Annotated in this window: 110 protein-coding genes and 1 tRNA gene (1 of these 111 cut by a window edge); 65 read left to right on the top strand and 46 right to left on the bottom strand. The window is 72.1% G+C overall.

Annotated elements, in window-relative coordinates; translation table 11 throughout:
* Positions 1 to 2: 2 nt before the first annotated feature.
* The 16 genes from CFI00_RS14255 to CFI00_RS14180 all read right to left on the bottom strand — a co-directional run bounded on the left by CFI00_RS14255 (position 3) and on the right by CFI00_RS14180 (position 15,909).
* A complete protein-coding gene (locus CFI00_RS14255; protein WP_207081780.1) occupies positions 3 to 2,441 on the bottom strand; it encodes a SpoIIE family protein phosphatase in 2,439 nt (812 codons plus the stop codon).
* A gap of 91 nt (positions 2,442 to 2,532) precedes the next feature.
* Positions 2,533 to 3,123, bottom strand: coding sequence for an isopentenyl-diphosphate Delta-isomerase (gene idi, locus CFI00_RS14250; RefSeq protein ID WP_207081779.1), 591 nt, complete (start codon positions 3,121 to 3,123; stop codon positions 2,533 to 2,535).
* Positions 3,120 to 4,157 (bottom strand): NAD(P)/FAD-dependent oxidoreductase, encoded by a 1,038-nt coding sequence (locus CFI00_RS14245; RefSeq protein WP_207081778.1) that lies wholly within the window; start codon positions 4,155 to 4,157, stop codon positions 3,120 to 3,122. Before CFI00_RS14245 ends, idi begins: the two co-directional genes overlap by 4 nt.
* On the bottom strand, positions 4,150 to 4,692 hold the full coding sequence (locus CFI00_RS14240) for an isoprenylcysteine carboxyl methyltransferase family protein (protein WP_242532402.1): 543 nt from the start codon (positions 4,690 to 4,692) through the stop codon (positions 4,150 to 4,152). Before CFI00_RS14240 ends, CFI00_RS14245 begins: the two co-directional genes overlap by 8 nt.
* Entirely contained in the window at positions 4,689 to 5,747 is a 1,059-nt protein-coding gene (locus CFI00_RS14235) for a 3-oxoacyl-[acyl-carrier-protein] synthase III C-terminal domain-containing protein (RefSeq protein WP_207081777.1), read from the bottom strand. The genes CFI00_RS14240 and CFI00_RS14235 overlap by 4 nt, the downstream gene beginning before the upstream one ends.
* Before the next feature lie 5 nt (positions 5,748 to 5,752).
* Positions 5,753 to 6,958 (bottom strand): geranylgeranyl reductase family protein, encoded by a 1,206-nt coding sequence (locus tag CFI00_RS14230; protein ID WP_207081776.1) that lies wholly within the window; start codon positions 6,956 to 6,958, stop codon positions 5,753 to 5,755.
* Positions 6,955 to 7,779 (bottom strand): UbiA family prenyltransferase, encoded by an 825-nt coding sequence (locus tag CFI00_RS14225; protein ID WP_207081775.1) that lies wholly within the window; start codon positions 7,777 to 7,779, stop codon positions 6,955 to 6,957. Before CFI00_RS14225 ends, CFI00_RS14230 begins: the two co-directional genes overlap by 4 nt.
* Positions 7,776 to 8,618, bottom strand: coding sequence for a phosphatase PAP2 family protein (locus CFI00_RS14220; protein WP_207081774.1), 843 nt, complete (start codon positions 8,616 to 8,618; stop codon positions 7,776 to 7,778). Before CFI00_RS14220 ends, CFI00_RS14225 begins: the two co-directional genes overlap by 4 nt.
* Positions 8,615 to 9,115, bottom strand: a complete 501-nt coding sequence (locus tag CFI00_RS14215; protein WP_207081773.1) for a hypothetical protein — start codon at positions 9,113 to 9,115, stop codon at positions 8,615 to 8,617. The genes CFI00_RS14220 and CFI00_RS14215 overlap by 4 nt, the downstream gene beginning before the upstream one ends.
* Positions 9,115 to 10,284: a glycosyltransferase gene (locus CFI00_RS14210; protein ID WP_207081772.1), complete on the bottom strand. Its 1,170-nt coding sequence runs from the start codon at positions 10,282 to 10,284 to the stop codon at positions 9,115 to 9,117. The genes CFI00_RS14215 and CFI00_RS14210 overlap by 1 nt, the downstream gene beginning before the upstream one ends.
* Positions 10,281 to 11,678: a cytochrome P450 gene (locus CFI00_RS14205; RefSeq protein ID WP_207081771.1), complete on the bottom strand. Its 1,398-nt coding sequence runs from the start codon at positions 11,676 to 11,678 to the stop codon at positions 10,281 to 10,283. Before CFI00_RS14205 ends, CFI00_RS14210 begins: the two co-directional genes overlap by 4 nt.
* Positions 11,675 to 12,013, bottom strand: a complete 339-nt coding sequence (locus tag CFI00_RS14200; RefSeq protein WP_207081770.1) for a lycopene cyclase domain-containing protein — start codon at positions 12,011 to 12,013, stop codon at positions 11,675 to 11,677. Before CFI00_RS14200 ends, CFI00_RS14205 begins: the two co-directional genes overlap by 4 nt.
* Positions 12,010 to 12,354, bottom strand: coding sequence for a lycopene cyclase domain-containing protein (locus tag CFI00_RS14195; protein ID WP_207081769.1), 345 nt, complete (start codon positions 12,352 to 12,354; stop codon positions 12,010 to 12,012). The genes CFI00_RS14200 and CFI00_RS14195 overlap by 4 nt, the downstream gene beginning before the upstream one ends.
* Entirely contained in the window at positions 12,351 to 13,982 is a 1,632-nt protein-coding gene (gene crtI / locus CFI00_RS14190; protein WP_207081768.1) for a phytoene desaturase family protein, read from the bottom strand. Before crtI ends, CFI00_RS14195 begins: the two co-directional genes overlap by 4 nt.
* 2 nt (positions 13,983 to 13,984) lie before the next feature.
* The gene (locus CFI00_RS14185) at positions 13,985 to 14,869 is read right to left on the bottom strand and encodes a squalene/phytoene synthase family protein (protein WP_207081767.1); all 885 of its coding nucleotides are present in this window, start codon (positions 14,867 to 14,869) and stop codon (positions 13,985 to 13,987) included.
* Positions 14,866 to 15,909 carry a polyprenyl synthetase family protein gene (locus CFI00_RS14180; RefSeq protein WP_207081766.1) on the bottom strand — a complete coding sequence of 348 codons (1,044 nt, stop codon included), beginning with the start codon at positions 15,907 to 15,909 and terminating at the stop codon, positions 14,866 to 14,868. The genes CFI00_RS14185 and CFI00_RS14180 overlap by 4 nt, the downstream gene beginning before the upstream one ends.
* Positions 15,910 to 15,992: 83 nt before the next feature.
* Here CFI00_RS14180 and CFI00_RS14175 point away from each other — a divergent pair, with 83 nt between their 5' ends.
* Together CFI00_RS14175 and CFI00_RS14170 are read left to right on the top strand one after the other, a co-directional pair.
* Complete coding sequence (locus CFI00_RS14175; RefSeq protein ID WP_207081765.1) at positions 15,993 to 16,874, top strand: DICT sensory domain-containing protein; 882 nt, start codon at positions 15,993 to 15,995, stop codon at positions 16,872 to 16,874.
* A gap of 17 nt (positions 16,875 to 16,891) precedes the next feature.
* Positions 16,892 to 17,506 carry an HAD-IA family hydrolase gene (locus tag CFI00_RS14170; protein ID WP_207081764.1) on the top strand — a complete coding sequence of 205 codons (615 nt, stop codon included), beginning with the start codon at positions 16,892 to 16,894 and terminating at the stop codon, positions 17,504 to 17,506.
* Between the two features lie 5 nt (positions 17,507 to 17,511).
* Here the strand turns inward: CFI00_RS14170 and CFI00_RS14165 are convergent, their stop codons facing one another.
* On the bottom strand, positions 17,512 to 17,997 hold the full coding sequence (locus tag CFI00_RS14165; RefSeq protein WP_207081763.1) for an MSMEG_6728 family protein: 486 nt from the start codon (positions 17,995 to 17,997) through the stop codon (positions 17,512 to 17,514).
* Positions 17,998 to 18,082: 85 nt separating this feature from the next.
* On the opposite strand from CFI00_RS14165, the gene CFI00_RS14160 reads away from it, so the two are divergent.
* The gene (locus tag CFI00_RS14160; RefSeq protein ID WP_207081762.1) at positions 18,083 to 19,168 is read left to right on the top strand and encodes a YihY/virulence factor BrkB family protein; all 1,086 of its coding nucleotides are present in this window, start codon (positions 18,083 to 18,085) and stop codon (positions 19,166 to 19,168) included.
* Positions 19,165 to 20,109, top strand: coding sequence for an SDR family NAD(P)-dependent oxidoreductase (locus CFI00_RS14155; protein ID WP_207081761.1), 945 nt, complete (start codon positions 19,165 to 19,167; stop codon positions 20,107 to 20,109). Before CFI00_RS14160 ends, CFI00_RS14155 begins: the two co-directional genes overlap by 4 nt.
* Before the next feature lies 1 nt (position 20,110).
* On the opposite strand, the gene CFI00_RS14150 is transcribed toward CFI00_RS14155, so the two are convergent.
* Genes CFI00_RS14150 through CFI00_RS14130 form a run of 5 tightly spaced genes read right to left on the bottom strand, consistent with a single transcriptional unit; the run spans position 20,111 to position 25,430 of the window.
* Entirely contained in the window at positions 20,111 to 21,358 is a 1,248-nt protein-coding gene (locus CFI00_RS14150) for a cytochrome P450 (protein ID WP_207081760.1), read from the bottom strand.
* A gap of 28 nt (positions 21,359 to 21,386) precedes the next feature.
* Complete coding sequence (locus CFI00_RS14145; RefSeq protein ID WP_207081759.1) at positions 21,387 to 22,208, bottom strand: galactosyltransferase-related protein; 822 nt, start codon at positions 22,206 to 22,208, stop codon at positions 21,387 to 21,389.
* A complete protein-coding gene (locus CFI00_RS14140) occupies positions 22,205 to 23,215 on the bottom strand; it encodes a glycosyltransferase (protein WP_207081758.1) in 1,011 nt (336 codons plus the stop codon). The genes CFI00_RS14145 and CFI00_RS14140 overlap by 4 nt, the downstream gene beginning before the upstream one ends.
* Positions 23,212 to 24,327, bottom strand: coding sequence for a glycosyltransferase (locus CFI00_RS14135; RefSeq protein WP_242532401.1), 1,116 nt, complete (start codon positions 24,325 to 24,327; stop codon positions 23,212 to 23,214). Before CFI00_RS14135 ends, CFI00_RS14140 begins: the two co-directional genes overlap by 4 nt.
* Positions 24,324 to 25,430 (bottom strand): glycosyltransferase, encoded by a 1,107-nt coding sequence (locus CFI00_RS14130; RefSeq protein ID WP_207081757.1) that lies wholly within the window; start codon positions 25,428 to 25,430, stop codon positions 24,324 to 24,326. The genes CFI00_RS14135 and CFI00_RS14130 overlap by 4 nt, the downstream gene beginning before the upstream one ends.
* A 171-nt stretch (positions 25,431 to 25,601) precedes the next feature.
* Between CFI00_RS14130 and thrS the strand changes: the two genes are divergently transcribed.
* The 4 genes from thrS (at position 25,602) to CFI00_RS14110 (ending at position 30,186) form a co-directional block, all read left to right on the top strand.
* Positions 25,602 to 27,563, top strand: a complete 1,962-nt coding sequence (gene thrS, locus CFI00_RS14125) for a threonine--tRNA ligase (protein ID WP_242532887.1) — start codon at positions 25,602 to 25,604, stop codon at positions 27,561 to 27,563.
* Positions 27,564 to 27,570: 7 nt separating this feature from the next.
* Positions 27,571 to 27,885 carry a hypothetical protein gene (locus tag CFI00_RS14120; RefSeq protein WP_207081755.1) on the top strand — a complete coding sequence of 105 codons (315 nt, stop codon included), beginning with the start codon at positions 27,571 to 27,573 and terminating at the stop codon, positions 27,883 to 27,885.
* Positions 27,882 to 29,042 carry an aminotransferase class I/II-fold pyridoxal phosphate-dependent enzyme gene (locus tag CFI00_RS14115; RefSeq protein WP_207081754.1) on the top strand — a complete coding sequence of 387 codons (1,161 nt, stop codon included), beginning with the start codon at positions 27,882 to 27,884 and terminating at the stop codon, positions 29,040 to 29,042. The genes CFI00_RS14120 and CFI00_RS14115 overlap by 4 nt, the downstream gene beginning before the upstream one ends.
* Before the next feature lie 211 nt (positions 29,043 to 29,253).
* The gene (locus CFI00_RS14110) at positions 29,254 to 30,186 is read left to right on the top strand and encodes a DUF222 domain-containing protein (RefSeq protein ID WP_207081753.1); all 933 of its coding nucleotides are present in this window, start codon (positions 29,254 to 29,256) and stop codon (positions 30,184 to 30,186) included.
* Here CFI00_RS14110 and CFI00_RS14105 read toward each other — a convergent pair.
* A complete protein-coding gene (locus CFI00_RS14105; RefSeq protein WP_207081523.1) occupies positions 30,150 to 31,232 on the bottom strand; it encodes an IS110 family transposase in 1,083 nt (360 codons plus the stop codon). The genes CFI00_RS14110 and CFI00_RS14105 overlap by 37 nt on opposite strands.
* 307 nt (positions 31,233 to 31,539) lie before the next feature.
* Between CFI00_RS14105 and CFI00_RS14100 the strand changes: the two genes are divergently transcribed.
* Positions 31,540 to 32,040, top strand: coding sequence for an HNH endonuclease signature motif containing protein (locus tag CFI00_RS14100; protein WP_207081752.1), 501 nt, complete (start codon positions 31,540 to 31,542; stop codon positions 32,038 to 32,040).
* 79 nt (positions 32,041 to 32,119) lie between these two features.
* Here the strand turns inward: CFI00_RS14100 and CFI00_RS14095 are convergent, their stop codons facing one another.
* The 3 genes from CFI00_RS14095 to CFI00_RS14085 are packed head-to-tail and all read right to left on the bottom strand — an operon-like array spanning position 32,120 to position 34,224.
* Positions 32,120 to 33,085, bottom strand: a complete 966-nt coding sequence (locus tag CFI00_RS14095; protein ID WP_207081751.1) for a phosphotransferase — start codon at positions 33,083 to 33,085, stop codon at positions 32,120 to 32,122.
* A 40-nt stretch (positions 33,086 to 33,125) separates the two neighbouring features.
* Positions 33,126 to 33,698, bottom strand: a complete 573-nt coding sequence (locus tag CFI00_RS14090) for a hypothetical protein (RefSeq protein ID WP_207081750.1) — start codon at positions 33,696 to 33,698, stop codon at positions 33,126 to 33,128.
* Positions 33,699 to 33,747: 49 nt separating this feature from the next.
* Positions 33,748 to 34,224 (bottom strand): GNAT family N-acetyltransferase, encoded by a 477-nt coding sequence (locus CFI00_RS14085; protein WP_242532400.1) that lies wholly within the window; start codon positions 34,222 to 34,224, stop codon positions 33,748 to 33,750.
* Positions 34,225 to 34,247: 23 nt separating this feature from the next.
* On the opposite strand from CFI00_RS14085, the gene CFI00_RS14080 reads away from it, so the two are divergent.
* On the top strand, positions 34,248 to 34,757 hold the full coding sequence (locus tag CFI00_RS14080) for an HIT domain-containing protein (RefSeq protein ID WP_207081749.1): 510 nt from the start codon (positions 34,248 to 34,250) through the stop codon (positions 34,755 to 34,757).
* Here CFI00_RS14080 and CFI00_RS14075 read toward each other — a convergent pair.
* Together CFI00_RS14075 and CFI00_RS14070 are read right to left on the bottom strand one after the other, a co-directional pair.
* Positions 34,742 to 35,884 carry a N(5)-(carboxyethyl)ornithine synthase gene (locus CFI00_RS14075; RefSeq protein ID WP_207081748.1) on the bottom strand — a complete coding sequence of 381 codons (1,143 nt, stop codon included), beginning with the start codon at positions 35,882 to 35,884 and terminating at the stop codon, positions 34,742 to 34,744. The genes CFI00_RS14080 and CFI00_RS14075 overlap by 16 nt on opposite strands.
* Entirely contained in the window at positions 35,881 to 36,018 is a 138-nt protein-coding gene (locus CFI00_RS14070; RefSeq protein ID WP_165354226.1) for a hypothetical protein, read from the bottom strand. Before CFI00_RS14070 ends, CFI00_RS14075 begins: the two co-directional genes overlap by 4 nt.
* Before the next feature lie 72 nt (positions 36,019 to 36,090).
* On the opposite strand from CFI00_RS14070, the gene CFI00_RS14065 reads away from it, so the two are divergent.
* Genes CFI00_RS14065 through pdxS form a run of 3 tightly spaced genes read left to right on the top strand, consistent with a single transcriptional unit; the run spans position 36,091 to position 38,460 of the window.
* Positions 36,091 to 36,864, top strand: coding sequence for an inositol monophosphatase (locus CFI00_RS14065; RefSeq protein WP_207081747.1), 774 nt, complete (start codon positions 36,091 to 36,093; stop codon positions 36,862 to 36,864).
* 9 nt (positions 36,865 to 36,873) lie between these two features.
* The gene (gene pgsA / locus CFI00_RS14060) at positions 36,874 to 37,497 is read left to right on the top strand and encodes a phosphatidylinositol phosphate synthase (protein ID WP_207081746.1); all 624 of its coding nucleotides are present in this window, start codon (positions 36,874 to 36,876) and stop codon (positions 37,495 to 37,497) included.
* Between the two features lie 54 nt (positions 37,498 to 37,551).
* Positions 37,552 to 38,460 carry a pyridoxal 5'-phosphate synthase lyase subunit PdxS gene (pdxS, locus tag CFI00_RS14055; protein ID WP_207081745.1) on the top strand — a complete coding sequence of 303 codons (909 nt, stop codon included), beginning with the start codon at positions 37,552 to 37,554 and terminating at the stop codon, positions 38,458 to 38,460.
* A 9-nt stretch (positions 38,461 to 38,469) separates the two neighbouring features.
* On the opposite strand, the gene CFI00_RS14050 is transcribed toward pdxS, so the two are convergent.
* Entirely contained in the window at positions 38,470 to 39,615 is a 1,146-nt protein-coding gene (locus CFI00_RS14050; protein WP_207081744.1) for a serine hydrolase domain-containing protein, read from the bottom strand.
* A 66-nt stretch (positions 39,616 to 39,681) separates the two neighbouring features.
* On the opposite strand from CFI00_RS14050, the gene pdxT reads away from it, so the two are divergent.
* The 9 genes from pdxT to CFI00_RS14005 all read left to right on the top strand — a co-directional run bounded on the left by pdxT (position 39,682) and on the right by CFI00_RS14005 (position 48,030).
* A complete protein-coding gene (gene pdxT / locus CFI00_RS14045) occupies positions 39,682 to 40,287 on the top strand; it encodes a pyridoxal 5'-phosphate synthase glutaminase subunit PdxT (RefSeq protein ID WP_207081742.1) in 606 nt (201 codons plus the stop codon).
* Between the two features lie 38 nt (positions 40,288 to 40,325).
* On the top strand, positions 40,326 to 41,111 hold the full coding sequence (locus CFI00_RS14040) for a YebC/PmpR family DNA-binding transcriptional regulator (protein ID WP_207081741.1): 786 nt from the start codon (positions 40,326 to 40,328) through the stop codon (positions 41,109 to 41,111).
* Between the two features lie 252 nt (positions 41,112 to 41,363).
* The gene (locus tag CFI00_RS14035) at positions 41,364 to 42,332 is read left to right on the top strand and encodes a type IV toxin-antitoxin system AbiEi family antitoxin domain-containing protein (RefSeq protein ID WP_207081740.1); all 969 of its coding nucleotides are present in this window, start codon (positions 41,364 to 41,366) and stop codon (positions 42,330 to 42,332) included.
* Between the two features lie 190 nt (positions 42,333 to 42,522).
* Positions 42,523 to 43,077 (top strand): crossover junction endodeoxyribonuclease RuvC, encoded by a 555-nt coding sequence (gene ruvC, locus CFI00_RS14030; RefSeq protein WP_242532399.1) that lies wholly within the window; start codon positions 42,523 to 42,525, stop codon positions 43,075 to 43,077.
* Positions 43,074 to 43,673: a Holliday junction branch migration protein RuvA gene (ruvA, locus tag CFI00_RS14025; protein ID WP_207081739.1), complete on the top strand. Its 600-nt coding sequence runs from the start codon at positions 43,074 to 43,076 to the stop codon at positions 43,671 to 43,673. The genes ruvC and ruvA overlap by 4 nt, the downstream gene beginning before the upstream one ends.
* A 13-nt stretch (positions 43,674 to 43,686) precedes the next feature.
* A complete protein-coding gene (ruvB, locus tag CFI00_RS14020; RefSeq protein ID WP_207081738.1) occupies positions 43,687 to 44,787 on the top strand; it encodes a Holliday junction branch migration DNA helicase RuvB in 1,101 nt (366 codons plus the stop codon).
* A 66-nt stretch (positions 44,788 to 44,853) separates the two neighbouring features.
* Positions 44,854 to 45,147 carry a preprotein translocase subunit YajC gene (gene yajC / locus CFI00_RS14015; RefSeq protein WP_207081737.1) on the top strand — a complete coding sequence of 98 codons (294 nt, stop codon included), beginning with the start codon at positions 44,854 to 44,856 and terminating at the stop codon, positions 45,145 to 45,147.
* A complete protein-coding gene (locus CFI00_RS14010; RefSeq protein WP_207081736.1) occupies positions 45,140 to 45,688 on the top strand; it encodes an adenine phosphoribosyltransferase in 549 nt (182 codons plus the stop codon). Before yajC ends, CFI00_RS14010 begins: the two co-directional genes overlap by 8 nt.
* Positions 45,689 to 45,747: 59 nt before the next feature.
* Positions 45,748 to 48,030, top strand: a complete 2,283-nt coding sequence (locus CFI00_RS14005) for a bifunctional (p)ppGpp synthetase/guanosine-3',5'-bis(diphosphate) 3'-pyrophosphohydrolase (protein WP_242532398.1) — start codon at positions 45,748 to 45,750, stop codon at positions 48,028 to 48,030.
* 16 nt (positions 48,031 to 48,046) lie between these two features.
* On the opposite strand, the gene CFI00_RS14000 is transcribed toward CFI00_RS14005, so the two are convergent.
* Positions 48,047 to 49,324 carry a DUF349 domain-containing protein gene (locus CFI00_RS14000; RefSeq protein WP_207081735.1) on the bottom strand — a complete coding sequence of 426 codons (1,278 nt, stop codon included), beginning with the start codon at positions 49,322 to 49,324 and terminating at the stop codon, positions 48,047 to 48,049.
* A 112-nt stretch (positions 49,325 to 49,436) separates the two neighbouring features.
* Here CFI00_RS14000 and CFI00_RS13995 point away from each other — a divergent pair, with 112 nt between their 5' ends.
* From CFI00_RS13995 to CFI00_RS13880, 24 genes are all read left to right on the top strand, one after another.
* A complete protein-coding gene (locus CFI00_RS13995) occupies positions 49,437 to 50,120 on the top strand; it encodes an MBL fold metallo-hydrolase (RefSeq protein WP_207081734.1) in 684 nt (227 codons plus the stop codon).
* Positions 50,120 to 51,475, top strand: coding sequence for a histidine--tRNA ligase (gene hisS / locus CFI00_RS13990; protein ID WP_207081733.1), 1,356 nt, complete (start codon positions 50,120 to 50,122; stop codon positions 51,473 to 51,475). The genes CFI00_RS13995 and hisS overlap by 1 nt, the downstream gene beginning before the upstream one ends.
* Positions 51,472 to 53,283 (top strand): aspartate--tRNA ligase, encoded by a 1,812-nt coding sequence (gene aspS, locus CFI00_RS13985; protein ID WP_207081732.1) that lies wholly within the window; start codon positions 51,472 to 51,474, stop codon positions 53,281 to 53,283. The genes hisS and aspS overlap by 4 nt, the downstream gene beginning before the upstream one ends.
* Before the next feature lie 316 nt (positions 53,284 to 53,599).
* The gene (locus CFI00_RS13980; protein WP_207081731.1) at positions 53,600 to 54,634 is read left to right on the top strand and encodes an ABC transporter permease; all 1,035 of its coding nucleotides are present in this window, start codon (positions 53,600 to 53,602) and stop codon (positions 54,632 to 54,634) included.
* A gap of 79 nt (positions 54,635 to 54,713) precedes the next feature.
* Positions 54,714 to 56,492: an ABC transporter substrate-binding protein gene (locus CFI00_RS13975; protein ID WP_207081730.1), complete on the top strand. Its 1,779-nt coding sequence runs from the start codon at positions 54,714 to 54,716 to the stop codon at positions 56,490 to 56,492.
* Between the two features lie 181 nt (positions 56,493 to 56,673).
* Entirely contained in the window at positions 56,674 to 57,681 is a 1,008-nt protein-coding gene (locus tag CFI00_RS13970; RefSeq protein WP_207081729.1) for an ABC transporter permease, read from the top strand.
* 11 nt (positions 57,682 to 57,692) lie between these two features.
* The gene (locus CFI00_RS13965; protein WP_207081728.1) at positions 57,693 to 58,727 is read left to right on the top strand and encodes an ABC transporter ATP-binding protein; all 1,035 of its coding nucleotides are present in this window, start codon (positions 57,693 to 57,695) and stop codon (positions 58,725 to 58,727) included.
* A gap of 155 nt (positions 58,728 to 58,882) precedes the next feature.
* Positions 58,883 to 60,055, top strand: coding sequence for a dipeptide ABC transporter ATP-binding protein (locus tag CFI00_RS13960; RefSeq protein ID WP_207085534.1), 1,173 nt, complete (start codon positions 58,883 to 58,885; stop codon positions 60,053 to 60,055).
* A gap of 95 nt (positions 60,056 to 60,150) precedes the next feature.
* Positions 60,151 to 61,482 carry a replication-associated recombination protein A gene (locus tag CFI00_RS13955; RefSeq protein WP_207085533.1) on the top strand — a complete coding sequence of 444 codons (1,332 nt, stop codon included), beginning with the start codon at positions 60,151 to 60,153 and terminating at the stop codon, positions 61,480 to 61,482.
* Between the two features lie 16 nt (positions 61,483 to 61,498).
* On the top strand, positions 61,499 to 63,271 hold the full coding sequence (locus tag CFI00_RS13950) for an ABC transporter substrate-binding protein (protein ID WP_207081727.1): 1,773 nt from the start codon (positions 61,499 to 61,501) through the stop codon (positions 63,269 to 63,271).
* Positions 63,272 to 63,298: 27 nt separating this feature from the next.
* Complete coding sequence (locus CFI00_RS13945) at positions 63,299 to 63,796, top strand: hypothetical protein (RefSeq protein ID WP_207081726.1); 498 nt, start codon at positions 63,299 to 63,301, stop codon at positions 63,794 to 63,796.
* Positions 63,796 to 64,092, top strand: coding sequence for a DUF6167 family protein (locus tag CFI00_RS13940; protein ID WP_207081725.1), 297 nt, complete (start codon positions 63,796 to 63,798; stop codon positions 64,090 to 64,092). Before CFI00_RS13945 ends, CFI00_RS13940 begins: the two co-directional genes overlap by 1 nt.
* Entirely contained in the window at positions 64,092 to 66,791 is a 2,700-nt protein-coding gene (gene alaS / locus CFI00_RS13935; protein ID WP_207081724.1) for an alanine--tRNA ligase, read from the top strand. Before CFI00_RS13940 ends, alaS begins: the two co-directional genes overlap by 1 nt.
* A 14-nt stretch (positions 66,792 to 66,805) precedes the next feature.
* Entirely contained in the window at positions 66,806 to 67,255 is a 450-nt protein-coding gene (gene ruvX / locus CFI00_RS13930; RefSeq protein WP_207085532.1) for a Holliday junction resolvase RuvX, read from the top strand.
* Positions 67,248 to 68,411, top strand: a complete 1,164-nt coding sequence (gene mltG, locus CFI00_RS13925) for an endolytic transglycosylase MltG (protein ID WP_207081723.1) — start codon at positions 67,248 to 67,250, stop codon at positions 68,409 to 68,411. Before ruvX ends, mltG begins: the two co-directional genes overlap by 8 nt.
* Positions 68,412 to 68,424: 13 nt before the next feature.
* On the top strand, positions 68,425 to 69,270 hold the full coding sequence (locus tag CFI00_RS13920) for a shikimate dehydrogenase (RefSeq protein WP_207081722.1): 846 nt from the start codon (positions 68,425 to 68,427) through the stop codon (positions 69,268 to 69,270).
* Entirely contained in the window at positions 69,267 to 70,004 is a 738-nt protein-coding gene (locus CFI00_RS13915) for an A24 family peptidase (RefSeq protein ID WP_207081721.1), read from the top strand. The genes CFI00_RS13920 and CFI00_RS13915 overlap by 4 nt, the downstream gene beginning before the upstream one ends.
* A gap of 12 nt (positions 70,005 to 70,016) precedes the next feature.
* Positions 70,017 to 71,195: a chorismate synthase gene (aroC, locus tag CFI00_RS13910; protein ID WP_207081720.1), complete on the top strand. Its 1,179-nt coding sequence runs from the start codon at positions 70,017 to 70,019 to the stop codon at positions 71,193 to 71,195.
* A 13-nt stretch (positions 71,196 to 71,208) separates the two neighbouring features.
* Positions 71,209 to 71,709, top strand: coding sequence for a shikimate kinase (locus CFI00_RS13905; protein WP_207081719.1), 501 nt, complete (start codon positions 71,209 to 71,211; stop codon positions 71,707 to 71,709).
* Complete coding sequence (gene aroB, locus CFI00_RS13900) at positions 71,706 to 72,803, top strand: 3-dehydroquinate synthase (RefSeq protein WP_207081718.1); 1,098 nt, start codon at positions 71,706 to 71,708, stop codon at positions 72,801 to 72,803. Before CFI00_RS13905 ends, aroB begins: the two co-directional genes overlap by 4 nt.
* Positions 72,800 to 73,594: a DUF402 domain-containing protein gene (locus tag CFI00_RS13895; RefSeq protein ID WP_207081717.1), complete on the top strand. Its 795-nt coding sequence runs from the start codon at positions 72,800 to 72,802 to the stop codon at positions 73,592 to 73,594. The genes aroB and CFI00_RS13895 overlap by 4 nt, the downstream gene beginning before the upstream one ends.
* Positions 73,591 to 74,022, top strand: a complete 432-nt coding sequence (locus tag CFI00_RS13890; protein ID WP_207081716.1) for a type II 3-dehydroquinate dehydratase — start codon at positions 73,591 to 73,593, stop codon at positions 74,020 to 74,022. The genes CFI00_RS13895 and CFI00_RS13890 overlap by 4 nt, the downstream gene beginning before the upstream one ends.
* Positions 74,023 to 74,084: 62 nt before the next feature.
* Complete coding sequence (locus CFI00_RS13885; protein WP_207081715.1) at positions 74,085 to 74,927, top strand: PhzF family phenazine biosynthesis protein; 843 nt, start codon at positions 74,085 to 74,087, stop codon at positions 74,925 to 74,927.
* Positions 74,928 to 75,010: 83 nt separating this feature from the next.
* Complete coding sequence (locus CFI00_RS13880) at positions 75,011 to 75,454, top strand: CBS domain-containing protein (RefSeq protein WP_207081714.1); 444 nt, start codon at positions 75,011 to 75,013, stop codon at positions 75,452 to 75,454.
* A 6-nt stretch (positions 75,455 to 75,460) separates the two neighbouring features.
* Here the strand turns inward: CFI00_RS13880 and CFI00_RS13875 are convergent, their stop codons facing one another.
* Entirely contained in the window at positions 75,461 to 76,486 is a 1,026-nt protein-coding gene (locus CFI00_RS13875; RefSeq protein WP_207081713.1) for an NAD(P)H-binding protein, read from the bottom strand.
* The gene (locus CFI00_RS13870; protein WP_207081712.1) at positions 76,483 to 77,133 is read right to left on the bottom strand and encodes an NAD(P)H-binding protein; all 651 of its coding nucleotides are present in this window, start codon (positions 77,131 to 77,133) and stop codon (positions 76,483 to 76,485) included. The genes CFI00_RS13875 and CFI00_RS13870 overlap by 4 nt, the downstream gene beginning before the upstream one ends.
* Before the next feature lie 32 nt (positions 77,134 to 77,165).
* Between CFI00_RS13870 and CFI00_RS13865 the strand changes: the two genes are divergently transcribed.
* From CFI00_RS13865 to CFI00_RS13850, 4 genes are all read left to right on the top strand, one after another.
* The gene (locus tag CFI00_RS13865; RefSeq protein WP_207081711.1) at positions 77,166 to 77,981 is read left to right on the top strand and encodes an aminoglycoside phosphotransferase family protein; all 816 of its coding nucleotides are present in this window, start codon (positions 77,166 to 77,168) and stop codon (positions 77,979 to 77,981) included.
* A 76-nt stretch (positions 77,982 to 78,057) separates the two neighbouring features.
* Complete coding sequence (efp, locus tag CFI00_RS13860; protein ID WP_207081710.1) at positions 78,058 to 78,621, top strand: elongation factor P; 564 nt, start codon at positions 78,058 to 78,060, stop codon at positions 78,619 to 78,621.
* 9 nt (positions 78,622 to 78,630) lie between these two features.
* On the top strand, positions 78,631 to 79,041 hold the full coding sequence (gene nusB / locus CFI00_RS13855) for a transcription antitermination factor NusB (RefSeq protein ID WP_207081709.1): 411 nt from the start codon (positions 78,631 to 78,633) through the stop codon (positions 79,039 to 79,041).
* A gap of 77 nt (positions 79,042 to 79,118) precedes the next feature.
* Positions 79,119 to 79,925: a DUF1206 domain-containing protein gene (locus CFI00_RS13850; protein ID WP_207081708.1), complete on the top strand. Its 807-nt coding sequence runs from the start codon at positions 79,119 to 79,121 to the stop codon at positions 79,923 to 79,925.
* A 12-nt stretch (positions 79,926 to 79,937) separates the two neighbouring features.
* Here CFI00_RS13850 and CFI00_RS13845 read toward each other — a convergent pair whose 3' ends face one another.
* Positions 79,938 to 80,636 carry a TetR/AcrR family transcriptional regulator gene (locus tag CFI00_RS13845; protein WP_207081707.1) on the bottom strand — a complete coding sequence of 233 codons (699 nt, stop codon included), beginning with the start codon at positions 80,634 to 80,636 and terminating at the stop codon, positions 79,938 to 79,940.
* Between the two features lie 47 nt (positions 80,637 to 80,683).
* Complete coding sequence (locus CFI00_RS13840; protein WP_207081706.1) at positions 80,684 to 82,210, bottom strand: ATP-dependent DNA ligase; 1,527 nt, start codon at positions 82,208 to 82,210, stop codon at positions 80,684 to 80,686.
* A 60-nt stretch (positions 82,211 to 82,270) separates the two neighbouring features.
* Between CFI00_RS13840 and CFI00_RS13835 the strand changes: the two genes are divergently transcribed.
* Complete coding sequence (locus tag CFI00_RS13835) at positions 82,271 to 82,885, top strand: FMN-binding negative transcriptional regulator (RefSeq protein ID WP_242532397.1); 615 nt, start codon at positions 82,271 to 82,273, stop codon at positions 82,883 to 82,885.
* Positions 82,882 to 83,499, top strand: a complete 618-nt coding sequence (locus CFI00_RS13830; RefSeq protein ID WP_207081705.1) for a hypothetical protein — start codon at positions 82,882 to 82,884, stop codon at positions 83,497 to 83,499. Before CFI00_RS13835 ends, CFI00_RS13830 begins: the two co-directional genes overlap by 4 nt.
* Positions 83,500 to 83,540: 41 nt before the next feature.
* On the opposite strand, the gene CFI00_RS13825 is transcribed toward CFI00_RS13830, so the two are convergent.
* Complete coding sequence (locus CFI00_RS13825; protein WP_207081704.1) at positions 83,541 to 84,287, bottom strand: aldolase/citrate lyase family protein; 747 nt, start codon at positions 84,285 to 84,287, stop codon at positions 83,541 to 83,543.
* Between the two features lie 70 nt (positions 84,288 to 84,357).
* Between CFI00_RS13825 and malQ the strand changes: the two genes are divergently transcribed.
* Both malQ and CFI00_RS13815 read left to right on the top strand, forming a co-directional pair.
* The gene (gene malQ, locus CFI00_RS13820; RefSeq protein ID WP_207081703.1) at positions 84,358 to 85,767 is read left to right on the top strand and encodes a 4-alpha-glucanotransferase; all 1,410 of its coding nucleotides are present in this window, start codon (positions 84,358 to 84,360) and stop codon (positions 85,765 to 85,767) included.
* Positions 85,764 to 87,170, top strand: a complete 1,407-nt coding sequence (locus tag CFI00_RS13815; RefSeq protein WP_207081702.1) for an amidase family protein — start codon at positions 85,764 to 85,766, stop codon at positions 87,168 to 87,170. The genes malQ and CFI00_RS13815 overlap by 4 nt, the downstream gene beginning before the upstream one ends.
* A gap of 43 nt (positions 87,171 to 87,213) precedes the next feature.
* Here the strand turns inward: CFI00_RS13815 and CFI00_RS13810 are convergent, their stop codons facing one another.
* Entirely contained in the window at positions 87,214 to 88,719 is a 1,506-nt protein-coding gene (locus CFI00_RS13810; protein WP_207081701.1) for a calcium-binding protein, read from the bottom strand.
* A 569-nt stretch (positions 88,720 to 89,288) separates the two neighbouring features.
* Here CFI00_RS13810 and CFI00_RS13805 point away from each other — a divergent pair.
* The 4 genes from CFI00_RS13805 (at position 89,289) to CFI00_RS23645 (ending at position 94,645) form a co-directional block, all read left to right on the top strand.
* Entirely contained in the window at positions 89,289 to 90,974 is a 1,686-nt protein-coding gene (locus CFI00_RS13805) for a CHAP domain-containing protein (protein WP_207081700.1), read from the top strand.
* Positions 90,975 to 91,040: 66 nt separating this feature from the next.
* Positions 91,041 to 92,069, top strand: a complete 1,029-nt coding sequence (locus CFI00_RS13800) for an aldo/keto reductase (protein WP_207081699.1) — start codon at positions 91,041 to 91,043, stop codon at positions 92,067 to 92,069.
* A 146-nt stretch (positions 92,070 to 92,215) separates the two neighbouring features.
* Positions 92,216 to 93,592 (top strand): NAD-dependent succinate-semialdehyde dehydrogenase, encoded by a 1,377-nt coding sequence (locus CFI00_RS13795; RefSeq protein WP_207081698.1) that lies wholly within the window; start codon positions 92,216 to 92,218, stop codon positions 93,590 to 93,592.
* A gap of 246 nt (positions 93,593 to 93,838) precedes the next feature.
* A complete protein-coding gene (locus CFI00_RS23645) occupies positions 93,839 to 94,645 on the top strand; it encodes a resuscitation-promoting factor (protein WP_242532396.1) in 807 nt (268 codons plus the stop codon).
* 10 nt (positions 94,646 to 94,655) lie between these two features.
* Here CFI00_RS23645 and CFI00_RS13785 read toward each other — a convergent pair whose 3' ends face one another.
* Positions 94,656 to 95,126 carry a tRNA (cytidine(34)-2'-O)-methyltransferase gene (locus CFI00_RS13785; RefSeq protein ID WP_207081697.1) on the bottom strand — a complete coding sequence of 157 codons (471 nt, stop codon included), beginning with the start codon at positions 95,124 to 95,126 and terminating at the stop codon, positions 94,656 to 94,658.
* Between the two features lie 87 nt (positions 95,127 to 95,213).
* On the opposite strand from CFI00_RS13785, the gene CFI00_RS13780 reads away from it, so the two are divergent.
* Positions 95,214 to 95,287, top strand: a tRNA-Gly gene (locus CFI00_RS13780).
* 38 nt (positions 95,288 to 95,325) lie between these two features.
* Complete coding sequence (locus CFI00_RS13775) at positions 95,326 to 96,168, top strand: SDR family NAD(P)-dependent oxidoreductase (protein ID WP_207081696.1); 843 nt, start codon at positions 95,326 to 95,328, stop codon at positions 96,166 to 96,168.
* 12 nt (positions 96,169 to 96,180) lie between these two features.
* Here the strand turns inward: CFI00_RS13775 and pepN are convergent, their stop codons facing one another.
* Positions 96,181 to 98,613: an aminopeptidase N gene (gene pepN, locus CFI00_RS13770; RefSeq protein WP_207081695.1), complete on the bottom strand. Its 2,433-nt coding sequence runs from the start codon at positions 98,611 to 98,613 to the stop codon at positions 96,181 to 96,183.
* Between the two features lie 92 nt (positions 98,614 to 98,705).
* Positions 98,706 to 99,560: a tryptophan 2,3-dioxygenase gene (kynA, locus tag CFI00_RS13765; RefSeq protein ID WP_207081694.1), complete on the bottom strand. Its 855-nt coding sequence runs from the start codon at positions 99,558 to 99,560 to the stop codon at positions 98,706 to 98,708.
* A gap of 53 nt (positions 99,561 to 99,613) precedes the next feature.
* Between kynA and CFI00_RS13760 the strand changes: the two genes are divergently transcribed.
* Complete coding sequence (locus CFI00_RS13760; RefSeq protein ID WP_207081693.1) at positions 99,614 to 100,549, top strand: DNA-3-methyladenine glycosylase 2 family protein; 936 nt, start codon at positions 99,614 to 99,616, stop codon at positions 100,547 to 100,549.
* A gap of 4 nt (positions 100,550 to 100,553) precedes the next feature.
* On the opposite strand, the gene CFI00_RS13755 is transcribed toward CFI00_RS13760, so the two are convergent.
* Genes CFI00_RS13755 through CFI00_RS13745 form a run of 3 tightly spaced genes read right to left on the bottom strand, consistent with a single transcriptional unit; the run spans position 100,554 to position 104,215 of the window.
* Positions 100,554 to 101,798 carry a phospholipase D-like domain-containing protein gene (locus CFI00_RS13755; RefSeq protein WP_347401862.1) on the bottom strand — a complete coding sequence of 415 codons (1,245 nt, stop codon included), beginning with the start codon at positions 101,796 to 101,798 and terminating at the stop codon, positions 100,554 to 100,556.
* Positions 101,799 to 101,843: 45 nt separating this feature from the next.
* On the bottom strand, positions 101,844 to 102,512 hold the full coding sequence (locus CFI00_RS13750; protein ID WP_207081692.1) for a response regulator transcription factor: 669 nt from the start codon (positions 102,510 to 102,512) through the stop codon (positions 101,844 to 101,846).
* Positions 102,503 to 104,215 (bottom strand): histidine kinase, encoded by a 1,713-nt coding sequence (locus tag CFI00_RS13745; protein ID WP_207081691.1) that lies wholly within the window; start codon positions 104,213 to 104,215, stop codon positions 102,503 to 102,505. The genes CFI00_RS13750 and CFI00_RS13745 overlap by 10 nt, the downstream gene beginning before the upstream one ends.
* Before the next feature lie 134 nt (positions 104,216 to 104,349).
* On the opposite strand from CFI00_RS13745, the gene CFI00_RS13740 reads away from it, so the two are divergent.
* Positions 104,350 to 106,215 carry a hypothetical protein gene (locus CFI00_RS13740; RefSeq protein WP_207081690.1) on the top strand — a complete coding sequence of 622 codons (1,866 nt, stop codon included), beginning with the start codon at positions 104,350 to 104,352 and terminating at the stop codon, positions 106,213 to 106,215.
* Here the strand turns inward: CFI00_RS13740 and CFI00_RS13735 are convergent, their stop codons facing one another.
* Positions 106,216 to 107,697 (bottom strand): ATP-binding protein, encoded by a 1,482-nt coding sequence (locus CFI00_RS13735; RefSeq protein WP_207081689.1) that lies wholly within the window; start codon positions 107,695 to 107,697, stop codon positions 106,216 to 106,218. It abuts the gene before it with no gap.
* A 5-nt stretch (positions 107,698 to 107,702) separates the two neighbouring features.
* A complete protein-coding gene (locus tag CFI00_RS13730) occupies positions 107,703 to 108,059 on the bottom strand; it encodes a response regulator (protein ID WP_207081688.1) in 357 nt (118 codons plus the stop codon).
* 161 nt (positions 108,060 to 108,220) lie between these two features.
* Between CFI00_RS13730 and CFI00_RS13725 the strand changes: the two genes are divergently transcribed.
* Both CFI00_RS13725 and uvrB read left to right on the top strand, forming a co-directional pair.
* Entirely contained in the window at positions 108,221 to 108,847 is a 627-nt protein-coding gene (locus tag CFI00_RS13725) for a hypothetical protein (protein WP_207081687.1), read from the top strand.
* 58 nt (positions 108,848 to 108,905) lie between these two features.
* Positions 108,906 to 111,035 carry an excinuclease ABC subunit UvrB gene (gene uvrB, locus CFI00_RS13720; RefSeq protein WP_207081686.1) on the top strand — a complete coding sequence of 710 codons (2,130 nt, stop codon included), beginning with the start codon at positions 108,906 to 108,908 and terminating at the stop codon, positions 111,033 to 111,035.
* 27 nt (positions 111,036 to 111,062) lie between these two features.
* Here uvrB and CFI00_RS13715 read toward each other — a convergent pair whose 3' ends face one another.
* Positions 111,063 to 111,578: a DUF1707 domain-containing protein gene (locus CFI00_RS13715; protein WP_207081685.1), complete on the bottom strand. Its 516-nt coding sequence runs from the start codon at positions 111,576 to 111,578 to the stop codon at positions 111,063 to 111,065.
* 78 nt (positions 111,579 to 111,656) lie between these two features.
* On the opposite strand from CFI00_RS13715, the gene CFI00_RS13710 reads away from it, so the two are divergent.
* Positions 111,657 to 112,220 (top strand): hemerythrin domain-containing protein, encoded by a 564-nt coding sequence (locus tag CFI00_RS13710; protein WP_207081684.1) that lies wholly within the window; start codon positions 111,657 to 111,659, stop codon positions 112,218 to 112,220.
* 4 nt (positions 112,221 to 112,224) lie between these two features.
* Here CFI00_RS13710 and CFI00_RS13705 read toward each other — a convergent pair whose 3' ends face one another.
* A protein-coding gene (locus tag CFI00_RS13705) for a potassium channel family protein (protein WP_242532395.1) crosses the window boundary here: on the bottom strand, positions 112,225 to 112,655 show its 3' portion. It continues 229 nt past the right edge of the window; the window shows 431 of its 660 coding nt (coding positions 230–660); its start codon lies off the right edge, out of view; the stop codon is at positions 112,225 to 112,227.

Genomic DNA, 112,655 nt, shown 5'->3' with positions numbered 1-112,655 from the left:
GCTCACGCAGTGCGTACGACCCTGACCCACCACCGGGGGCCTTGCGACCGACGCTGGCAAGGCCCCCGGTTCCTCGTGGCAGCGGGCGCATCCCGAGCCGGTCCCGGGGTACGGGTGCAGGCATGGACGACGACCGCGAGATGCCCACGACCAACCAGCCCCTCAACGCACCCGGCCCGCGCCCCAAGGTCACCCCGCTGCTCGCCGTGCTCGGCGTCGTGCTGGTGGTCGCGCTGCTCTTCACCGTGATCTCGCTGCTGCGCTACAACACCTGAGCCCGGGCATCCCGGGCCGCGCGGGTCACGCTGTCGGAGCCGTACGGCCAGCAGGGCCACGTCGTCCTCGGGCGTGCCGTCCACCATGCCGTCGAGCAGACGGTCGCAGAGGTCCTCGACGTCGGCAGCGCCGGGCGCCGTGGTGCGTACGAGGTCGATGAGCGCCTCGATGCCCTCGTCGACGTCCCGCCCGCGGCGCTCGACCAGGCCGTCCGTGTAGAGGATCAGGGTGGCGCCGGGCTCGACGAAGGCCACCTGCTCCGCGCGGCGGGTCTCCGGGTCGAGCCCGAGCAGCAGGTCGTTGTCGTCCACGTCGGCGAGACGGGTGACGTCCCCGCCCGGCGTCAGCAGCAGCGCCGGCGGGTGTCCTGCGTGCGCCCAGCGAAGCACGACCTCCTCGCCGGCCTCGGCCCCGGCGCGGGGATGGCGCTCGAAGCGTGCGACCACCGCGGTGGCGGTCGTCTCCATCTGGAGGGACTGCATCACCGTGTCGACCCCCGACAGCACGGCGGCCGGCGCGTAGCCACTGTGCACGGCCAGCCCGCGCAGCAGGCCGCGCAGCTGGCCCATCGCGGCCGCGGCCTCCACGTCGTGCCCCACCACGTCGCCGACGACGACCACGACGTCGTGCCCGCCGGGGCCACGGCTCTGCTGGAGGAACGCGTCGTACCAGTCGCCGCCGATGCGCGCCACGTCGCCCGCGGGGGCGTAACGGGTGACGATCTCGAGGTGCTCGGGCCGGGGCGGATCGGTGAGCATGCTGCGCTGGAGGGTCTCGGAGACCTCGCGCTGCGAGGCGTACAGCCGTGCGTTGTCGAGGGCGAGGGCCGCGCGGGACCCGATGTCCTCGAGCAGGGACTGGTCCGCGGTCGAGAAGGCCCGCCGGTCGTGGCCGCGGAAGAGGCTCACCACGGCGACGGTTCGTCCGCGGGCGCGCAGCGGCACGATCATCGCGCTGGAGGGCGCCAGCTCGTGGAGCCGGTCGCGGGCCGGACCGGGGGACAGCACGGTGGCGATCCGCTCGGCCGCGTCCGAGGTGATGAGGACCGATGCCATGTTGCGGACGGCGTGGGCCAGGAAGGACCCGTCGGTCAGCGCGCCGAGGCGCAGCGAGGCGTACTCGCGCAGTGTCCCGGTCAGCGTCTCGTCGGTGTGGGCCCAGGCGACGTCGCGCAGGCCCCGGCGCCAGTCGGCGGCCTGCGGGTCCTCCACCAGCGTCACCAGGCACCAGTCGCCGAGCTCGGGGACCAGCAGGGTCGCGAGCCGGCTGACGCCCTCGGTCGGGTCGAGCGTGTCGCCGAGGTCCTCGGAGACCGACGCGAGCAGCGCCAGGCGGTGCGCGGACCGGTCCAGCGCGTCCTGTGTGGCACGACGCGCGGAGATGTCGTGGAAGTAGACGGCGAGCCCCTCCGGCGAGGGCCAGGCGCGGACCTCGTACCACCCGTCCAGGGGGGCCGGGTAGTGCGCCTCGAACGACACCGGACCACCGGTGGCGAGGGCCTCGCGGTAGTGGGTCTCGAACGTGCTCCCCACCGCCGCGGGGAAGGCCTCCCAGATGCTCTCGCCCAGCAGGCGGGCCCGGCCCTGGCCCAGCAGCCGCTCGGCCTCGGAGTTGACGTAGGTGAAGCGCCACGCGTGGTCGAGCTGGTAGAAGGCCGACGACATCGACTCCAGGACCCGGCCGAGCCGGGCCTCGCCGTCGTGCACCGAGGTCGTGTCGTAGGCAGCGCCGACGAGGCGTACGGCCCGGCCCGTGGTGTCGTCCGCCAGGGCACGGCCCCGGGCCTCGATCCACCGGAGCTCACCGGTCGGCAGGACGACGCGGTACTCGGCCTCGTAGTCACCGCACGTGGCGATCGCGCGCTCCAGGGCGTCGCTGACGCGCCGCAGGTCGTCGGGGTGCACGCACCGGTTGAAGGACTCGATGGTGCCGCCGAAGGACTTTTCGTCGAGCCCGAAGAGCTCGAGCAGCCGACCGTCCCACCTCAGCCGGTCGTGGACGAGGTCCCAGACGAACGCGCCGACACCTGCTGCGTCCACCGCCAACCGCCACGCGATGCGGTCGCTCTCGGCGTCGAGCGTGGTCGCCGAGCGTGGCGGCGGGACCCGCGGGGCGGACTCGTCGCGCGCGTGCTCGTCCGCGCTCGTCGCACCGCTGTGGGACACCGAGGCCTACCTTCGTGCCAGATCCGGGCAGCCCGCCGTCTCGAGGCACCGGCTACAGGGTGTCACACCTGCGGGCACCACCACGTGCGTTTCAGGTGTGGCGTGGGCGCGCGGCCGGCGGCAGGTCGTCCTCGGGGGCGACGGGCGCCGACAGCGGGTCCGCGGGGAGCTGCTCCACCTGCTCGCGGCACCACACGGAGACCTCGCGCGTGCCCGACAGCACGGCGGCACGGAAGTCGGCCCACGGCTCCCACGCGGTCTCGCCGACCTCGGCCGGGTCGGGGTCGACCGGGCCCGGGGCGAGCGCGACGTAGACCGGGCACATCTCGTTCTCCACGACCCCGTCCTGCTCGGCGCGGTAGCGGAACCGCGGCAGGACCAGGCGCAGGTCGCTCAGGCGCGTGCCGAGCTCCTGCTCGACCCGTCGGCGTACGGCCTCGGCGAGCGGCTCCCCGGGCGCCGGGTGCCCGCAGCAGCTGTTGGTCCAGACGCCGGGGAAGGTGCGCTTGTCGTCGGCGCGACGGGTGAGCAGGACGTTGCCCGCACCGTCGAAGAGGTAGCACGAGAAGGCGAGGTGCAGCGGCGTCCCGGCGTGGTGGACGCCGAGCTTGTCGGCGGTGCCGACAGCGTGGCCCTCCTCGTCGAGGAGCACCACCTGCTCGGGGGCGGCGAGATGGGTCATGGGGTCCTTCCGACAGGTCGGGCGAGCTGGTTGACGGCCGTGGAGAACAGCCAGGGGGCGCGGGCGGCCGCGGGGACGAGGTGCCGGCGCACGGTCGGCTGCCCGGTGGCGCGCAGGAGCAGGTGGGTGAGCGCCTCGTGGCGCAGCCCCAGGCGCCGCGCTACGGACGCGTAGTGCTGGGGCCGTCCGGCGGCCAGGCACTCCACGGCGGCCCGCGCCTGGCCCAGCCCGAGCGCGAGGCCCTCGCCGGTCAGGGCGTCGACGTAGCCCGCAGCGTCGCCGACCAGCAGGACCCGGCCGCGGACGCGGGAGCTGGCCCGCTGGCGCAGCGGCCCGGCGCCCATCACGGGCGTGCGGGGGCCAGTGAGGCGCCGCTCGAGCACCGGGAAGTCGGCGAGCAGGTCCTCGAAGCGGGAGCCGGCGTCGGCGAGGACGGCCACGCCCACCAGGTCGTCGTCGACGGGGGTCACGTAGGCCTCGGCGCGTCGCGACCAGTGCACCTCGACGTACGACGACCACGGCGCCTGCCGGACGTGGCAGCGCAGCCCGAAGCGCCGCCGACCCGCGTGGGGGACCTCGAGACCCACCAGCCGGCGCACGGGGGAGTGCAGTCCGTCCGCCGCCACGAGGTAGCGCGTCCGGAGGCCCTCGACGACCAGGTGGTCCCCCCGGTCGTCGACGGTGCGGACCGGCGTGGGGTCGACCTCGATCCCGGCTGCCTCCACCTGCTCGGACAGCGCGGCGTGGAGCACGGTGCGGCGTACGCCCCGACCGGGGCCGGAGGCGAAGGCGGCGCGGACGTCCTTGCCCACCCGGTCGTCGAGGTAGTGGATGCCGGTCAGGTCGCGACCGCGCGGGTGCACGCCCAGGTCGGCCAGCTCGGCGACGGCGCCGGGCATGAGGCCCTCGCCGCAGGCCTTGTCGACCGGTCCACCACGCGGCTCGTGCACCAGGACCGACAGCCCGGCGCGGTGGGCGTGCAGCGCCGTCGCGAGGCCGACGGGCCCGCCACCGGCGACGACGAGGTCATGCACCGGCGGCCTCCGTGGTGCGGGGCAGGGTGGCCAGCGCGCGGTCCTCGACCCGGATCCGGACCGCGAGCAGGCCGGCGTTGAGGACGGTGAAGACCAGCGCGGTGATCCAGGCGGCGTGCACGAGCGGCAGGGCGATGCCCTCGACCACGACGGCGACGTAGTTGGGGTGGCGCATCAGCCGGTAGGGGCCACCCGTCACCGGCGGCAGGCCGGGCACGACGATCACGCGGGTGTTCCAGCGCCGCCCGAGGGTGCCGATGCACCACCACCGCAGGGCCTGCGAGGCGATGACGAGGGCGAGCATCGACCACGCCAGGACGGACGGGACGTCCGGGCGCCGGACCCACGCCTCGACGAGTGCGCCGACGAGCAGGCCGGTGTGGAGCACGACCATGAAGGGGAAGTGGCCCAGTCCGCTCTCGACCCCGCCGCGCTCCTTGCTCCACGCGGCGTTGCGCACCGACACCACCAGCTCGGCGACGCGCTCGACGCCGACGAGGGCGACGAGGACCGTGAAGGCCAGCAGCGTGGTCACGACGTCGCCCTCAGCAGCACGAGCTCGGAGCAGAAGCCCGGGCCCATCGCCAGCAGGACGCCATGGGTGCCGGGGGCCGGCGGGCGCTCGCGCAGGGTGTCCTCCAGGACCTGGAGCACCGAGACCGAGGACAGGTTGCCGACCTTGGCCAGCGACTCCCAGGTGAGCCGCACCGCGTCGCGGGGGACCTCCAGCGCCGCCTCGAGCGCCTCGATGACCTTCGGTCCGCCGGGGTGGCAGACCCACAACCCGATGTCGGCGCGGGTGAGGCCGTGGGAGTCGAGGAACGCGTCGACGTCCCCGCGCAGGTAGCGCTCCACGAGGTGCGGGACCTCGGCGTCCAGGACGATCCGCAGGCCGCTGGCGGCGACGTCGAAGCCCATGGTGCGCTCGCTGTCGGGGTAGAGCCGGCTGCGGGAGTCGAGGACCTCGACCGGCCCGCCCGGGCGGCCATCGCTGCCGACCGCGACGACCGCGGCGGCGCCGTCGCCGAAGAGCCCGCTGGCCACCAGGTTGGGCACCGACACGTCGTCGCGCTGGAGGGTGAGCGAGCACAGCTCGACGGCGACGAGCACGGCGGTGTGGCCGGGGTGGCCGAGCAGGTAGTCGTGCACCCGGGCGATGCCGGCGGCGCCCGCCACGCAGCCCAGCCCCACCAGCGGCATCCGTCGCACGTCCTCGCGCAGCCCCACCTGGGCGGCGATGCGGGCGTCGAGCGAGGGGACGGCCAGGCCCGTGACCGTCGCGGTGACGACCAGGTCGACGTCGGAGGGCGTCAGGTCGGCGGCCTTGAGCGCGTCGACGAGGGCGCGCGACCCCAGCTCCACGGCGTGCTCGATGAACTGGTCGTTGGCGTGGCCGAAGTCCTCGAGCCGGGCGTAGTCCTCCAGCGGCAGCACCGTGTGGCGTCGCTCCACGCCGGCGTTGCGGTGGAAGCGCCGCAGCAGGGCGTGGTCGAGGCTGCGCTGGGAGATCACCTGGGCGAAGGCCTCGGTGATCTCGTCCTGCGGATGGGAGTGCGCCGGCAGCGCACCTCGGACGGAGAGGATCCTCATGTCAGCTACCTCGGTGTGGTCGGGACGGGGGCGGGTCGGACGGGGCGGGACGGACGGACGAGGGCGCCGAGAAGGCCTCCGGCCAGGCGGGGGCCGATGCGGCCGTCGCCGAGGCCGAGCTCGACGAGCGTGTCGAAGGCGTGGCGGTCGCGGCCGGCCGCGCGGATGCCGGCGTCGACGATCCGCGGGGACTGCGCGAGCCGCGAGGCCAGCCAGGTGTGGCGCAGGTGCGTGCCCAGCATCGTGCGCACCACCGTGCGGTGCCGCTCGCCTGGGTCGTAGCCCCGGCCGAGGGCCACGGCTCGCGCGGCGGTGCGCCCGGCGGCGATGCCGGTGGCGACGGCGTAGTAGATGCCCTCGCCGGTCATCGGGTTGACCAGGCCGGCCGCGTCGCCGACCAGCAGCACGGGTCCGTCGGGCTGCTCCCAGCGCCAGGAGCTGAGGGGCAGGTGGTGCCCGCGCCAGTCGGTGCCGGTGCTCGCCATCCCGGGCAGGAGCTCCTCGAGCTGCTCGAGCAGCAGGCGCCGGCTCGGGGGGCTCCCGTCACCGCGGCCCCGCGGCAGCAGCTCGCCGTAGCCGACGTTGGCGAGGCCGTCGCCGCGGTCGAACGCCCAGGCGTACGACGGCTGCGTGCGCTCGCCGTAGCGGATCACCTGACGGCCGACCAGGTGCGGCGGAGTCGGCGCGTAGCCGCGGATGGCGAGCGCGCGCTGGTCGCGTCGTCGGCCGAGCAGGGCGGTGCGCACGAGCGAGTGGGCACCGTCGGCGCCGACGACCACGGGCGCGGCGAAGCGCTCGGAGACCAGCGCCCGCCCGGGCTCCGCGGTGACGGACGTGACCCGGTGGCGGCGCAGGACCGCACCGGCGGCCACGGCCTTCTCGACCAGGCGGGCGTCGAGCACCCGGCGCGGCACCACGTAGGCCTCGCGACGCATCGGCCCCGAGACGCGTACGTCGCCGCGGGACAGCTCCAGGTCGCGCAGCGGCGCCCACCCGTCCACCACGTCGGCGGCGCCGACCTCGGCGAGCCGGTCGATCGCGTGCGGGGCGATCCCGTCGCCGCAGGACTTGTCGCGCGGGAAGTCGCTGCGGTCGACCAGCAGCACCCGCAGGGTCGGGTCGGCGGTGAGCGCGCCGAGGGCGGCGGACGACCCGGCCGGGCCCGCACCCACCACGACGAGGTCCCACTGCTCGACGGCCGGGGCGGTCATCGGGCCACCACGAGCAGGGTCGCGTCGACGAGTGCGATCGCGATCGCGGCGAGGAAGGGGGCGCGGCGGGTGCCGGTGACGACCACGGCGGCCAGCGCGAGCACGAGTGCTGCTGTCGCCACGGTCACGGAGGTCGGGGGCGCCGCGCCGACGAGTGCGACGAGCGAGGCGGTGACGAGGACGACGGCCGCCACCGGGGCGATGCGGGCGCGCCCGAGGCGGTGCGGCAGGCCGCGTACGCCGGTGGCGGCGTCGTCGTCGAGGTCGGGGAGGACGTTGAGGAGGTGGGCGCCCACACCGAGCAGGGCGGCCGCCAGCGGCCACCACCACGGCGGCAGCTCACCGTCGGCGAGGGACACGACCGCGGTGAGGCCGCCGAACGAGAGGGCGTACGGCGCCCACGACCACGCCGTGGCCTTGAGCCCGAGGTTGTAGGCCCAGGCCGACACCACGCAACCGAGGTGCACCAGGCCTGCCGCGGTGCCGAGCGCCATCGACAGCAGCACGCACACGACCACGGCGGCGGCGCAGGCGGCGCGGACGCCGCGGACCGACACCTCGCCGGTCGCCATCGGCTTGTCGGTGCGCCCGGCGGCGAGGTCGCGCGGGAGGTCGACGAGGTCGTTGCTCCAGCCGATCGACAGCTGCCCGGCGAGCACGGCCGCGACCACCAGCGCGGACCGGGGGGCGTCGAGGCCCTGGGCCACGCAGAGGAGACCGGCGAGGACCGTGACGGCCACCGCGGGGCCGGCGTGGGCGGCACCCAGGACGCCGAGGGCTGCCCGCGAGCCGCGGCGCGCAGGTGCGGTGGCGGCGCTCATGTGCCCACCCTTGCTCGCCGCGCCAACGACGTCGACGCCAGCCCGAGGGCGAGCGCGGCGACCAGCCAGCCTGCGAGCACGTCGACGACGTAGTGCTCGCCGGTGTAGACGAGCACCGCCGCCATCGTCACGGCGTAGGCGAGCAGCGCCCACCGCGCCCACCGCGACACCGAGGGCCACAGGAAGAGGGCGACGAGCAGTGCTGCCCCGGCGTGCAGCGACGGCATCGCCGCGACCGGGTTGCTGCCGCTCTGCCCGAGCTGGGTGAGGCGACCGACCGCGTCGAGGTGGAGGTAGTCCCATCCGACGTGGGAGATGCGCGCGACCGGTCCGATGTCGCCGCTCTCGGAGGCGAGCCACGGCGGGGCGGCGGGGTAGGCGACGTAGATCGCGATCCCGACGAACGACATGGACAGCACGGCCACCAGCCACGCGGTGAAGCGCTCGCGCAGCTGGAACCAGACGAGCGTCGTCAGCAGTGGGATGGTGACGAAGTGGGTGACGTAGACCAGCGCCGCGACCGCGTCATACCACTGGGGGGAACCCGCGAGCAGCCGCTCCTGGAGCCACACCGTGGGCACGGCGCCGAACAGGCGCTCGTCGGCCACCGCGGGACCCGAGACGTGCAGCGGCGCGCCCACCCGGTTGGTCGTGGCCCCGTCGCCCGTCTCGAGCGGCGCGCTGATCCACCCGGCGACGGCGTAGGCGAGGAGGATCGCGCTCAGCGGTGACCACGAGATGAGGAACTGGGCGATCGGGCCGTGGCGCGACCCGGTGGTCGTCCGGGACACGTCGGTGTCCACCCTCGCTCCCTGGCGCGCCTGCGCCTCGGTGCTCACGACCGGCTCCCGCGCTGCGACAGCCGCTCGAGGATCGCCTGCGTGCGGAAGCGGTTGTAGCGCTGGATGAGGATGAAGGGCAGGTTCACGAGCACCCCGTACCCCATCAGGAGCGCTGCAGGCAGTGGCGGGTTCCAGAGCACGAAGAGCGGGCTGCACGCCATCGCCCACCAGTGCCCGAGCTCGGCGCGGCGCGTCTCGCGCACGAACAGCTCGAGCCCCGTGACGTCGGCCGACGGCAGCTGCCGCTTGCTCACCCCGCCTGCGAAGAGGGCACCGGCCTCGGGCAGGCGGTCCTTCCACCGGTGGATGCGCAGCCGGCGTCGGTAGAACCGCCCGTCGCGCTCGAACGCCCGCGGGCGCAGCACGAACCCGTCGCGGCCCAGCCGCTCGTCGCCGAGGCGGTGTGCGGCGTAGCCGGTGGCGGCGTGGAAGACCCCCCAGGCGACCACGTCGACGGCCACCGTGACGGTCTGCGGCATGACGTGGCGGAGCATCAGGCCACCTCGCGGGCGGAGTCGTGCCCGCGCAGGTCCACGTCGCGACCGCGCCACCTCACCGACCGGCGTACGCCGCTCAGCACCGCCGAGCGCGCGAAGACCAGGTCGAAGGCGAGCAGGGAGGCCGGCGTCAGGGCCCAGGTCCACCAGCGGAAGGACCCCAGCCGGCGCAGCACCGTGCGCAGCTGCCAGGCGAGGGCGACGTACGCCGCCACCCACACCGCTGTGTGCCCGTCGACCAGCGTCCCGCCGACCCCTGTCGTCGCGCCGAGCAGCGTCAGCACGGCACCGACGGCGACCGCGTGGTGCACGGAGACGAAGAGCACGGTGCCGAGCGCCGCCGGCAGCCACGCCGACGAGGCCCCGGAGGCGATGTTCTTCGTCCAGCCCGCCGCGAGCTGGCCCAGCCCCTCGGGATAGCTGCGCATCCGCACCGACGCGCCTCCCGCCGCGCACACGACCGGCAGGCCGGCGCGGTGGTAGGCCGCGGCGAGGGCGGCGTCGTCGAGGATCGCGGAGCGGACCGCAGCGTGCCCGCCGGCGGCAGCCAGGTCGGCACGGGACGTGAGCAGGCAGGGCCCGAAGGCCATCGGGACCCGTGAGCGCGACGCCCCCGTCCGGGGGCCGACGAACGCCGCGCTCGCCATCACGGCGACGACGTTGAACCACGCCGACAGCTGCTCGTGCGGGCGGACGACGCGGTGGTAGGGCTGGACCGACACCAGCCCGCCCGAGCCTGCGTGCAGCTCCAGGAGCCCGGCGAGCGCGTCCGGTGCCAGCACCGTGTCGGCGTCGAGGAAGAGCAGGAGGTCGCCGTCGGCGACGTCGGCGCCCACGTGGCAGGCCCACGCCTTGCCGGTCCAGCCGGCGGGCGGTCGTCCTGCCGGCACGACCCGGGCACCCGCGGCCCGCGCCACCTCCGCGGTCGCGTCGCGGGAGTCGTCGTCGACGACCACCACGTCCTGCACGGGTGTGGCGAGCGCGGCGAGCGAGGCGAGGAGGTCGGGGAGGGTGAGCGCCTCGTCGCGCGCCGGCACGACGACCGAGACCCGCGAGGAGGAGGTCGGGATGGTGGCGCCGCGCGGTGGCGTACGGAGGTCGGCGAGCAGCCAGCGGGCAGTCGCCATCGCCGCGAGGACCAGGACCACCACGACGACGTCGCTCATGCGCGGGCCCGGTCCAGGCGCGTCACGAGCAGCGGCATCCCGCCGCGCGGGTGCACCGCCACCCTGGCCTGCGGGTCGGGTCGGCTCCAGTCCCCGGGCACGTCGAGGCGGTGCTCGCGGAGCACCTCGTCGAGCACCATCACCATCTCGCCGAGGGCGAACTCCCGGCCGATGCACAGGCGCGGCCCCTGGCCGAAGGGCAGGTACGCCGTGCGCCCGGCGCCCGGGTCGAGGAAGCGCTCGGGACGGAACGCCAGCGGCGCGGTCCACGGGTCGGGCCGGCGGTGCACGAGCCACGGGCTGATGATGGCGAGGGTGCCGGCCGGGACGTCGTGGCCCGCGACGACGTCGTCGCGCACCGAGCGGCGCGAGAGCGCCCACGCGGGCGGGAAGAGCCGCAGCGCCTCGTCGATGACGGCCCGTGTCCACGGCAGCGCCTCACGCGTGGCCACCAGCGACACCGGACCCGGGTGGGCGGCGAGCTCGGCGCGGGTGCGGTCCTGCACCTCGGGGTGCTCGGCCAGCAGCATGAACGTCCAGGCAAGGGAGGCCGCGACGGTCTCGTGGCCGGCGACGATCATGGTGACGAGCTCGTCGCGGACCTCGGCGTCGGTGAGCCCGCTGTCGAGCAGCAGGCCGAGCAGGTCGTCGCCGTGAGGAGCCGTGCTCGCCCGGCCGTTGCGGGCCCGGCGCTGGGCGATGATCTCCGCCGACGCCGCGTCCAGCCGGCGCCGCGCCGAGCGCAGGCGCACGTTGAGGCGCGTGGGCGTCCAGTGCGCCCGGGGGAGGATCGCGCGGCCGAGCCGGACCACGAGCTCCGCGGCGTCGCTCGTCGCGTCGAGGAGGGTCTGGGCCTGTCCGGACAGGTCGGCGGAGAAGAGCGCCCGTCCGACCGCGTCGAGGCCGATGGTGTGGGTGAGCGCGGCCACGTCCACCACGCCGGTGCCGCCGCCGGCGCCGACCGCCGCGGGCAGGCGTACGCCGACCGCGGACCGCGCCGCGGCACGCACCTGGTCGCCGACCGCCTCCAGGCGCTGGTGGTGGAACGCGGGGGCGGCGAGGCGCCGGTGGTCGATCCAGCTCGGCTCCGCCGAGGCCAGCAGGCCCTGTCCCGTCACCCGCGCGAGGGCGGCGTACTGCACGGTGTCCTTGCCCCAGCTGCGCGCCGAGGTCTGGAGGACGTGGCGCACGGCCGCTGGGTCGTTGAGGAGCAGCGCGGGGGCGCCCGGCACCGGGAAGGAGACGAGGTCGCCGTACTGCTCGGAGACCGAGGAGAGGAAGGACAGCGGGTCGGCGCGGATGGAGCGGAACCCGCGGGCCATGTCGAGCGAGGTCGGCCCGGGCACTCCGATGTCGGTGGGCTGCATCTCCTGCAGCCGTGTCGAGATGCTCACGCTGCCTCCCGGGAGGGGCGGCGTCGGCCGAGCCATGTCCAGACGGCACAGCTGGTCAGCACCAGGGCGAACCCGAAGGCCAGGTCCTCGACCGGCGCGTAGACCAGCCGGCCGTCCCCGACGAGGACGATCCGGTCGCTGCCGATGATGGCGTCGGGGGAGTAGCGCACGATCCCGCGACCGGTGAGCCAGCCGTTGGTGAGCAGCTGGAAGAACACGATGATGGCGTAGGCCGACCACCAGTCCCGGGTCGAGGTCACGCGCGTGCGCAACCCCCACCGGTCCAGGGCCAGTGCCAGGAGCACGCCCACCACCGCGAGGGCCGTGTAGGTCACGCGTCCCCCTCGCGCGCAGCGGTCGCGAGGCGCCGGCGGGCGGCGCGGACGCCCTCGAGCGTGAGCACCCCCACCACCGGGATCACCACGAAGAAGCCCAGCTCCTCCAGCGGCAGGCCGCCGACGCGCCAGGGCAGTGTCTGGCCCTCGTCGAAGGACCAGTGCCCCGCCGCTGTGGCGTAGAGGTCCCACACCACGAAGGGCGTGCCCGCCAGCAGCACGGTGAGCAGCAGCCGGCGGGGCTGGCGCAGGACGTCCAGCCGGAAGGCAGGCACCAGCGGCAGGGTCCCGGCCAGGCAGAAGGCGAGCATGGCGACGTAGGACCAGTGGACCAGGCTCATCGGCCGCCCACCGGCTGCGCCGACCGGTCGCCGGTCAGTCGCTTGAGCACCAGCTCGGCGCTGATGAGGCACATCGGCAGGCCGACGCCGGGCACGGTGGTCGAGCCGGCGTAGAGGAGCCCGTCGACCTTCGCCGAGGTGTTGCCCGGCCGGAGGAACGCGCTCTGGCGCAGCGTGTGCTCGAGCCCGAGCGCACCGCCCCGCCAGGAGTGGTAGCGCGCCTCGAAGTCCTCGGGACCGACGGTGTGACGGACCACGACCCGGTCGGCCAGGTCGTGGACCCCGGACCACCGGGCGACCTGCGCGATCGCGGCGTCGGCGGTGCGCTCCACCTGCTCCGAGCCCGCGCCGTCGTCGCCCCCGCGGCCGATGCGGGTGTCGGCCGGCACCGGGACGAGGACGAAGAGGTTCTCGTGCCCCGCGGGCGCGACCGTCGGGTCGGTCTCGGAGGGCTTGCAGACGTAGACCGAGGCGGGCTCGGGGACGCGCGCGTCCTTGCCGAAGATGTCGCCGAAGTTCTGCTGCCAGTCGCTGGTGAAGAACAGCGAGTGGTGCGGCAGCTCGGGCAGTGCCCCCTCCACGCCCAGCATGGCCAGCACCGCACCCGGTCCGGGTGAGCGGTCGCGCCACGCACGCTCGGGGTGCGTCTGCAACGCGGTCGGCAGCAGAGCGGTCTCGAGGTGGTGCAGGTCGGCTGCACCGACGACGACGTCGGCGGGCCGCACGACCCGGGAGCCCGAGGCGTCGAGGTGCTCGACACCGGTCACCCGCGCCCGGCGCCCGCGTCCACTTCCACTGCCGTCCGTCACGATCGCGGTCGCCTCGCACCCGGTGTGCAGCCGCGCCCCGTGGCGCTCGGCCAGGGCGGCGATGACCTCGATGAGACGGGTGAAGCCGCCCTGCGGGTAGAGCACGCTGTCGCCGAGGTCGAGGCGGCTCATCAGGTGGTACATGCTCGGCGCGCGGCTGGGGGAGGAGCCGAGGAAGACGGCCGGGTAGCCGAGGACCTGCCGCAGCCGGTTGTCGGAGAAGGACGCGGCGACGTGGCTCTCCAGCGAGCGGGTCAGCAGGCGGCTCAGCCGCGGGGTGCTGCGGACCACGTCGGGGTGGAGGAACGACGAGGCGGCGTCGAAGTTGCTGTAGAGGAAGCGGCGCAGCGCCATGTCGTAGGTCTCCTCCGCCGAGCGGAGGTAGGCGTCGAAGCGCTCACCGGCACCGGGCTCGAGGGACTCGAACAGGGCGCGGTTGTGGGCCCGGTCGGGACGTACGTCGATCGACTCGTCGTGGCCCTCGAAGAACACCCGGTAGCTCGGGTCGAGGACGGTGAGGTCGAGCTCCGCGTCCGCCGTCGTGCCGAGCAGCGAGAAGAAGTGCTCGAACACCTCCGGCATGAGGTACCACGACGCACCGGTGTCGAAGCGGAACCCGCCGCGCTCCACGCTGCCGACCCGGCCGCCGAGGTCGTCGTTCTTCTCGACGAGGTCGACGCTGTGGCCTCGCGACGCCAGCAGGGCGGCCGTGGCGAGCCCGGCGATGCCGCCGCCGATGACCACGACGCGCTGCGCGGACCCGGGTGTGGCAGCGGCGGTCGTGCCCGTACGCCGGCCGAGCCGGTCGGGGAGTGCCATTCTCATGCTCGTCCTTCGTGGAGGGAGCCCAGCGCGAGGCGGAGCTTGACGGCGGCGGGCACGCGCACGCGCTGCCGGCGGATGTCGGCGGCCGGCGTGGCACGCAGCCGTGCGGCCAGCTCGGCGAAGGTCGCGTGCGCGGCGCGCACCGCGCGCCGGCTGCTCGGGGGGAGGTCGGGGACCACGGTGGCCGCCGCGGCCAGGTCGGCGTCGATGTCGTCGAGGATGCGGTCCCGGTCGCGGTCGCAGAAGCGCTCGACGTCGAGGCCGGGGAAGTAGTCGCGACGCAGGACGTCGTGGTCGTCGGAGAGGTCGCGGACGAAGTTGAGCTTCTGGAAGGCCGCGCCCAGCCGCCGCGCCCCGGGGGCGAGCTCGTCGTAGGCGCGGGCGCGGTCACCCACGGCGTCGGGCGCGGCGAGGAAGGCTCGCAGGCACATCAGGCCGACGACCTCGGCGGAGCCGTAGACGTAGCGGTCGAAGCTCTCCTGGGTGTGCGTCGTGGTGTCGAGGTCGGTGCGCATCGAGCTGAAGAAGGGAGCCACGACGTCGTCCTCGATGCCGACGGCCTGCGCCGTGCGGGCGAAGGCGTGCACCACGAGGTTGCCGCTCCAGCCGGTCGCGAGGGCGTGGCGTACGTCGTCCTCGAGCCAGTCGAGCATGGTGGCCCGGGCGTCGCGCCCGAGGGCGGGATCGGGGTTGTCGACGATCTCGTCGGCGACGCGCACCAGGGCGTAGACGTTGCGGACCTGGGTGCGCACCGGCTCGCCGAGCAGGCGCGAGGCCAGGCCGAAGGAGCTGGAGTACTGGCGGATGACGACGGCCGAGCTCTCCTCGGACACCACGTCGTAGAGGCTGCGCGGGGCACCGCGACCGACGAACATGCTCATGCCGCCGCCTCGCGCGCGCCGACGAGGACCGAGGTGGAGGCCTCGAGGTCGTCGAGCAGCTCGACCGGGACCCCGGCCTCGTCGACCATGGCGCGCGCCGATGCGAGGTGCTGCGCAGCGAGGTCCTCGACGAACGCGCGGGACCCCGAGGTGGTGAGGAGCTCGCGCACCCGGGCGAGGTCGTCGTCGTCGAGGTCGCGCCCGACGAGCTGGCGCACCTGCTCCCACTCCGTGGTCGTGCGCGCGTGGACGAGCAGGGGCGTCTGCTTGCCCGCCCGCAGGTCGCTGGTCGTGCTCTTGCCCGAGCGCGCCGGGTCGCCGAAGACGCCGATCAGGTCGTCGACCAGCTGGAAGGCCAGGCCCATCGACCGGCCGGCCTCGCCGAGCCGGGCGACCACGGGCTCTGCAGCACCGGCCAGGACGGCGCCCGCCTGGAGCGGGAGGGAGAAGGAGTAGGCGCTGGTCTTCTGCTCCTCCATCGCCAGGCTCTCGGCGAGGGAGACCTCGTGGTGCGCCATCGTGAGGCGCACGTCTGCCAGCTCGCCCGACGCGGTCGTGTGGAGGGCGACGTCGAAGAGGTCGAGCAGGCAGTGCACGACGTCGGGCGGGGCGCCGCAGGTCGCCACGGCACGGACGGAGGCGGCGAGGGCCAGGTCGCCGGCCAGGATGGCCGCGGTGAGTCCGTAGACCTCCATCGCCTCGGGACCGGCACCACCGCGGTGCGCGGAGTCGCGGAAGGTGCCGCTGACGTTGGGCCGTCCACGGCGCAGGTGGTCGTCGTCGATGACGTCGTCGTGGATGACGAACGCAGTGTGGAGCAGCTCGACGGCGGCGCCCACCTCGGCGGCGGCCAGGTGCAGGCCCCCGCCGAGCGCGTCGTGCGTCGCGACGACCAGCCGGGGACGCAGCCGCTTGCCGTCCTCGGTGGCCGCGGCCAGCGCGTCCCAGAGCGCCGCGTGGTGGGGGTCGATGGCGCTCGCCCGCACGCGTCCCTGGTCCAGCAGCCTCGCGAGTGCCTCGTCACAACCGGTCGCCCTCATCGGTGCCCTCCATGTGCCGCTCAACCCACCGCTCCCAAAACCTATGCAACACTTCCAAGGAAATCTAGGCGAGAGGTGGAGGAATGGCACACCAGCATCCCACCTCGCCGCACCCCAGGTCCACGTCGTCCAGCGACGAGCTGTCGATCGGCGAGCTCTCCCGCAGGACGGGTGTACCCATCGCGACGATCCGCAGCTGGGAGTCACGCCACGGATTTCCGCGGCCCCGACGCCAGGACGGCGGGCACCGCCGCTACGACGGGTCCGATGTCGACGCGGTGCGGGCGGTGCTCGAGCGCCGTCGTGGCGGCCTCTCGCTCACCGCCGCCATCGAGCGGGCGGCGACGGCTGGGGTGCGATCGGGTTCGGTCTTCGCCGAGCTGCGCAGGAACCACCCCGAGCTGGTGCCCCAGGTGCTCTCGCGCCGCACCCTGCTGGCGATGAGCCACGCCGTGGAGGACGAGTGCTGCGCCCGCGCCGCACATCCGCTGCTCTTCGGCGGGTTCCAGCGCGAGAGCCACCTGCGCGGATCCCTCGACCGCTGGCGGGAGCTGGCGCGCACGTCGCGACGCACCGTGGTCTTCGCCGACCTCCCTGACCCCGCGCCCATGTCCGACGGCGCGCCCGTCGAGGTGGGCCTGCCCGTCGACGCTGCGCTGAACCGGGAGTGGCTGGTCGTCTGCGACGCCGGCGACCTCCCCGCGTGCCTGGCCGCCGTCGAGCTCCCCGGACGCTCCGGCGCGGGGGCCTCCGAGCGCACGTTCGAGGCCGTGTGGTCCCTCGACCCGCGCGTGGTGCGCGACGCGAGCCGCGTGTGCTCGGAGCTGGCCGACGGCTACCGGCCCGGCTGGCGGCCGCCCGGTCCGCAGCTCACCGACGACGAGCCGCCGCCCGCCTCGGAGGACCTGCGTCGCGCCTCCCAGCTCTTCGAGCGGATGATCACCTACCTGGACGCGACGCGGTGAGACGGACGGGGGTCGAGGTGACCATCAGGGCAGTGGTGCTCGACATCGGGGGAGTCCTCGAGGTCGTCGACGACGAGGTGTTCCCTCGGCCCGCCGAGGTCCGGCTGGGCCTGGCTCCCGGCAGCATCGCCGGCGGTCTGGCCGCCCTGCCGGGTGACGCGATGCTCGGTGAGGTCACCGAGGACGAGGTCCGGGCCGAGTGGCAGCGGGCGCTCGGGCTCGACGACGACCAGGTCGACGGGCTCGTCGAGGACTACTGGCGGTGGTACGTCGGCACCCTCGACCGTCCGCTGCTCGACTGGTTCGCCGCACAGCGCCCCGACCGGCTCACCGCGATCCTGTCCAACTCCGGTCCCGGCGCCCGCGAGCGCGAGCGCCACCACGGGTTCGAGGACGTCACCGACGACATCGTCTACAGCCACGAGGTGGGCGTGGCCAAGCCCGACCCCGCGGCGTACGAGCTCGCCGCCCGCCGTCTCGGCGTCGAGCCGCACGAGGTGCTGTTCCTCGACGACGTCGAGGCCAACGTCGACGCCGCGCGGCGTGCCGGCTGGCACGCCGTCCTCCACCGCGACACCGCCACGTCGATCGCGGCGATGGAGCGGATACTGGTCGAGATGGCTGAGGACTGACGGGCTCAGGACCGGTTGCTGCCCGGCTCCTCCGGCGGGTCGGGAAGTGGCCAGACGTAGGGGAGGTCGTCGGGCACCCCCGGGAAGAGTGGGCCGTAGTGCCTCGGGTCCTTGCGCACCAGCGCCGACTGGTGCGCGCGGTGGAAGTCGTCGTGCCCCAGCCACCAGGGCAGGTCGCCTGTCGCCGCGAGCTCGTCCTGGCTCCGGATGGCGGTGACACCGGCCGCCCGGAGGTCGACCACGAGGGTGGCGGCGCAGGTGTCGTCGTGGCCGCGACCGGTCCACACCTCGCAGCACGCGAGGGCGTAGCGTCCGAGCGCCTCGAGGTTCCCGCGCCACATCCGTACGGCGGGGTGGTGGCGCCAGCCGTAGCCGGGGACGGTGAGGCCCCGGACCACCTGGAGGCACTCCACGCGCTGCTTGCCCAGTCGCCTGGGGTCGAGCACGGCGGCCGACCGTGCGAAGTCGGGGTAGGGCAGGAAGGTCTGCATCACCGACCACGCTAGGCACGCGCGCGTCCGCGCTGCACCGCCCGGGGGGAGGGGGTGAACGCGCGTCGGCTGGGTACGGGGAGCCATGCACCGCACCTCTGAGCGCACTCACGACCACACCGACAAGCCCGACTCGCCGACCGAGCTCACGAAGCCGTCGTGGACCTATGTCCTGCGCAAGACGTGGCGGGAGTTCTCCGACGACCAGTGCACCGACCTCGCCGCCGCGCTGACCTACTACGCCGTGCTCGCGATGTTCCCCGCCGCAGTCGCGATGCTGTCGCTCGTGGGCCTGGTCGGCGACGGCCGCGCCACGGTCGACGCGCTCCTGCAGGTGCTGCGCGACGTCGGGGCGAGCGGTGCCGCCGAGGTCCTCGAGCCCACGCTGGTGGAGCTGAGCCAGACCTCGGCCGCCGGGCTCGGCCTGGTCGTGGGCCTCGCGGTCGCGCTGTGGTCCGCGTCGGGCTACGTCGGCGCCTTCGGCCGCGGGATGAACCGGATCTACGAGATCAGGGAGGGCCGCCCGTTCTGGAAGCTGCGCCCGGCGATGCTCCTCGTCACCCTGGTGTCGGTCGTCCTCAGTGCCGTCGTGGCGCTGGGCCTCGTCGTGACCGGACCGGCGGCACAGGCTGTCGGCGACGCCCTCGGGTTGGGCTCGACGGTCGTCACGGTGTGGAACATCGCCAAGTGGCCGGTGCTGCTGCTCGTGGTGATGCTGCTCGTCGCGCTGCTCTACTGGTCGACGCCCAACGTCAAGCAGCCGAAGTTCCGCTGGATCAGCGTCGGCGCCGCGGTCGCCATCCTCGTGTGGGTCGCCGCGTCGGTGGGCTTCGGCTTCTACGTCGCCAACTTCAGCTCCTACGACAAGACCTACGGCTCGCTCGCCGGCGTCGTGGTCTTCCTGCTGTGGCTCTGGATCACCAACCTCGCGCTCCTCTTCGGCGGCGAGCTCGACGCCGAGCTCGAGCGCGGTCGCGAGCTCCAGGCCGGGATGCCCGCGGAGGAGGAGATCCAGCTGCCGCCGCGAGACACCCGCAAGATCGACAAGGCGGAGAAGAAGGACCGCGAGGACGTGCTGCGCGGGCGCCGGCTGCGCGAGAGCGCGGGTCGTCGCTCCGACGCCGACGCCGAGACCGGCTCGGACCAGCGCGACGACGAGACGGTGCGGTGAGCACCTCCCGGGTCGTCCTCGTGACGGGCGCCTCCAGCGGCATCGGCGAGGCCGTCGTCCGCCAGGCGGCCCGACGCGGCGACCACGTCGTGCTGGTCGGTCGTGCAGCCGGTGCCCTCGACCGGGTGGCCCTCGCCTGCGAGGACCTCGGTGCCGCCTCGGCCCAGGTGGCGCAGGCGGACGTCAGTGACGACGCGCAGGTCGCCTCCGCCGTCGCCGCAGCGCTGGCCCGGCACGGTCGGCTCGACGTCGTGGTGAGCTGCGCGGGGGTCGTGGCCTACGGCCGCGTCCCCGACGTGCCGGTCGAGGTCTTCGACCAGGTGCTGGCCACCAACCTCAACGGACCGGTCAACCTCGCCCGCCACGTGCTGCCCGTGCTGCGTGACCAGCGCGAGGGCAGCCTGGTGCTGGTCGGCTCGCTGATCGGCCACATCGCGGTGCCGGACATGGCGGCGTACGTGCTGAGCAAGTGGGGCGTGCGCGCCCTCGTGCGCCAGCTCCGCGTCGACAACCGCGACGTCCCCCGCGTGCGGATCGGCTACGTCGCCCCCGGCGGCGTGGACACGCCGATCTACCGCCAGGCGGCGACGTACGGCGACTCGGTGGGGCGTCCGCCCTTCCCGGTCGACCCGCCGGAGCGCGTGGCGGACCGCGTGCTGACCGTCGCCGACCACCCGTGGCGGGGCGGTCAGGTCGGTCTGTCCAACGTCGTGATCCGCTTCGGGTTCACCGTGCTGCCGTGGGCGTACGACCGGCTCGTGGGGCCGCTGTTCAAGGTGGTCGCCCAGGACCTGGTGGCGCCCGTCGTGCACGGTCCCGGCAACGTGCTGGCGCCGCGCCAGGAGCTCGACCGGCTGCGCGGTGACTACGGCAACGCGCTGGTCGGGGTGGGTGCCAACCTGGTCGAGGCCGTACGCCGCCGTGTCGCGTCGGGTGCGTGAATCAACCCGCCGGGACGAAGGGTCCGGTGCCGTCCGCCTCTCCCGGTGACACGTCGGTCAGCACCAGCCCGGCGCGCGGAAGGGTCGGCATCCGGTCGGTGCGCACGTCGGGCGACGTGAGCGTGAAGCGCGCCCGGGAGAGGTGGCGGAGGGTGACGACGAGGAGCGCGGTGGTGACGTCCTCACCCGGGCACCGGTGACCGAGGGGCCCTCCACCTCCCTGCGGCAAGAAGCGGAACGGGTCGGGGTCCGAGCCCACGAACCGCGCCGGGCAGAACTCGTCGGCCTGGGTCCACTGGTCGGGGTGGTGATCGGTCCCCGGGACGTCGAGGACCACCCGGTCGCCCCTGCGGACGTCGTGGTGCCCGGAGCGGAAGTCCATGGTCGACAGGGCGGTGAGGGCGGGGACGAAGGGTGTGCGGCGGCGGACCTCGTGGGCGAAGGCGACGAGGTGCCGGTCGGCGTCCGGACCGAGCAGGGGTGCGGCGTGCCCGGGGTGCTCGGCGAGAGCCAGCGCGGCGAAGGTCCCGAGCCAGCTCACCGCGACGGTGGGGCGGAGCACGTTGAGCAGCTCGACCGCGGCGACCCGGACCGGGAGGTCGGCACCCGCCCCGACGGCGAAGGCGTGCACGGCCGTGCCCTCGGGCGGGCGGTGGCGTCCCTCGCGGGTGCGCCGCAGCAGGTCCCTCGCCCAGGCCTCCGCCCGCAGGCGGGCAGCCCAGGCCTTCGCGTAGGCGCGGCCCGAGAACCCGAAGCCGTCCACGATGGCCGCCAGGTCCTGGGCGACCTCCTCGGCGCGGAGCCCTGCACAGCCGGTGCCCGCCCACTCCAGGACCGCGGTGCCGTAGATCCTGACGAGGCCCTCGTGGAGGGGCACTCCGGGACCCAGGGCCCAGGCACGGAGGGCCTCGTCGAGCCTGTGGTCCACGCGACGGGCCAGGTCGGCCACGGCCTCGTCGTGCAGCAGGTCGAGGAACACCTGCTTGCGCACTCGGTGCTCCTCACCGTCGAGGCCGTGCACGGCGCCTCGGCCGAAGAGCAGGTGCGCCAGCGGCGGCGGGACGGCACGACGACGGCGCATCCGTGACTCGTCGTAGAACATCCGCGCCCCCTCCTCACCGCGGACCACGAGCGTGCGCCGGCCGAGCATGCGGGCCTCGAAGGCGTCGCCCCCCTCGTGCCGCGAACGGGCCAGCGGCAGGGCGTCGTACCCGTGACGCAGGAGCAGGACAGCGAGGTCGTCACGCATGCAGGAGCCGTTCCCACAACGGCTGGGACTATTCGTCCGCGGACCGTCCGACGAGTGCCCAGCCGCCCGTGCGGGTGCGGCGCACCAGCCCGCGCTCCTCGAAGGCCTCCAGCCACCCCAGCATCGGCCACTCGCCCCACCGATCGTGGAAGATCCGGGCGTTGCGGACGATGTCGGCGACGTGCTCGACCGGCGGCCGGGAGACCGGGTGCCACTGGTGGAAGGCGCGGGCCGCCCCCACCCAGCCGAGGTCGAGGCCGGCAACCAGTGCCACGCGTGCGAAGTCGGTGTCCTCGCCGCCGTAGCCGACGTAGTCCTCGCAGAAGCCGCCGGTGCGACGCCACGCGTCGTCCGAGCAGGCGAAGGACAGCGACCAGAAGAGGTCGGGGTCGGCGCCCGGCTCGCATCGGCCCGGTGCCGGCGCCGGTCGTGCGGGGTGGGGTGCGTCGAGCTCGCGCAGGGCGGACAGGTCGTAGCCGCCGGGAGGCGGCGGGTCGAGGTAGGTGACCGGTCCGGACCACACAGTGCCCGGCTCGTCGGCGACGACCTCGGCATAGGCGCCGACGAGGTCGGCGTCCGCCAGGCAGTCGACGTCGAGGAACACCAGGGTGCGCGCGCCGTGGGCGAGGGCCACCTCCGCGCCACGGTTGCGGGCCGCGGCGAGCGGGAGGCCGAGGGGGGCGCGGGGCAGGGCGGCTGCTGCCACGCCGGAGGCCTCGAGCGCGGGGTCGTCCATCGCGACGACGACGTGGTCGAAGGCGTCGGTGCTCGACGCGGCGAGCGACTCGCGCTGACGGGCGAGGTGCTCGCTGCGGCGGTGCACCACCGTGACCACCGCGGTGGCGCTCATGCCGCGGACCCGCGCGAGGCGACCTGCTCGACGACCGCAGCGATGCGCCGCGGAGCGTCGCCGTCGCACCACCGGGACCAGCCCTCGCCGTCGAGGAGGAGCGCCTCGTGGAGCAGGTCGCGCCACCCCAGGTCGGGAACGGTGTCGAGCACGACGGCCGGCCACCCGTCGGCCAGGGCGGCTGCGGTCACGTGCTGCTCGTCGAAGGGGCGTTGGGCCGGCACCACGACCGCGGGGACGCGCAGCGAGGCGACCTCCGCGAGCGCGTTCTGGCCCGGGTGGAGCACCACGACGTCGGCGTCGGCGACCACGGCCGCCGGGTCGGCGTGCCAGCTGCCGAGGGTGCGGCTGAGCACGCTCCAGTCCCAGTCGGGCGTCTGCTCCTGCGCCCGTGCGATCGACTCGCGGGTGAATCCGTCGCCGCCGGTGCCGGCCAGGAGCACGACGTGCGGCCGGGCGCGGTGTGCCGGGACGTGCCGCGGCGCCACGGGGAAGCGGGAGACGGCACCGACGGCCTGGAAGCGGTCGGCGTGGATGCCCGGGAGGCCCGGCAGCAGCCGGTCGGTCCAGCCCGCGGGCCACGGGCCGACGAGCGCGTCGGCGGCGCCGAAGCCGAGCAGGTGGGGCGGGTCGGTCCGCCGCCCGGGAGCGGTGAGCGCCACGACCGGCACGCCGTGCAGGCGCACCAGCAGGCACACCTCGACCGACTGGTCGACGACCACCGCGGCGGGCTCGTGCTGCTCGATCCACGCGGAGACGGCCGCCATGCGGTGCCGCAGGCCGGCGTCCTGTCGGGGCACCCAGTGCAGCAGCCCGCTCGACGTGACGTCCGCGTCGTCGTACGCCGCCCCCTCGTCGTCACGCGGCAGCTGCACCCACGGGCCGGTCCACGCCCCGGGGCGGGGGAGCGACGAGAGGCCGGTGACCGGGCCCGGGAGGTGGGGCGCGACGGTCAGCGCCCGGTGCAGGTGGCCCGTGCCGTGGTGGTGGACGTAGTAGCCGATCACGCCGCGAGCCTGCGGCCCAGCAGTCGGACGTACTCGTCCTCGTAGCGGTCGACCATCCGGCCCAGCGAGAGCTCGGCGACGGCGCGCTCACGGCAGCGGGCCCGGTCGAGGGTGAGGGCGTCGCGCATCGCCAGTGCCAGCATGTCCACGTCGCCGGCGACCGCGAGGCGGCCGGTGTCGGGGGAGAGCACCTCCGGCAGGCCGCCCCGGGCGTACGCCGCCACCGGGGTGCCGCACGCCAGCGCCTCCGCCGCGACCAGCCCGTAGGGCTCGTCCCAGGCGGGGGTGACCACGGCGACCGCCGAGCCACCGACCAGCTCGGCGAGCTCGGTCTGCGGCAGGTGCCCGGCGTACGTCGCGTCGGGACCGAGCAACGGCTGGACCTGGGTGCAGAAGTAGTCCTCGTCGAGCAGCGGGCCCGCCAGCACGATCGCGATCCCGGCGCGCCGAGCCGCGAGCAGCGCCTCGTGCGGCGCCTTCTCCGCGACCAGGCGGCCGGACCACACCGCGGTCGTTCCCCCGGGTCCCGCCGGCCACCGGTCCACGTCGATGCCGTTCAGCACGCAGGTGCTCTCGGTGATCGGTGCCCAGGACGCCGCCGTGTGGCGCGACACCGCAGCGAAGGAGCTGGCGCCGCGGTCCAGCCTGACCGCAGACTCCAGCCACCACAGCGGCGGGGTGTGCAGCGTGGTCAGCACGGGCACGGGCAGCGTGCGGGCCATCGCGACCGGGAGGTAGTGGAGGCTGTTGTTGTGGACGACGTCGAAGCTCGACCCGGCAGTCCCGGCGAGCGCGAGCATCAGGGCGAGGTAGGCGTGGTGCTCGGCGACCTCGACGTACGGCGGTGCGCCGACGTCGTGGCGGCCCGGGTGCTCGGGCAGTGGCTCGACGTCGAGCTCGATGACCCCGAGCTCCGGGTCGGAGCCCGGGGCGGCGAAGACCGCGACCTCGTGCCCACGGCGGGTCAGCTCGCGGGCCAGGTGCCAGGTCATCGACTCCAGGCCGCCGGTGAACGGCTCGACGATCGGGAACCGGCTGTTGGCGACCAGGCAGACGCGGAGCCGGTCACCGTGCCGGTCACGCTGCTCCTCACGCACGGTGAGGGCCGTCACCTGGTCAGCTCCCGGTAGAGCTCCTCGTGGACCCGGGCGACCTCGCGGCGCTGCGCGGTGCGCTCGTCGAGGGTGGCTCCCCACCGCGGGCGCTCGGCGTGCGCGCGCACCACGGCGTCGCGCAGCGAGTCGGCGTCGAAGTCGTCGCCGTCGTTGGTGTAGGTCAGGACCGGGCCCTGGTCGGCGTAGTAGCCGCAGGTCGGCGCCAGCACCGTGGTCTGCAGGTCGCGGCACGCCTCCAGCCAGCCGGAGTGGGTGCCGAACGTGTAGGGCAGCACCGACAGGTCGAGCGAGGCGAGGTAGGTCCACAGGTCGTCGTCGGAGAAGAAGTCGTGGACGTGCAGCTCGAGCCGCCTCGCCGCGGCCTGGCCCCGCAGCCAGTCCGACAGCGCGGCGTCGCGCCGGGCGCCGTCGGGGTCCAGGACGTCGCGGTGGCAGTTGACCTGGAGCACCGCGTCGTCCAGCCCGGCCACGGTGTCCACGAGGGTGGGCAGCAGCCGCATCGGGTCCATGTTGGCCCGCAGGCTCTTGAGGTGCAGGCCCACGCGGAAGGGCCGGTGGCGCCACAGCGGCCGCACCTCGAGGGCGCGGGTCATGGTCGGCAGGTCGACGACGTGCGGGTGCGGGACCACGAGCGGCGTACGCCCCCAGCGGGACTCGATCTCGCGCGCGGCCCCGGGGGTCAGCGTGATGAGGGCGTCCGCGGCCTCGACCAGCACGTCGAGCTGCTCGTCGTGGAGGCGGCGGTCGCTGTGGTGCGGGTTGCGCAGGTCGTGCACGGTGAAGACGAACGGCTTGCCCCGCCCGCGCAGCACGCGCGTCAGCTGGTCCAGCTGCTCCGGAGCACACGCGTCGAAGCCGAAGTGGAGGTGGAAGACGTCGAAGTCGGCCTGTCGGGCCCACTCGGGGTCGAGCATCACCGGCGGCCACCAGGTCGCACCGGCGGGGCGGTCGGGGTCCTCGGGCGCCGGGTCGGGCAGGCGTACGGCTCCCCGGCCGTCGGCGGGGGAGAGGTGGCGTACGTAGACGTGCCCCGACGGGACCGAGGCGATGGTGAGCGGCGGGGCCGAGGAGGGCGCCTGCCGGCGTTGCGCGAGCGTCATGCACGCGATGTACCCACCTCGGCCGCCACCACCGCGGTCCCCACCCGACCGGGTGTGCGGCGAAACCGGGGTGAGCGCGACCACGACCGGCCGATAGCATCGCCGGAGCATCCCGCCCCACCCTCCACACCCCTCACAGGAGCTCTCGTGCCCGACATCCAGGTCGTCCGCATCCACGCCGATCAGCGTGCGGAGACCACGGTCACGACCGGCACCAAGGCATGGGAGCTGTTCCGCGAGGACGCCGACGTGATCGCGGCGCGGGTCGCCGGCCAGCTCAAGGACCTGGCGTACGAGCTCGCCGACGGCGACGAGGTCGAGTCCGTGGCCATCGACAGCGCCGACGGCCGTGACATCCTGCGCCACTCGACCGCGCACGTGATGGCCCAGGCGGTGCAGCAGCTGTGGCCCGAGGCGAAGCTCGGCATCGGTCCGCCGGTCGAGAACGGCTTCTACTACGACTTCGACGTCGCGACCCCGTTCGTGCCCGAGGACCTGGTGAAGATCGAGTCCGCGATGCGCAAGATCATCAAGGAGAACCAGCGCTTCGAGCGCCGGGTCACCACCGACGCCGACGCGCTCGACGAGCTCAAGGACGAGCCCTACAAGATCGAGCTGATCGGGCTCAAGGGCGGCGCGGGGGCCGAGGGCACCGAGGGCGCGAGCGTCGAGGTCGGGGCCGGCGAGCTCACCATCTACGACAACATCGGCCGCAGCGGCGAGGCGAAGTGGTCGGACCTGTGCCGGGGTCCGCACCTGCCCACGACCAAGCGGATCCCGGCCTTCAAGCTGATGCGCAGCGCCGCGGCCTACTGGCGCGGTGACGAGAAGAACAAGCAGCTCCAGCGCATCTACGGCACCGCCTGGGAGTCCAAGGAGGCGCTCGAGGAGCACCTGCACCGCATCGAGGAGGCCGAGCGCCGCGACCACCGCAAGCTCGGTCGCGACCTCGACCTGTTCAGCTTCCCCGACGAGATCGGCTCCGGTCTCGCGGTCTTCCACCCCAAGGGTGGCGTGATCAAGCGCGTGATGGAGGACTACGTCCGCCAGCGCCACATCGAGGAGGGCTTCGACTACGTCGGCACCCCCCACATCAGCAAGGAAGGGCTGTTCCACACCTCCGGACACCTGCCCTACTACAAGGACACGATGTTCCCGCCGATGGAGTTCGAGGGGTCGGACTACTACCTCAAGGCGATGAACTGCCCGATGCACAACCTGATCTTCCGCTCGCGCGGACGGTCCTACCGCGAGCTGCCGCTGCGGTTGTTCGAGTTCGGCTCTGTCTACCGCTACGAGAAGTCCGGTGTCGTGCACGGCCTGACCCGCGTGCGCGGACTGACCCAGGACGACAGCCACTCCTACGTCACCCCCGAGCAGGCGCCGGGCGAGGTCAAGCACCTCCTCGACTTCGTGCTCGGCCTGCTGCGTGACTTCGGCATCGACGACTTCTACCTCGAGCTCTCGACTCGCGACGACGCCAAGCCCGACAAGTTCGTCGGGTCCGACGAGGACTGGGCGACGGCCACCAAGGTCCTCGAGGACGTCGCGGTCGAGTCGGGACTCGAGCTCGTGCCGGACCCGGGCGGTGCCGCGTTCTACGGTCCGAAGATCTCCGTCCAGGCCCGTGACGCGATCGGCCGCACGTGGCAGATGTCGACCATCCAGTACGACTTCAACCAGCCGCAGGGCTTCGAGCTCGCCTACCAGGCGGCCGACGGCAGCCGGAAGCAGCCGGTGATGATCCACTCGGCGAAGTTCGGCTCCCTCGAGCGCTTCTTCGGCGTGCTCGTCGAGCACTACGCCGGAGCCTTCCCGCCCTGGCTCGCGCCGGTGCAGGTGCAGGCGATCCCCGTCGCCGACTTCGCATCGGACTACCTCCACGACGTCGCCCGCCGGATGAAGGCGCAGGGGCTGCGGGTCGAGGTCGACGACTCCGACGACCGGATGCAGAAGAAGATCCGCAACGCGCAGCTGCAGAAGGTGCCGTTCATGATGATCGCCGGCAACGACGACATCGAGGCGGGCGCGGTCTCCTTCCGCTATCGCGACGGCCGACAGGACAACGGCGTACCCCTCGACGAGGCGATCGAGCGGGTCGCGCACGCGGTCGCGTCGCGCGAGCAGGTCTGAGCCGACGGTGGAGCGGGCCGTCGACCTCCTCGAGCTGCGCTTCGAGCCACACGGGACGCGTGGGCTGCGGCTGTTCGCCGCAGCCGTCTGGCAGGCGGTGACGCTCGCCGACACGGTCCCGGGCAACGACGCGACCGGGGCCGGCGGTGCGTACGTCGTCTCGCGGCGTGACGACGGCACCGAGGTAGTCCGGGTCGACGTCGCGCACGACGAGATCGGTGCGACGCGGGCCCACCTCGAGCAGCAGCTGGCCGAGCTGACGGTCGAGGAGCTCGGGGCAGCGTGGAGTCCGCAGCTCGACGACCGGGGAGGACCGCAGTGACCCACTCGACAGCACGACGGCCGGTGGTCGACCTCACCGAGGCCGAGGCGCGGCTCAGGCTCCCGCTCAAGTGGGGCGTGCCGGAGGGTGTGCTGCCCGCGTGGGTGGCGGAGATGGACTACGCCGTAGACCCGGTCGTGCTCGGTGCGGTGCAACAGGTGCTCGCCGACGGGATCACCGGCTACCCGACCTTCGGCTGGGACGCGGGGCTCGCGGAGTCGTACACCGCCTGGTCGGCGCGCCGCTTCGGCTGGGCGCCGGAGCCGCAGGCGGTGCACCCGGTCGTGGACGTGACCGCGGGCGTACGCCTCGCGATCGATGTCTTCAGCGGGCCCGGAGGCGTGGTGTTCCCGACGCCGGGCTACAACGCCCAGTTTGGGCTCGCGACCGTCACCGGTCGCGAGGAGGTGCGTCTCGACGTGCCCGCGTCCGCCGACCGTGCCGAGATCGACCTCGACCGCCTCGACCGGCTCTTCGCCGACGGGGCGCAGACCCTGCTGCTTACCCAGCCGCACAACCCGTGGGGCCGCGTCTTCACCCGCGCCGAGCTCGAGGGCATCCGCGACGTGGTGCTGCGCCACGGCGCGCGGGTCGTCAGCGACGAGATCCACGCGCCGCTGGTGCTGCCCGGCGCGGAGCACGTGTCGTACCTCGCGATCGAGGGCACGCACGACCACGCCGTCGCTGTCGTGGCCGCCTCGAAGGCCTTCAACACCGCTGGTCTGCGCTGTGCCCAGATCGTGGTGCCCGACCGCACCGACCAGCTGCGCCTCGTCGATCAGCCGATGTCGCGCAACGACTCCTACTCCCCGCTCGGCATGGTCGCTGCCCGCGTGGCCTACGACCATGGCGACCCGTGGCTCGCGTCGCTGGTCGAGCGACTCGACCAGCAGCGGACGCTGCTCGGGTCGCTGCTCGCCGAGCACCTGCCGGAGGTCCGGATGCGGCCGATCGAGGCGACCTACCTGGCCTGGCTCGACGCCTCCGCCTACGGCCACGACGACGCCGCGGGCGTCGCCCTCCAGCGCGGTCGGGTGATGGTCAGCCCGGGGGAGTCGTACGCCCCCGGCACGACCGGCCACGTGCGGCTCAACGTCGCCACCTCGCCGGAACGGCTGACTGAGGTCGTACGCCGGCTCGCCCAGGCCTGGACCTGATCGCTCCTTCTTCCTTCCTCGCCGGTTGAGGCGCGAGCGCAGCGAGCCTCGGAACCATGCTCACCCTCGGTGCTCGAGCACCCGCCGCCTCCCCCTCGGTGGTCGAGTAGCCCGAGCCTTCCCCTCGGTGGTCGAGTAGCCGGAGCGAGGAACGAGCGAGGGCGTATCGAGACCCGACCCACTGTCGGACCCCTTCTCTAGAATCGAACACATGATCGAGATGCTGGAGAAGGGGCCGGAGGCCGGGGCAGACGCCCTCGGCCCCGCAGCCCTGCTCGCCTCGATCCGAGCCTCGCGCTCCATCGAGAACACCGAGGCAGCCCGCCAGCTCGATCTGGCTGCCAGGTGGGCCGACCTGCACCCTCCGGAGTCGATCCACTCCGCCGCGTCGTTCACCGTCGCGGGGTGCGAGCACGAGGAGCCCATCGCCGGTCCGGGTACGCCGCTGGTTGCGGAGTTCTGCGTCGCCGAGCTCGGCACCGTGCTGGGCATCACGAGCGTGTCGGCGAAGAAGCTCATCGGTCACGCACTCGAGCTGCGCCACCGCCTCCCACGCCTGTGGGCGCAGGTCCACGCCGGACGGGTCCCCGCGTGGCGCGCCCGGGCCGTTGCGGAGGTGACCATCCACTCCACCCCTGCCCTCACTCGCGACGCGGCGCGGTTCGTCGACGCCCAGGTCGCCGCGGTCGCGGGGAAGATCGGTCCCGCGCAGCTGGACCGGCTCGTCGCAGAGACCATCAAGCGCTACGACCTCGCCGAGGCCAACCCTGCCGCGGATCCAGAGGACGGGTACCTCCATGTCGACCCGCGCCACGTGACGATCCACGACGAGGACGTGCACTTCGCCGGCACGGTGCGGCTGGAGGCTGAGATCGACCTTGCCGACGGCCTCCACCTCCACCAGGCACTCGCCCACGGGGCCGCGACGCAGAAGGCCCTCGGCTCGCACGAGTCGCTCGATGCCCGCAGGGCGAAGGCGCTCGGTGACCTGGCTCGGACACAGACCGCGCTCGACCTCCACGACCCTGCTGGTGGTCGACTGGCAAGTGACTCTGCTGGTGGTCGAGTAGCCGGTGAGGAACGAGCCGGCGACGGTCCTATGCCGCGTCAAGTGGTCATGAGGTCTGTTCGGAGGGCTCTGTAGACGCTGCGGGCGAGGTGGCGTTTGAGGCAGCGGATGATCTCGGGGGTGGATAGTCCTTCGGCGCGCCGTCGCTCGACGTAGGCGCGGGTTTCCTCGTGGCGGCCCATCCGTCCGACGGTGATCATGTAGAGCGCGGAGTTGGCTTGGCGGTCGCCCCCGGGATTGAGTCGGTGGCGGCGGGTCTTGCCGGAAGAGGCGGGAAGCGGAGCAACCCCGACGAGCTTGGCGAAGCTGGCTTCGGACCGCATCCGGTCGATGTTCTCGCCAGTGCTGATCGCCAACTGGGCGGCGGTCTGGACTCCGACCTGGGCCATGGCAAGCAAGGACGGGCAGGCCTGTTGCACGAGGGTCGCCAGGTGCTTGTCGGCCTCAGCGATCTCGCCGTCGAGGTAGGCGATGCGTCGCGCCAGCGCTCGTAGTGCATGGCGCACCGCGTGGTCGGGATCAGCGACCCGGCTCGGGTCGGGGCGCATGGCCAGGACTTTGGCTACCCGCTTCTTCCCGCTCAGCCCGATCAGGTCGTCGTGAAGGCGCCCGGATGCAGCGGTGATCAGGTCACGCAGCTGGCTGTACGCGGCGGTGCGGTTCTTGACCGCCGCATCGCGGGGGACCTTGATCACGCGGATCGCCTCCACGATCCCGGTCTTGACCTTCGGCCGACCGCTCGCGCGCCCGGCCAGGACCTGCTCGGCTGCCGAGTAGGCGTCGAGCGGGTCGGACTTGCCGTGTCTGACCCGGGTGGCCCTTTCCGGCCGGTTGACCTCGAACACCTCGAACGCACCCGCCCCGTGAGTGAGCAGGTGGCGGGTCAGCCCCGCACCGTAGGAACCGGTCGACTCCACTCCGACCGCGAGGACCGGACCGTAGGTCGCGGCCCACGACACCAGTTCGCCAAAGCCAGCCCTGGTCGCGGGGAACTCACGATCTGCCAGCCGGCCGAAACGAGCGTCGATCACGGCCGCGACATGGACCAGTTGGTGGGTGTCAACACCCACCACCACGCCGGCCCCATCAAGAACTTGTTCTTCAACAGACACATCACTCATGCTGGAAATGTCTCCTTCACCATCGTGTGAAAGATGACCTTCCAGGTCGGGCGGACAGTACAGCGACGGGAACTTCTTCAGGGTCCTATGAGGTCACGCCCGCCCGGCCTGGCCACCAGAACAGACAAGCCCTGCCGGGGCCGACACGTCGCACTTCAAGGCAGCCACACCAAGCAGCGCCAGTATCGAGATAGGTCAGACCCCGACCGGGTAACCCATCCTCCCTGTATCGAGACCCGACCTCCCCACCGCGCGGGAGGTCGTCCTCCACGCCCACTTCGACGCCAGCCTGTCCGGCGACGCCACGGTGTTCGGGCCGACGGGGCGGCTCGAGGAGGGCCAGCGACTTCTGCTGCTCGAGCAGCTCCAGTCCTGGTGCGGCGACTCGCGCACGAAGGTCACGGTCAAGCCGGTCATCAACCTCAACCAGGAGAAGTCCGCGCCGGGTTACGCGGTCCCGGACCGGATCCGTGAGCGCGTGGTCCTCCGCGACCGGACCTGCGTGTTCCCGTTCTGCGGTCGACCGGCCCGGGGTTGCGACGTCGACCACGTCATCGAGTACGACCACGACGCCGAAGCGGAGGGTCGACCTCAGCCCGGGCCTACGGAGACCGAGAACCTGGGCGCGTTGTGCCGGTTCCACCATCGCCTCAAGACCCACACGGCCTGGCGCTACGACATGGTCGCCCCCGGGGTGTTCGAGTGGACCTCACCGCACGGCCACCGCTACCGACGCGACCGCACCGGCACCACCGCGCTCGATCCGCCCGACCCAGGCCCACCCCGGATCCCGTCACCCCGAAGATGACCCCGCCCCGCACCCCGCCAGCAGTAGGAGGCGGGGTCACAGGCACGTCCGCACCTGCTCACCGTCCTGCAGCGAGCGATCAGACGAACCGCAGCGCGTCGACGTAGGCGTCCAGATCGGTGTGCAGGCGCAGCAGTCGATCACACGCCCGCTTCGTCTCCCCGCGCCCCAGCGGGTCATCGGCTCGCGTGGTGGCGTTGTGGGCGAGCCATCCTCCCCACGCCGCGACCCAGCCGCCGAGCACCCAGGGTTCGGCGTGCGGGAACACTCCGGCGGTACGGCCGTACGCCGCGATGACCCGCTGGAACCCGCGCGGACCGTTGCTCCAGTCGAGAGCCACCGATGCCGCTTCCCGGATGACAGGTCGTGGCCCCGCAGCGTCCCAGTCGAGCGCCATCAGGGTCTCGCCGACGCTCAGAGTGTTCTTCGGGTCGAGGTCGCCGTGCGAGCTCGCGTGGAGGGTCGTCACACCTGGCGCTGCCGTCGCGGCCTCGAGGGCGGCGAGGCGCGGTGCTGCCCGGCTCAGTCCGTGTGCCAGCGCGGACGGCAGGTCGGGGTGGTCGGCGAGCCCGGCCCATCGAGTGCCGTCCCAGGGCTCGTCGTCAAGGACGTCGTCGAAGGAGTCGGACACGTTGTGAATCCGAGCAGTGAGCTCACCGACCTCCTCGAGCCAGGCGTACGGCTGCACCGGTCGTCCCTCCACCCACCGGTGAACCCTGACGAGGTCGCCAGCCACAACGGCTAGGCAGTCGCCTCCAGCAGCGAGCATCGGCTCCGGGCACGGAACGCCGCTCCGGAACGCCGCGGCCTCGACGAGGTGAGCCCTCTCGATGTTGTCGCGGAACCCGGGCTCCTCAGCGTGGGCCCGCATGACCTTGACGGCGAACGCTCCCGTGTCTGTGTCGAGCTTCCACATCTCGTTCGACAGGCCTCCGGTCACGGGACGCACGGCAATGGGGCGGCCCAGCGCGAAGACCCCGGCGATCGCGTGGAAGGAACCCCCACCGTCCTCGTCGGACCACTGACTCGCGACTGCCGTGACCATGTCGCGAGGGTAGTCACGTGTCCGCCCTCGGTGCCCCCGGTCAGGGCGCGGAGAGCGTGAGGTCGATCGCGCGCAAGCGACCCCGTTCGTCCGCGACCAGCACCAGCGCGAAGTCCCGCGCGCAGTCGCGGTTCGCGGGCACCGGCCTGAGCACGACGAGCCGACCGACGGGCAGCGCGCCGGTGCGTGTCGGCGCGCAGGTCACGCCGTCGTACGCCGCCTCGTGCACGACGGGCGTCCCGTTCATCTGCGCTGTCCTGAGCGGGCCGAGGAAATCGATCGGGCACGACGTGGCGGCGTAGCCCTCCCAGCCCTCCGGGCACGCGGTCCACAGGCCACCGTCAGCGAGCGCCGAGGCGACGTCGACGGACGCCGCGGGCTCACCGCCCAGCGTCAGCCGCACCGACGCCCGGTGGGGAAACGACGCGGACCCGCCCGCGGCGTGGGCGACGAACCGCTCCGCCAGGCGACCGAGGTCGGGCGCGACGGTCGCAGCGACGGTCGGCGCAGGTCTCGAGGAGGCATTCACGGTCGGGTGCGGCGGCGCCCGATCGGTGGAGCACGCTGACAGCAGGACGAGCAGGACCACCACCCAGCGGCTCGTCGTCACCATGCACGTACGACGCGCGCGGCGACCGTCCCGTTGACCGCGTGCGGCGACCTCACACCGCCTTGACGTACCTCCGGCACGGCGACACGAAGGTCTCCCCGCCGGCCGTCACCTCGTAGGGCAGGTCGCCCTGGTCGCGCCAGCCGCACCTCTCGTAGAAGCGGCGCGCCCACGCGTTGCCCGCGACCACCGCCAGCCACGCAAGCTCGTGGCCACTCGTCGCCACCTGGCGCTCCGCCTCGGCGAGCAGCACGTCGGCCAGCCCGGTCCCGCGGGCAGCGGCCGCGACGAAGACCTGCTCCACCTCGTCGCCGACCACCATCACGAAGCCGAGCAGCGCACCGTCCTCGGAGACCGCCACCGTGGTGTCGGCGACGCGGGTGGGCGTGCGCTCGTGGAAGGCCGGCAGCGTGCGGGCGGCGGTGAGCCCCTCGGGCACGTGCCCGGCGTGGCCGTCGTGCCAGCCCCCGTGCCACAGGTCGGCGACCGCGGCCATGTCGGCGGCGACGGCCGGTCGGATCGAGGTCACGGGCCCACCCTAGGATCGCGGGCATGAGTGACGACGCGCTGGAGCGGATCTGGACGCCCCACCGGATGGCCTACGTCCGCTCGGCCGTCGACGACGAGGGCTGCCCGTTCTGCGCGATCCCCGCCCACCCCGACGACGAGTCGCTGGTCGTGGCGCGGGGCGAGTCGACGTACGTCGTGCTCAACCTGCACCCCTACAACCCCGGTCACCTCATGGTCCTGCCCTACCGCCACGTCGCGGACCTCGCCGACCTCACGCCCGAGGAGTCGCTCGAGCTCATGGCGATGACGCAGCAGTCGCTGCGCGCGATCCGCGCGGTGAGCCAGCCGCAGTCCTTCAACGTCGGGCTCAACCTCGGCCGCTCGGCCGGCGGGTCGCTCTCGGAGCACCTGCACCAGCACGTGGTCCCGCGCTGGACCGGCGACGCCAACTTCATCACCGTCGTCGGCGGCGCCAAGATCCTCCCGCAGCTGCTCGCCGACACGCGCCGGCTGCTCGCCGACGCGTGGGACGGGGCTCAGGCTACGGCGTAGGGGTGCTCGGGCCCCCGTCCCTGGAACGCCAGGATCGCGGGGTTGCAGACCCGCCCGTCGCGGACCTCGATGGCCCGGCGGATCGTCTCGTCGGCGTCCCACTCCCCGGGGCCACCGAGCACGGTGTCGACGAACGGCAGCAACGCCTCGCTGTTCTCCCACGTCGCCGAGCTCCAGAGGTACGACGGGCTGTGGTCGACCGCGTAGTAGTGGACCCGGTCGCCGACGGTGAACATCGGGTCGTCGAACGTGGTCGGCACCGCCCACTCGAAGCCCATCGCCTCGTCGCACGACACGTCCACGACCAGGCTGCCCTGGCGGAAGGCCGCGACGTCCGCGGTGCGCAGGTAGGTCAGCGGCGCCGCGGTGTCCTGCAGTGTGCAGTTCACGACGATGTCGTTCTCCGCGAGGTACGCCGCCAGCGGCTCACGTCCGCGGTCGGTGATCACGTGGCTGACGCCCGGGGTGTCGGGGTCGTGGTCGAACTGGCGGATCCGCACCGAGTGGATCGGCGATCCGACGGCCGCGACCCCGCGCGTGGTCAGGACCGCGACGTCGGCGACGCCGTGGGCCTTCAGGGCGGTGACGGCCCCGCGCGCCGTGGCGCCGAACCCGATCACCACCGCGCTGAGCCGTCGCCCGTAGTCGCCGGTGATCCCGATGAGCTGCATGGCCTGGAGCACCGAGCAGTAGCCGGCGAGCTCGTTGTTCTTGTGGAAGACGTGCAGGCCGACGTGGCCGTCGGACGTCCAGTGGTTCATCGCCTCGAAGGCGATCAGCGTCAGCTCGCGGTCGATCGCGAGCTGCGTCATCCGTTCGTCCTGCACGCAGTGCGGCCACCCCCACAGCACCTGGCCGGGACGCATCATCGCGACGTCCTCGTGCTGCGGCTTGGGCAGCACCACGACGTCGGCGTCGCGCAGGATCTCCTCGCGGGAAGCGAAGCCCGCCACGAGCGGGGCGAGCTCGTCGTCGCCCACGCCGAAGCGGGCGGCGTACCCGTGCTCGAGCGTGGTGCGTGCCGCCACCTCGGGCGCGAGGCGCGAGAGGTGGTCGGGGTGGAGCGGGAGGCGGTGCTCGTTCTCCTTGGCGGACGTGCCGATGACGCCGAGGCTGAGCCGACTCACTTCTTCTTCGGAGGGAGGAACGTCTCGTCGGCGCCGCTCTTCCCGGCCGCCTTCGCGTGCTTGTCGGCACGCTTCTCCTTGATGGACTTGCCGGACTTCTTGGACATGCCTTGCCGTGGCGACTTGTCGCTCATCGGGGCTCCTCGATTCGGAAGCCTGACTGGCTCCGTCCTGCCACAGTACGCCTGCGCACTACCGTGGGCGCCATGGATCACGCGCACCTCGCCGCCGATGCCGCGCTCGCAGCCGACCTCGTCCGCGAGGCGGCCCTGCTGGCCGCCCGGATCCGCGCCGAGGGCCTCGACGTCTCGCAGAAGACCAGCGGCTCCGACATCGTGACCCAGGCCGACACCGCGGCCGAGCGGCTCATCGTCCAACAGCTCACCGCCGAGCGCCCCGACGACGCGATCGTGGGGGAGGAGGGCACCTCGCGCCCCGGCACGTCGGGGCGCACCTGGGTCATCGACCCCGTCGACGGCACCTACAACTTCTCCCGCGGCAGCGACTGGTGGTGCAGCGCGATCGCGCTGCACGACGAGGCCGACGTGCTGCTCGGCGCCGTGCACCACGCATCCACGCTGCGCACGTGGGTCGGTGGACCCGACCTGCCGACCACCCTCGACGGTGCGCCCCTCGCGCCGCTGCCCGCGACGCCGCGCGAGGCCCGCTGCGCCACCACCTACCTCCACCCGCCGTTCTACGGCAGCGAGGTGGGGGAGGCCTTCACTCGCGCGCTCGGCGAGGTCGGGACGCTGCGGATGCTCGGCTCCGGCACCATGGACGTGATGGCCATCGCGTCGGGCCAGTGGGACGTGCTCTTCCAGCACTCGGTCGCCGACTGGGACCGGCTCCCGGGCGCCGCGATCATGCGCGGCGCGGGCGGCGAGTCCGTCGTCGTACGCGCCGCGGGGGTGGACTGGACCGTCACCGGCGCGCCCGCGGCCGTGGCGGACGTCCGGGCCGCGCTCCTCGGGCGATAGCCTGCGGCCGTGCTCGACAGGTTCAAGCAGTTCTGGCAGGGCGTCATGCTCGCGCCCTTCGTCAACCTCTTCATCCGCCTCGGCGTCAGCCCCGACGTGGTGACGCTGGTCGGCACCCTCGGCGTGAGCTTCGGGGCGCTGTTCTTCTTCCCCCGCGGAATGGTGTGGGAGGGCGTCCTCTTCATCACTGCCTTCGTCTTCAGCGACCTCATCGACGGCGCGATGGCCCGCAAGACCGGCCGCAAGGACGACTTCGGCGCCTTCCTCGACTCGACCCTCGACCGCGTCGCCGACGGCGCGCTCTTCGGTGGGCTCGCGCTCTACTTCGCCTGGCAGGCCGAGAGCCGGCTCTACCTCGTGCTGTGCCTGGTCATCCTGCTGATGGGGGCCGTGACGTCGTACGCCCGTGCCAAGGCCGACCACCTCGGCTACGACGCCAAGGTCGGCATCGCCGAGCGCCCCGACCGCCTCGTCGGCATGCTCGTCCCCGCCTTCTTCGCCGACGTGCTCGACCTGCCGATCCTGCTCGAGGTGGCGCTCTGGGCGCTCGCCGTCGCCGCGACCGTGACCGTCGTCCAGCGCATCTGGGTCGTACGCCGCCAGGCCCTCGAGCGGGCGGCCGCGCAGGCCTGATCGGGGGCCGAGCCCGATGCATCCTTTGGGATGAGCCCGGACTACGATCTGGCTATGGCTGAGCACACCCCCGAGACCCCCATCGAGCACGGCACGAGCCGCGTCAAGCGCGGCATGGCCGAGATGCTCAAGGGCGGCGTCATCATGGACGTCGTCACCGCCGAGCAGGCGAAGATCGCCGAGGACGCCGGCGCCGTCGCCGTGATGGCGCTCGAGCGCGTCCCGGCCGACATCCGCGCCCAGGGCGGCGTGTCGCGCATGAGCGACCCCGACATGATCGACTCGATCATCGAGGCCGTCTCGATCCCGGTGATGGCCAAGGCCCGCATCGGCCACTTCGCCGAGGCGCAGGTCCTGCAGTCCCTGGGTGTCGACTACATCGACGAGTCCGAGGTCCTCACCCCGGCCGACTACGCCAACCACATCGACAAGTGGAAGTTCACCGTGCCCTTCGTGTGCGGCGCGACCAACCTCGGCGAGGCCCTGCGCCGCATCACCGAGGGCGCGGCGATGATCCGCTCCAAGGGCGAGGCCGGCACCGGCGACGTGTCCAACGCCGTCATGCACATGCGCACCATCGGCGGCGAGCTGCGCCGCCTGCACTCCATGTCCGAGGACGAGCTCTACGTCGCGGCCAAGGAGCTCCAGGCCCCGTTCGAGCTGGTCAAGGAGGTCGCGGCGGCGGGCAAGCTCCCGGTCGTGCTCTTCACCGCCGGCGGCATCGCCACCCCGGCCGACGCGGCGATGATGATGCAGCTCGGCGCCGAGGGCGTCTTCGTGGGCTCGGGCATTTTCAAGTCCGGCAACCCCGCCGAGCGCGCCGAGGCCATCGTCAAGGCCACGACCTTCTTCGACGACCCCGACGTGGTCGCCAAGGTCTCGCGCGGCCTGGGTGAGGCCATGGTCGGCATCAACGTCGACGAGATCCCGCAGCCCCACCGCCTCGCCGAGCGCGGCTGGTAGCCAGCCGCCTCAGCGCACCGCCCGCGCCAGCACGGTCGCGGCATCGACGAAGCCGTACGCCTCCGCGCCCGCCTGGGCGGGGAGGCCGAGGCGCACCACCATCGTCCGCGTCGTCGGGTCGACGAGCAGCACCTGCCCGCCGAAGCCGAGCGCGGCGTAGACGTCCTCGTCGACCGACGGTGCGAGCTGCCCGGTGACCTGGCGCAGCGGCTGGCCCTGAGCGTCGACCGCGTCGGTGGCCCCGCGCAGGGGGCCGGAGCGGTTCAGCCACCACAGGTAGCCGTAGGCCGCGTTGTGCGGGGTCGAGGAGCGACCGACGGCGTCCGCGACGTAGCCCTTGTCGAGCAGCCGGGTGCCGTACGCCCGGCCCTCGCCGAGCTGCAGCGCGCCGAAGCGCGCGAGGTCGAGGCACGTGGTCTGCAGTCCGTAGAACACCGCCGCGTCGTCGGCCCGGTCGGTGATGAGCCTGGTGCGCTCCATCCCGAGGGGCTCGAAGAGCCGGGTCCGGGCGTACCTCGCCACCCCCATCCCGGTGGACCTCTCCAGCACCCGCTCCAGCACCTGGATCGCGGCGTTGTTGTAGGCCCAGGCGGTGCCCGGCGCGTGCTGCTGCGGCAGCCCGATGGCGTACGCCGTCCGGCTGCGCGCCGCGAGCAGGTCGGCGTAGTCCGACTGCAGCGACCAGAAGCGCCCGCTGTCGTTGGCGAGGAGGTTGCGCACGGTCACCGTCGCCGACGCGGTGCCGCGCCACTGCGGGACGTAGCGCGCGACCCGGTCGTCGAGGCGCAGGTCGCCGTCGCGCACCGCGATGCCGACCAGGGTGCTCGTCACCGACTTGGTGATGGAGAAGACCTCGCGGGGGACGTCGCGCCGCAGCGTCCAGTTGTCCTCGCGCACCAGCGTGCCGTTGCGGACCACCGCGAAGCACGTCGAGTCACGGCGCCGCGCCACCCGCGCGCCCTCACGCAGCGCACTGCCGCGGAGGTCGACGCTGGCGGGGGAGCGCACCGGCCAGCCCTCGACGCGGTTCCCGTCCGCCGCGGCTGCCGCGGCCGCGGTCGCGGTGACCGCGCGGTCCGGCGGTCCGGCGTACGCGGTGGCGGCCACGACGGCAGTCCCGATCGTGAGGGCAGCGAGGCCGCGACGAAGTCCCATGGCCGCAGGATACGGCCGGGCCGACCCGCCTGGGCGTGGATCGACCCGCGGCCCTACCCTCCCTCTGTGCCTGCCGCCCAGCCCACCATCGGCGTCCTCGCGCTCCAGGGCGACGTCCGCGAGCACCTCGCGGCGCTGCGCTCGCTGGGTGCCGACGCGATCTCCGTACGCCGTCCCGCCGAGCTCGCGGCCTGCGACGGCCTCGTCCTCCCGGGCGGGGAGTCCACGACGATGGTCAAGCTCGCGAGGATCTTCGACCTCCTCGAGCCCCTGCGCGACGCCGTACGTGCGGGACTGCCCGCCTTCGGCACGTGCGCCGGGATGATCCTGCTCGCCGACCGCATCGAGGACGGCGCGGCCGGCCAGGAGACCGTCGGCGGCCTGCACATCACGGTGCGCCGCAACGCCTTCGGGCGCCAGGTCGACTCCTTCGAGGAGGACCTCCACGTCGACGGGCTCGCCGACCCGGTGCGCGCCGTCTTCATCCGGGCGCCGTGGGTCGAGGCGGTCGAGGACGACGTCGAGGTGCTCGCGCGCGTGGAGACCGGTCCGGCCGCGGGTAGGATCGTTGCCGTCCGGCAAGGCCCCCTGATGGCGACCTCGTTCCATCCCGAGGTCGGCAGCGACGACCGGGTGCACGGCATGTTCGTGGACCTGGTGCGCTCGGCCTGAGCGCGGACCGACCAGCACGTCGAGAAGAAGAGGGACTCATGTCAGGCCACTCCAAGTGGGCAACGACCAAGCACAAGAAGGCCGCGATCGACGCCAAGCGCGGCAAGCTCTTCGCCAAGCTCATCAAGAACATCGAGGTGGCGGCCAAGCAGGGCGGCGGCGACCCCGCGGGCAACCCGACCCTCTACGACGCCATCCAGAAGGCCAAGAAGAGCTCGGTCCCCAACAAGAACATCGACTCCGCCCTCAAGCGCGGCTCAGGCGCGGAGTCCGGTGGTGTCGACTACAAGACGATCTCCTACGAGGTCTACGGCCCCCAGGGCGTCGCCATCCTCGTCGAGTGCCTCACCGACAACACCAACCGCGCCGCGATGGAGGTCCGCACCGCCGTCACCCGCAACGGCGGCACGATGGCCGACCCCGGCTCGGTGTCGCGCCTGTTCACCCGCAAGGGCGTCGTGGTCGTGCCGAAGTCGCAGGACCACGACGGCACGGTCCGTGAGGTCACCGAGGACGACGTCCTCGAGGCCACGCTCGACGCGGGTGCCGAGGAGGTCAACGACCTCGACGAGGCCTTCCAGGTGCAGAGCGAGGCCACCGACGTGGTCGCCGTGCGCACCGCGCTCCAGGACGCCGGCATCGACTACGACTCCGCCGACGTGGAGTTCGTCGCCAGCCTCGAGATCCCCGTCGACGCCGACGGCGCCGCCAAGGTGCTCCACCTCGTCGACGCGCTCGAGGACCTCGACGACGTCCAGGACGTCTTCACCAACGTCGACATCCCCGCCGACGTGATGGCCGAGCTCGAGGCCGCCGACGCCTGACGGCCGGCCCCGCCGATCGGCTTACTCCGCCCTCCTCACCCGCTGTAACGCCGGGTTAGTGCTTGTGCCCACCTGGAGATATCCGGGTGGGTACAGCTGCTAACCCGGCGTTACAGCGGGGCTGGACGGGCCAGCAATCGTCCACAGCAACCCCGCCTTGACGCCTGTCCACAGGCGAGTGCTCTGCAGCGGCCCGTATGTCGGTGATCACCTCGATGCTCGGCTGGCATATACTTGCCGACCGTCTCCCTCATGGGCTCCCAGCACGGCCTCATCGCCGCGCGCCAGCTGCGTGCGGCCGGCCTCACCGCCAACGACGTCCGCAGCCTCCTTCGTGCCGGAAGCCTCCACCGGATCCGCCACGGGGTGTACGTCGACAGTGAGGCCTGGGCGGGTCTGGATGCGTACCTCCAGCGGCCGGTCATGCGCATCCGCGCGGCCGCCATGACCCTCACGTCGACGACCTATGCGTTCAGCCACGACTCGTCGGCGATCGTGCTCGGGATGGGCGCCCCCGACCCGCGCTCGGCGCTGGTCCACGTCAGTCGGCCCAAGGTGCACGGCGACGCCGTCCGAGCGGGGGTCAAGCACCACCTGGCGCCGTACGCAGCCACGGACACCCTGGTCGTCGACGGCCTGGTCGTGCTCGATCGCGCGCGGACGGCTCTCGACATGGTCCGTGAGCACGGCCGGGCCCACGGGCTCGCGGCCTGCGACTCCGCGCTGCGGGCGGGCGTGTCACGGTCGGCGCTGCTCGACGTGCTGTCGACCATGGACTGCTGGCCGCACAGCCGGTGCATGCGATGGTGCATCGAGCACGCCGACCGCCTGGCCGAGAGCTACCTCGAGTCCTTGGTGCGCGACTTCGTGCTGGAGCTGGGCATCGGCCGCCCCGAGCTCCAGTTCGGTCTGACCGACGGGCACACGACGGCCTTCGCCGACATCTGCGTCAAACGGCACTTCTTCGAGGCCGACGGACTGCTCAAGTACCCGCTCGGCAATCCCAGCGGAAAGGATCCCGATGCCGTCCTGGCGGAGGAGAAGCGTCGGCACGACTTCCTGACCGGCTTCAAGCTGGGCGGCTCGCGGCTGACGTACGTCGATCTGTTCGCCGGGCGTCGAGCGGCGCTCGCGCGAGCGGCTCGCGAGTACGCCGACACGTGCGCGCGCTTCGGCACGAACGTCGACGACCTCGCGCCCTACCGAGTGCGCCGGCGCTGACCACCTGTTGTAACGCCGGGTTGGTGCTTGTACCCACCCGGATATATCCGGGTGGGTACAGCACCTAACCCGGCGTTACAGCGGGGCCGGCGAGTGACGGAAGGCCGCGGCGCCGCTCCCGCCGCGTGTCGTCCCCCGCCCCGCAGCCGAGGCGGGTTAGCGTGGGCACACGAACACGTGTTCGGACGACATGGACGGGACGAGGTGGGACGACGTGCGGGTGCTCGGCATCGACCCCGGCCTCACCCGGTGCGGCGTGGGCGTCGTCGACGGCAGCGTCGGGCGCCCGCTGACCATGGTCGACGTGGGCGTCATCCGCACCACCTCCACCCTCCCGATCGCCGAGCGGCTGGTCAGCATCGAGCGCGGCCTCGACGCGTGGATCGAGGAGCACCGCCCCGACGCGGTGGCCGTCGAGCGCGTCTTCGCCCGCTCCGACGTCAGCACCATCATGGGCACCGCCCAGGCCAGCGGCATCGCCCTCGTGGTCGCTGCGCGGCGGGGCCTGCCCATCGCGCTGCACACCCCCAGCGAGGTCAAGGCCGCCGTGTCCGGCAACGGCCGCGCCGACAAGGCGCAGGTCGGTGCGATGGTGGTGCGCATCCTGCGCCTGACCGAGCTGCCCAAGCCCGCCGACGCCGCCGACGCGCTGGCCCTGGCCATCACCCACGTGTGGCGTGGCGGTGCCCAGTCGCGCCTCGACGCGGCCGTGGCTGCCACCCGACGACCTGTGAGGACCCGATGATCGCCTTCGTCCGCGGCGAGGTCGCCGCCGTCACGCTCAACAGTGCCGTGCTGGAGGTGGGCGGGGTCGGCCTCGAGCTGATGTGCACCCCCGGCACCCTCGCCACCCTGCGGGTGGGTCGGCAGGCCATGCTGCCCACCAGCATGGTGGTGCGCGAGGACAGCCTGACCGTCTTCGGCTTCCTCGACGACGACGAGAAGCAGGTCTTCGAGATCGTGCAGACCGCCTCCGGCGTCGGTCCGAAGGTCGCCCAGGCGATCGTCGCGGTGATGAGCCCCGACGACGTACGCCGTGCCATCACGACCGAGGACGTCAAGGCGCTCACCCGCGTCCCCGGCATCGGCCAGAAGGGCGCCCAGCGCATCATCCTCGAGCTCAAGGACCGCATCGGCCCTCCTGTCGGCGCCCACCCCTCGCCGGCCTCGCAGCCGGCCGGCGCGCCGTGGCGCGACCAGGTCCAGCAGGGCCTCGTCGGCCTCGGCTGGTCGGCGAAGGAGTCCGAGAAGGCCGTCGAGGCCGTCGCCCCCGACGCGGGGGAGATGCCGGACGTCGGCGCCCTCCTGCGGGCCGCGCTGCGCACGCTGAGCAAGGCGTGAGGGCCGGGCGCCGATGAACTGGGACGACACCGACGAGGACACCTACGACGAGGTCGAGCTGAGCGAGGCCGAGATCGGCCACCTCCAGCGGCTCACCGACGCCGACGCCGACGGCGACGAGCGCGCCGTCGAGGCGGCGCTGCGCCCGAAGACGCTGGACGAGGTCGTCGGGCAGGTCCGCGTACGCGACCAGCTGGGGCTCGTCCTCGAGGCGGCCCGCCGCCGTGGCCGGGCGCCCGACCACGTCCTGCTCTCCGGCCCGCCCGGACTGGGCAAGACGACGCTGGCGATGATCATCGCCGCCGAGATGAGCACCCCGCTGCGCCTCACCAGCGGACCGGCGATCACCCACGCCGGCGACCTCGCCGCCATCCTCTCGGGGCTCAACGAGGGCGACGTGCTCTTCGTCGACGAGATCCACCGGATGTCGCGCCCGGCCGAGGAGATGCTCTACATGGCCATGGAGGACTACCGGGTCGACGTGATCATCGGCAAGGGCCCCGGCGCCACCGCGATCCCGCTGGAGATCCCGCCCTTCACCCTGGTCGGCGCCACCACCCGCGCGGGACTGCTGCCGGGCCCGCTGCGCGACCGCTTCGGCTTCACCGCCCACCTCGAGTTCTACGAGCCCCACGAGCTCGACCAGATCGTGCACCGCTCAGCCGGGCTGCTCGGGGTGCACCTCACCGTCGACGGCTCCAGCGAGATCGCGTCGCGCTCGCGCGGGACCCCGCGCATCGCCAACCGGCTGCTGCGCCGGGTCCGCGACTACGCCCAGGTCCGCGCCGACGGCGTGCTCAGCCTCCCGGTGGCGCAGGCAGCGCTCGAGCTCTTCGAGGTCGACGAGTCCGGTCTCGACCGCCTCGACCGCGCCGTGCTCGACGTGCTGTGTCGTCGCTTCGGCGGAGGACCGGTCGGCATCTCGACCCTCGCCGTCGCCGTCGGCGAGGAGCGCGAGACCGTCGAGGAGGTGGCCGAGCCGTTCCTGGTCCGCAGCGGCCTGCTCGCGCGTACGCCCCGCGGACGCGTCGCCACCCCCGCGGCCTGGCACCACCTCGGGCTCACGCCTCCTGCGATGCCCACCGTCGACTCCACGCTCTTCGACGACGTGTGAGGCCCCGGGCGGGCGCCGCGTAGACTCGACGCGCTCCGTCCCCCACTCCTCAGGAGAGCTCCGACCGTGAACGACATCGCCGCCCTCATCCCCCTGGTGGCCATCCTCGCCCTCTTCTGGTTCATGGTGGTCCGCCCGCAGCAGCGTCGGCAGAAGGAGGTCGTGCGCCTGCAGGAGAGCATCCAGGTCGGGCAGCGCGTGATGATGTCGTCCGGCATCTTCGGCGCCGTCGTGTCGCTCACCGACGACCGTGCCCGCCTCGAGATCACCCCCGGCACGGTCATCGAGATCGCGCGCGCCGCTATCGCCAAGGTGGACCAGCCCGTGGCCGTCGAGCCGGGCGAGCCCGGCGATGCCTGATCGGCGTACGGCCCAAGAGGCGCTGCAGCGCCTCACCGTCGACGTGCCGGACTGGCCCGAGAAGGGCGTGACGTTCAAGGACATCACGCCGGTCCTGGCCGACCACCACGCCTTCTCCGCGATCATCACCGCGCTCGCGGCGGCCGGTCGTGACGACCACGGCAACGTCGTGGTCGACAAGGTCGTGGGCATGGAGGCGCGTGGCTTCATCCTCGCCGCGCCCGTCGCCCTCGCGCTCGGCATCGGCTTCGTGCCGGTCCGCAAGGCCGGCAAGCTGCCACGCGAGGCCCACGCGGTCTCCTACTCCCTGGAGTACGGCGAGGCGACCCTCGAGGTCCACCGCGACGCCATCGGCGCGGGGGAGCGGGTGCTGATGGTCGACGACGTGCTCGCCACCGGCGGCACCGTGGCGGCCACCCGCCAGCTCATCGAGGCCTGCGGCGGTGTCGCCACCGGCGCCTCGGTGCTGATGGAGCTGTCCTTCCTCGACCCGCGCGCGGTCACCGGAGACCTCCCGATCTCCACCCTGCTGACGGTCTGAGGACGGTCACGGGGGTCGTCGGCGCACGACTGCGCCACGGCCGTCACTAGACTGGGGCGATGGCCGAGGAGCAGGTGCCCACGCAGGAGCCGAAGGCGCCCCTGACAGCGCGCAGCATGCGCGCGCGCCTGGCCCGCGTCGGCACGAAGCCGCCCTCGTCCAACCCGGTGCTGGAGCCACTCTTCCGGGCCGTGCGCGCCAACCACCCGAAGGCCGACCTCGCGCTCCTCGAGCGCGCCTACGCGGTCGCCGACAAGTGGCACACCGGCCAGATGCGCAAGAGCGGTGACCCCTACATCACCCACCCGCTCGCGGTCACCACCATCCTCGCCGACATCGGCATGACCGAGCCCACCCTCGTCGCGGCGCTGCTGCACGACACCGTCGAGGACACGCCCTACACCCTGGAGGCGCTGCGGGCCGACTTCGGCGACGAGGTCGCCGTGCTGGTCGACGGCGTCACCAAGCTCGACAAGGTGCAGTACGGCGCCTCGGCGCAGGCCGAGACGATCCGCAAGATGATCGTGGCGATGTCGCGCGACATCCGGGTGCTGGTGATCAAGCTCGCCGACCGGCTGCACAACATGCGGACGCTCCGCTACGTCCCGGCGGCCTCGCAGGAGCGCTCCTCGCGCGAGACCCTCGACATCTACGCCCCGCTGGCGCACCGCCTCGGCATGAACACGCTGAAGTGGGAGCTCGAGGACCTCGCCTTCGCCACCCTGCACCCGAAGATCTACGACGAGATCGTGCGGATGGTCGCCGAGCGGGCGCCGTCGCGCGACCAGTTCCTCGCCGAGGTGGTCGAGGACATCGAGGAGGACCTCAAGGGCTCGCGCATCACCGCCAAGGTCACCGGTCGTCCGAAGCACTACTACTCGATCTACCAGAAGATGATCGTCGGGGGTCGTGACTTCTCCGACATCTACGACCTGGTCGGCATCCGGATCCTCGTCGAGGAGGACCGCGACTGCTACAGCGCGCTCGGCGTGATCCACTCGCGGTGGAACCCGGTGCTGGGGCGCTTCAAGGACTACGTCGCGATGCCGAAGTTCAACATGTACCAGTCGCTCCACACCACGGTGATCGGTCCGCAGGGCAAGCCGGTCGAGGTGCAGATCCGCACCTTCGCCCAGCACCGTCGTGCGGAGTACGGCGTCGCGGCGCACTGGAAGTACAAGGAGAACTCCAAGGCCGGAGTCGACACCGACCGCCTCGGCGACAAGGACGACCTCACCTGGCTGCGCCAGCTCCTCGACTGGCAGAGCGAGGTCGAGGACCCGGGCGAGTTCCTGGAGTCTCTGCGCTTCGAGATGAACCAGCAGCAGGTCTACGTCTTCACCCCGCGCGGCGACGTCATCCCGCTGCCGGTGGGCGCCACCCCCGTCGACTTCGCGTACGCCGTCCACACCGAGGTCGGCCACCACACGATCGGCTCGCGGGTCAACGGGCGCCTCGTGCCGCTGGAGTCGACCCTCGACAACGGCGACGTGGTCGAGGTCTTCACCTCCAAGGCCCCGACGGCCGGCCCGTCGCGCGACTGGCTCAACTTCGTGCAGTCACCGCGCGCCCGCTCCAAGATCCGCCAGTGGTTCACCAAGGAGCGGCGCGAGGAGGCGATCGAGCACGGCAAGGACCAGATCGCCAAGCTCATGCGCAAGGAGGGCCTGCCCCTCACCCGCCTGATGACCCACGACGTGCTGGCGCTGGTGGCCGAGCACTTCCACCACGCCGACGTCTCCGCGCTCTACGCCGCGGTCGGCGAGGGCAACCTCAGCGCCCAGGCCGTCGTGCGCCGCGTCATCGACCTGCACGGTGGCGACGACGGCGCGGCCGAGGACATGTCCGAGGCCGTCACGATCACCGGCCGCTCGCGCGCCAAGCGCGCCCCGACCGACTCCGGCGTCATCGTCCCCGGCGTCGACGACCTCTGGGTCAAGCTCGCCAAGTGCTGCACCCCGGTGCCGCCCGACCCGATCCTGGGCTTCGTGACCAAGGGCGGGGGAGTCTCGGTGCACCGCCGCGACTGCACCAACGCCTCGAGCCTGCTCGGCCAGCCCGAGCGGGTGCTGGAGGTCGAGTGGGCGCCGACGTCGCAGTCGACCTTCCTGGTCAACATCCAGGTCGAGGCGCTCGACCGGGCTCGCCTGCTCTCCGACATCACGATGGCGCTCTCCGACGCCCACGTGAATATCCTCAGCGCGACCCTCTCGACCACCCGCGACCGGGTGGCCAAGAGCCGGTTCTCCTTCGAGATGGCCGACGCCGCCCACCTCGACGGCGTGCTGCGAGCCGTACGCGCCGTGCCGGGCGTCTTCGACGCCTACCGCGTCACGTCCTGACGGTCGGCCGCCCGGCTCAGCCGAAGTCGGCGGCCGCCTTGCGCGCCATGTCGAGGAACGCCTGCTTGTTGGCGAGCTCGGACTCGAGGTCCTTGGCGCGCTTGGTGTCACCGGCAGCGGTGGCCTTGTCCAGCTTGGCCTGCGTGTCCGCGATGCCCGCCTCGAGCTTGCCGATCATGTCGTCGGCACGCGCGGACTTCTCGGGGTCGCTGCGGCTCCACTGCTCGTCCTCGACCGCGCGGATGGCCTGCTCGACCTTGCGCATGCGGCCCTCGAGGTCCTTCATCCGGTCGCGGGGCACCTTGCCCGCGGCGTCCCAGCGGTCCGCGAGGTCGCGGAAGGCCTTCTTGGTGGCCTCGAGGTCGGCCCCCTTCGACTGCACCAGCGGGACGAGCTTCTCGGCCTCGGCCAGGATCTCCTCCTTGACCACGGCGTTCGCGGCGAACTCCTCGTCGAGCGCGGCATTGGTCGCGTCGCGGGCACCGAAGAACGTGTCCTGCGCACCGCGGAAGCGCTGCCAGAGCTGGTCGTCGACCTCGCGGGGGGCAGGCCCGGCGGCCTTCCACTCGCGCATCAGGTCGCGGTACTTGCCGGCCGTGGGGCCCCACTCGGTCGAGCCCGACAGGGCCTCGGCCTCCTTGACCAGCCGCTCCTTGACGACCCGCGCGGAGTCGCGGCGCTCGTGCTCCTCGGCGAAGTGCGCCTTGCGGTGGCGGGTGTAGGTCGTGCGGGCGGTGGAGAAGCGACGCCACAGCGCGTCGTCGGTGGCGCGGTCGAGGCGGGGGAGCTCCTTCCACGTCGCGAGCAGGTCGCGCAGGCGGTTGGCGCCGTTGCGCCAGTCGGTGCCGGCGGCGAGCTTCTCGGCCTCCGCGACCAGCTTCTCCTTCTCGGCCTTCGACTCCGCGGCCTTCTGCGCGCGCTCCTCCTTGCGGGCGGCGCGCTGCACGGCGATGACCGGGCCGAGCGCGTCGAGCCGCGCGGCGAGGGAGACGAGGTCGCCTACCGCGTGGGCGTCGACGACCTGCTCGCGCAGCGACTTCACCGACGACGCAGCCTCCTCGGGGGCCAGCCGGCCCGACGCGACCCGCTGCTCGAGGAGGTGGACCTTGCCCTCGAGCTCGTCGAAGCGCTTGGTGAAGAACTCCAGTGCTTCCTCGGGCGTGCCGGCCTCGTAGGAGCCGACGGAACGCTCCCCGTCGGCGGTGCGGACATAGACGGTGCCGTCCTCGGCCACCCGACCCCAAGGCATCTCAGCGGGGGCCGAATCGTCTCGGGACTGCTTGTCGGCGCTCATGGTCGCCCATCGTAGTCATGGCCCGCAGCGCCCTCGGTAGGCTTCCCACCCGAGGCGGGCACGACCACGCCCGCCGACCACCGACACGCGAGACAAGCAAGGACTGACGCCCGTGTTCATCGCCGGCTTCCCCGCCGGGCCCTGGGGGACCAACTGCTACGTCGTGGCGACGGGTCCCGGGTCCGAGTGCGTCGTGATCGACCCCGGCAAGGACGCCGCCGAGGGTGTCGCCCAGGTGGTGCGCGAGCACAGGCTCAAGCCCGTCAGCGTGCTCGTCACGCACGGCCACGTCGACCACATGTGGTGCGTCGCGCCCGTCGCCGGCACCTACGACGCCACCGCCTGGATCCACCCGGCCGACCGGCACCTGCTCAGCGACCCGATGGCGGGGATGAGCCGCGAGACCACGCAGATGCTGCTCGGTGGCGACTACTCGTGGGCCGAGCCCGACGACGTACGCGAGCTGGCGGACCTCGCCGAGCTCGAGCTGGCCGGCATGCGGTTCGTCGTCGACCACACGCCGGGCCACACCGAGGGCTCGGTGACCTTCCGCTCGCCGTACGCCCAGCAGGACGTCTCCGAGGTCATGTTCTCCGGCGACCTGCTGTTCGCCGGCTCCATCGGCCGCACCGACCTGCCCGGCGGCGACCACGCCACGATGCTGCGCAGCCTCACCGACAAGGTGCTGCCGCTGGCCGACGACATCGTGGTGCTGCCCGGCCACGGCGAGCAGACCTCGATCGGGCGCGAGCGCGCCACCAATCCCTTCCTCCAAGACCTCCGCCAGGACCTCTGATGAGCAAGATCAGCCCGCTGAGCGGGTTCCCCGAGCTGCTGCCTGCGCAGCGCGCCGTCGAGCGCGAGGTCATCGCGTCGGTCTCGCGCACCTTCGAGCTGCACGGCTTCGCCAACATCGAGACGCGGGTCGTCGAGCCGATCGAGCGGCTGGCCAAGGGCGGGGAGGTCGACAAGGAGATCTACGTCCTCCAGCGCCTCGCGGCCGAGCCCGACGCGAAGGCCGACCTCGGCCTCCACTTCGACCTCACCGTCCCCTTCGCGCGCTACGTCCTCGAGCACGCCGGGCACCTCCAGTTCCCGTTCCGCCGCTTCCAGGTCCAGCCGGCCTGGCGCGGCGAGCGCCCCCAGGAGGGCCGCTACCGGCAGTTCACCCAGGCCGACGTCGACATCGTCGGGCGCGACGAGCTGCCCTTCCACCACGACGTCGAGGTGATGTCGGTGATGGTCGACGCGCTCGGCCGGCTGCCGATCCCGCGCGTGTCGTTCCAGTTCAACAACCGCAAGCTCATCCAGGGCTTCTACCGCGGCCTGGGCATCGACGACGTCACCGAGGCCATCCGCGTCATCGACAAGCTCGACAAGCTGCCCGAGGACGAGGTCGCCAGGTTGCTCGTCGAGCGCGTCGGCACCACGCCCGAGCAGGCGCAGCGGTGCCTGGAGCTGGCCACGATCCGCGTGCAGGACACCTCGTTCGTCGAGCAGGTCCGCGCGCTGGGGGTCAGCGACGACCTGCTCGACCAGGGCCTCGACGAGCTCGCCGCCGTGGTCGAGGGCTGCCGTGCCGTGGCCGGCGACCGGGTGGGCGTGGAGGCCAACCTGCGCATCGCGCGCGGCCTGGACTACTACACCGGCACCGTCGTCGAGATCTTCATGGAGGGCTACGAGCGCCTCAAGTCCGTCGGCGGGGGAGGGCGCTACGACGCGCTCGCCAGCGACGGGCGTACGACCTATCCCGGCGTCGGCGTCTCCTTCGGCGTCTCACGCACGCTCATCCCGCTCCTCACCGACGGCGTGCTGTCCGGCAGCCGCCCGGTGCCGAGCGCCGTGCTCGTCGCGCTCAACACCGAGGACGAGCGGTCCGCCAGCACCGCGGTGGCCGCCGCGCTGCGCGCCCGCGACATCGCCTGCGAGGTCGCCCCGGAGCCGGCGAAGTTCGGCAAGCAGATCCGCTTCGCCGAGCGGCGCGGCATCCCCTTCGTCTGGTTCGTCCGGGCCGACGCCGACACAGGTCAGCAGAGCCACCAGGTCAAGGACATCCGCTCCGGTGAGCAGGTCGACGCCGACCCCGCCACCTGGGCCCCGCCGGAGGCAGACCTCCGGCCGACCATCAACACCGAGGAGACCCCCAAGTGATCCGCACCCATGACGCCGGCGCCCTGACGCTGCCTGCGCACGTCGGCCAGACCGTCACCCTCGCCGGGTGGGTGGCGCGCCGGCGCGACCACGGCGGCGTGGCGTTCATCGACCTGCGCGACGCATCAGGCGTCGTCCAGGTCGTCATCCGCGACCCCGAGGTGGCGCACCCGCTCCGGAGCGAGTTCTGCCTGAAGGTGACGGGCGAGGTGGTCGAGCGATCCGAGGGCAACATCAACCCGCAGCTGGCCACCGGCCACTACGAGGTCGTCGCCACCGACGTCGAAGTCTTGTCCACGTCCGAGCCGCTGCCCTTCCCGATCGACGACGCGTCCGGCCACAAGGGCGGCGAGGTCGGCGAGGAGGCGCGCCTCAAGCACCGCTACCTCGACCTGCGCCGGTCCGGCCCCAACGCCGCCCTGCGCCTGCGCAGCAAGATCAACAAGGCCGCGCGCGACGTGCTCGACGCCCGCGACTTCGTCGAGGTCGAGACGCCCACGCTCACCCGCTCGACCCCCGAGGGCGCCCGCGACTTCCTCGTGCCCGCGCGCCTGGCGCCCGGCAGCTGGTACGCCCTGCCGCAGAGCCCGCAGCTGTTCAAGCAGCTGCTGATGGTCGGCGGCATGGAGCGCTACTACCAGATCGCGCGCTGCTACCGCGACGAGGACTTCCGCGCCGACCGCCAGCCCGAGTTCACCCAGCTCGACATCGAGATGAGCTTCGTGGACCAGGAGGACGTGATCACGCTGATGGAGGACGTCCTGGAGGCCATGTGGGCCCAGGCCGGCCACACCATCGAGCGGCCGCTGCCGCGGATGACGTACGCCGACGCGATGGCGAGGTACGGCTCCGACAAGCCCGACCTCCGGATGGGCCTCGAGCTCGTCGAGTGCACCGACTACTTCAAGGACACGACCTTCCGGGTCTTCCAGGCGCCCTACGTCGGCGCGGTCGTCATGCCCGGCGGCGGCAGCCAGCCGCGCCGCCAGTTCGACGCGTGGCAGGACTGGGCCAAGCAGCGCGGGGCCAAGGGCCTGGCCTACGTGACCGTCGCCGAGGACGGCGAGCTCGGCGGGCCGGTGGCCAAGAACCTCACGGACGCCGAGCGCGACGGCCTGGCCGCGCACGTGGGCGCCCAGCCGGGCGACTGCATCTTCTTCGCCGCGGGTCCGGCCAAGAGCAGCCGTGCGCTGCTCGGCGCCGCCCGTCTCGAGATCGGCCGCCGAGGCGGCATGCTCGACGACTCGGTCTTCGCCTTCACCTGGGTCGTCGACGCGCCGCTGTTCGAGCCGAGCTCGGACGCCGTCGCCAGCGGCGACGTCGCGGTCGGTGCGGGCGCCTGGACGGCCGTGCACCACGCCTTCACCAGCCCCAAGCCCGAGTTCGTCGACACCTTCGACACCGACCCCGGCAGCGCGCTGGCCTACGCCTACGACATCGTCTGCAACGGCAACGAGCTCGGCGGCGGGTCCATCCGTATCCACCGTGGCGACATCCAGAAGCGCGTCTTCTCCGTGATGGGCCTGGGGGAGGAGGAGGCACAGGAGAAGTTCGGCTTCCTGCTCGACGCCTTCAAGTTCGGCGCCCCGCCGCACGGCGGCATCGCCGTGGGGATGGACCGCATCGTGGCCCTGCTCGCCGGCACCGACTCGATCCGCGACGTCATCGCCTTCCCGAAGTCGGGAGGCGGCTACGACCCGCTGACGGCCGCTCCGGCGCCGATCACGCCGGAGCAGCGCAAGGAGGCCGGTGTGGACGCCACGCCGGAGAAGGGCACGTCGGAGAAGGACGGGTCCGCCCCGGCCTGACCGCCACGCCCCTCGCACCAGCCACCTCGACGGCGCCCGCGCCGACCGCCACCGCGGTCGGCGCGGGCGCCGTCGGCGTACGGGCACGAATGCCACAAGGAAGGGCGTCGCGGCGGGCGTCCGTGACAGGAATTTCCGTGCACGCGCCCCACCGGCGCAGGTTTCACCGCGCGACGGGGGTGAACGCGTCGTAACTGGATCGTTACCCGTCGGTGATCGTCCATGCGGTGCGGGTCACATAGAGTCCCGTTTCGGCGCAGGACCCGGGGGACCCCCGGAGCGCGCCGGGACAGGTCCCGAACCAGATGGGGAGAGCATGTCGGCAGACACCGCAGGGCCGGAGACGCTGGGCTCGTTGAGCAACGAGCCGGCGCCGCAGGATCCCAACAGCCAGCAGGCGAAGGAGATCTCCGGCAAGTCACCGCTGCGGATCGCGCTGGGTCGTCTGGCCCGCGACAAGGTCGCCGTGGTCTGCGCGCTGGTGGTGCTGTTCTTCATCATCTGCGCCGTCTTCGCCGGCACGATCAGCAACCTCTTCGGGGTCAGCCTCGACACGCCGCTGGCCAGCGAGCGCGTCGACGGTCTCAACAACAACCTGCCGAAGCCGGAGATGGGCCCGCCGTCCGGTCCCTTCACGTGGGACCACCCGATGGGCGTGGCGCCGCGCACCGGCCAGGACAACATGGCCTACTGGCTCTACGGCTGCCGCGTCTCGCTCCTCATCGCGACCACCGCGGCGATCATCGCCTCGATCGTGGGCGTCGTCGTCGGTCTGCTCAGCGGCTTCCTCGGCGGCAAGGTGGACAAGGTCCTGTCGTTCTTCATCGACATGTTCCTCACCATCCCGTTCCTGCTCGCCGCGCTGACGCTGGCGCCGATCCTCAACGAGCGCTTCAACACGGCCGACAACTACGCGACGATCCAGAAGTTCAGCCTCGTGGTGGTGCTGTCGGTCTTCGGCTGGATGGGCACCGCACGACTCATCCGCGGCGAGGTGCTCTCGCTGCGTGAGCGCGAGTTCGTCCAGGCGGCCCGCGTGATGGGCATGCCGACCTCGCGCATCCTCTTCAAGGAGCTGCTGCCCAACCTGGCGGCGCCCATCATCATCAGCGTCTCGCTGATGCTCCCCGCGTTCGTCGCCCTCGAGGCCGGCCTGGCCTTCCTCGGCATCGGCGTGACCGACGGCGTGTCGTGGGGCCAGATGATCCTCGACGCGGCGACCCCGGTCTACTTCCGCGACTACCCCCAGTACCTGTGGCAGCCGATGATCGGCGTCGTCGCCCTGGTGCTCTCCCTCAACCTCTTGGGCGACGCGATCCGCGACGCCCTGGACCCCAAGACCCGACGCTGAGCACTTCTCGGTCAAGGTCGCACAGCACGTCGCCGGAGACGCCGTCCTCGGTGAGAACAAAAAGGAAAGGCTGGACAGCATGAAGCGGAACAAGCCGCTCGCGCTCGTCGCTGGCGCCGCTCTTCTGACCCTCGCTGCCTGTGGCGGCGGGTCGTCGGAGAACGGTGAAGGCGACGGAGGCACGGACAGAGAGATCGGCGCACAGGAGGGAGGGACCAAGGACGAGACTCGTCAGGGCCCCGCTCCCGAGGTCGACGGCGCATCCGCCGGTGGCACCATCACGGTGTACCTCCCCGGCGACCCGGGCCCCGACTCGCTCGACCCCACCGGTGGTTGGTCCGTCACGGGCAACTCCATCCAGCAGGCGCTCACGAGCCGTTCGCTGACCCAGTACTCGCGTGACGAGAACGGCCAGCCCGTCCTGGTTCCCGACCTCGCCACCGACCTGGGCACGCCGAACGAGGACTTCACCGAGTGGACCTTCACGATCCGTGAGGACGCCACGTGGGAGGACGGCAAGCCCGTCACCGCCGAAGAGGTTGCGTTCGGCATCTGCCGCTCGCTCGACTCCGAGGCGTTCCCGTCGGGTCCCGGCACCGAGTACTCCAAGACGTACTTCGCCGGCGCCGCTGACTACGAGGGTCCCTACACCGGCAAGGACCCCAACTGCGAGAACTACGACGGCATCACCGTCGAGGGCCAGGACGTCACCATCGCGATGGAGACGCCCTTCCCGGACATGGACTACTGGGGCTCCTTCATGGCGATGGGCCCGGCTCCGCTCGGCAACGCCTCCAAGCCGCCGAACTACGGCAACCAGCCGCTGGCCAACGGCCCCTACAAGATCGCTCCCGGTGGCTACAAGCCCAACGAGGAGCTGCGCCTGGTGAAGAACGAGCAGTGGTCGGCTGACTCCGACCCGGCCCGTCACCAGTACGCCGACGAGTGGGTCTTCAAGTTCAACCAGGACCAGGCCAAGGTCGACGAGATCATGCTCTCGGACAACTCCGACAGCCAGACCGCCGTCGCGACCTCGCTCGGTTCGGGCAACTACAACGACGCCAACTCGCAGCTCGGCGAGCGCCTCGTGCAGCAGACGTCGCAGTGTGTCTCCACGCTGACGCCTGACTACACGAAGATCCCCGAGATCGAGGTCCGCAAGGCCCTCGCCTACGCCTACCCCTACGAGGACGTGTGGATCTCGGGCGGTGAGGTTCCGGGTGTGACCCGTGACTACGCCAACTCGATCATGCCCCCCGGCATGGCGGGCAAGAAGGAGTTCCAGGTCGACGGGGAGCAGATCAAGTACGACCCCGAGAAGTCCAAGGAGCTCCTGGCCGAGGCCGGCTACGGTGACAAGCCCTACGAGATCACCATGGTCTACTACGAGGTCGACCCGCTGGCCAAGGACGCCCAGGACCAGATCACCAAGGGCTTCGAGGCCGGTGGCTTCTCCGTCAAGGCCATCCCGGTCCAGGAGTCGCCGTACAACATCTGGCTCGACCCCGACAACAAGGTCAACAAGCAGCTCAACCTCCGTGGCGTCAACTGGTGCTCGGACTGGCCTGCCGGTTCGACCATGCTGCCTCCGCTGCTGAAGGGTGGCGCTGTCTACAACACCGCCTTCTTCGACGAGCCTGCGATCAACGACGAGATGGACAACATCGCCACCCTCCCGCTCGAGGACCAGGCTGCTGCCTGGGGCGACCTGGACGAGAAGATCATGACGGAGTACTTCCCGATCATCCCGACCGCGTTCCGCAACGACCTGTTCGTCTTCGGCACCAAGATCGGCAACCCGACGGGCGATGGCTCGATCGGTGCGCCGAACTACAAGGACCTGTACGTCATGCAGTGATCCTGGTGCTCCTTGCCGGGTCACGGACCCGGTGCGCGGAGCACCACGTAGCAACAAGTAGCAACCACTGACGGGTGGGGGCTCCCGAACCCGGGAGCCCCCACTCGCCAGCCCGGACCCGAGTAGGCTGTCCTGCCTCGGTGGGTCCGACTCATCCACCATCCCCGGAGAGTGATCTGCGATGTTCGCGTATGTCGTGAAGCGGCTGATCTCGGGAGTCCTCGTCGTGGCCTTGGTCTCGATGGCGATCTTCCTGTTGTTCTGGTACGGCCCTTCAAGTCCCGCCCAGACGGTCTGCGACCGAGAGACCAGCAACCGGTGCGGCGACCGCATCGAGATCTACGAGCGCACCCTCGGCTACGACAACCCCGTCTACGAGGAGTACGGCAAGTTCGTCAAGGGCGTCTTCGTCGGTCGCACGATCACCGTCGCCTCCAACGAGTACGAGTGCACCGCGCCCTGCCTGGGCCTGAGCTTCGTCACCAAGCAGCCCGTGAAGGAAGCGCTGGTCGATCGCATCCCGGCGACCTTCTCCGTGGCCATCGGTGGCGCCTTCCTCTACCTCCTCTTCGGCATCCCCATCGGCGTGGCCGCTGCGCGACGCCGCGGGACGCTGGCCGACAAGGCCCTGGTCTCGAGCTTCCTGTTCATCAGCTCGATCCCCTACTACCTCTTCGCGCTGCTGACCTGGCTCTACCTCACGATCACCTTCGAGATCCCGTTCTTCAGCAACACCGGCTACTTCTCGCCGATCACCGAAGGCCCGTGGGCGTGGTTCAGCGGCCTGTTCCTGGCCTGGATCGCGCTCGGCATCTTCGGCTGCACGCAGTACACCCGTTTCACCCGTGGCGCGATGGTCGAGGCGCTCAGCGAGGACTACATCCGCACCGCCAAGTCCAAGGGACTGCCGACGCGCACGATCGTCTACAAGCACGGGCTCCGCGCGGCGCTGGTGCCGGTCGTCACCATCTTCGGCATCGACTTCGGCACCCTGCTCGCCGGCACGATCTTCACCGAGCGGATCTTCGAGATCCAGGGCATCGGCTGGTGGAGCCTGCAGGCCGTGCAGAACAGGGACCTGCCGGTCGTCATGGCGACGGCGCTCTTCAGCGCCGTCGTGCTGATCATCTCCAACCTGCTCGTGGACATCATCTACAGCGTGCTCGACCCGAGGGTGAGGCTTTCGTGACCAGCGTTCCCATGACCCAGTCCTCCGTGAGCGAGGGCTCCGCGAGCGAGGGACCCCTCCTCGTGGTCGAGGACCTCAAGGTCACGTTCCCGACCGAGGACGGTCCAGTGACCGCGGTCAGCGGTCTGTCCTACTCGGTCGAGCGAGGCAAGACCCTCGGGATCGTCGGCGAGTCCGGCTCGGGCAAGTCCGGCTCGATCCGGGTCGGCGGCACCGAGGTCGTGGGCCTCGGCGAGTCGAAGATGCGCGCCCTGCGCGGCAACTCGATGGCGATGATCTTCCAGGACGCGCTTGCCGCGCTGCACCCGTTCTACAAGATCGGCAAGCAGCTCGAGGAGGCCTACCTCGTCCACCACTCGAGCGCGTCGAAGCGCGACGCCCGCCGCAAGGCGATCGAGATGCTGGACCGGGTCGGCATCCCGCAGCCCGACCGCCGCGTCGACGACTACCCGCACCAGTTCTCCGGCGGCATGCGCCAGCGCGCGATGATCGCGATGGGCCTCATCAACGACCCGGCCCTGCTGATCGCCGACGAGCCCACGACCGCGCTCGACGTGACGGTGCAGGCGCAGATCCTCGACCTTCTCCAGGACCTGCAGCGCGAGTTCAACTCCGCGGTCATCATCATCACCCACGACCTCGGCGTCATCGCCGAGATGGCCGACGACGTGCTCGTGATGTACGCCGGACGCTGCGTGGAGTACGGCACGGTGAAGCAGATCCTCACCGCGCCCGAGATGCCCTACACGTGGGGCCTGCTCTCGAGCGTGCCCGACGTGCTCGCGTCCACTGACGCGCGCCTGATCCCCATCCCGGGCAACCCGCCGAGCCTGCTTCGGCCGCCGTCGGGCTGCTCCTTCCACCCTCGCTGCGTGCACTCCGACAAGGTCCCCGGTGACCTGTGCCGCACCGAGCTGCCCCCGCTGATGCCGGCGAGTGTCGGCGCGGCCCATCTCCGGCGCTGCCACCTCGCCGACCCCAGCGCGGTCTACCAGTCCGAGGTGCTGCCCGAGATCGCCCCTGACCTGGTCGAGGAGACCCGATGACCCAGGACCCCAACGCCGAAGCCCAGGTCGCACCGACCGAGGTCGGCGCCAACGCAGCCGAGTCCGGTGAGCGCCAGCTCACCGCGGAGGCGAGCGACGCCTACTCCTCCCACGAGGTGTCCGTCGCGGACCGCGACTTCGCCTCGATCGCCGAGATGGGCCACACGGCCTCCAGGCTCGACCCCGACGCGCCGGCGGTGCTGACGGTCGACAACCTCAAGATGTACTTCCCGGTGCGCTCCTCGGGGGTCGTCCGTCGCACCATCGGCCACGTGCAGGCCGTGGACGGCATCTCCTTCGAGGTGCCCAAGGGCGGCTCGCTGGGCCTGGTCGGCGAGTCCGGCTGCGGCAAGTCGACAACCGGCCGCCTGATCACCCGGCTGTACAAGCCGACCGGCGGCTCGATGATGTTCGAGGGCAACGACCTGGCCAAGCTCTCCAACAAGGAGATGAAGCCGCTGCGCCGGGACGTGCAGATGATCTTCCAGGACCCCTACACCTCGTTGAACCCGCGTCACACGGTCGGCACGATCGTGGGTGCGCCGCTCGAGGTGCACAAGATCGTCCCGAAGAACCAGGTGCTCTCGCGCGTCCAGGAGCTCCTGGAGGTCGTGGGCCTCAACCCCGAGCACTACAACCGCTACCCCAACGAGTTCTCCGGGGGCCAGCGACAGCGGATCGGCATCGCCCGGGCGCTGACGCTCAACCCGAAGGTGCTCGTCGCGGACGAGCCGGTCTCGGCGCTGGACGTCTCGATCCAGGCGCAGGTGGTCAACCTGCTCCAGGACATCCAGAACGAGTTCGACGTGGCGTTCCTGTTCATCGCCCACGACCTCGCCATCGTGCGCCACTTCTGCCCCGAGATCGCCGTGATGTACCTCGGCAAGATCGTGGAGATCGGCGACCGCGAGACGATCTACAGCCGGCCGCACCACCCCTACACCCAGGCGCTGCTCTCGGCGGTGCCCGACGTGAAGCAGGCGGCGGTGGGCGGACGCCGCGAGCGCATCCGCCTCGAGGGTGACGTGCCGAGCCCGATCAACCCGCCGTCCGGCTGCCGCTTCCGCACCCGCTGCCAGTTCGCCCAGGAGATCTGCGCGAAGGTCGAGCCGCCCCTCCTGCAGATCGGCAAGCGCCACAAGGTCGCCTGTCACTTCGCCGGTGAGCTCGGTGCCCACCCGGCGACCCCCGTCACGACCGACCTGCTCGGTGTCGACGACCAGGGCAGCCCGGTCCCGGGTGCCACGCCCAGCAACACGCAGCTGACCATCCCGGGCTACGAGAAGACCTGGTACGACCTGCGCACCAAGCAGACGACCGGCGCCTGAGCCCGCCTGCCGTGCCGCTCGCGGCACGGGGGATACTCACCGACGTGGACGGCTTGTTCGAGATTCCGGGCGCGGGGCAACCCGCGCCCGGATCCATGTCCGCAGCCGGCAACCCCGGAGCGGGGTCGTTGGGCGCCAACACGTTCGCGTCCGCCCCGCTCGCGGTGCGGATGCGCCCGCGCACGATCGACGAGCTGGTCGGTCAGCAGCAGCTGCGCGCCGCCGGCTCCCCGCTGCGCCGCCTCATCGAGGGCGACCAGTCGATGTCGCTGCTGCTGTGGGGGCCGCCGGGCACGGGCAAGACCACGATCGCGGCGATCGTGAGCCAGCAGACACGTCGACGCTTCGTCGAGGTGTCGGCGGTCGCGGCCGGCGTCAAGGAGGTTCGCGCCGCCATCGACGGCGCCCGGGCCGAGCTGGTCCGCAGCGGCCAGGAGACCGTGCTCTTCGTCGACGAGGTGCACCGCTTCACCAAGGCCCAGCAGGACGCGCTCCTGCCGGGGGTGGAGAACCGCTGGGTGACGCTGATCGCGGCGACCACCGAGAACCCGTTCTTCTCCGTGATCAGTCCGCTGCTGTCGCGCAGCCTGCTGCTGCGCCTGCAGTCGCTGACCGACGACGACGTCGCCGAGGTCATCGACCAGGCGCTCTCCGACGAGCGCGGCCTGGCCGGCGAGACCGGGCTCGACGAGGAGGCCCGATCCCACCTCGTACGCCTCGCGGGTGGTGACGCGCGCCGGGCCCTGACCTACCTCGAGGCCGCTGCCGGGGCAGCGGCGAGCAACGGCCTCGACACCATCGACCTCGCCACTGCCGAGACCGCCGTCGACCAGGCCGCGGTGCGCTACGACCGCCAGGGCGACCAGCACTACGACGTGATCTCGGCCTTCATCAAGTCGATCCGCGGCTCGGACCCGGACGCGGCGCTGCACTACCTCGCCCGGATGATCGAGGCGGGGGAGGACCCCCGCTTCATCGCCCGGCGGCTCGTGGTGCACGCCAGCGAGGACATCGGGCTCGCCGACCCGACCGCCCTCCAGGCGGCGGTCGCGGCCGCGCAGGCGGTGCAGCTGATCGGGATGCCCGAGGCCCGGATCAACCTGGCCCAGGCCACCATCCACCTCGCGATCGCGCCCAAGTCCAACGCGGTCATCGCCGCGATCGACGCCGCGATCTCCGACGTGAAGGCCGGCAGGATCGGGCAGGTGCCGCCGCACCTGCGCGACGCGCACTACGGCGGTGCCAAGGACCTGGGGCACGGCAAGGGCTACGCCTACCCCCACGACGAGCCCTTCGGTGTCGTCGAGCAGCAGTACCTCCCCGACGTGCTGGCCGATGCGACCTACTATTCACCGACCAACCTCGGCGCGGAGTCTGCCGTCCGCGAGCGCTGGGAGCGCGTACGCCGCATCGTTCGCGGCTCGTGAGGGAACAGGGGGAGGCATGAGAGGGACGCGGGGGCTCGCGTGCGCACTCGGTGCTGCCGTGGTGGCGCTGGCAGCCTGCGGTGGGGGACCGGCCCGTCCGGGGACACCGGCGGGCGGTGGCATGGTCCGGTCCATCACCCCGGCCACGGGTGGCTCGAAGGACCACACCCGTCAGGGCCCTGCCGCCCCGGTCGCGGGAGCGACACCGGGTGGGACGATCACCGTCCACCTGCCCGGCGCCCCCGGCCCCGACACGCTCGACCCGACGGCCGGCTGGTCCGTCGTCGGCAACGCGATCCAGCAGGCGCTCGTCAGCCGTTCGCTGACCCAGTACACCAACGACGAGGACGGCCGTCCCGTCCTGGTGCCGGACCTCGCGACCGACCTCGGCTCGCACAACGAGGACTACACCGAGTGGACCTTCACGATCCGTGACGACGCCACCTGGCAGGACGGCCGGCCCGTCACGGCCGAGGAGGTGGCGTTCGGCATCTGCCGCTCGCTCGACGCCGAGGTGTTCCCGTCCGGTCCGGGGACCCAGTACTCCCGCACCTACTTCGCCGGGGCCGCCGACTACGACGGTCCCTACACCAGCGACGACCCGGACTGCGAGGACTACGACGCCATCACGGTGGACGGCCAGGACGTCACCATCGAGATGGAGCGGCCGTTCCCCGACATGGACTACTGGGGGGCGGTGATGGCGATGGGGCCGGCCCCGCTCGGTGACGAGGCCGAGCCGCGCACCTACGGCCAGGAGCCGCTGGCCACCGGCCCCTACCTCGTGGAGAGCTGGTCGCCGGACGAGGAGCTGGTGCTGGTGCGCAACGAGGCGTGGGACGCAGGTTCCGACCCGGCGCGTCACCAGTACGCCGACCGCTGGGTCTTCAAGTTCAGCCAGGACCAGGCGATGGTCGACGAGATGATGCTGTCGGGGACCTCGGAGAGCAGGACCTCGCTCGCCACGTCGCTGGGACCGGGGCGCTACGCCGAGGCGAGCGCGGCGCTGGGGGACCGTCTGGTGCAGCAGAGCTCCCCGTGCGTCACCACCCTGGCGCCCGACTACGCCGAGATCGACGAGATCGAGGTCCGCAAGGCGCTGGCCTACGCCTACCCCTACGAGGACGTGTGGATCGCGGACGGCGAGGTCCCCGGCGTGACGCGCGACTACGCGAGCTCGGTCATGCCGCCGGGCATGGAGGGGCGGCGGGACTTCCAGGTCGACGGTGAGCAGATCACCTACGACCCCGAGCGCTCCCGCGCGCTGCTCTCCGAGGCCGGCTACGACGAGCCCTACCCGATCACGATGATCTACTACGAGCTCGACTGGCAGGCGCGTGCCGCGCAGGAACAGATCACCATCGGTCTGGAGCAAGGCGGCTTCGAGGTCAGGGCGATCCCGGTCCAGGAGTCGCCCTACAACATCTGGCTCGACCCGGACGACGAGCTCAACCAGCGGCTCGATGTCCGCGGCGTGAACCTGTGCCCGGCGTGGCCGGCCGGTGCGGCGCTGCTCCCGCCCCTGTTGCAGGCCGGCGCTGTCTTCAACACCGCCGGCTTCGACGAGCCGGAGGTCGACGAGGAGATGGACCGCATCGCGACGCTCCCGGTCGACGAGCGGTCCGATGCGTGGGGCGCACTGGACGAGCAGATCATGACGGACTACTTCCCGATCATCCCCACCGCCTACGTCAACCACCTCTTCGCGTTCGGCGCCGACATCGGCAACCCTTCCGGCGACGGGTCGATGGGCACGCCGAACTACAAGGACCTCTACGTCGTGCAGTGAGTCTGACGGCTTCTATAGGGTGTCCCGGTGACGACGGAGCAGGTGTGGATGGGTGCGGCAGCCGCCGTGGCTCTCGTGGCGCTCGCCGTGTCGGCACTCGCGCTCGGTCGCGCACGTCGCGCCGAGGCACGGGCCGCGGCCCTCGCCGTACGCGTGGGAGTGCTGGAGTCGCCGGTCACCACCGCGCCGCAGCCGGTGGTCGACGACGCCCCAGGCACCTTCGTGATCACCGGCATGGGCGCTGACGAGGCGCCCGTCTTCGAGGTGCCCGTCGCACGACCGGTCGACGGGCGGCTGTTCGCCGACATCGTCGCGCGCGAGAGCGTGGTGATGGCGGCGTCGTGGACCCACGGCCTGCGCCGCGCGCTGTCCCCGGCGAGCCGCAACCGCATCCGCTTCGAGGTGCGCCAGGAGACGCGGCGCGCCACCCGGCAGCGCCGTGCCGAGACCAAGCAGGCGCTGCGCGAGTTCCGGGCGCGCGAGCGCGCCGGCCTGCGCCGCGACGTCGGGGAGGACGTCGCCTGATGGGTCGCCCACTCTGGTTCGTGGCCGGGGCGGGGGTCGGGCTGTACGCCGCCGCCCGCGCCCGTCGTGCCGCTGAGGCGCTGACCGCCGACGGCCTGCGTGACCGCGTGCGCGGGTGGCAGGTCGGTGCCCGGCTGTTCGCCGAGGAGGTCCACCAGGGCCGCACCGAGCGCGAAACCGAGTTGCGCGAACAGCTCGGACTGCGGCCTCATGGCATCCCCGAGCTCACACGTGGTGGCGAGGCCCCCTCGGCTCGCACCCCACCCACCGATGCACCCAAGGAGAACGAGAACTGATGGACACCGCCGAGATCCGCCGCCGCTTCCTCGCGCACTTCGAGGCCGCCGGACACGCCGTGGTGCCCTCCGCCTCGCTGCTCGCCGACGACCCCAACCTGCTCTTCGTGCCGGCCGGCATGGTGCCCTTCAAGCCCTACTTCCTGGGCCAGGAGACCGCGCCGTGGCCGCGCGCCACCAGCATCCAGAAGTGCGTGCGCACCCCCGACATCGAGGACGTCGGCAAGACCACCCGCCACGGCACGTTCTTCGAGATGTGCGGCAACTTCTCCTTCGGCGACTACTTCAAGGAAGGCGCGATCGAGCTCGCGTGGGACCTGCTGACCAAGTCGGTCGACGACGGCGGCTTCGGGCTCGACGAGTCGCGTCTCTACCCCTCGGTCCTCGTCGGCGACGAGGAGGCCATCGGCCACTGGACGAAGGCCACCGGCCTGCCGCGCGAGCGGATCGTCCAGCTGGGCAACAAGGAGAACTACTGGTCGATGGGCGTCCCCGGCCCCGGCGGGCCGTGCTCGGAGATCCTCTACGACCGCGGTCCCGAGTGGGGTCCGGACTTCGACGTCACGACCCTCGGCCCGGACATGCCGTTCGAGCTCGAGGACCGTCTGCTCGAGATCTGGAACCTGGTCTTCATGCAGGACGAGCTCTCCGCGGTGCGCTCGAAGGAGGACTTCGACGTCGCCGGCTCGCTGCCGAAGAAGAACATCGACACCGGCATGGGCCTGGACCGGGTCGCGTTCCTGCTCCAGGGCAAGAACAACATGTACGAGATCGACGTGATGTACCCCGTCATCGAGAAGGCCGAGCAGCTCACCGGCCGCCGCTACGGCGCCGACCGCGAGGACGACGTACGGTTCCGCGTCGTCGCCGACCACGTGCGCTCCTCGATGATGCTCATCGGCGACGGCGTCACCCCCGGCAACGACGGTCGCGGCTACGTCCTGCGCCGCCTGCTGCGCCGCGCGGTGCGCTCGATGCGCCTGCTCGGCTGCGAGGACCGGGTGCTGCCCGAGCTGATGCCGGTCTCGCGTGACCGGATGGGGGAGACCTACGACAACCTCGTCAGCGACTGGCCGCGCATCTCCCAGGTCGCCTTCGCCGAGGAGGACGCCTTCCGCAAGACGCTCCAGGCCGGCACCCAGATCTTCGACGTCGCCGCCTCCGAGGTGAAGCAGACCGGCGGCTCCACGCTGTCGGGCGAGCGTGCCTTCGCGCTGCACGACACCTACGGCTTCCCGATCGACCTCACGCTGGAGATGGCGGCCGAGCAGGGCCTGCAGGTGGACGAGCAGGGCTTCCGCGGGCTGATGGCCGAGCAGCGCGAGCGGGCCAAGGCCGACGCGCGCGCCAAGAAGGGCGCCCACGGCGACACCGGCGTCTACCGCGGCGTCTTCGACCAGCACGGCCCCACCGAGTGGCTGGCCTACGAGACGCTCGAGACCGAGTCCCGCCCGCTGGCGCTGCTCAGCGGCGGCGCCTCCGTGCCGCGGCTGGCCGAGGGCGAGGTCGGGGAGCTCGTGCTCGACCGCACCCCCTTCTACGCCGAGTCCGGCGGCCAGGCAGCCGACGCCGGCACGATCGTCTTCGACGGCGGTCGCCTCGAGGTCCTCGACGTGCAGCGCCCGATCAAGGGCCTGGTCGTGCACCAGGTGCGGGTGCTCGAGGGCGAGCTCGACGCCGGCCGCGAGGTGCACGCCCGCGTCGACCCGGAGTGGCGTACGGGCGCGCGCCAGGCGCACTCCGGCACCCACGTCGTGCACGCCGCCCTGCGCGAGGTGCTCGGCCCCACGGCGCTGCAGTCCGGCTCCTACAACCGTCCCGGCTACCTCCGCCTCGACTTCGGGTGGACCCAGGCGCTGACGCCCGAGCAGGTGCGCGACGTCGAGACCGTCTCGCAGCAGGCGCTGCGCGCCGACCTCGCGGTCGCGTGGGACTACATGACCCTCGAGCAGGCGAAGGAGTGGGGCGCGATCGCGCTCTTCGGCGAGACCTACGACAACACCAAGGTGCGGGTCGTCGAGATCGGCGGCCCCTGGTCGCGCGAGCTCTGCGGTGGCACCCACGTCGACCACTCCTCCCAGATCGGCACGGTCGTGGTGACCGGCGAGACGAGCGTCGGCTCGGGCAGCCGCCGCATCGAGGCGCTCACCGGTGTCGAGGGCTTCGGCTACCTCGCCCGCGAGCGCGACGTCGTCGCCCAGCTCACCGGCCTGCTCAAGACCCAGCCCGACGACCTCGTCAGCCGCGTGCAGGGGCTCACCGAGCGCCTGAAGAACGCCGAGAAGGAGCTGGAGAAGGCGCGCCTGGCCCAGCTGCTCGGCGCCAGCGCCGACCTGGCGGCGGGAGCGACGCAGGTCGGCCCGGTCCGCCTGGTGGCCCACCGTGCCGACGGCGCGGGCGGCGGCGACGTACGCAATCTGGCGATGGACGTGCGCGGACGCCTGCCGCAGGGCGAGCCCGGCGTCGTGGTGATCATCGGCCACGCCGACGGCAAGGTGTCCGTGGTGGCCGCGACCAACGACGAGGCGCGTGCCCGCGGGCTCTCGGCCGGCGAGCTGGTCCGCGCCGTGGGTCCGCTGCTCGGCGGCAAGGGCGGCGGCAAGGACGACGTCGCGCAGGGCGGCGGCACCGACGCCTCCCGCATCGACGAGGCGCTCGAGCTCGTCGCGCGCCAGGTCGCCGCGTCGGCGCAGGCCTGAGCGTGCGGTTCGGGGTGCGGCTCGGCATCGACCCGGGGGACGCCCGGATCGGGGTGGCGAGCAGTGACCCCTCCGGATTCCTGGCGACGCCCGTGGAGACGGTGCGCGCCGGCAAGGGCGACGTACGCCGGATCGCGCAGCTCGTCACCGAGCTCGGGGCCGTCGAGGTCGTCATCGGCCTGCCCCGCTCGCTCAACGGCACGGAGGGACCTGCGGCCGAGAAGGCGCGCGACCTGGCCCGTCGGGTCGCGCGCCGAGTTGCACCCGTCCCTGTCAGACTGTGTGATGAACGCCTGACCACGGTCTCGGCCGAGTCGATCCTGCGCGAGCAGGGACGGCGTGGCGCCAAGCGACGTGCCGTGGTGGACCAGGCAGCGGCGGTGCTGATCCTGCAGACGGCGCTCGACACCGAGCGCATCGGCGGGCAGGCGCCTGGAGAGATCGTCGAGGTGACTGATGACTGAGCACGAGTCCGAGCAGGACGTGCTGCGTGAGGACGACTACGACTACGTCCCGGGCGGGCGGCGCCGCAAGGGCCGTGGCGCGAAGGGCTGCATCGCGGTCCTCGTCGCGCTGGCCGTGCTCGTCGGTGGCTTCTACTTCGGCCTGACCAAGGGCGTCTCCTGGGTGGCCGACCAGTTCCAGGGCCCCGAGGACTACCCCGGCCCCGGCACCGGCTCGGTCGAGTTCACCGTCAACGAGGGCGACGTAGTGGCCGAGATCGGCCGCAACCTCAAGGAGGAGGGCGTCACCGCGTCGGTGCAGGCCTTCATCGACGCTGCCGCGGGCGAGCCTGCCTCCAGCGGCATCCAGGTCGGCGACTACGAGCTCCAGAAGGAGATGAAGGCCGCCGACGCGCTCGAGGTCCTCATCGACCCCGACAACATGATCAGCTTCCCCACGGTGACCATCCCCGAGGGCCTGCGGCTCGTCGACATCGTGTCCACGCTCGCCGAGAACACCGACATCCCCGAGGCCGCGTGGAACCGCGCGCTCCAGAAGCCCGACAAGCTCGGCCTGCCCGACTACGCCGAGGGCAACGCCGAGGGCTACCTCTTCCCGGCGACGTACGAGATCAAGCCGGGGCAGAAGCCGGTGCGGATCCTGAAGATGATGGTCGACCGCTGGCGCGAGGCCGCCGACCAGGCCGGCCTGGAGGAGAAGGCCGCCGAGCTCGGCAAGACACCGGGCGAGCTGATGATCATCGCCTCGCTCATCGAGGCCGAGGGCCGCGGCGAGGACATGCCCAAGATCGCGCGGGTCATCTACAACCGCCTCGACGGCCCCGGTGACAAGGGTGGCACCAACGGCACGCTCGGCATCGACGCCTCCAACGCCTACGGCCTCGGCCTGTCGGGCACCACGGCGCTGACCACCGAGCAGCTCGCGGTCGACACCCCCTACGACACCCGTCGCCGCCCGGGGCTGCCGCCCACGCCGATCGAGGCGCCCGGGGACGACGCCATCGAGGCGGCGGCCAACCCCGCCGACGGCCCCTGGTACTACTACGTCACGGTCAACCTGGAGACGGGCGAGACGAAGTTCTACGAGGACTACGACGACTTCCTCGTGGGTCGCGACGAGTACCGCGCCTACTGCGAGACCTCGGACCGGTGCTGACACCGAGGTCGAGGTGAGTGACGCCTCCGGTGCGGGACGGCGTTGCGGCGTGCTGGGCGACCCGATCGCCCACTCGCTGTCGCCGGTCCTGCACAGGGCGGCCTACGCCGAGCTCGGCCTGGACTGGTCCTACGACGCCCACCGGGTGCCGTCGGGCGGGCTGGAGTCCTTCCTCGCCGGGCTCGACGACACCTGGCGTGGCCTGTCGCTGACGATGCCGCTCAAGCGGGAGGCGCTGCCGCTCGTCGACCGGCTCACCGACCGCGCGCGGACGGCGGGTGCGGTCAACACCCTCCTGCTCGATCCCGGTGGCGAGCGGGTCGGGGACAACACCGACCTGCCCGGCGCTGCTGCCGCGGTCCGGGAGCGTACGTCGGCCCCGCTGGGGTCGGCGGTCGTGCTGGGCGGGGGAGCGACAGCGGCCTCGGTCGGCCTGGCGCTGGCGGACCTCGGGGTCCGGACGATCAACCTCCTCGTGCGCGACGTCCCGCGCGCCGGCGACACGGTCGAGGTGCTGCGCCGGCACTCCGCCGACGTCGACGTACGCACCGGGGTGCTGGACGCGTCGGGGGTGCTGGCGGCCGACATCGTCGTCTCCACGATCCCCGCGGCTGCGCAGGTGCCCGACCTGCTGCGCCGCGTGGCCGGGGTGCCGGTGGTCTTCGAGGCGCTCTACGACCCGTGGCCCACGCCGCTCGCCGCCGCGGCGCTCGCCTCCGGGCGGGTGCTCGTCGGAGGCCTGGACCTGCTGGTGCACCAGGCGGCGCTGCAGCACGAGCTCTTCACCGGTGTGTCGGCCCCGCTGGACGTGATGCGTGCGGCCGGTCGTGCCGCCCTCGAGGCGCGGAGCGGCGCGTGAGCGACGTCGTGCTGGCGACCGTGCTGGCAGCGCTGGTCGCCGGGCTGGGCGGACTGCTGGTGCCGGCGCTCATCGCCCGAGTACCGGAGCCGAAGCCCAAGCCGGAGCCGGAGCCGGAGGATCCTTCACAGGCTGAGCCTCCGAAGACGGCGTACGCCGACATCGCCGCGCGGCCGGGGCTGGGACGGCGCAGCGCCGCCGTCTCCGCAGCCGCAGGTGGGCTGCTGGGTGCCGCGGCCGGCCTCGACTGGCCCCTGCTGTGGCTGGTGCCGCTCACCCCCGTCGCGGTGGCGCTGTCGGTCGTCGACTGGCACACGCGTCTGCTGCCGCGCGTCGTCGTGGTGCCCGCGACCCTCGCGGCGGTCGTCGTGGTGACCGCGGTCGGGCTCGCCACCGACGAGCGCGACGCGCTGGTGCGGGCCCTGATCGCCATGGTCGCGGTGCGGTCGTTCTTCTGGGTGCTGTGGTTCGTGCGGTCGGCCGGCATGGGCTTCGGCGACGTCCGGCTCGCCGCGCCCGTGGGGCTGGTGCTGGGCTGGGTCGGCTGGGGGGCGGTGGCGATCGGCGTGTGGACCAGCTTCGTCGCCTTCGTCGTCCCCGCCCTCGCGCTGGCCGTCTGGCGACGCGACCGACTGATGCTCAAGAAGTCGTTCCCGTTCGGCCCGTTCATGGTGATCGGGGCGCTGGTGGGTCTCGTCTGGGGGACTGCGCTCGCTGGGCGCATCTGGGGCTGAGAGACTGGGGCCATGCTCCGATGGCTCACAGCAGGCGAGTCCCACGGTCCCTCCTTGGTGGCGATCCTCGAGGGGCTTCCCGCCCATGTCCGCGTCACGACCGACGACCTCGCCGACTCACTGGCCCGACGCCGTCTCGGCTACGGCCGCGGCGCTCGGATGAAGTTCGAGCAGGACCAGATCCGTGTGCTCGGCGGCGTCCGGCACGGCGAGACCCAGGGCGGCCCGGTGGCCATCGAGGTGGGCAACACCGAGTGGCCGAAGTGGGAGAAGGTCATGTCGGCCGACCCGGTCGACCCCGTGGAGCTCGAGGCGCTGGCCCGCAACGCGCCGCTGACCCGCCCGCGCCCCGGCCATGCCGACCTCGCCGGGATGCAGAAGTACGACTTCGACGAGGCCCGTCCGATCCTCGAGCGGGCGTCGGCCCGTGAGACCGCGGCGCGCGTCGCGCTCGGCCGGGTGGCCTCCAACTTCCTCGAGCAGGCCACCGGCGCGCGGATCGTCTCGCACGTGGTGTCCCTCGGCGGCGTGAAGGCGCCCGCGGGCGTCGTACCCGCCCCTGACGACGTCGAGCGGCTCGACGCCGACGAGGTGCGCTGCCTCGACCCCGAGGCGAGCGCCGCGATGGTGGCCCGCATCGACCAGGCCCACAAGGACGGCGACACCCTCGGCGGCGTCGTCGAGGTCGTCGTGCACGGCCTGCCGCCGGGCCTCGGCTCCCACGTCCACTGGGACCGGCGCCTCGACTCCCGGCTTGCCGGCGCCCTGATGGGCATCCAGGCGATCAAGGGCGTCGAGGTCGGCGACGGCTTCGAGCTCGCCGACACCCCGGGTTCGCTGGCCCACGACGAGATCGTCCCGACCGACGAGGGCCTGCGCCGCACCACGGGTCGCGCCGGCGGCACCGAGGGCGGCATGACGACCGGTGAGGTGCTGCGCGTGCGCGCGGCGATGAAGCCGATCGCCACGGTGCCGAAGGCGCTGGCCACCGTCGACGTCTCGACCGGCGAGGCAGCAGTCGCGCACCACCAGCGCTCCGACGTCTGCGCGGTCCCGGCCGCCGGCATCGTCGCCGAGGCCATGGTCGCGCTGGTGCTGGCCGACGCCGTCGTGGAGAAGTTCGGCGGCGACTCCGTGGCCGAGACCAAGCGCAACGTCGAGTCCTACCTCGACACGCTGCGGTTCCGATGAGGGGGTTGCGCTGATGGCGCCCCGCGTGGTCCTGGTCGGCCCGATGGGTGCCGGCAAGACGACGGTGGCCGGTCTGCTCGGCGACGCGTGGGGCGTGCCGGTGCGCGACACCGACGCCGACATCGAGGCCACCACCGGCCGCGAGATCTCCGACATCTTCGTGGAGTCGGGGGAGGACGCCTTCCGCGAGCTCGAGGTGGCCGCGGTCGCCGCGGCGGTGGCCGAGCACGACGGCGTGCTGGCGCTCGGCGGCGGCGCCGTGCTGCGCGCGGAGACGCGTGAGCTGCTCGCCGACGTGCCCGTGGTCTTCCTGCGCGTCGGCCTCTCCGACGCGGTCAAGCGCGTCGGCATCGGCGTCGGCCGCCCGCTGCTGCTCGGCAACGTCCGCTCGCGGATCAAGGTGCTGCTCGACGAGCGCACCCCGGTCTACGAGTCCGTCGCCACCCACGTCGTCGACACCGACGGGCGCACGCCCGACGAGGTCGCGGCCGACGTCCTGGAGCTGCTGGCATGAGCGACACCGTCATCCACGTCGGCGGGGCCTCGCCCTACGACGTCGTCATCGGCCACGGGATCACCGGGCGCCTGCCCGCGATCCTCGGCGACTCCGTCGAGCGGGTGGCCGTGCTCTACGCCGGCACGCTCGGCGCACTTGTCGACCCGGTCGTCGACGCCCTCGTCGAGCACTACGACGTCCTCGCGCTGGGACTCCCGGAGGGCGAGCGGGCCAAGACCGCGCCCGTCGCCTCCGACTGCTGGGAGGCGTTGGGCGAGTCCGGCTTCACCCGCAGCGACGCCGTGGTGACGATCGGCGGCGGGGCGACCACCGACCTCGGCGGCTTCGTGGCCGCCTCCTGGCTGCGCGGCGTACGCGTCGTGCACGTGCCCACGACCCTGCTCGCGATGGTCGACGCCGCCGTCGGCGGCAAGACCGGCATCAACACCGGCGCCGGCAAGAACCTCGTCGGTGCCTTCCACGAGCCCGCCGGCGTGCTCTGCGACCTGTCGCTGCTCGAGTCGCTGCCGCGCGAGGAGCTCGTCGCGGGTCTCGGCGAGGTCGTCAAGTGCGGCTTCATCGCCGACCCCGCGATCCTCGACATCGTCGAGCGCACCGATCCCGCGGCGCTGACCGCCGGCTCGACCGAGCTCCGCGAGCTCGTGGAGCGTGCGATCCGCGTCAAGGTGGACGTGGTCGTCGACGACCTGCGCGAGCAGGGCGGCGCCGACGGGCACCCCGGGCGCGAGGTGCTCAACTACGGCCACACCCTGGCCCACGCGATCGAGCGCACCAGCGACTACTCCGTGCGCCACGGTGAGGCCGTCGCGATCGGCTGCGTCTTCGTCGCCGAGCTCGCCGCCCGTGCCGGGTCCCTCGACCCGGCACTGGTCGAGCGGCACCGCGCCGCGCTGTCGCGGGTCGGGCTGCCGACGACGTACGACGCCGCCTCCTTCGACGACCTGCACGCCGCGATGAAGGTCGACAAGAAGGCCCGGGGCTCGCAGCTGCGCTTCGTCGTGCTCGACGACCTCGCCGCCCCGCGGATCCTCGCGGGGCCCGGCGAGGACGACCTGCGGGCGGCCTACGCCGCGCTATCGTCCGCCGGGTGACGGACACCTCGGGGGACGACGACACCACGGTCAGCGAGTCGGGCGGCACCATGCAGCGGCTGTCGGGTGCTGCGCGGGCCAGGCCGGTGGACCTGACCGTGCTGGAGACGCACCGGCTGCCCGGCACCGAGAACTGGCCGGACGCCGGACAGGGCCCCTTCCTCTCCCCCGGTGAGGTCGTGATGTGGCGCTACGGTCACGGCATCGACCCGATGCGGGTCGTGCGCGACGACGCGCGCGGCCTGGTGGCATGGCTCGCCGAGGGGACCGAGCAGGTCGGCATGGCACCCGTCGACGGACGCTCGCTGCGCGACGTCCCGCTGGCCGAGCGCTTCGGTGTCGAGCGTGGGCCGGTGCTGCGCCGGTGGAACGGCACCGGCGTGCTGCGGATCGCGCCGACCGGCCGGCCCTGGTCGGTCTGGATGTTCACCGAGGACGACGGCACCTTCGCCGGTCACTACGTGAACCTCGAGCTGACCCACCGGCGTCACGGCGACGTGACCGCCACCCGCGACCTGGTGCTCGACCTGTGGCTCGATCCGTCGGGGGAGCTGTGGCTCAAGGACGCCGACGAGCTGGAGGCGGCAGTCGGGTCAGGCCACTGCTCGGCCGCGACGGCGGCCGAGGTGCACGCCGCCGCGGAATGGGCCCGGGCCGAGCTGGTCGACGGCGCCGACTGGGCGCTGGACGAGGAGTGGCGCTCGTGGCAGCCACCCGCCGACTGGACCGTGCCGTCGCTCCCGGACGCCGAGCACGTCCGGGCCGCGCGGAGCCGTACGCTCTCGTCATGACGCGTGTGCTCGTCCTCAACGGACCCAACCTGGGTCGGCTCGGTCGCCGGCAGCCGGAGATCTACGGCTCGACCACCCACGCCGAGCTCGCCCACCAGTGCGTCGAGTGGGGACGCGACCTCGGCCTCGAGGTCGAGGTGCGCCAGACCAACCACGAGGGCGAGCTGCTCGACTGGCTCAACGCCGCCGCCGACGAGCTGACCCCGGTGGTGCTCAACGCGGGTGCGTGGACGCACTACTCGCTGGCGCTGTGGGACGCCTGCGCGCAGCTGGAGGCGCCGCTCGTCGAGGTGCACATCTCCGACCCCAAGCAGCGTGCGGAGGAGTTCCGCCACACCTCGGTCGTCGAGCCGCACGCCGCGGTCACCATCGCCGGTCAGGGGATCGACGGCTACCGCCAGGCGCTGGAGCACCTCGCCGCCTCCTGACCCGCGCGACCTGCCTGCACAGTGCGGAGGTGTCCGGCTGACGCTGTGCTTGGATCGCCCGCATGCTGCCCTTCCGACAGGTCGATGTCTTCAGCGCCGAGCCGTGGCTCGGCAACCCGCTCGCGGTCGTCCACGACGCCGAGGGCGTGAGCGACGAGCAGATGGCGCACGTCGCGCGCTGGACCAACCTGTCGGAGACGACCTTCTTGTGCGCACCCACGGATGACCGCGCCGACTACCGGGTCCGGATCTGGACGCCCACCGGTGAGCTGCCCTTCGCCGGCCACCCGACGATCGGCAGCGCCCACGCGTGGCTCGAGGCCGGGGGTGCTCCGCGGGATGAGGTGGTCGTCCAGGAGTGCGGCGCTGGCCTCGTCGACGTACGCCGCTCGCCGCGGCTCGGCTTCGCGGCGCCCCCGCTGCGTCGGTCGGGCCCGGTGGACGCCGATCTCCGCGCCCGCATCGTGCGCGCACTGGCGATCTCGGACGCCGCAGTGCAGGACATGGCCTGGATCGACAACGGGCCCGGCTGGGTCGGCGTCGACCTCGCGACCGCGCAAGCCGTCCTCGACGTCGTGCCAGACATCGCCGCCTTCACCGACCTCAAGGTGACGGTCCTCGGACGCTGGGACGCCGCGAGAGCGGCCGACCTCGGCGCGGACGTCGAGGTGCGGGCGTTCTACGCCGACGGCCGTGACTTCGGCGAGGACCCGGTCACGGGCAGCGCCAACGCCGGCCTCGCCCAGTGGCTCATCGACAGCGGCGCGCTGCCGTCGGCGTACACGTCCCGGCAGGGCTCGGTGATCGGCTGCGAGGGCCGGGTGCGGATCGAGGCCGACGGCGACCAGGTGTGGGTCTCCGGTGACGCGGTCACGCGGGTCGTCGGCGAGGTGGACCTGGGGTAGCCGCCTCGGCGGTGCGTGCCCCGTCGCCTCCTCTCGCCGCCCCGGGTGAGGACGTGGCGCGGCAGTGCGCCCATCATGGGCGCATGACAGGTGATGTCACCGGGCTGATGCTGCGCTCACCGATCGTCTTGGCGGCCTCCGAGCCCCTGGACGAGGTGCGGAGCGTCTTCGACAGCTCGCACGTCCACATGGTGCTGCTCACCGCGTCGGGTCGTGTCGGCGAGCGGCTCCTCGGCACGCTCGTGCGCGGCGACCTGCCTCCTGCGGGGGTCGGGGCGGCCGGCACCGCTCTCGCCCACGCGCGACTGGACGGCCGCACCGTGCGTGCCTTCACCTCGGCGGAGGACGCGCGCCGGGCGATGCACGCTGCGGGTGACAGGCGCCTCGCGGTCGTCGATCGCGACGGCCGGCTGCTGGGCCTGCTGTGCCTGAAGCGGAGCGGCGACGGGTTCTGCACGGACGCGGGGGTGGCGTCGCGGCGCGCAGCGCGCACGGGCGCGATGACGGAGCCGTCCCGCGACGCCTGAGGTCTCTCAGGAGCCGGGCAGGGCGCCCCTGACGGCGTCCGCGGCCCGGGCAAGGACCCCGCGCCCGTCGCCGCCGCCGGCCCAGACCGGGTCCTGAGGCATGGGGCCCATCGCGTCCGCCTCCTCGGGACCGGTCGTCGCGGGCACGAGGGAGCGGCGCAGCGCCTCGTCGACGCCCATCAGGCCGTGCCCCTCGGGAAGCAGCTCCAGGAAGGCGTCGTCGGCGGCGACCATGTCGTGCCGCAGGCTCTCCACCAGTGCTTCGACGGTCCGACGTGGCACATCCGTGAGGCTGCCCACCAGCGTCCCGACGAGCGTTGTCGGCAGCAGCGGTACGGTGAGCTGGCTGCGGTCGAGACCCGCGTGGGCCGTGTACCTCTCGAGGAGCTCGCCGTAGTGCATGCGGTCCGGGCCACCGACGTCGAAGTGTCGCGAGGGCCCGGTGCAGTGGAGTGCTCCGACGAGGGCCTCCAGGGCGTCCACGACCGCCACGGGTTGCACCAGCGAGTCCATCCAACGGGGGACGGTGTGCACGGGCATCCGTTCGCTGACCTGACGGATGATCTCGAACGACGTCGACCCGCTGCCGATGAGCACTGCGGCGCGCAGTACGACGACGGTGTCCGCCGCCCCCTCGAGGATCTGCTCCACCTCCCGTCGGGAGGTGATGTGCTCCGACAGCTCCTCGTCCGGCACGTCGGGGACGATGCCGGAGAGGTAGACGACCCGGTCGACCCCGTGGGCGCGCGCCGCAGCGGCGACGTTGCGGGCCGCCCTGCGGTCGGTCTCGGCGAAGTCGTCGCCACCCATCCCGTGGATGAGGTAGTAGATCGCGTCCACGTCCTGGCAGGCGGCTGCCACCTGCTCGGGATCGAGCACGTCCATCACCACGGTCTCCACACGACCTGCCCACCACGGCGCCTCGCGCCCCGGGTGGCTGGTGGTCGTCCGGACCGTGTGACCTCGGTCGAGGAGCACGGGGACGAGGCGGCCGCCGACGTAGCCGGTGGCTCCCGTGACGAGGATCCTCACAGAGAGGAGAGCCAGTCGTCGATCGGCACGTCGCCCTTGCCGAAGACGAGCGTCGTGCGCGAGGCACGGTCGTCGGCCAGCACGGCGGCAGCCACCTGGGCCACGAGCTCGCGGGGCGACTCGTCGCCGTTGCCGGAGCTGGCGGCAGGGTTGACGCGCCCGTCGGCCGGGTCCTCGGTGAGCGCCCCGGGGCCGAGGATCGTCCAGCCGAGGTCGGTGCCGCGCAGGTGCTCGTCGGCGGCGATCTTGGCGTCCTGGTAGCGACGGAACGAGTCGTCCTCGGGCACGAGGTGCTCGGTCGAGGCGCCCGAGAAGGACACCATGACGTAGCGCTTCACACCTGCCGCGACCGCGGCGTCCATCGAGCGGATCGCGGCGTCGCGGTCGACAGCGTCGGTGCGCTCGGGACTGCCGCCGCCGGCACCGGCTGACCACACGACGCCGTCCTGGCCGGAGAGGAGCTCGGTCAGGGCAGCGGTGTCGGCGTCCTCGAGCGAGGAGACCACCGCGGTCGCGCCGGTGGCCTCGACGTCGGAGACGTGCTCGGGGTTGCGGACGACGGAGCTGACCTCGTGGCCGGCCTCGACGAGCAGGGGAGCGAGAAGGAGGGCCACCTTGCCGTGGCCGCCGAAGATCGTGATGCGCATGGTGGCGACGCTAGCGCGGCTACGGTGAGCCGGTGCAGACCTCCACCCACGGCCTCACCCTCGGTGAGCGCGAGGTGCGCAAGGAGTTCGTCGCCGACCACGGCTGGGAGGCCGAGCGGGAGTGGGCCTGCCTGACGCTGCTCGCGGAGCACGCGCCCGGCCTCGCGCCGCGGCCGTTGCGCCGCGAGGACGGGGAGAGGCCGGTGATCGTGATGGAGCGGATCTCCGGCGACCCGCTCGCACCGCGGCCGCTGACGGCCGGCCAGACGGAGGCGCTCGGTGCCGCGCTGCGCCGGTTGTACGACGTACCGGTGCAGGCAGTGACGGACGCGGGCATCGGCCCGCGGAGGTACGGCGCCGCCGAGCACGCACAGGTGATGGTCGAGTGGCTGGCGGACGACCACGACCTCCGGGAGTGCCGCGACCCGGGGTTGGTCGGCGAGGCGCTCGACGCCGCGCGTGCCTTCGTCGCCGACCCGCCGGTGCCCGAACCCCGGTTCACCGCACTCGGGATCGCCGACCTCAACCCGGCCAACGTGCTCTGGGACGGCCGCGACGTGCGGCTCGTCGACTTCGAGGACGGCGGCCTCAGCGACCCGGCGTACGAGCTCGCCGACCACGTCGAGCACCTCGGCGGCCGCCTCCCGGGGGTGTACGACGCCCGCGCACTGGCCGACGCTGTCGGGCTCGACGCCCGGGACCGCGAGCGGATGGCGGCCTACCGGCCGCTGTGGGCGGTGTTCTGGCTGGCGATGCTCCTGCCCGGCAACGGCGGGTGGCGCCGCAACCCGCCGGGCACGACGGAGGCGCAGGCCGAGCATTTCATGGCTCTCGCGGGCCACCACTAGACTGGCGCGTCGGCGCCGACCGCCCAGCGGACGGTGCCCACTCATCTTTGACAACTCGACGGAGGCGGAACACAGCATGGCAAGCACCAACGACCTCAAGAACGGCATGGTCCTCAAGATCGAGGGCCAGCTCTGGGCCGTCGTCGAGTTCCAGCACGTCAAGCCCGGCAAGGGCCCGGCCTTCGTGCGCACCAAGCTCCGCAACGTGGAGTCGGGCAAGAACGTCGACAAGACCTTCAACGCCGGCACCAAGGTCGAGACGGCCAACGTCGACAAGCGGACCATGCAGTACCTCTACAACGACGGCTCGTCCTACGTCTTCATGGACACCAGCACCTACGAGCAGCTCGAGGTCGCGCCGGAGATCGTGGGCGACGCCAAGAACTTCATGCTGGAGAACCAGGAGGCGATCGTCGCCACCAACGAGGGCCGCGTGCTCTTCATCGAGCTGCCGGCCTCGGTCGAGCTGCTCATCGCCGAGACCGAGCCGGGCCTGCAGGGCGACCGCTCCACCGGCGGCACCAAGCCCGCCACGCTCGAGACCGGCCACCAGATCGCCGTGCCGCTCTTCATCACCTCCGGCGAGAAGGTCAAGGTCGACACCCGCGACTCGTCCTACCTCGGCCGCGTCAAGGGCTGAGCGCACCACGTGGCTGCCCGTTCGAAGGCGCGCAAGCGCGCGCTGGACATCCTGTTCGCCTCCGAGCTCCGCTCCGAGGACCCCGTCGTCGCGCTCGAGCGCGCCATCGAGGCCGGTGAGGGCCCGACCAACGCCTACACCGACACGCTGGTGCGCGGCGTGGTCGAGCACCTCGAGCGCATCGACGAGGTGCTGAGCACCTACAGCAAGGGCTGGACCCTCGCGCGGATGCCCGCGGTCGACCGCAACGTGCTCCGCATCGGCGTCTACGAGCTGCTGTGGGGCGACGCCGACGTCCCCGACACCGTCGCGGTGAGCGAGGCGCTGCACCTCGTGCAGGACCTCTCCACCGACGACTCACCGGCCTTCGTCAACGGCCTGCTCGGCTCGATCCAGCGCGACCGCTCAACCCTCGTCTGAGAGCTGGTCTGAGCCGCCCTCACCCGCAGGGGGCACCGCGCTCGCGGTGGGGGCTCGTGAGGTCCTAGGTTGACCCCATGACCCCCACCGACACGGCCAAGTCCGCCCACCAGAGCGACTGGCTGGACCACGCGATCCGGGCGGGACTGATTGCCTACGGTGTCGTCCACCTGCTCATCGGCTGGCTCGCCCTCCAGCTCGCCTTCGGCGAGAAGGAGGACAGCGCCTCCAACAGCGGTGCGCTGCAGTACCTCGCCGAGCAGCCGATGGGTCGCGTGCTGGTCTGGGGCATCGCCGTCGGCATGCTGCTGCTCGTCATCTGGCGCGTGCTGGAGTTCGCCTTCGGCTTCCGCGACGAGTCCGACGACACGAAGCGCTGGCGCAAGCGCGCCACGTCGCTCGGCAAGGCCGTCATCTACGGCGCCCTCGGCTGGAGCGCGGTGCAGACCGCCACCGGCAGCGGCGGCGGTGGCGGCACCGACGGCACGACCGCGAAGATCATGCAGCTGCCTGGCGGGCAGCTGATCGTCGGCGCCATCGGTCTGGCGATCATCGGCTACGGCATCTCGCTCATCGTCCGGGGCTGGACCGAGAAGTTCCGCGAGCACCTCGACGCGCAGGGGCAGTCCGGCCAGGACGGCTCGGCCTACGTCAAGCTCGGCAAGGCCGGCTACATCGCCAAGGGTGTCGCGATCTCGGTCATCGGCGGACTCTTCCTCTATGCCGCGATCACCCACGAGGCGAAGAAGTCCGGCGGCCTCGACCAGGCGCTGCAGACCGTGCTGGAGCAGCCCTTCGGCCCGGTGCTGCTGACGCTCGTCGGCGCCGGCATCGCGGCGTACGGCCTGTTCTGCTTCGCGCGCGCCAAGCACCTCTCGCGCTGAGGTCGGCGCCCTTCAGCGGGGAGGCGCAGAAGCTACCGCGAGCGCGGTGGTGACCATGTGGTCGCGCACCTGCTGCGCAGTGACGCGGCTGATGCGGGGTACGCCGGGCGCGTCCTCGGAGACGAGCATGGCCACGCGGCCGAGCTGGAGGGTCCCGAGCCCGCTGGCGTAGAGCATGTTGGCCAGCAGCCGCGGGTCGTCGACGCGGAAGTCGCCACTGGCGGCTCCGGCCTCGATGGTGCGGGTCAGCACCGACAGGCAGCCGTTGATGGCCTGTCCGAGGCGGAACATCGCGCTCTCGCTGACCTCCTCGAGGAGGTCGCCGCCGGGGCGCCGCATGATCGCCTGGGCGCAGTCGACGAAGGCGGGGTGGGCCAGGCCGTAGTCGACGAACGCCTCCACCAGTGCCTCGAGCTGGGCGCGGGGCTCGTCGGTCGAGGCCGCACCCTGCTCGAGCGCGACCCGCAGCTCGTCGAGGTACTCCACGAGCGTGAGGCTGAAGAGCTCCTCCTTGCCGGTGAAGTGGCGGTAGATGATCGCCCGGTTGATGCCGACCGCCTTGGCGATGTCCTCGATCTGGGCGTCGCGGACGCCGCGCTCGTCGAAGAGCCCGCGGGTCGCGGAGATGATCTCGGCCTCGCGCACCCGGCGCCGTGCCGCAGCGGTGCCGCTGCGTCCGGTGGTCGGCGGGGCGGACGGCTCGGAGGTCATGGGGGTCAGTCTAGGGAGCGCGGTGCCTTCACCGGCCCATGCACGCGTCAGGTGGCCACGTGTGCGCGGACCTGCTCGATCGTGTCTGCCTCGGCTGCTGTCTTGTCGTCGCGGTAGCGAATCACGCGCGCGAAGCGGAGCGCGACGCCGCCGGGGTAGCGCGTGGAGCGCTGGAGGCCGTCGAAGGCGATCTCGACGACCTGCTCGGGCCGGACATGCACGACGTAGGAGCTGCGGTCGACCGGTGAGGTGGCCAGCTCGGTGAAGCGCTCGGTCTGCCAGGTGAGCATCTCGTCGGTCATGCCCTTGAAGGTCTTGCCGAGCATCACGAAGTCCGACGGCGAGGAGTCGTCGCGCGCGCCGAGGTGGATGTTGGAGAGCCACCCCTCGCGCCGCCCGGAGCCCCACTCGACGGCCAGCACGACGAGGTCGAGGGTGTGCACCGGCTTGACCTTCACCCAGGCCGAGCCGCGGCGACCGGCGGCGTACGGCGCCGACAGGTCCTTGAGCACGACTCCCTCGTGGCCCGCGGCGACGGTCTCGGTGGCGAATGTGTCGGCCTCGGCAGGGTCGGAGGTGACGAGACGGCGTACGCGGTGCTGCTCCGGCACGAGCGCGTCGAGCGCGGCGAGGCGCTCGTGGCCGGGGGAGTCGAGCATGTCGCGGCCGTCGACGTGGAGCAGGTCGAAGAAGTGCGGGGTGACCGCGACGCCGGTGTCCTGGGCAGTGCGGCTCGCGGTGTCCTGGAAGGCCATCGGCCGCCCGTCTTCGGACAGCGCGAGCGCCTCCCCGTCGAGGACGAAGCGCTCGGCGGGCAGGGACCGGGCGACCTCGACGACCTCGGGCAGCCGCCCGGTGATGTCGTCGAGGCTGCGGGTCACCACGACCACGTCGTCGCCGTCGCGGTGCACCTGGATCCGGATGCCGTCGAGCTTGGCGTCGATCGCGACCTCGGTCGTGCCGTCGGGGGAGAGGCCGGCCATCGCGGCGGCCACGTCGGGGGCGCTGGAGGCGAGCATCGGCATGATCGGGCGTCCCACCTCCAGGCCGATCTCGGCCAGCGCCTCCTCGCCCGCGAACGCCGCCCCGGCGGCCGCGACCGTGCTGCCGGCGAGCATCGCGGCACGGCGTACGGCGGCGAGGGGGACGCCGGCGACCTGCGCGACCGCCTCCTGGGTGACCGCGTCGAGCGCGCCCTGGCGGACGTTGCCGGTGACGACCGCGCGCAGCCACGCCTGCTCGGGGGCGGTCGCGCGGCCGAAGAGCGCGGTGACCGCGTCGCGTCGCGCCTGCTGGGAGCCGGGCCCGGCGATGGTCGACATCAGCTCGAAGGCCTCGTGCACGTCGAGCACCGACAGCGACGGCTCGTCGGCCGGGGGCGGGAGGGCGGTCAGACCACGGTGGCCCAGGCCGGTGCGCCGCTGGCGCAACGCGCCGCCGAGGTAGGACACGACCACCTCGAGCTCATCGGGCTCCACGCGCGCGAGCGTCTCGGCGAGGGCCGCGACCTTGGCCTTGCGGGAGCGGGTGGCAGCCACCGACGTGGACGTGGCGACGAGCTCGGCGAGCAGCATGGACCCATCCTGCCGCCCGGCACTGACAGTCCGGTGCCTCCCAACGGGCAGGATGGGGGAGTGACCGACCCCGAGCTCTACGTCCCGCGCTTCAACGTGATGGACGCCGACGACGTACGCCCCTTCGTCGCGGCGGTCGCGACCGCACAGCTGGTCACCGTCGGCGCCGACGGCCTGCCCGACGCGACCTTTCTCCCGGTGCTGTGGGAGGACGACCGTCTCGTCGGCCACCTGGCCCGCGCGAATGCCCACTGGCGACGCATCGTGGACGGCTCGCCGGCGCTCGCGATCGTGACGGGGTCGGACACCTACGTCTCGCCGAGCTGGTATGCCACGAAGGCCGAGCACGGCAAGGTCGTCCCGACGTGGAACTACTCCGTGGTCCACCTGCGCGGCAGCATCGTCGTGCACGACGACCCCGCCTGGGTGCGCGACCTCGTGACCCGGCTGACCGACCACCACGAGCAGCCGCGCGACGAGCCGTGGGCGGTCAGCGACGCCCCGGACGACTACGTCGCCAAGAACCTGCGCCCGATCGTCGGCGTCGAGCTCGTGGTCTCATCCGTCGAGGCGAAGGCCAAGCTCAGCCAGAACCGCTCTGCCGAGGACCGCGCCGGCGTCGCCCGCGGACTGGCCGCCGATGGACGGGACCCGTCGGGGCTGGTCGAGCTGTGAGGCCCGGTCGGGTCCGCGAGCGCTTCACCGGCCGGATCGCCGGGGTGGGCAGCACCAGCGGCGTCCGCGTCGTCGTCGGCCGGTGGGACGACTCTCCCTGGGGCGCCTTCGCCGACGTGATGGTCGAGGACGCTTCCGGGCACCGGGTGCTGCTGGCACCGGACGACCGGGTGCGTGACTTCGTGACCGCGACCTACTCCTTCGACGAGCACGTCATCGAGCCGGTTTCTGTGGAAGACACTGCCGGCGGCTGGCAGGTCTCGACGCCGTCGCTCTCGCTGCGCCTGGTGGTCGGAGGTCGTACGCCGCTGGGAGCGGCGCTCGGCCTCGTGCCGGCCCGCGTCGCGACGTCTCCGGCGTGGTGCACGGCGGTCGACCCGGTGGCCCGGGTGGTCATGCGCGGGGTACGGACGCGAGGGACCGCGGGCAACGACCGGCGGGAGTGGTACGGCGCGACGTCGGTGCGGGCTGTCGTCGCGATCGAGGGGGAGTGGCGCGGCTCTCGTCTCGGGTCGCTTGCGCCTGTGGACCCGCCGTGTCGGTTCGGGTTCTCGTCGACCCCTGCCAGGCCGTCGGTGACCTCCGTGGTGACGACGGTCGAGCGGGCCGGGTAAGTCGGTTCGCCGCGTGCCGTGTGTGCAGCCATGGGCGTGCCTCAGCGACCGTCCGCCCCCGCCCGGCTGCGGCCGACCTCGAGGTGCCGCGCCATGACCTCGCCGAGCGAGACGGTGTCCACGGCGACGGTCACGATGGTCGCCCCCTCAGCGGCGTAGCCCGCCGCGTCCTCGCCGTTGTAGGCGTGGACACCCACCGGCACCCCGGCTGCAGTGGCCCGGGCGATGATCGAGGACAGGACGCTGCGCAGCTCCGGCCAATGGTCCGCGCCATGGAGCCCCAGCGACAGCGACAGGTCGCCGGGACCGACGTACACACCGTCCAGCCCCTCGACGGCCAGCACCTCGTCCAGGTCCTCCAGGGCCGTGGCTGTCTCGACCATGGCGATCACCAGCGGCTGCGCGGCTCCGCCGGTCAGGCGGCCGATGGATCGCCCCCCGGCAGGGGCGTAGCGCGTCGCAGCGACCACCTCGCGTGCATGCTCGGCGTCGCGGACGTTGGGCACGATCACCCCGCAGGCGCCCAGGTCGAGCGGTCGGCCGACGTCGGCGAACAACGGGCTCCGGGCCCGGACCAGGGGTACTGCGCCCGCCGCCGTGATGGCTGCGGTGATCCCCGGGAGCTCCACCTCCGACACGACGCCGTGCTGCAGGTCCACCACGACGAAGTCGGCCCCGGTCCGCGCCAGCACGTCGGCGGTCACGACACCGGGCAACAGGCTCCACAACCCGTGGCAGGCACTCCCGCTGGACCACCGGTTCCGTACGTCGACCTCGTCCATCGCCATGCGACCTCAGTCCTCTCGTGGTGCCGTGACGCGGACGATACAGTCGCCGCACCGCGTGGGAGGGAATGGGATGCTGCAGCGAGAGATGCCGTTCGACCGGCGGCGGGCGGGCGTGCTCCTGCACGTGACATCCCTGCCCGGGTCCGGCTCGTCCGGCGACCTGGGCGACGAGGCCTACCGGTTCGTCGACTTCCTCGGGGCCGCTGGCTGTTCGGTCTGGCAGCTCCTGCCGCTGGCGCCGACGCACCCGGCGGAGGGGTCGCCGTACGACGCCCTGTCGGCGATGGCGGGCAACACCGACCTCATCAGCAGCGAGCACCGGGCCGCCGACGGCCTCGACGGTCCCGCGACGCTGACGGACCAGCAGCGAGCCCGCTTCTCGTCGTGGTGTGCCGCTCAGGCCGACTGGCTCGAGCCCTACGTCGAGTACGCCGCCCTTCGCGAGCGGCACGACCTCGCGCCCTGGCCGTCCTGGCCTCCCGCGCTGCGGGACCGCGACGCGCGGGCCGTTGCCGATGCGCTGGCTCCGCTGGCCGACCGGGTGCAGATGCTGCGCTTCGAGCAGTGGGTCTTCGCAGTGCAGTGGGACCGGCTGCGGGACCATGCCGCGTCGAAGGGCGTGCTGATGTTCGGCGACCTGCCGATCTTCGTGTCCCTGGACAGCGCCGACGTGTGGGCGTCGCGCGAGCTCTTCCACCTGGACGAGGAGAGCCGACCGATCACCGTGTCCGGATGCCCGCCCGACTACTTCTCGGCCGACGGGCAGCGCTGGGACAACCCGCACTACGACTGGGCCGCGATGGCCGCGGACGGGTTCGGCTGGTGGCGACGCCGGATCACGCGCCAGCGCGAGCTCTTCGACCTGGTCCGCATCGATCACTTCCGGGGGCTCGAGGCGGCGTGGCACGTGCCCGCTGACGCGCCCACGGCCCGTGAGGGCGAGTGGGTCCCGGGACCAGGTGCGCACCTCCTGTCCGTCCTCGTGGATGCTGCTGGTCCCGGGACGCTGGTGGCCGAGGACCTGGGCGTCATCACCGAGGAGGTCGACGAGCTGCGCCTCCAGTTCGGCCTGCCGGGCATGAAGGTGCTGCAGTTCGCCTTCGACGGCGACCGCGACAACCTCCACCTGCCCCGTCGGCACGAGGAGCAGAGCGTCGTCTACACCGGCACCCACGACAACGACACGACGCTCGGGTGGTGGGACCAGCTCGACGATGTGGACCGCGAGCAGGTGCGCTCGTGTCTCGTCGACCCCGAGGAGTCGATGCCCTGGGCGCTGATCCGGCTGGCGATGCAGTCGCGCGCCCGCCTCGGCGTCGTACCTGCCCAGGACATCCTCGGGCTCGGCAACGAGGCGCGGATGAACACGCCCGGCACCGCCGGCGACAACTGGTCCTGGCAGGCGCCTGCCGGGGCCTTCGACGACGCCCTCGCCAGCCGGGTCCGCGAGGTCGTGGCCGCGACGGGGCGGCTCCCTTGACCGGGGCAGCCCGCGAGGCCGTCGAGCGCCTCCTGGAGCGGGCCAGTGTTGTCGAGCCCCAGATCAATGCGATCTGCACCGTCCACCCCGACGCCCTGGAGCAGGCGGAGCGGCTCGATCGCGAGGCCGCTGCAGGAGGCGCTCGGGGCCCGCTCCACGGACGTGCCGTGCTGGTCAAGGACAACATCGACACCCATGACCTGCCCACCACGGCCGGCTCGCTCGCGCTCGCCCAGGCGCCACCACCCGGCCGGGACGCGCCGCTCGTGCAGCGCCGGCGTGACGCCGGCATGGTCATCCTCGGCAAGGCCAACCTCTCCGAGTGGGCCAACATCCGCGACGAGTCGTCGACGTCGGGCTGGAGCGCCTACGGCGGGCTGACCCGGAACCCCTACGGGCTCAACCGGTCCGCGGGAGGTTCAAGCGCCGGCAGCGGTGCTGCGGTGGCGGCCGGTCTTGCGCCCTTCGCCGTGGGCACCGAGACGGACGGCTCGATCACCTGCCCGGCGGCCTTCAACGGCTGCGTCGGCATCAAGCCGACGGTCGGCACCGTTCCGACCAGCGGCGTCGTGCCGATCTCGAGCTCCCAGGACTCGCCTGGCCCCATGGCCATGACGGTGCGCGACGCAGCCTCGCTGCTGACGGTGCTCGCCGCGAACGACCGGGACTACGCCGCGCACGCCGTGCGCGGTCGGTTGGCGGGCAAGCGGATCGGGGTGCCCCGCACGACGTACTGGGGCTACTCCCCGCACGCGGACGCCGCCGCTGAGCGGGCCCTGACGCTGCTCGCCGCCGAGGGCGCCACGATCGTCGACGACACCGACCTGCCGGTGCTCGGGGACGAGGTGGGCGAGGACGAGCTGCTCGTGTTGCTCGCCGAGTTCCGTTCGGCCGTCGAGGACTATCTCGCCACCCGCACCGGCGACGTCCCCCGCACGTTGCAGGACATCGTCGACTTCAACCGCGCGCACGCGGAGACCGAGCTCGCGCACTTCGGTCAGTCGCTCTTCGAGAAGGCCCTGGCCGGCCCGCGGGCCGGGAGCCCCGAGCACCTCGACGCGCGCTCGAGGGGCGTCGGCGCGACCCGCAGCGGCGGCATCGACCAGGTGCTCCGCGAGCACGGGCTGGACGCACTGGTGACGCCGTCCTACCCGCCCGCGCACCCGATCGATCTCGTCAACGCGGAGGCCTTCGCCGGCTCCTGCAGCAGCCCGGCCGCGATCGCCGGCTACCCCTTGGTCACGGTTCCGAGCGAGCTCGCCGCCGGCCTGCCGGTGGCCGTGTCGTTCTGGGGCACCGCGCACAGCGAGGGGTCGCTGATCGAGATCGCGCACGGCTACGAGGTGGCGCGGGACCGGTCGAGCGGCCCGCTGGCTGCGCCGACCTATCCGTCGTTCGTCTGACGCGGGAAGCGCGAGACGGCATCGCAGTCAGCTCCTGGTGCGGTCAGCGCTCGCACCGACGCTTCTGCTCAGCGCGGCACACGTCCTTGGCACCGGACCCGCCGTCCGCGCGGTCCCGGGACGGGCCGCCGTACAACCGGTCCCGACCCGCCTGTCCCTGCAGGTTGTCACGCCCCTTGCCGCCGAGGAGCCGGTCGTACCCGCCGCCACCGCGGAGGAGGTCGTTGTCGTCCTTGCCCTTCAGCACGTCGGGTCCGTTGCCGCCCTTCAGGCGGTCGGCCCCAGCACCTCCGTCGAGGAGGTCCTTCCCGCGGCCGCCGACCAGCACGTCCGGACCGACGGTGCCCTCGAGCTCGTCCCTGCCGCTGCCGCCGTTGAGGTAGGCCTTCGGGAAGCGGGGGCAGAAGACCGACTCGAAGAAGGAGTCGTAGGAGCGGGCGACGCGGTCAGAGCCGCCGCGAGCGGTGACGCTGGCGTCGCAGGCCGAGAAACGGAGGTCGTTGCGGCCGTCGGTGCCGCGGAGGACGACGCGGCGGGCGAACAGCGAGGCATCCTCGAAGCCGGCCGCCGAAGTCGTGTACTCCGCCTCTGCGTCCGCCACCAGCCTGCCCTTCTCCAGGTCGAGGTCGAGGAGACCCGACTCGGAGGTGAGGTAGAAGAAGTCTCGTCCGTCGCCGCCGTCGATCACGCTGCCGACGCGCGGCGACTGGTCTGCCCGGAAGGCGTCGTCGCCTGCGCCGAAGGTGGCGCGGACCCGGCCGGACACCGTGGCGTTGACGGTCTCGTCGGCCGCGGTGCCGACGAAGACGAGGTCCTCGCCCCCGATGGTCCCGGTCCAGAACGTCTCCAGCCCCGACCAGGTCGCCACGACCTGCTGGTCGATCAGGAGCTGTCCGGCTGCGTTGTCGACCACCGTTTCCCCGGAGCGGAGGAGTGCCGAGGGGAAGAGCTCGTCGATGCCGGCGCCTCCATCGATCGAGCCGTCGGCGGTGGTGACACCGTTGTAGATGAGCGAGTCGTTGCCGGCGCCCAGCGCGATGACGTCGGGGTTCGGCTGCCCGACGACTCCGCTGTGGAACCGCTCGGAGCCGGCCCCACCGACCACGACGTCCCGCTCGCTGTCCACCGGGGCGGGCTCCGAGTACGCGCCGTAGATGGTGCTGCCCACGCCGCCTCCCTCGAAGCGGTCGGCGCCCTCGCCCAGCTCGACCTGTGCGATCCAGTCAGGCGCGGTGGTGCCGTCGACGACGTCGTCGCCGGCGCCCGCGTCGATGATCACCCGCCTCACCGAGGGTCCACCGGGCGAGGTGACGCAGATCAGGTCGTCTCCACCCAGGGTCGTCACCTTCAACGCGCCGTGGGTCACGACCACGTCCCGTCCCTCGGTGCCCACGATGCCGTCGCTGCCGAGCAGGGCGGGGTTGCCGGGGGTGCCGACAATGGTCGCGGCCTCGCCCCGACAGGTCTCACCAGCGGCGTCGGCGGCCGGGATGGGACTGAGAATGGCCAGGCTCAGCAGGCCGGCGGCGGTCAGCGTCGTCGTACGCACGGTGCGTCCTTCCGGAAGCGGGGTGGCAGGTCCAACGTACGACTCGCGACCCGACGACAAAGTTGCCGTCGCCGGTGGGTGAGGCGTAGCCCACGTTGCGTCACGACATGTGCTCAGCGCGACGGGGTACGGAGGCGCAGCACCAGGCTCAAGACCACGGGCCGGCACGTTCGAGAACCACCGGAGACATTCATGTCGACCACCCACACGATCCCGCGGCACACGACCGACTGCTCAGGCGGGGAGGCCCGGTGACCCCGGTGTACGTCCGCTCGATCGGGCACCTGATGGGCATGCTCGGCGCGGCCGTGCTCCACGCGGCCACGTCGGTGCTCCCGGTGGGCCGGAGGAGCCTCTGATGTTCCTCTTCTTCAGCAACCGCCTCGGCTGTGCCGGCTCACTGCTGGTCTCGCTGGCGATCACCGCGCTCGTGCTGCTGCTGATCTTCGTCATCTGAGGTCTGCGCGGCCGGAACCGCGCCCGCGCCGAGGGCACCCGCGAACGAATTACACGATTGATCTTCGCTCATCGGCGTGGCGGCCTTGACTTCTGGCCCATACGATCACTCAGTGCAACAACTGCCTCACGAGTCACAGCCGTCACAGAGCGCCCCCGCAGGACGGGCCGCGCTCGCCTCCGTCGTACGCCGGGCCGGCCGGACGGCCAGCCTGCTCACGGCGCTGGTGGCGCTGCTCCTGGTGGCCCTCCCGACGACCACCGGGAAGATCAACCTGGTCACGTCGACGTACCTCTGCTCCGGCTACGCCGGGTGCCAGGACGCCGGCTACGGACACGCCGGCTATCGCCAGGCGTCGTCGACGATGTTCTGGCGGATGTATGCCGGGCACAACTGCACCAACTACGTCGCCTACCGGCTGATCCAGTCCGGGATGCCCGACGTCCGGCCGTGGTCGGGCAGCGGCAACGCCTCGAACTGGGGCGTGGCGATGGCTCCCATCACCGACCAGACCCCCACCGTCGGGTCCGTCGCCTGGTACAAGCCGCACGTCACGCCGGCGGGCTCCAGCGGGCACGTCGCCTACGTCGAGCAGGTCATCTCCGACACCGAGATCATCGTCTCGGAGGACTACTGGGGCGGTGACTTCTACTGGCGTCGCATCACCAAGTCCGGCGGCGGCTGGCCCTCAGGCTTCATCCACTTCAACGACCGCGTCGTCGCCCCGACCACGGCTCCTGCCATCGTCGGGTCCCCGGCGGTGGGCGCACCGCTGGAGGTGGCGACCGGCGCGTGGACGCCCACGCCCAGCAGCGTCGCCATCCGGTGGCTCGCCGACGGTGCCGCGATCCCCGGTGCCACCACTCCGTCCTACGTGCCCACGCCCGACGTGAAGGGCAAGACCCTCACCGCCGAGGTGACCGCCGAGCTGAGCGGCTACACCGCCGGCCGGGCGAGCCTCGCGACCGCTCCCGTCGCACCCGGCGTGTTCCAGCCCACCGCGCAGCCGACGATCCAGGGTGTCGCGGAGGTCGGCCAGACGCTGACACTCACGCCCCCGTCGTGGGCGCCCGAGCCCAGGAAGGTCACCACGCAGTGGTACGCCGACGGCGCAGCGCTCGACGGTGCCACCGGGGCCTCGCTCGTCCTCACGCGCGACCACGTCGACAAGCGCATCAGCGCCCGCACCATCGCGAGCGCGAGCGGTTACAGGAAGTCGAGGTCGACCGCGGTCGAGACCGGTCCGGTCCTCGCCAAGCCGGTCGTGATCACCCGCCCGTCCCGCGTGAAGGGCACGCCCGCGCTGGGCAACAAGCTCACCGTCCGCGCGGGCAGCGTCAAGCCCACCGACGCGACGGCCACCTACAGGTGGCTCCGGGACGGCAAGCGGATCGCCAGGACCACGCGGCCCACCTACACGGTCCGCAAGGCCGACGTCGGCCGGAACCTGTCGGTCGAGATCACGCTCTCGCGCCGGCACTTCCGCAGCACCACGGAGACCGTCGCCGTGCCGATGGTGACGACGACGCCGACCCTGAAGGTGCGCTCCGACGCCTCGCGCAAGCGCGTCGTCGTGGAGGTCCGCGTGCGCGCCCTGGGTGCGCCCCGACCCGACGGCGCGATGAGCGTCAGCGTCGGCGGACGTACGGTCGAGGTCCAGGTCGTCGCAGGGAAGGCTCGGGCCGTGCTGCGTGGCTTGCGCGCCGGCGTGAAGCCGGTGGTCGTGCGCTACGCCGGGACCGACGTCGTACGAGCAGCCGTCGAGCGCTCGACCGTGACCGTGCCGGCGCGTCGCTGACCCCCCGCCGCTGACCCCCCGCCGCTGAGCCCGGTCCCGCCCGGGCCCGGTGTCTAGGCTGGATCCATGCGATACCGACTGCTGGGCAAGAGTGGCTGTGCCGTCTCCGAGCTGTGCCTCGGCACCATGACGTTCGGCGCCGAGACCGACGAGGCTGGCTCCCACCAGCAGCTCGACCTGTTCGTCGAGGCCGGCGGCACGCTCGTCGACACCGCTGACGTCTACTCCGCCGGGGTGTCCGAGGAGATCATCGGGCGCTGGCTCGCCGACCGGCCCGCCGACGTCACCGAGTCCGTCGTGCTCGCCACGAAGGGCAGGTTCGCCACCGACTCCCGCCCCAACGGCAACGGGCTGTCGGCGCGGCACCTCACCCGCGCGCTCGACGCGTCGCTGGACCGGCTGGGGGTGGACACGGTCGACCTCTACCAGGTCCACGCCTTCGACCCGCACACGCCGATGGAGGAGACGCTCCGCACGCTCGACGGGTTCGTCCGGGCCGGCAAGATCCGCTACTACGGCCTGTCCAACTTCACCGGGTGGCAGCTCACCAAGGCGGTGCTGACCGCCCGCGCCCTCGGCCTGCGCGAGCCGGTGACGCTGCAGCCGCAGTACAGCCTGATCGTCCGGGAGGTCGAGTGGGAGGTCGTGCCGGCCGCGCTCGACGCCGGCATGGGCCTGCTGCCCTGGAGTCCCCTCGGTGGCGGCTGGCTGTCGGGGAAGTACACCCGCGACCAGCGCCCCACCGGCGAGACCCGGCTGGGCGAGGACCCGGGCCGCGGGATGGAGGCGTACGACCGTCGCGGCAGCGACCGCACCTGGCGGATCATCGACGCGGTCGAGCGCGTCGCCACCGACCGTGGCATCTCGATGGCCGAGGTCGCGCTCGCGTGGGTCAACAACCGCCCGGCCGTGGTGTCCACGATCCTCGGTGCGCGCACGACCGAGCAGCTCGCCGCCAACCTGAAGGCCGCCGAGCTCGAGCTGACGGCCGAGGAGCAGGCGAGCCTGGACGGGGCCAGCGACCTCGCTGCCACCGACTACCCCTACGGCGAGCTGGGCATCGAGCAGCGCAGCCGCGAGCTGGCCGGCGGCTGATCCCTGACCAGGCGGTTCCTGATCGGCCCATTCCCGATCGCGGCGGTGTGACTCCTCACCCCGACGGGCCCTTGTGATGCCGACGCGCGACCGTACGTTCGGACAGGGGAGCACGCCCGTCCCCGCCCCGTTCGAGAGGAGTCACGATGAGCGACTACCAGGTCGTCAACCCGTCCACCGGTGAGGTCGAGAAGGAGTTCCCCACCGCCACCGACGCCGAGGTGCAGGACGCGCTCGCGCGCAGCCACGCGGCGTACGGCGAGTGGCGCACCACCGCCCTGGACGAGCGCGCGGCGATCCTGCGCAAGGTCGCGGACCTCTACGACGAGCGCGCCGACGACCTCGCCGCGATCATCGCCCGCGAGATGGGCAAGCCGCTGCGCGAGGGCAAGGGCGAGCTCAAGCTCGTGTCCTCGATCTTCCGCTACTACGCCGACCAGGGCCCGGCCCTGCTGGCCGACACCCCGCTGGACCCCGCCATGGGCGGCAACGCGGTCGTGCGCAAGGAGGCGATCGGCCCGCTGCTCGGGATCATGCCGTGGAACTTCCCCTACTACCAGGTGGCCCGCTTCGCCGCGCCCAACCTGATGCTCGGCAACACCATCCTGCTCAAGCACGCGCCCCAGTGCCCCGAGTCGGCGCTCGCGATCGTGCAGGTCTTCGCCGACGCCGGTCTGCCGGCCGACGCCTACATCAACCTCTTCGCCACCAACGAGCAGTCGGCCGACATCATCGCCGACCCGCGCGTGGTGGGGGTCTCGGTCACCGGCTCCGAGCGGGCCGGTTCCGCCGTCGCCGAGGTCGCCGGTCGTCACCTCAAGAAGGTCGTCCTCGAGCTCGGCGGCTCCGACCCCTTCATCCTCCTCGACGCCGACGACCTCGGCGCCGCGGTGAAGTCCGCCGTCCGCGGCCGGATGGGCAACGCCGGCCAGGCGTGCAACGGCGCGAAGCGGATGATCGTCGTCGACGGGCTGTACGACGACTTCGTCGAGCAGTTCACCGCCGCGATGTCCGGCCTCAAGCCCGGCGACCCCTTCGACAGCACCAGCGGCTTCGGCCCGCTGTCCTCGGAGACCGCCGCGACGAACCTGCTCGAGCAGGTCGAGGACGCCGTCTCCAAGGGCGCGACGCTCCGCACCGGCGGCAAGCGCCTCGACCGACCGGGCGCCTTCGTCGAGGCCACCGTGCTCACCGACGTCACCCCCGAGATGCGTGCCTACAGCGAGGAGCTCTTCGGGCCCGCGGCCGTCGTCTACCGCGTCGCGGACGCCGCCGAGGCGGTCGCCCTGGCCAACGACTCGTCCTTCGGCCTGGGCGGGGTGGTCTGGAGCTCCGACACCGAGCAGGCGCAGCAGGTCGCCGACCAGCTCGACACCGGCATGGTGTGGATCAACAGCGCCCAGGGCTCGGCCGCCGACCTCCCGTTCGGTGGCACGAAGCGCTCCGGCGTCGGTCGCGAGCTCGGGCCCTACGGCATCGACGAGTTCGTGAACAAGAAGCTGATCTACACGTCCGCTGGCTGATCGCCGGTCCCGGGGTCGCGTTGCGTGACGTCACTCACACTCCGCGATCCCGGCAGCCGGGGGCGGGCACGGCCGATTCGACACTCGCGGCGCTCCGTGTTCTCGTGGAGGTGCCGCAGCCGCCCCTCGACGACGAGGCGCCTCCCATCGTGAGGCGAGCGCTGGCCGTGGTCCCGGTGCCGAGCTGATGGTGCCGCATCCGAGCGCCCCGGAGGCGTACCCCCGATCATGTGAGGTCCGAAGCACGTGCGTGCCACCACCACACCTGCCCTGTTCGCCCGCTCCCGCGGCGTCGCCGCCACCATCGCGGCGTCCGCGCTCGCGCTGACCCTCGTCCCCGGCGGCGCGTCCGCCGCGTCGAGCGCCGAGCCCGTCGACGTACGCCTCAAGGTCGCCGACGCGGCCCCCGTCGAGGTCGCCGTCACGCCCCAGGCGTGGCCCGGCCAGCTCCTCGAGGCCTACGGCGTCCCTGCCGACGGCAACGACCTGGTCGACGTCGTGCGCGACGGTCGCGAGGTCTCGGGCAAGCGCAAGCGCCTCCGTCAGGGCGACGTCGTACGCGTCACCGACGTCACCAAGGAGCGCAAGACCAAGCGCCAGAAGGTGCGCCGCGGCACTGTCGAGGTCTTCACCACCAAGCTCAAGCCGGGCGTCCGCAAGGTCGTGCGTGAGGGCCGTCCCGGTGTCCGCAAGGTCGTCGCGATGAAGACCCTGCACAACGGCGAGCCGGTGAAGTACCGCGTGGTGAAGAAGAAGATGGTCCGCGACGCGCGCCCGCGCCGCGTCCTCGTCGGTCGCAAGGCGTACGCCGTCGCCGGTGCGGACGGTCTCAACTGGGGCGCGCTGGCGAACTGCGAGTCGGGCGGCAACCCGCGCGCGGTGAACCCGGCCGGTTACTACGGGCTCTACCAGTTCGACCTCGGCACGTGGCGCAGCGTGGGCGGCTCCGGCCTCCCCACCGCCGCGTCGGCGGGCGAGCAGACCTACCGCGCGAAGCTGCTCTACAAGCAGCGTGGCCGCTCGCCGTGGCCCACCTGCGGCCGGCTCCTCTGAGCCTGACGGCTCACTGGGCGCCGGGGAAGCCCTGCTGGCGCCACGCCTCGTAGGTCACCACGGCCGCGGAGTTCGCCAGGTTCAGCGACCTGCGGCCCGCCAGCATCGGGATCCGGAGCCGGTCGCTCACCCGGGCGTGCGTCAGCACCTCGTCCGGGAGGCCGGTCGGCTCCGGACCGAAGAGCAGCACGTCGCCGGGCTCGAACGCCACGTCGGTGTGCCAGCGGGTCGCGTGCGCGGTGAACGCGAAGACCCGGGAGCCCGCCAGCGCCTCGCTCGAGAGCGCGGCGTCGAGGTCGGGATGGACCACCACCGACGCGAGGTCGTGGTAGTCGAGCCCCGCGCGCCTGAGCTGCGGCTCGGACAGGTCGAAGCCCAGCGGCTCGACCAGGTGCAGGGTCGCTCCCGTCCCGGCCACCATGCGGATCGCGTTGCCCGTGTTGGGCGGGATCCGGGGCTCGAGGAACATCACGTGGAACACCGCGCCAACCTAGCCGCCGACCCGGTGGCAGGACGGCCGGGGGAGTGGTCCACACTTGTCACCTGCCGGTTCGCAAGGGCCGGTCCTGCGGACGTGGTGTAGTTGCAGCACGGCTCCCTTCCAGGGAGATGGTCGAGGTTCAAATCCTCGCGTCCGCTCCACTTCTTCCCCCTCAGCAGCCCCGACCTAGGCTCGGGGCATGACTGAGCAGACGATGGCGGGCCGTACGGTCCTGGTGACCGGGGCGAGCGACGGGATCGGCGCCGAGGCGGCGCGCGTGCTGGCGGCGCGGGGCGCGATGGTGCACGTCACCGGGCGCTCCCTCGACAAGCTGCGGCCGGTCGCGGAGGCCGTCGGCACCGAGCCCCTCGTCGCCGACTTCTCCCGCCTCGACGACGTACGCCGCCTGGCCGAGCAGGTCGCCGAGCGCGTGGGCACGCTGGACGTGCTGATGAACAACGCCGGCGGCACCTTCTCCCCGTCCCGCCTGACCGCCGACGGCCACGAGCCGAACTTCCAGGTCAACCACGTCGCGCCCTTCCTGCTCACCAACCTCCTCCACCCGAAGCTGGCCGCCGCCGGCCGCTCGCTCGTGGTCAACACGTCCAGCATCGCCAACCTGATGGGCAAGGTCGTGCTCGACGACCTCGACTACGAGCACCGCACGGCGCGCGAGTTCCCGGCCTACGGCACCGGCAAGCTGATGAACATCGTCTTCACCCGCGGCGCGTCGGTCCGCTGGTCCGGCGACGGCATCGTCTCGGTCGCCGTGCACCCCGGTCCGGTCGGGAGCTCGTTCGGCCGCGACTCGCGGGTCGTCGGCCTGCTCTACCGCACGCCGCTGAAGCGCTTCGCCACGATCAGCGTCCCCGACGGCGCGGCGCCGCTGGTCGCCCTCGCCGAGCGCGGGGCCGACCAGGACCTCGACGGCCGCTACTTCAGCCGCTTCACCCCCGACGGTCGCGAGAACAAGCAGGCGAGCGACCGCGCGATCATCGACGGTCTGTGGGAGCGGTCCGCCGCGCTCGTCGGGCTCGGCTGAGCCGCGCCCGCCTCAGAGCGCGCGGGCGCGCAGCATCCGCAGCACCAGCTCGGAGCGCTCGGTGAGCGAGCCGACGACGACCGGCGCCGCCTCGGCGGCCGCCACCTCGCGGGCCCGCGCGACCCACGCCTCGTCGACGGCGTACACCGGGAAGAGGCTGGCGGTCAGGGCGAGACCAGGGATCATCCCGCCCTCGTGCAGGGTGGGCAGCGCCTCGAGGTAGCGCGCGGCGTAGGGCGCCACGAGCTCGTCCTGCCCCGGCCTCCAGAACGCCCCCGCCACCGAGCCGGTGGCCTGGATGGGCGTCCTGCGCTCCACCAGGGCGGTCCACGCCTCCTCCTTCGCCGCGGCGGAGGGAGAGCTCGCGCGCACGCGCAGCGCACGGATCCAGCCGTCGGGGTCGGGGTCGCGCTCCTGGAGTGCCTGGACGGCGTCGGTGTCCACGTCGCCGAGCTCGGCCCGGCGCTCGAGGACGTACCACTGGAGGTCGATGTCGTCGCCGGCGTGCTCGCGCACCGTGGCGAGGTCGTCATCACCGCCGGCGGTCTGGGCCAGCGCCCGCAGTGCCGACTGCCGCGACACCCCCGCGTCCACCATGCGACGGGCGGCGGCGGCCACCTGCGCCTCGAGGCCGACCCGCTCCGCGTCGGGTGCCCAGCGCTGGGCGGCGGTGAGAGCGAGCCCGAGGCAGGGCTCGGCGACCGTCTCCACGGTCTCGACCCTCAGCACGTCGGTGAGTGCCTCCACGGCCTCGGCCGCCGTGGCGTCGCCGCTGGACAGCATGTCCCAGACGGTGGCCATCGCCACGGAACGGGCGAGCGTCGTGGGCAGGCCGGAGGGGCTGCTGACCAGCACCTGGCGCCCGGCGGCGTCGGGTCGGGTGGTGGCGAAGGTCGTGTCGTCGTGGTTGACGAGGTAGAGGTCGGCGGCGGGCAGGCCCTCGACCGGGGTGCGCTCGCCGGCCACCTCGACGCGGACCGAGCCGACCTCCTCGAGCGCCTCGCCGGCGCGGCGGTAGGCGCCCACGCCCACCACCTGCGGGTGCGGGGCACCGTGGGCGCCGACGGCGGTGAGCACGAGGCCGTCGTCGGTCTGCTCGATGCCGAGCCGGTCGACGCCGGCGGTCTCCAGCCAGGCCGTACGCCACGGCTGGAGGTCCCGACCGCTGGCCTGCTCGAGGGAGCGGACGAGGTCGTCGAGCGTGGTGTTGCCCCACGCGTGCTCGGCGAAGTAGGCGCTCATGCCGACGCAGAAGGTGTCCTCGCCGACGAAGTGCATGAGCTGCTTGAGCACCGCCGCGCCCTTGGGGTAGGTGATGGAGTCGAAGATCGACTCCGCGTCCGCCACGGTCGGCACGGGCTGACGGATCGGGTGCGACGCCGGTCCCTGGTCGGCGAGGTAGGCGTCGAGCTTGTCGCCCACGAGGTTGTTGGCAGCGGTGTCGCCGTAGGAGGTGGCCCGCTCGGCGGCCCACATGCAGGCGAACTCGGCGAAGGCCTCGTTCAGCCAGAGGTCGTCCCACCAGCGCATCGTGACGATGTTGCCGAACCACATGTGCGCCATCTCGTGCAGGAGCACGTTGGCGAACATCTGCCACTCGCCCGTGGTGGGCTCGTGGCGGCGCAGGATGCCGTCGGCCCACGTGACGCAGCCGTAGTTCTCCATCGCTCCGCCGAACTCGGGCAGGAACACCTGGTCGTAGGAGCGCTGCGGGAAGGGCATGCCGAACCGCTCGCCGAAGAACTCCAGGCCCTGCGCGGTGAGGGTGAACACCTGGTCGGCGTCGCGCTCCAGCGCCGGGGCCAGGGTCTGGCGCGCGTGGAGCCCGAGGTCGTAGCCGTCGACCTCGCGGCGCACCTCGACGAACGGCCCGGCCACCACGACCGGGTTGTACGTCGACAGCGCGGGTGTCGGCTCGAACGTCCACCTGCGGCCACCGTCGACGTCCTCGACCATGGGGTCGCCGGAGTTGCTGACGACGGTCCATGCCTCAGGGGCGGTGACGGTGAAGGCGTGCGGCGCCTTGAGGTCGGGCTGGTCGAAGCAGGCCCAGGCGTAGCGCGCCTCGTCGGGCTCGAAGGAGGTCCACAGGTAGACGTTGTCGTCGCCGGGGTCGACCGCGCGGTGGACACCCCGACCGTGCTGGGTGTCGCGCTGGACGGTGGCGACGACCAGCTCGTTGTCCGCTGCCAGTCCGTCGAGCGCGATCCGGCCCTCCTGAGGCGCGGGCACAGGCTCGCCGTTGAGCGTGGCCGACTCGACCTCGGCGCAGCAGTCGACGAACGTCGAGGCGCCTTCGGTCGCGGTGAAGCGGATCGTGCTGACGGCGCGGAAGTCGGGTCCGTCGACGAGGCCGGTGAGGTCGATCGCGATGTCGTAGGAGGTGACCGACAGGAGCGCCGCGCGCTCGACGGCCTCCTCCTGACGAAGGCTGCGGACGGGCACGGGCTGGTCCTCACTCGAGGTCGTGTGTGCTGCTGAACGCCCGAGGTGAGCGACGTGTGCAGCCTAGGCCGGGGGGTTGCTGGAAGCGAGGGTCATTCGCCGATCCGGGTCCGGACCTCGTAGAGCTCGGGGAAGAACGTGAGCGAGAGCGCGCGGCGGAGGAAATCGACACCGGACGACCCGCCGGTGCCGACCTTGTGACCGATGACCCGCTGCACGACCTGGAGGTGTCGGAAGCGCCACTGCTGGAAGGCGTCCTCCATGTCGACGAGCTCCTCGCAGGTCTCGTAGACGCCCCAGTGCTCGGCCGGCGCTGCGTAGACGGAGGCGAAGACCTCGACGAGGTCGGGGTCGGTGGTGTGCGGCTGCGTCCAGTCGCGGTCCAGCAACCGCTGCGGGACGGCGTACCCCTGGCGGGCGAGGTGGGCGAGGAACTCGTCGTAGAGCGACGGCTCGTGGAGCAGCTCGTCGAGCGCGGTGCGGGCGCCCTCGTCGTGGGAGAAGACCTGGACCATGTCGGCGTTCTTGTTGCCGAGCAGGAACTCCACCTCGCGGTACTGCGCGGACTGGAAGCCCGAGCTGGTGGCGAGGAACGGGCGGATCTCGGCGTACTCGCTCGGGGTCAGCGTCGCGAGCACCGACCACTGGTCGGTGAGCGTGTGCTGGATGTGCTTGATCCGCGCCATCCGCTTGAGCGCGGGGGACAGGTCGTCGGAGCGCAGCAGGGCGCGGGCCGAGCGGAGCTCGTGGATCATCAGCTTGAGCCACAGCTCGCTGGTCTGGTGCTGCACGATGAAGAGCAGCTCGTCGTGCTGCTGGGGGTCCGACAGCGGCTGCTGGGCCGAGAGCAGGACGTCGAGCCGCAGGTAGTCGCCGTAGGACATCGAGCGCGAGAAGTCCTTCTCGATGCCGTCCTCGAGGTCGCGCTTGTTCGGTGATTCACCCATGGGCGGCAACCTATCCCTCGTCGCGGTCGGTGGCCTCGTCTACCGTCGACGCCATGCCCCCCGCCGAGCCCGAGCGCACCCGCACCTGGGTGCCGCACTGGCCGTGCTCGGCCGCGCAGGTGCTGCGTCCCCAGCGTCGCGGCGCGGGAGACCCGACGCAGCGCCACGAGGACTCCGGTCGGATCTGGCGCGCCATGCGTACGCCGACCGGCCCGGCGACGCTGGCGATCCTGCCGCGACCCTCGACCGGCGACGTCCTCGGCCGGGCGTGGGGGCCGGGCGCCGACTGGGCGCTCGAGGCGATGCCGGGCCTCCTCGGCGCGGACGACGACCCGAGCGGGTTCGAGGCGCACCACCACCCCGAGGTCGCGGCCGGCTGGCGTGGCCACCAGCACTGGCGCATCGGGCGCACCGGCCTGGTCATGGAGTCGCTCGTGCCGTCGATCCTCGAGCAGAAGGTCACCGGCAAGCAGGCCTTCGGCTCCTTCCGCGAGCTGGTGCGGCGGCACGGCGAGCCCGCGCCCGGCCCCGTCGCGGCCCTGCGGCTGATGGTCCAGCCGACACCGGCGACGATCGCCGCGATCCCCTCGTGGGAGTGGCTGCGGCTCGGCGTCCAGCCCGCCCAGTCACGCACCCTCGTGACCGCCTGCCGGCTCGCGTCGTCGCTCGAGCGCATCACCGAGGTGTCGGTCGAGGAGGCGGACAAGCGCCTGACGTCCGTGCGCGGCATCGGCGTGTGGACCAGCGCGGAGGTGCGCCAGCGGGCCCTCGGCGACCCCGATGCCGTGAGCTTCGGCGACTACCACCTCGCCAACTGGGTCGGGTGGGCGCTCGTCGGCCACGACATCACCGACGACGAGATGGCCGAGCTGCTCGAGCCCTACCGCCCCCACCGCGGCCGGGCAGCCGCGATGGCGATGGCCGGCGGGCAGCAGCGACCGCGCCGCGGGCCGCGGATGAGCGTCCCGACGCACCTGCCGACGCGATGAGGCGTCAGAGCAGCGGACGCAGCGGCGCCAGGAAGCTCTCGGTGAACTTCCGGTTCAGGTCGCGCGCCTCCCACTCGTGGAGCGTGAGCTCGAGGCAGTTGCCCTCGTCGGTGAGGAAGACCCGCTCCATCACCGCAGCGAAGTCGGGGTCGATGACCTCGATGTTGATCTCGTAGTTGCCCTGGAGGCTGAGCCGGTCGATGTTGGCCGTGCCCACCGTCGCCCAGCTGCCGTCGATCGTGGCGGTCTTGGCGTGCACCATCGCGTCCTTGAAGCGCAGGATGCGCGCCCCCGACGCGAGCAGCTGGCCGTAGTAGCCGCGCGAGATCCAGTCCGCGACGATGTGGTTGGACTTCAGCGGCAGCAGGATGCGTACGTCGACCCCGCGGCGCGCCGCGTCGGTGAGCGCGTCGACGAAGTCCTGGTCGGGCAGGAAGTAGGCGGTGGTCAGCCAGATGTTGCGGCTGGCGCGGTTGATCGCCTCGAGGTACATGCTGCGGATCGGGAAGTTCCACTGGCGCGGGCTGTTGCGGTGGATGCGGATCTGCGGGTCCCAGTGCGAGGCCGTCTCCAGCAGCAGCGGGCGCTCGCTGCGGCGCAACCGGTGCCGTCGGTTGAGGTTCCAGAAGTCGGCGAAGGCGCGCTTGAGGTCCCACACACCCGGGCCGGTGATCCGCACGTGCGTGTCGCGCCACTCGGTGGCGTACGCCGAGCCGATGTTGTAGCCGCCGAGGAAGGCGACCTCCTCGTCGACGACCAGCATCTTGCGGTGGTTGCGGCCGTAGTGGCGCAGGTCCCAGAAGCGCAGGCCGGCGGTCCAGACGGGGTAGCGCAGCACCTTCAGCGACGGGGAGAAGCGCTTGAAGGCGGGGGAGACGACCATGTTGGCGAAGCCGTCGTAGATGCAGTGGACGTCGACGCCACGGTCAGCGGCAGCGGTGAGGGCGGTCTTGAACTTCCACCCGATCTCGTCGCCCTTCCAGATGTAGGTCTCGAAGAGGATCTGCTTCTTCGCCCCGTCGATCGCGGCGAGCATGTCGTCGTAGAGGTCGCGCCCGAAGGTGTAGGTCGTGATCAGCCCGTCGCCGACCGGCACCGTCTCCGGCCCGGTCACGGGGAACGGCTTCGGCTTCTTGCCGCGGCGGCGGTAGGAGTCGACCAGGGACAGCGCCACGGCCAGACCGACCTGCAGTCCGAGGAGGCCGAGCAGGGTCCGCCGCGCGGTGGTCAGCATGCGAGCGACGGTCACGCGGACAATCTAGCGATGTCACCGTCATCCGCCGACCGGGACGCGTCAGGGCTGGTCCGTCAGGTGCGATCTCGATCGCAGGTAGGCCACGACAGCCAGCACGCGGCGGTTGGACGCGGGGTCGTCGACGAGACGGAGCTTGGCGAACGCCTGGGTGATGTGTGCCTCCACCGTGCGTTCCGCGATCGACAGCCTCGCGGCCAGCGCACTGTTGGAGTAGCCCTCGGCCACCAGGGCGAGCACTTCGCGCTCACGCTCGCTCAACGAGTCGAGCGGGTCCTTCAACCGGCGTCGACGCATGAGCTGCGCCACGATCGTCGGGTCGACCACCGACTCCGACTCACACAGTCGCCGCAGGGCGTCCACCAGCACGGCGCCGTCGAACAGCCGGTCCTTGAGGAGGTAGCCGAGACCCTCGGGGTGCTCGTCGAGCAGGCGGAGGGCGTACGCCGTCTCGACGTACTGCGACAGCACGAGGACCACGGTGTCCGGATGGTCTGCCCGGATGGCACGCGCGGCGACGAGACCCTCGTCGGTGTGTGTCGGGGGCATGCGGATGTCGACGATGGCGGCGTCCGGTCGCTCGCGCTCCACGGCCGCGAGCAGCCCGGCGGCCTGGTCGGCCACGGCGACCACCTCGACACCTGACGAGGTCAGCACCGAGACGATGCCCTCGCGGGTCAGCATGTTGTCCTCTGCCACGACTACCCGCACGGGATCACCGCCTCCAGTCGGTCCCCATCATGGCGCAGCTCGCCCCCGACCGCTCCCACCCGGTCGCGCAGGTGGACCTCGTCGAGGGTGCCCACGCCGGCGGCGACCAGCACGAGGTCCGCGCCGCGACGGCGTACGTCGATCGTGACCGTTCCCCGGGCGTCCTGCACCACCGATCTCGCCACGAAGTACGCCGTCCGTTCGGCCGCCGGGAAGCGCGGACCCGACGCGAGCGCGCTGTGCAGCACCATGGGTGGGTCCGAACGCTCGGCAAGTGACCACAGCGCCTCCTCGAGCCCGGCATGGTCGAGGACGGCGGGGAAGACGCCGTGGGCGAACTCCCGCAGCTCGTCGAGGCACGTCCGCGCGCACGCGATCGCCTCGTCGAGGGGCTCGGTGACGTCGTCGTCCGCCTCTGCCCTGGCCAGGCGGAGCTCGTACGTCACGGCGAGCAGTCGCTGCTGCGCACCGTCGTGCAGGTCTCGCTCGACCCGACGTCGATGGCTGTCGGCCTCGGCGACGATGCGCTCGCGCGACAGGGTCAGCTCGGCCAGGTGCCCGAGGCTCTCCGCGCGCAGTCGCTCCGTGTCGATCGCCAGTCGGGCGACGGCTCCCAGCTCCTGCTCGAGGACGCGGCGTCCGAGGCGGTGGCCGTCGTACTCGATGAGGGCCACGGGCTCGCGGCCACGCACCACGCGTGCGACCGTCGGCGCCCCTGGTCCCTCGGGCCGGATCCGACCATCGGCGTCGACCCACTGACCGGTGTCGCGCCTCCAGTAGCGCAGGGTCAGGGTCGGGTCCCCGACGGCTGCCCGCAGGCTCTGCTGGAGGCTGCCTCCCTGTCGACGTTCGGCCAGCTCGCTCATGAGTCGGGTCGCGCGTCGCAGCGCCTGCCGGCGGCTGTGGGTGAGCCACGCCGCTCCCCCCGCGACACCGAGCAGACCGGCGGCCTGCAGCAGGAACACGGACAGTCCGGCGGTGGTGTCGAAACGTTCGAGCGGCGCCCGCTGCAGCCTGAGGGCGTTCGCGGCCTCGGCGAGCAGGGTGAGTGCCGCCGCGACGGCTAGCGCCGGCCAGGCGTGCGCACGGGTCATCTGCACCACGACCAGGACGAGGACGACGGCCGCCACGACGACGGTGAGCCCGCGCAGGAGCTGGGTGAGGTCTGCGGACAGGCCGGGGTTCGACGTGACCATGACGTAGTCGCTGCAGTCGCTCCAGCAGGCCGCGTCCAGGAGCGGATGGCGCACCAGACCCGCCGCAGCGCTGAGCAGGCCGACCAGCACGTAGCCCACGGCCGCTCCAGCAACGACCCACGGTGTCGTTCCGTACACCGCTGTCAGCGCGAGGTGTGCCAGCACGGGAACGGCGAGCGCAGGGATCATCGCCGCGAGTGCCCGCGCCAGCGAGGGCCCGCCGTCCCACCCGACCAGCACCGGACCCAGCCACGTGCAGGCCAGGACCAGGCAGGCCGTGCCGAGCCAGCCGGAGCGGGAGCGCCACAGGACGTAGGCGCCGGCGCCGACGAGCGCGTACGCGGTCGTGAGAGCCACGAGCGCGACGGCGGGTGAGGTCCCCAGGTACGACGTGACACGCGGTGCGCGGTCGACGTGGACCGTGGTCACGATCACGCAGTAGGCGGTGGCGAGGCACACGCACACGATCGCGAGCACCTGGCTCCGGCGCCGCGCCACCTGACTCATGGCGCCAGTCTCTCGCGCTTGCACCTGCGGGAAGCCACAATCGAGATCGGCGATCGGCCGGTGCCTGCCCGGATGGACGGACGACTCCTGATCCCTAGCGTCGAACCATCCCACGAGGTGCGAGGAGGCGGATCATGGACAACGCGAGTGTCACTGCCCGCAGGGCCGCGGCGGTGGCGACGGGGGTCTGGCTCGCGATCTCCCTCACCGCGTGCACGAGCACGAGCGGAACAGGCACACGATCGGGCGGAACGCCGCCGCCGGTGGTCCTCACCATGGGGACCGAGGACCCGCAAGGGCGGCCGGCGAGCAACCAGATCGAGGAGTTCGCGCGTCAGGTGGCCGTCCTCACCGACGGCACGGTCCGCATCGAGCCGCGGTTCCGGGTGCTCGGCGGCCCCAACGTCCCCGCGTGGGACCAGGAGGTCGCTCGGATGGTGGTCGGCGGCGAGCTGGACCTGGGCATGATCCCGGCGCGCGCCTGGGACACGGAGGGGGTCACCACGATGCGCGCCCTCAACACCCCGCTCCTGCTCACCTCGGACGAGGCGGTCCACTCGGTCGTCGGTGACGAGGACCTCGTGCGAGACCTGCTGACCGGACTCGACGACATCGGCATCACGGGGCTCACGCTCGTGCCCGAGGGCATCCGCCGCCTCTGGTCGGTGGACGGACGACCGGGGGTCGTCGACAGGCTGGCGGAAGGGGGCCGGGTCCGGGCGCCGCGCTCCGAGACGACGTGGGCGGTCCTCGAGGCGCTCGGCGCACGACCCACGGATGCGGAGATCGACAGCGCGACGGTCGCGGTGGAGTCCCAGCTGTCGCTGAGCGAGACGCTCCCCGGCGGCAGCTCCCTCGTGGGCGACGTGGCCCTCTTCGCGAAGGTCAACTCGCTCGTCGCCAACGCGGCGGCCTACGACGACCTGACAGAGGACCAGCAGGACGGGCTCCGCGAAGCAGCCGCCGCCACGCGCGACTGGGCGATCGCGACACAGGTCGGCGACGAGGAGCTCGCCCGGGCGTTCTGCGACGAGGGCGGCACGATCGTCCACGAGGGACCCGCTGCCGCCGGCCGGGTGCGCGCGACTGTCGGCAGCGTCACCGCCGGCCTGAGGCAGGACCCGGCGACGGCAGCGCTCATCGACCGGATCTCGGACCACGCCGAGGCGGTCACGCCCGTGACGCTGCCGACGTGCTCACCCGAGACCGGCGACGTCACCGTCGACAACGTCGTAGCCGAGGGCGGGGCCCTGCCCGACGGCGTCTACCGCTTCGAGCTCACCGACGAGTGGCTCCGGGACCGAGGCCTCACGCCCGGGCAGATCCAGGACAACCACGGTGTGTGGACCTTCGAGCTCGTCGACGGGACGTGGTCGCTCCACCAGGTCGCGCCGAACCTCGAGTACGCAGCGTCGGACGTCTACCAGGTGCGCGGGGACGAGCTGTTCTGGCGTTTCGCGGGAGACAGCTTCGTCTTCCACCTGCGCTGGTGGATCGACCAGGACGGGAGCCTCCGCTTCGAGGACGTGAGCGGCCAGGAGCGGTACGGCGACTTCCACTTCATGCTCCCGTGGCGGCGCGTCGGGGACGCCACGGGAACGGGCACGGGCACGGATCCCGTGCCCGAGGTGACCGTCGAGAACATCCGAGCCGAGGGCGGGGGCCTGCCGGACGGCACCTACCGTGCCGAGTTCACCGACCGCTACCTCGAGGACCACGGGCTCGGTCCCGAGGGCGTCGAGGGCAACCACGGGGTCTGGACCTTCACGTTGGACGCGGGTCGCTGGACGTTCGACCAGGTCGCGCCCAACATCACCGACCATGCCGAGGGCATCTACCAGGTGGAGGACGACCAGCTGTGGTGGCGGCTCCACGACGAGCCCGAGGTCATCCACATGACCTGGGCGGTGGGCGACGACGGAAGCCTGCGCTTCGAGCCTGCCGGCGAGGTGTCGGAGCCCGACTTCCAGTTCGACCTCCGGTGGCAGCGGGTGGACTGATCACGCGCGGTGGTCGAGCGGGAGCTCGGCCACCACGCTCGTGCCGGCCGGTGTCGAGGACACGGTCAGCGATCCACCGAGCGCTTCCACCCGGTCGCGGAGGCCCAGCAGGCCGCCTCGGTGCGACATGGCCGCACCTCCGGGACCGTCATCGGAGATCTCCGCGCGGAGCCTTCCGTCGCCGGATCCGACGTCGATGACCACCGAGGCGCCCGGAGCGTGCTTCGCCGCGTTGGCGAGCGACTCCGCGCACACGTAGTAGACGGTCACCTCGGTCTCCGGCGGGAGCGGGCCCACGTCCACGCCCAGCGTGACGGGGACGGGAGCCGACTCCACCAGGTCGCGGAGGGCCGCGGGAAGACCGTCCGTCAGAGCGTGCGGGCGCAGGCCCGAGGCCAGCTCCCGCAGGTCCTTGCGCGTCCGAGCGAGCTGGTCGACGGCTCGCGCGACGTGCGTCCCGCCGTGGGGCCACGTCGACAGGCTCGCCGCCAGCTCGGCGAGTCGTGCCTCCACCCCGTCCCGGAGCTCGGACTCCAGCCGGCGCCGCTCGAGGTCGGCCGCCTCGACCAGGCGGGCGCGGGAAGCCTGCACCGCTGCCGCCTGTCCGGACACCTCCACCTGCCAGGCCGCGTGCACGGCCTCCATCCGAGCGGCGGCCTCGAGTGCGTGGTGCAGTCGTGGGTCATCCGCGATCGCGGCGTCGTGCTCCAGCAGCAGGAACAGGTGTCCGTCCCGGTCGACCCGCGTGACCGACCTGCCGGGCCGGGCGGTCGCTGCGACGGGACGCCCGTCCGCGGCGGCGTACGTGCCACGCACCGGGTCCCAGGTGGCCACGACCAGGTCGGGGTCCTGGAGCGCACGGGCCAGCGCGTCCCGGACCGGCCGGGCCGGCACGTCGCCGAGGTCCACCACGAGATCGGTCAGGTGCGACACGGGTGCCTGACCCAGACCGACGTACAGGACGGCGCAGGCAGCCAGGACGGCCACGTCGTACGCGACCAGGCTCGGGAACCACGCCGACGACCCCTGCGAGAACCGCACCAGGGCGATGCCCAGGAGCGTGCCCGAGAACAGGAGGGACGCGGCGAGTGCCCAACGGTGCCGCGCTCGGGCGAGACCCCGGGTGCCGCGGAGGTTCCAGCCAGCACCGAGGGCGAGCGCCAGCGCGAGCAGGACTGTGGCCCGGTCGTCGAGCCACAGCACGGGGGCGAGGACCGAGACGACGTACGCCGCTGCCGTGAGGGCGATGGCGGGAAGGCGACGCGGACGCCCGTGCGGATGCGCGAGCAGCGCGTGGACCAGCACCCCGCGGTGCCAGAACAGCGCGGCCGGAAGGACGAAGGCGACGAGCCACGTGACTGCGACGACCGCCACCAACGTGGCCGTGGAACGACTCCGCCGCCAGGTCAGCGCGGCCGTCACGAGCACGAGGAGGCCGACGGTGAGGTCCGTCACGAGCACTGCGGCGTGGTCGGCGTCCATCGAGGTCAGTCCGACAGCAGGCGGCGCAGGGCCGCTCCGCTGAGATCGGCCTTGACGAGGAAGCCGCGGGCCGGTGACGAGCGCAGGCGAGCGCCGTACGTCGACGCCTCCCGGCTGGAGACCAGCACCACCTCGGGCGGCTCGGGCAGGGCCGACAGCCGCTCCGCGACGGTGAGTCCGTCGATGTCCGGGAGTCGGACGTCTACCAGCACCACCTGGGGTCGAAGTGCCTCGTTGGCGAGGAGAGCCTCGGCGCCGGTGGCTGCCGCGCCGACCACCTCGAAGCCGTCGGCCGCGAGCAGCGCCGTGGCCGCACGCAGGAAGTCGGCGTGGTCATCCACGACGAGGACGGTTCGCCCCATGGCGCGATCGTCGCACCTCGGGGCGCCATCGCGCATCGTGGCTACCCACGACGGCGGACCTCGAGAGTCGGCGGATGGCCCCGACGTGCCGAGCGGCTCTCGTGCCTAGCGTCGGAGGCGAACGGATCGACCGCGATCCGACCGACCCAGGAGCCTTCATCATGAACACCTTGCGCACGGCAGCCGTGGCTGCCGCTTGTCTGGCCACCGTCGCCCTCACCGCGCCTGCCGCGGTCTCCGACCCGCCGCACCAGGTCGATCCGGCGCAGCTGCAGCCCCCGCTCAACCCGAACTTCGCCCCGTGGTCGTGCTTCGAGGCCGGCACCGGCATCACCTGCAAGGGCGGGTACGAGGCGTCGTACCACGAACCGATCGGCCTCACGTGTGACGGCAAGGAGGTCTGGATCTCGGGAACGGCTCGCGAGTTCATGACTCGCTGGCACGATGCAGAGGGCCTCGCGACGAGGACGAGGGTGCACCTCGACTTCCCGGCCGACGTGTTCTCCCTGTCGGCCGACGGCAGCGGACCGACGCTGACGATCAAGGGGCACTTCAACCGCCACTACGTCTACCCCGTGCCGGGGGACCTGGCGACGAGGGTCATGACCGAGGTGGGCGCGATCTACGTCGCCAACCAGCGTGGCCAGGGCAACGTGCTGCACGACACCGGGACGGTGACCTTCGAGCCGGGAGCCGACTTCGAGGAGATCGCCGTGATGCACGGCGTCCACCAGGTGTACGACGGCACCGTGGACGTCGACCAGCTGATCTGCGACGAGCTGACCTGACCCGGGGCAGGTCAGCTCGCACCGGCCCGCTGTCGGTGGCGGCCCGTAGGCTCGACGCATGCGTCCAGTCACCGATCTCCAGCGCCGGGTGGCCCCCTTCAAGGTGGTCTCCGACTACGAGCCCTCCGGCGACCAGCCGGCGGCGATCAAGGAGATCGTCGAGCGGATCAACGGCGGCGAGCAGGACGTCGTGCTGCTCGGCGCGACCGGCACCGGCAAGACCGCGACGGTGGCGTGGGTCGCCGAGCAGGTCCAGCGCCCGGTGCTGGTGCTCCAGCCCAACAAGACCCTCGCCGCCCAGTTCGCCAACGAGCTGCGCCAGCTCTTCCCGGACAACGCGGTCGAGTACTTCGTCTCCTACTACGACTACTACCAGCCCGAGGCCTACGTCCCCCAGACCGACACCTACATCGAGAAGGACTCCTCCATCAACGAGGAGGTCGAGCGGCTGCGCCACAGCGCGACCAACAGCCTGCTGACCCGCCGCGACACGATCGTGGTCTCGACGGTGTCCTGCATCTACGGCCTCGGCACCCCCCAGGAGTACGTCGACAGGATGCTGCGCCTCAACGTCGGCGAGGAGCACGACCGCGACTCGGTGCTGCGCCGCCTGGTGGAGATCCAGTACACCCGCAACGACATGTCCTTCACCCGCGGCACCTTCCGCGTGCGCGGCGACACCCTCGAGATCTTCCCGGTCTACGAGGAGCTCGCGGTCCGCGTGGAGTTCTTCGGCGACGAGATCGAGCGGCTGATGACGCTCCACCCCATCACCGGCGAGGTGATCTCCGAGGACACCGAGCTCCACGTCTTTCCCGCCACCCACTACGTCGCCGGCCCGGAGCGGATGGAGCGCGCGATCAAGGGCATCGAGCTCGAGCTCGACGACCAGCTCGCGACCTTCGAGAAGCAGGGCAAGCTGCTCGAGGCGCAGCGACTGCGGATGCGCACGACGTACGACGTCGAGATGATGCGCCAGGTCGGCTCGTGCTCGGGCATCGAGAACTACTCGATGCACATGGACGGCCGCAAGCCCGGCAGCGCGCCCAACACCTTGCTCGACTACTTCCCCGAGGACTTCGTGCTGGTCGTCGACGAGTCCCACGTCGCGGTGCCGCAGATCGGCGGGATGTACGAAGGCGACATGTCGCGCAAGCGCAACCTCGTCGACCACGGCTTCCGCCTGCCCAGCGCCATGGACAACCGGCCGCTGCGGTGGGAGGAGTTCCTCGAGCGGATCGGCCAGACGATCTACCTCTCCGCGACCCCGGGCAACTACGAGCTCGACCGGGTCGGCGGCATCGAGGGCACGGTGCAGCAGATCATCCGCCCGACCGGCCTGATCGACCCCGAGGTGGTCGTCAAGCCGACCAAGGGCCAGATCGACGACCTGATCCACGAGATCCGCACCCGCGCCGACAAGAACGAGCGCGTCCTGGTCACCACGCTGACCAAGAAGATGTCCGAGGACCTCACCGACTACCTCCTCGACGCCGGCATCCGCACCCGCTACCTCCACTCCGAGGTCGACACGCTGCGCCGCATCGAGCTGCTCCGCGAGCTGCGCATGGGCGAGTACGACGTCCTCGTCGGCATCAACCTGCTCCGCGAGGGCCTCGACCTCCCCGAGGTGTCGCTGGTCGCGATCCTCGACGCGGACAAGGAGGGCTTCCTGCGCTCCGACAAGTCGCTCATCCAGACCATCGGTCGTGCGGCGCGCAACGTGTCCGGCCAGGTCCACATGTACGCCGACAAGATCACTCCCTCGATGGAGAACGCGATCGGCGAGACCAACCGTCGCCGTGCGATCCAGGTCGCCTACAACACCGAGCGCGGGATCGACCCCCAGCCGCTGCGCAAGAAGATCGCCGACATCACCGAGATGCTCGCCCGCGAGGACGAGAACACCGAGGAGCTGCTCCGCACCTGGGCCGACGTCGGTCAGAAGGGCCGAGCCGGGGGAGTCAAGGCAGGGAAGTCCCCGACGCCCGCCCTCTCACGCATCCACGCGGAGGCGCCCGACACCGCCGGCATCCCCAGCAGCGACCTCGCCGAGCTCATCCAGGGCCTCACCGACCAGATGAAGACCGCGGCCGCCGAGCTGCAGTTCGAGGTGGCGGCGCGCCTGCGCGACGAGATCTCGGACCTCAAGAAGGAGCTCCGCCAGATGATGGAGGCGACGAAGTGAGGAGGGGGCGCTGAGCGAGGAACGACCTCACGACTCCTCGTCGCGCCGCTTGAGCTCCTTGCGCTCCTTCTTCTCGATTCGCTTCACGTGCTCCTCGATGATGTCGCGCTTGTTCACCTGGACCCGCACGAGGTTCATCAACGCGAATCCCATGGGGAAGAGCGGCCAGGGGAACCCGCCGAACATCGTCGCGGCCCAGATCGTCCAGAGCAGCGCCGAGAGCCCGACGAACCCCATCAGTGCCTCGCGGCGGTCGCCCTCCCACTTGCGGACGGCCTGCTCGTGGACGACGGCACTCCCTGCCCGGGGCGCACGCGCCGCGGGCAGGTCCTCGACGAGGGGCACGAGGTCGCCGAGCGTGCGGCTGGACAGCGCGGCCTCGGCGCGCTCGTCGTACTCGGTGCGGGTGAGGCGTCCTTCGGCGAAGGCGTCGGCGAGGACGTTCTCGATCGCGGCGCGGTCACGGTCAGAAGCCCGGATCGCCGCGTTCTCGGGGCGGCGCGGGTCGTGGTCGAACTGGCTCCACACCTCGATGCCTGGCACCTTCCCAGCATAGGGATGCCCCACCCGGTCGGGCGGTCGCGTGGTGCCGCTGTCGCACGAAGTGGCTAGGTTCGGGTCATGAGCACCTCCATCGACCTCGGTCGCCCCGTCTCCGGCGACGTCATCGACCTGATCCTCGACGACCACCGGCGCTTCGAGGCGTTGCTGCGCGACCTGCGCGACAGCACGTCCGACCGCGACGCCGTACGCCGCGCGCTGGCGGCCCTGCACGTCGCGCACGCCGAGGCGGAGGAGCAGCACGTCTACCCCCAGCTGCGCCGCAAGGACGCGATCACCGAGCACGAGGCGGAGCACGGCGAGGAGGAGCACGCCGAGGGCCACGAGGCGATGCTGGCCGTGCTGGAGCTCAAGGGCACCGACACCCAAGCCTTCGACGACGCCGTCGAGGAGCTCGCCAAGGTGCTCAACCACCACCTCACCGAGGAGGAGCTCACCATCCTCAACCCCGCGCGCGAGGAGGTCGGCGAGCAGGTCCGTGCCGAGCTCGGCACCGCCTTCGCCACCGAGCGCAACAAGCAGCTCGACGCCGACTGCGGCTCGATCGACAACGTGCGCCGCATCGTCGCCGCTGCCGAGCGCGAGGGCCTGCTCGACGACGAGGACGACGACTCCGAGGAGTGAGCCCTCAGCGGCGGTGCCGCATCATGGTCAGCCCGACCATGCGGGACACGACCATCGCGACGTAGAAGACGCCGACCATCATCTCGATCATCACCACGGAGCGCGCCTGCGCGCCGACGGCGACGATGTCGGAGAGCCCCACGCTGGTGAGCGTGGAGAACGACAGGTACAGCAGCTCGAACCACGAGAAGTCGAAGCCGTCGGCGTTGTTGAACGAGCGCGGGTACACCACCTGGAGCGCGGCGTAGAGATGGGCGAAGCCCCATGCCACGACGGTGAAGGCGGCGCCGGTCGCGAAGTACTCGTCGGTCGTCACCTCGTCGTCGTGGAAGAGGTAGCGCAGCATCGCGTAGGAGACGTAGAAGTAGAACGGCGCGTGCAGCAGTCCCGAGATCAGCACGATCGCGTCGACCTCGTAGAAGACCGCTTCGAGCA

The sequence above is a fragment of the Nocardioides sp. S5 genome, from assembly GCF_017310035.1.
Classification (GTDB): Bacteria; Actinomycetota; Actinomycetes; order Propionibacteriales; family Nocardioidaceae; genus Nocardioides.
Note: the sequence above shows the minus strand (reverse complement) of the source record. Positions and strands in the feature narration are given on the sequence as shown.

Excerpts from the sequence above, each read along its gene's own strand:
- idi (WP_207081779.1), bottom strand. The coding sequence starts at position 3,123 with ATGACCCATCTCGCCGCCCCCGAGCAGGTGGTGCTCCTCGACGAGGAG.
- CFI00_RS14235 (WP_207081777.1), bottom strand. The coding sequence starts at position 5,747 with ATGAGGATCCTCTCCGTCCGAGGTGCGCTGCCGGCGCACTCCCATCCG.
- CFI00_RS14230 (WP_207081776.1), bottom strand. The coding sequence starts at position 6,958 with ATGACCGCCCCGGCCGTCGAGCAGTGGGACCTCGTCGTGGTGGGTGCG.
- CFI00_RS14225 (WP_207081775.1), bottom strand. The coding sequence starts at position 7,779 with ATGAGCGCCGCCACCGCACCTGCGCGCCGCGGCTCGCGGGCAGCCCTC.
- CFI00_RS14215 (WP_207081773.1), bottom strand. The coding sequence starts at position 9,115 with ATGCTCCGCCACGTCATGCCGCAGACCGTCACGGTGGCCGTCGACGTG.
- CFI00_RS14210 (WP_207081772.1), bottom strand. The coding sequence starts at position 10,284 with ATGAGCGACGTCGTCGTGGTGGTCCTGGTCCTCGCGGCGATGGCGACT.
- CFI00_RS14195 (WP_207081769.1), bottom strand. The coding sequence starts at position 12,354 with ATGAGCCTGGTCCACTGGTCCTACGTCGCCATGCTCGCCTTCTGCCTG.
- crtI (WP_207081768.1), bottom strand. The coding sequence starts at position 13,982 with ATGGCACTCCCCGACCGGCTCGGCCGGCGTACGGGCACGACCGCCGCT.
- CFI00_RS14185 (WP_207081767.1), bottom strand. The coding sequence starts at position 14,869 with ATGAGCATGTTCGTCGGTCGCGGTGCCCCGCGCAGCCTCTACGACGTG.
- CFI00_RS14180 (WP_207081766.1), bottom strand. The coding sequence starts at position 15,909 with ATGAGGGCGACCGGTTGTGACGAGGCACTCGCGAGGCTGCTGGACCAG.
- CFI00_RS14175 (WP_207081765.1), top strand. The coding sequence starts at position 15,993 with ATGGCACACCAGCATCCCACCTCGCCGCACCCCAGGTCCACGTCGTCC.
- CFI00_RS14165 (WP_207081763.1), bottom strand. The coding sequence starts at position 17,997 with ATGCAGACCTTCCTGCCCTACCCCGACTTCGCACGGTCGGCCGCCGTG.
- CFI00_RS14160 (WP_207081762.1), top strand. The coding sequence starts at position 18,083 with ATGCACCGCACCTCTGAGCGCACTCACGACCACACCGACAAGCCCGAC.
- CFI00_RS14150 (WP_207081760.1), bottom strand. The coding sequence starts at position 21,358 with ATGCGTGACGACCTCGCTGTCCTGCTCCTGCGTCACGGGTACGACGCC.
- CFI00_RS14145 (WP_207081759.1), bottom strand. The coding sequence starts at position 22,208 with ATGAGCGCCACCGCGGTGGTCACGGTGGTGCACCGCCGCAGCGAGCAC.
- CFI00_RS14130 (WP_207081757.1), bottom strand. The coding sequence starts at position 25,430 with ATGACGCTCGCGCAACGCCGGCAGGCGCCCTCCTCGGCCCCGCCGCTC.
- CFI00_RS14110 (WP_207081753.1), top strand. The coding sequence starts at position 29,254 with ATGATCGAGATGCTGGAGAAGGGGCCGGAGGCCGGGGCAGACGCCCTC.
- CFI00_RS14105 (WP_207081523.1), bottom strand. The coding sequence starts at position 31,232 with ATGAGTGATGTGTCTGTTGAAGAACAAGTTCTTGATGGGGCCGGCGTG.
- CFI00_RS14095 (WP_207081751.1), bottom strand. The coding sequence starts at position 33,085 with ATGGTCACGGCAGTCGCGAGTCAGTGGTCCGACGAGGACGGTGGGGGT.
- CFI00_RS14090 (WP_207081750.1), bottom strand. The coding sequence starts at position 33,698 with ATGGTGACGACGAGCCGCTGGGTGGTGGTCCTGCTCGTCCTGCTGTCA.
- CFI00_RS14080 (WP_207081749.1), top strand. The coding sequence starts at position 34,248 with ATGAGTGACGACGCGCTGGAGCGGATCTGGACGCCCCACCGGATGGCC.
- CFI00_RS14070 (WP_165354226.1), bottom strand. The coding sequence starts at position 36,018 with ATGAGCGACAAGTCGCCACGGCAAGGCATGTCCAAGAAGTCCGGCAAG.
- CFI00_RS14065 (WP_207081747.1), top strand. The coding sequence starts at position 36,091 with ATGGATCACGCGCACCTCGCCGCCGATGCCGCGCTCGCAGCCGACCTC.
- pdxS (WP_207081745.1), top strand. The coding sequence starts at position 37,552 with ATGGCTGAGCACACCCCCGAGACCCCCATCGAGCACGGCACGAGCCGC.
- CFI00_RS14050 (WP_207081744.1), bottom strand. The coding sequence starts at position 39,615 with ATGGGACTTCGTCGCGGCCTCGCTGCCCTCACGATCGGGACTGCCGTC.
- CFI00_RS14040 (WP_207081741.1), top strand. The coding sequence starts at position 40,326 with ATGTCAGGCCACTCCAAGTGGGCAACGACCAAGCACAAGAAGGCCGCG.
- CFI00_RS14035 (WP_207081740.1), top strand. The coding sequence starts at position 41,364 with ATGGGCTCCCAGCACGGCCTCATCGCCGCGCGCCAGCTGCGTGCGGCC.
- ruvC (WP_242532399.1), top strand. The coding sequence starts at position 42,523 with ATGGACGGGACGAGGTGGGACGACGTGCGGGTGCTCGGCATCGACCCC.
- ruvA (WP_207081739.1), top strand. The coding sequence starts at position 43,074 with ATGATCGCCTTCGTCCGCGGCGAGGTCGCCGCCGTCACGCTCAACAGT.
- ruvB (WP_207081738.1), top strand. The coding sequence starts at position 43,687 with ATGAACTGGGACGACACCGACGAGGACACCTACGACGAGGTCGAGCTG.
- CFI00_RS14010 (WP_207081736.1), top strand. The coding sequence starts at position 45,140 with ATGCCTGATCGGCGTACGGCCCAAGAGGCGCTGCAGCGCCTCACCGTC.
- CFI00_RS14005 (WP_242532398.1), top strand. The coding sequence starts at position 45,748 with ATGGCCGAGGAGCAGGTGCCCACGCAGGAGCCGAAGGCGCCCCTGACA.
- CFI00_RS14000 (WP_207081735.1), bottom strand. The coding sequence starts at position 49,324 with ATGAGCGCCGACAAGCAGTCCCGAGACGATTCGGCCCCCGCTGAGATG.
- hisS (WP_207081733.1), top strand. The coding sequence starts at position 50,120 with ATGAGCAAGATCAGCCCGCTGAGCGGGTTCCCCGAGCTGCTGCCTGCG.
- CFI00_RS13980 (WP_207081731.1), top strand. The coding sequence starts at position 53,600 with ATGTCGGCAGACACCGCAGGGCCGGAGACGCTGGGCTCGTTGAGCAAC.
- CFI00_RS13975 (WP_207081730.1), top strand. The coding sequence starts at position 54,714 with ATGAAGCGGAACAAGCCGCTCGCGCTCGTCGCTGGCGCCGCTCTTCTG.
- CFI00_RS13970 (WP_207081729.1), top strand. The coding sequence starts at position 56,674 with ATGTTCGCGTATGTCGTGAAGCGGCTGATCTCGGGAGTCCTCGTCGTG.
- CFI00_RS13965 (WP_207081728.1), top strand. The coding sequence starts at position 57,693 with ATGACCCAGTCCTCCGTGAGCGAGGGCTCCGCGAGCGAGGGACCCCTC.
- CFI00_RS13960 (WP_207085534.1), top strand. The coding sequence starts at position 58,883 with ATGGGCCACACGGCCTCCAGGCTCGACCCCGACGCGCCGGCGGTGCTG.
- CFI00_RS13955 (WP_207085533.1), top strand. The coding sequence starts at position 60,151 with ATGTCCGCAGCCGGCAACCCCGGAGCGGGGTCGTTGGGCGCCAACACG.
- CFI00_RS13950 (WP_207081727.1), top strand. The coding sequence starts at position 61,499 with ATGAGAGGGACGCGGGGGCTCGCGTGCGCACTCGGTGCTGCCGTGGTG.
- CFI00_RS13940 (WP_207081725.1), top strand. The coding sequence starts at position 63,796 with ATGGGTCGCCCACTCTGGTTCGTGGCCGGGGCGGGGGTCGGGCTGTAC.
- alaS (WP_207081724.1), top strand. The coding sequence starts at position 64,092 with ATGGACACCGCCGAGATCCGCCGCCGCTTCCTCGCGCACTTCGAGGCC.
- mltG (WP_207081723.1), top strand. The coding sequence starts at position 67,248 with ATGACTGAGCACGAGTCCGAGCAGGACGTGCTGCGTGAGGACGACTAC.
- aroC (WP_207081720.1), top strand. The coding sequence starts at position 70,017 with ATGCTCCGATGGCTCACAGCAGGCGAGTCCCACGGTCCCTCCTTGGTG.
- CFI00_RS13905 (WP_207081719.1), top strand. The coding sequence starts at position 71,209 with ATGGCGCCCCGCGTGGTCCTGGTCGGCCCGATGGGTGCCGGCAAGACG.
- aroB (WP_207081718.1), top strand. The coding sequence starts at position 71,706 with ATGAGCGACACCGTCATCCACGTCGGCGGGGCCTCGCCCTACGACGTC.
- CFI00_RS13890 (WP_207081716.1), top strand. The coding sequence starts at position 73,591 with ATGACGCGTGTGCTCGTCCTCAACGGACCCAACCTGGGTCGGCTCGGT.
- CFI00_RS13885 (WP_207081715.1), top strand. The coding sequence starts at position 74,085 with ATGCTGCCCTTCCGACAGGTCGATGTCTTCAGCGCCGAGCCGTGGCTC.
- CFI00_RS13880 (WP_207081714.1), top strand. The coding sequence starts at position 75,011 with ATGACAGGTGATGTCACCGGGCTGATGCTGCGCTCACCGATCGTCTTG.
- CFI00_RS13870 (WP_207081712.1), bottom strand. The coding sequence starts at position 77,133 with ATGCGCATCACGATCTTCGGCGGCCACGGCAAGGTGGCCCTCCTTCTC.
- efp (WP_207081710.1), top strand. The coding sequence starts at position 78,058 with ATGGCAAGCACCAACGACCTCAAGAACGGCATGGTCCTCAAGATCGAG.
- CFI00_RS13850 (WP_207081708.1), top strand. The coding sequence starts at position 79,119 with ATGACCCCCACCGACACGGCCAAGTCCGCCCACCAGAGCGACTGGCTG.
- CFI00_RS13845 (WP_207081707.1), bottom strand. The coding sequence starts at position 80,636 with ATGACCTCCGAGCCGTCCGCCCCGCCGACCACCGGACGCAGCGGCACC.
- CFI00_RS13840 (WP_207081706.1), bottom strand. The coding sequence starts at position 82,210 with ATGCTGCTCGCCGAGCTCGTCGCCACGTCCACGTCGGTGGCTGCCACC.
- CFI00_RS13825 (WP_207081704.1), bottom strand. The coding sequence starts at position 84,287 with ATGGCGATGGACGAGGTCGACGTACGGAACCGGTGGTCCAGCGGGAGT.
- malQ (WP_207081703.1), top strand. The coding sequence starts at position 84,358 with ATGCTGCAGCGAGAGATGCCGTTCGACCGGCGGCGGGCGGGCGTGCTC.
- CFI00_RS13800 (WP_207081699.1), top strand. The coding sequence starts at position 91,041 with ATGCGATACCGACTGCTGGGCAAGAGTGGCTGTGCCGTCTCCGAGCTG.
- CFI00_RS13795 (WP_207081698.1), top strand. The coding sequence starts at position 92,216 with ATGAGCGACTACCAGGTCGTCAACCCGTCCACCGGTGAGGTCGAGAAG.
- CFI00_RS13775 (WP_207081696.1), top strand. The coding sequence starts at position 95,326 with ATGACTGAGCAGACGATGGCGGGCCGTACGGTCCTGGTGACCGGGGCG.
- kynA (WP_207081694.1), bottom strand. The coding sequence starts at position 99,560 with ATGGGTGAATCACCGAACAAGCGCGACCTCGAGGACGGCATCGAGAAG.
- CFI00_RS13760 (WP_207081693.1), top strand. The coding sequence starts at position 99,614 with ATGCCCCCCGCCGAGCCCGAGCGCACCCGCACCTGGGTGCCGCACTGG.
- CFI00_RS13745 (WP_207081691.1), bottom strand. The coding sequence starts at position 104,215 with ATGAGTCAGGTGGCGCGGCGCCGGAGCCAGGTGCTCGCGATCGTGTGC.
- CFI00_RS13740 (WP_207081690.1), top strand. The coding sequence starts at position 104,350 with ATGGACAACGCGAGTGTCACTGCCCGCAGGGCCGCGGCGGTGGCGACG.
- CFI00_RS13735 (WP_207081689.1), bottom strand. The coding sequence starts at position 107,697 with ATGGACGCCGACCACGCCGCAGTGCTCGTGACGGACCTCACCGTCGGC.
- CFI00_RS13730 (WP_207081688.1), bottom strand. The coding sequence starts at position 108,059 with ATGGGGCGAACCGTCCTCGTCGTGGATGACCACGCCGACTTCCTGCGT.
- CFI00_RS13725 (WP_207081687.1), top strand. The coding sequence starts at position 108,221 with ATGAACACCTTGCGCACGGCAGCCGTGGCTGCCGCTTGTCTGGCCACC.
- uvrB (WP_207081686.1), top strand. The coding sequence starts at position 108,906 with ATGCGTCCAGTCACCGATCTCCAGCGCCGGGTGGCCCCCTTCAAGGTG.
- CFI00_RS13710 (WP_207081684.1), top strand. The coding sequence starts at position 111,657 with ATGAGCACCTCCATCGACCTCGGTCGCCCCGTCTCCGGCGACGTCATC.